The organism is Clostridioides sp. GD02377, assembly GCF_045899875.1.
Classification (GTDB): Bacteria; Bacillota; Clostridia; order Peptostreptococcales; family Peptostreptococcaceae; genus Clostridioides; species Clostridioides difficile_A.
Map to the genome: position 1 here is coordinate 1 of NZ_JBJODA010000006.1, position 115,343 is coordinate 115,343.

At 27.9% G+C, this 115,343-nt stretch carries 92 protein-coding genes, 1 pseudogene and 1 other annotated feature; of the genes and pseudogenes, 69 read left to right on the forward strand and 24 right to left on the reverse strand.

The window, feature by feature from the left end; translation table 11 throughout:
* Positions 1 to 636, reverse strand: a 636-nt coding sequence (locus Q3304_RS06275) for an aspartate/glutamate racemase family protein (protein WP_407815010.1), incomplete at its 3' end; no start/stop codon positions are given.
* A 125-nt stretch (positions 637 to 761) separates the two neighbouring features.
* Here Q3304_RS06275 and Q3304_RS06280 point away from each other — a divergent pair.
* Together Q3304_RS06280 and eam are read left to right on the forward strand one after the other, a co-directional pair.
* The gene (locus Q3304_RS06280) at positions 762 to 2,165 is read left to right on the forward strand and encodes a PLP-dependent aminotransferase family protein (protein WP_054277023.1); all 1,404 of its coding nucleotides are present in this window, start codon (positions 762 to 764) and stop codon (positions 2,163 to 2,165) included.
* Between the two features lie 379 nt (positions 2,166 to 2,544).
* Positions 2,545 to 3,813, forward strand: a complete 1,269-nt coding sequence (gene eam, locus Q3304_RS06285; protein WP_021385198.1) for a glutamate 2,3-aminomutase — start codon at positions 2,545 to 2,547, stop codon at positions 3,811 to 3,813.
* Between the two features lie 92 nt (positions 3,814 to 3,905).
* On the opposite strand, the gene Q3304_RS06290 is transcribed toward eam, so the two are convergent.
* Entirely contained in the window at positions 3,906 to 4,262 is a 357-nt protein-coding gene (locus tag Q3304_RS06290) for a hypothetical protein (protein ID WP_054270721.1), read from the reverse strand.
* Between the two features lie 150 nt (positions 4,263 to 4,412).
* Positions 4,413 to 5,507 (reverse strand): AI-2E family transporter, encoded by a 1,095-nt coding sequence (locus tag Q3304_RS06295; RefSeq protein ID WP_054270720.1) that lies wholly within the window; start codon positions 5,505 to 5,507, stop codon positions 4,413 to 4,415.
* A 469-nt stretch (positions 5,508 to 5,976) separates the two neighbouring features.
* Here Q3304_RS06295 and Q3304_RS06300 point away from each other — a divergent pair, with 469 nt between their 5' ends.
* From Q3304_RS06300 to cspC, 4 genes are all read left to right on the forward strand, one after another.
* The gene (locus Q3304_RS06300; protein ID WP_407815009.1) at positions 5,977 to 6,798 is read left to right on the forward strand and encodes an AAA family ATPase; all 822 of its coding nucleotides are present in this window, start codon (positions 5,977 to 5,979) and stop codon (positions 6,796 to 6,798) included.
* Between the two features lie 20 nt (positions 6,799 to 6,818).
* The gene (locus Q3304_RS06305; RefSeq protein WP_054270718.1) at positions 6,819 to 8,015 is read left to right on the forward strand and encodes a VWA domain-containing protein; all 1,197 of its coding nucleotides are present in this window, start codon (positions 6,819 to 6,821) and stop codon (positions 8,013 to 8,015) included.
* 241 nt (positions 8,016 to 8,256) lie between these two features.
* Positions 8,257 to 11,652 carry a bifunctional germination protease/germinant receptor pseudoprotease CspBA gene (gene cspBA, locus Q3304_RS06310; RefSeq protein ID WP_407815008.1) on the forward strand — a complete coding sequence of 1,132 codons (3,396 nt, stop codon included), beginning with the start codon at positions 8,257 to 8,259 and terminating at the stop codon, positions 11,650 to 11,652.
* 9 nt (positions 11,653 to 11,661) lie between these two features.
* On the forward strand, positions 11,662 to 13,335 hold the full coding sequence (gene cspC, locus Q3304_RS06315; RefSeq protein WP_243192607.1) for a bile acid germinant receptor pseudoprotease CspC: 1,674 nt from the start codon (positions 11,662 to 11,664) through the stop codon (positions 13,333 to 13,335).
* A 75-nt stretch (positions 13,336 to 13,410) separates the two neighbouring features.
* Here cspC and Q3304_RS06320 read toward each other — a convergent pair.
* The 6 genes and pseudogenes from Q3304_RS06320 to Q3304_RS06345 all read right to left on the reverse strand — a co-directional run.
* Positions 13,411 to 13,656: pseudogene (locus tag Q3304_RS06320) on the reverse strand (GNAT family N-acetyltransferase); the annotation flags it as partial.
* Positions 13,657 to 13,668: 12 nt separating this feature from the next.
* Entirely contained in the window at positions 13,669 to 13,935 is a 267-nt protein-coding gene (locus Q3304_RS06325) for a hypothetical protein (RefSeq protein ID WP_407815007.1), read from the reverse strand.
* 13 nt (positions 13,936 to 13,948) lie between these two features.
* Positions 13,949 to 14,875 carry a hypothetical protein gene (locus Q3304_RS06330; RefSeq protein WP_074179690.1) on the reverse strand — a complete coding sequence of 309 codons (927 nt, stop codon included), beginning with the start codon at positions 14,873 to 14,875 and terminating at the stop codon, positions 13,949 to 13,951.
* Positions 14,876 to 14,933: 58 nt separating this feature from the next.
* The gene (locus Q3304_RS06335) at positions 14,934 to 15,716 is read right to left on the reverse strand and encodes an aminoglycoside 6-adenylyltransferase (protein ID WP_054273873.1); all 783 of its coding nucleotides are present in this window, start codon (positions 15,714 to 15,716) and stop codon (positions 14,934 to 14,936) included.
* A gap of 155 nt (positions 15,717 to 15,871) precedes the next feature.
* Positions 15,872 to 16,492, reverse strand: coding sequence for a Crp/Fnr family transcriptional regulator (locus Q3304_RS06340; protein ID WP_407815006.1), 621 nt, complete (start codon positions 16,490 to 16,492; stop codon positions 15,872 to 15,874).
* Positions 16,493 to 16,579: 87 nt separating this feature from the next.
* Positions 16,580 to 17,539, reverse strand: a complete 960-nt coding sequence (locus Q3304_RS06345) for a conjugal transfer protein (protein WP_407815005.1) — start codon at positions 17,537 to 17,539, stop codon at positions 16,580 to 16,582.
* A gap of 470 nt (positions 17,540 to 18,009) precedes the next feature.
* Between Q3304_RS06345 and Q3304_RS06350 the strand changes: the two genes are divergently transcribed.
* From Q3304_RS06350 to Q3304_RS06365, 4 genes are all read left to right on the forward strand, one after another.
* A complete protein-coding gene (locus Q3304_RS06350) occupies positions 18,010 to 18,204 on the forward strand; it encodes a DUF3787 domain-containing protein (RefSeq protein ID WP_021385202.1) in 195 nt (64 codons plus the stop codon).
* 201 nt (positions 18,205 to 18,405) lie between these two features.
* Positions 18,406 to 18,640 (forward strand) — a binding site (T-box leader).
* Between the two features lie 77 nt (positions 18,641 to 18,717).
* Positions 18,718 to 20,115 (forward strand): asparagine--tRNA ligase, encoded by a 1,398-nt coding sequence (gene asnS, locus Q3304_RS06355; protein WP_054270713.1) that lies wholly within the window; start codon positions 18,718 to 18,720, stop codon positions 20,113 to 20,115.
* A gap of 179 nt (positions 20,116 to 20,294) precedes the next feature.
* Positions 20,295 to 20,753, forward strand: coding sequence for a hypothetical protein (locus Q3304_RS06360; protein ID WP_054270712.1), 459 nt, complete (start codon positions 20,295 to 20,297; stop codon positions 20,751 to 20,753).
* A gap of 178 nt (positions 20,754 to 20,931) precedes the next feature.
* Positions 20,932 to 22,875 (forward strand): YARHG domain-containing protein, encoded by a 1,944-nt coding sequence (locus Q3304_RS06365; RefSeq protein ID WP_407815004.1) that lies wholly within the window; start codon positions 20,932 to 20,934, stop codon positions 22,873 to 22,875.
* A gap of 223 nt (positions 22,876 to 23,098) precedes the next feature.
* On the opposite strand, the gene Q3304_RS06370 is transcribed toward Q3304_RS06365, so the two are convergent.
* From Q3304_RS06370 to Q3304_RS06380, 3 genes are all read right to left on the reverse strand, one after another.
* Positions 23,099 to 24,274: a GGDEF domain-containing protein gene (locus Q3304_RS06370; RefSeq protein WP_407815003.1), complete on the reverse strand. Its 1,176-nt coding sequence runs from the start codon at positions 24,272 to 24,274 to the stop codon at positions 23,099 to 23,101.
* Positions 24,275 to 24,667: 393 nt separating this feature from the next.
* Complete coding sequence (locus tag Q3304_RS06375; RefSeq protein WP_054276988.1) at positions 24,668 to 25,174, reverse strand: ImmA/IrrE family metallo-endopeptidase; 507 nt, start codon at positions 25,172 to 25,174, stop codon at positions 24,668 to 24,670.
* 76 nt (positions 25,175 to 25,250) lie between these two features.
* Positions 25,251 to 25,592 carry a helix-turn-helix transcriptional regulator gene (locus tag Q3304_RS06380; protein WP_054270708.1) on the reverse strand — a complete coding sequence of 114 codons (342 nt, stop codon included), beginning with the start codon at positions 25,590 to 25,592 and terminating at the stop codon, positions 25,251 to 25,253.
* 444 nt (positions 25,593 to 26,036) lie between these two features.
* Between Q3304_RS06380 and Q3304_RS06385 the strand changes: the two genes are divergently transcribed.
* The 20 genes from Q3304_RS06385 (at position 26,037) to Q3304_RS06480 (ending at position 51,661) form a co-directional block, all read left to right on the forward strand.
* On the forward strand, positions 26,037 to 27,401 hold the full coding sequence (locus Q3304_RS06385) for a hypothetical protein (RefSeq protein WP_407813897.1): 1,365 nt from the start codon (positions 26,037 to 26,039) through the stop codon (positions 27,399 to 27,401).
* Positions 27,402 to 27,422: 21 nt separating this feature from the next.
* A complete protein-coding gene (locus Q3304_RS06390) occupies positions 27,423 to 27,914 on the forward strand; it encodes a zinc ribbon domain-containing protein (protein ID WP_054270706.1) in 492 nt (163 codons plus the stop codon).
* A gap of 275 nt (positions 27,915 to 28,189) precedes the next feature.
* Positions 28,190 to 28,861 carry an N-acetylmannosamine-6-phosphate 2-epimerase gene (locus Q3304_RS06395; RefSeq protein WP_054270705.1) on the forward strand — a complete coding sequence of 224 codons (672 nt, stop codon included), beginning with the start codon at positions 28,190 to 28,192 and terminating at the stop codon, positions 28,859 to 28,861.
* 69 nt (positions 28,862 to 28,930) lie between these two features.
* A complete protein-coding gene (locus tag Q3304_RS06400; protein ID WP_054270704.1) occupies positions 28,931 to 29,812 on the forward strand; it encodes an N-acetylneuraminate lyase in 882 nt (293 codons plus the stop codon).
* Between the two features lie 32 nt (positions 29,813 to 29,844).
* Positions 29,845 to 31,347, forward strand: a complete 1,503-nt coding sequence (locus tag Q3304_RS06405; RefSeq protein WP_054270703.1) for a sodium:solute symporter — start codon at positions 29,845 to 29,847, stop codon at positions 31,345 to 31,347.
* Between the two features lie 135 nt (positions 31,348 to 31,482).
* Positions 31,483 to 31,935, forward strand: a complete 453-nt coding sequence (locus Q3304_RS06410) for a YhcH/YjgK/YiaL family protein (RefSeq protein ID WP_054270702.1) — start codon at positions 31,483 to 31,485, stop codon at positions 31,933 to 31,935.
* Positions 31,936 to 32,095: 160 nt separating this feature from the next.
* On the forward strand, positions 32,096 to 32,899 hold the full coding sequence (locus tag Q3304_RS06415; protein WP_074179738.1) for a sialate O-acetylesterase: 804 nt from the start codon (positions 32,096 to 32,098) through the stop codon (positions 32,897 to 32,899).
* Positions 32,900 to 32,956: 57 nt separating this feature from the next.
* Positions 32,957 to 33,844, forward strand: a complete 888-nt coding sequence (locus Q3304_RS06420; RefSeq protein WP_074179739.1) for an ROK family protein — start codon at positions 32,957 to 32,959, stop codon at positions 33,842 to 33,844.
* Positions 33,845 to 33,862: 18 nt separating this feature from the next.
* On the forward strand, positions 33,863 to 34,708 hold the full coding sequence (locus tag Q3304_RS06425) for a MurR/RpiR family transcriptional regulator (RefSeq protein ID WP_054270699.1): 846 nt from the start codon (positions 33,863 to 33,865) through the stop codon (positions 34,706 to 34,708).
* 66 nt (positions 34,709 to 34,774) lie between these two features.
* On the forward strand, positions 34,775 to 35,464 hold the full coding sequence (locus tag Q3304_RS06430; RefSeq protein WP_054270698.1) for a Crp/Fnr family transcriptional regulator: 690 nt from the start codon (positions 34,775 to 34,777) through the stop codon (positions 35,462 to 35,464).
* Positions 35,465 to 35,644: 180 nt separating this feature from the next.
* Positions 35,645 to 38,284 (forward strand): GGDEF domain-containing protein, encoded by a 2,640-nt coding sequence (locus tag Q3304_RS06435; protein ID WP_407813896.1) that lies wholly within the window; start codon positions 35,645 to 35,647, stop codon positions 38,282 to 38,284.
* A 109-nt stretch (positions 38,285 to 38,393) separates the two neighbouring features.
* On the forward strand, positions 38,394 to 41,258 hold the full coding sequence (locus Q3304_RS06440; RefSeq protein ID WP_407813895.1) for an EAL domain-containing protein: 2,865 nt from the start codon (positions 38,394 to 38,396) through the stop codon (positions 41,256 to 41,258).
* Positions 41,259 to 41,441: 183 nt separating this feature from the next.
* Positions 41,442 to 42,449 (forward strand): anaerobic sulfite reductase subunit AsrA, encoded by a 1,008-nt coding sequence (gene asrA / locus Q3304_RS06445; RefSeq protein WP_054270695.1) that lies wholly within the window; start codon positions 41,442 to 41,444, stop codon positions 42,447 to 42,449.
* A complete protein-coding gene (asrB, locus tag Q3304_RS06450; protein ID WP_054276977.1) occupies positions 42,450 to 43,241 on the forward strand; it encodes an anaerobic sulfite reductase subunit AsrB in 792 nt (263 codons plus the stop codon).
* Between the two features lie 12 nt (positions 43,242 to 43,253).
* Positions 43,254 to 44,222 carry a sulfite reductase subunit C gene (gene asrC, locus Q3304_RS06455; RefSeq protein ID WP_054270693.1) on the forward strand — a complete coding sequence of 323 codons (969 nt, stop codon included), beginning with the start codon at positions 43,254 to 43,256 and terminating at the stop codon, positions 44,220 to 44,222.
* Positions 44,223 to 44,282: 60 nt separating this feature from the next.
* A complete protein-coding gene (locus Q3304_RS06460) occupies positions 44,283 to 45,059 on the forward strand; it encodes a formate/nitrite transporter family protein (RefSeq protein ID WP_054270692.1) in 777 nt (258 codons plus the stop codon).
* Between the two features lie 272 nt (positions 45,060 to 45,331).
* Positions 45,332 to 47,350, forward strand: a complete 2,019-nt coding sequence (locus Q3304_RS06465; RefSeq protein WP_407813894.1) for an FUSC family protein — start codon at positions 45,332 to 45,334, stop codon at positions 47,348 to 47,350.
* 221 nt (positions 47,351 to 47,571) lie between these two features.
* Complete coding sequence (locus Q3304_RS06470; RefSeq protein WP_054270690.1) at positions 47,572 to 48,432, forward strand: alpha/beta hydrolase; 861 nt, start codon at positions 47,572 to 47,574, stop codon at positions 48,430 to 48,432.
* Between the two features lie 101 nt (positions 48,433 to 48,533).
* Positions 48,534 to 49,403, forward strand: a complete 870-nt coding sequence (locus tag Q3304_RS06475) for a radical SAM protein (protein ID WP_054270689.1) — start codon at positions 48,534 to 48,536, stop codon at positions 49,401 to 49,403.
* 257 nt (positions 49,404 to 49,660) lie between these two features.
* Positions 49,661 to 51,661 (forward strand): FAD-dependent oxidoreductase, encoded by a 2,001-nt coding sequence (locus tag Q3304_RS06480; RefSeq protein ID WP_407813893.1) that lies wholly within the window; start codon positions 49,661 to 49,663, stop codon positions 51,659 to 51,661.
* A 164-nt stretch (positions 51,662 to 51,825) separates the two neighbouring features.
* Here the strand turns inward: Q3304_RS06480 and Q3304_RS06485 are convergent, their stop codons facing one another.
* Positions 51,826 to 52,458: a CatB-related O-acetyltransferase gene (locus Q3304_RS06485; protein WP_407813892.1), complete on the reverse strand. Its 633-nt coding sequence runs from the start codon at positions 52,456 to 52,458 to the stop codon at positions 51,826 to 51,828.
* A gap of 416 nt (positions 52,459 to 52,874) precedes the next feature.
* Here Q3304_RS06485 and eis point away from each other — a divergent pair, with 416 nt between their 5' ends.
* Entirely contained in the window at positions 52,875 to 54,086 is a 1,212-nt protein-coding gene (gene eis, locus Q3304_RS06490) for an enhanced intracellular survival protein Eis (protein WP_407813891.1), read from the forward strand.
* Positions 54,087 to 54,152: 66 nt separating this feature from the next.
* Here eis and Q3304_RS06495 read toward each other — a convergent pair whose 3' ends face one another.
* Positions 54,153 to 55,058, reverse strand: coding sequence for a LysR family transcriptional regulator (locus Q3304_RS06495; protein WP_407813890.1), 906 nt, complete (start codon positions 55,056 to 55,058; stop codon positions 54,153 to 54,155).
* 282 nt (positions 55,059 to 55,340) lie between these two features.
* On the opposite strand from Q3304_RS06495, the gene aroD reads away from it, so the two are divergent.
* Entirely contained in the window at positions 55,341 to 56,108 is a 768-nt protein-coding gene (gene aroD / locus Q3304_RS06500) for a type I 3-dehydroquinate dehydratase (RefSeq protein WP_074179745.1), read from the forward strand.
* A gap of 67 nt (positions 56,109 to 56,175) precedes the next feature.
* On the opposite strand, the gene Q3304_RS06505 is transcribed toward aroD, so the two are convergent.
* The 3 genes from Q3304_RS06505 to Q3304_RS06515 form a co-directional block, all read right to left on the reverse strand.
* A complete protein-coding gene (locus Q3304_RS06505; protein ID WP_054270683.1) occupies positions 56,176 to 56,853 on the reverse strand; it encodes a hypothetical protein in 678 nt (225 codons plus the stop codon).
* A gap of 150 nt (positions 56,854 to 57,003) precedes the next feature.
* A complete protein-coding gene (locus tag Q3304_RS06510) occupies positions 57,004 to 57,330 on the reverse strand; it encodes a helix-turn-helix transcriptional regulator (RefSeq protein ID WP_223195593.1) in 327 nt (108 codons plus the stop codon).
* Positions 57,331 to 57,342: 12 nt separating this feature from the next.
* A complete protein-coding gene (locus Q3304_RS06515) occupies positions 57,343 to 57,681 on the reverse strand; it encodes a helix-turn-helix domain-containing protein (RefSeq protein WP_054270682.1) in 339 nt (112 codons plus the stop codon).
* Between the two features lie 714 nt (positions 57,682 to 58,395).
* On the opposite strand from Q3304_RS06515, the gene Q3304_RS06520 reads away from it, so the two are divergent.
* From Q3304_RS06520 to hflX, 5 genes are all read left to right on the forward strand, one after another.
* On the forward strand, positions 58,396 to 58,962 hold the full coding sequence (locus tag Q3304_RS06520; protein ID WP_407813889.1) for a beta-class carbonic anhydrase: 567 nt from the start codon (positions 58,396 to 58,398) through the stop codon (positions 58,960 to 58,962).
* Between the two features lie 308 nt (positions 58,963 to 59,270).
* Complete coding sequence (locus Q3304_RS06525) at positions 59,271 to 59,732, forward strand: MarR family winged helix-turn-helix transcriptional regulator (protein WP_054270680.1); 462 nt, start codon at positions 59,271 to 59,273, stop codon at positions 59,730 to 59,732.
* Positions 59,733 to 59,799: 67 nt separating this feature from the next.
* Positions 59,800 to 62,046 carry an ABC transporter ATP-binding protein gene (locus Q3304_RS06530; RefSeq protein WP_074179746.1) on the forward strand — a complete coding sequence of 749 codons (2,247 nt, stop codon included), beginning with the start codon at positions 59,800 to 59,802 and terminating at the stop codon, positions 62,044 to 62,046.
* A complete protein-coding gene (locus tag Q3304_RS06535; protein WP_407813888.1) occupies positions 62,039 to 63,871 on the forward strand; it encodes an ABC transporter ATP-binding protein in 1,833 nt (610 codons plus the stop codon). The genes Q3304_RS06530 and Q3304_RS06535 overlap by 8 nt, the downstream gene beginning before the upstream one ends.
* A gap of 639 nt (positions 63,872 to 64,510) precedes the next feature.
* Complete coding sequence (hflX, locus tag Q3304_RS06540) at positions 64,511 to 65,776, forward strand: GTPase HflX (protein WP_407813887.1); 1,266 nt, start codon at positions 64,511 to 64,513, stop codon at positions 65,774 to 65,776.
* Between the two features lie 182 nt (positions 65,777 to 65,958).
* Here the strand turns inward: hflX and Q3304_RS06545 are convergent, their stop codons facing one another.
* Positions 65,959 to 67,014 carry a transglutaminase domain-containing protein gene (locus Q3304_RS06545; protein ID WP_407813886.1) on the reverse strand — a complete coding sequence of 352 codons (1,056 nt, stop codon included), beginning with the start codon at positions 67,012 to 67,014 and terminating at the stop codon, positions 65,959 to 65,961.
* A 691-nt stretch (positions 67,015 to 67,705) separates the two neighbouring features.
* Here Q3304_RS06545 and Q3304_RS06550 point away from each other — a divergent pair.
* The 5 genes from Q3304_RS06550 to Q3304_RS06570 all read left to right on the forward strand — a co-directional run bounded on the left by Q3304_RS06550 (position 67,706) and on the right by Q3304_RS06570 (position 72,659).
* Complete coding sequence (locus Q3304_RS06550; protein ID WP_243192592.1) at positions 67,706 to 68,197, forward strand: MarR family transcriptional regulator; 492 nt, start codon at positions 67,706 to 67,708, stop codon at positions 68,195 to 68,197.
* A gap of 50 nt (positions 68,198 to 68,247) precedes the next feature.
* Positions 68,248 to 68,787, forward strand: coding sequence for a flavodoxin domain-containing protein (locus Q3304_RS06555; protein ID WP_219673339.1), 540 nt, complete (start codon positions 68,248 to 68,250; stop codon positions 68,785 to 68,787).
* A 290-nt stretch (positions 68,788 to 69,077) separates the two neighbouring features.
* The gene (locus tag Q3304_RS06560) at positions 69,078 to 70,442 is read left to right on the forward strand and encodes an aldehyde dehydrogenase (protein WP_407813885.1); all 1,365 of its coding nucleotides are present in this window, start codon (positions 69,078 to 69,080) and stop codon (positions 70,440 to 70,442) included.
* 149 nt (positions 70,443 to 70,591) lie between these two features.
* Positions 70,592 to 71,758 carry an AI-2E family transporter gene (locus Q3304_RS06565; RefSeq protein ID WP_054270673.1) on the forward strand — a complete coding sequence of 389 codons (1,167 nt, stop codon included), beginning with the start codon at positions 70,592 to 70,594 and terminating at the stop codon, positions 71,756 to 71,758.
* 118 nt (positions 71,759 to 71,876) lie between these two features.
* On the forward strand, positions 71,877 to 72,659 hold the full coding sequence (locus tag Q3304_RS06570) for an alpha/beta hydrolase (protein WP_407813884.1): 783 nt from the start codon (positions 71,877 to 71,879) through the stop codon (positions 72,657 to 72,659).
* Between the two features lie 118 nt (positions 72,660 to 72,777).
* Here the strand turns inward: Q3304_RS06570 and Q3304_RS06575 are convergent, their stop codons facing one another.
* Both Q3304_RS06575 and Q3304_RS06580 read right to left on the reverse strand, forming a co-directional pair.
* Entirely contained in the window at positions 72,778 to 73,431 is a 654-nt protein-coding gene (locus Q3304_RS06575) for a TetR/AcrR family transcriptional regulator (RefSeq protein ID WP_054270671.1), read from the reverse strand.
* A 23-nt stretch (positions 73,432 to 73,454) separates the two neighbouring features.
* On the reverse strand, positions 73,455 to 74,819 hold the full coding sequence (locus tag Q3304_RS06580; protein WP_054276963.1) for a sodium:solute symporter family protein: 1,365 nt from the start codon (positions 74,817 to 74,819) through the stop codon (positions 73,455 to 73,457).
* A 656-nt stretch (positions 74,820 to 75,475) separates the two neighbouring features.
* Here Q3304_RS06580 and Q3304_RS06585 point away from each other — a divergent pair.
* The 7 genes from Q3304_RS06585 (at position 75,476) to Q3304_RS06615 (ending at position 82,936) form a co-directional block, all read left to right on the forward strand.
* On the forward strand, positions 75,476 to 76,906 hold the full coding sequence (locus Q3304_RS06585; RefSeq protein WP_054270669.1) for an MFS transporter: 1,431 nt from the start codon (positions 75,476 to 75,478) through the stop codon (positions 76,904 to 76,906).
* 104 nt (positions 76,907 to 77,010) lie between these two features.
* Positions 77,011 to 78,114, forward strand: coding sequence for a histidinol-phosphate transaminase (hisC, locus tag Q3304_RS06590; protein ID WP_054276961.1), 1,104 nt, complete (start codon positions 77,011 to 77,013; stop codon positions 78,112 to 78,114).
* A 32-nt stretch (positions 78,115 to 78,146) separates the two neighbouring features.
* A complete protein-coding gene (locus tag Q3304_RS06595) occupies positions 78,147 to 78,365 on the forward strand; it encodes a 4Fe-4S binding protein (protein ID WP_407813883.1) in 219 nt (72 codons plus the stop codon).
* A 16-nt stretch (positions 78,366 to 78,381) separates the two neighbouring features.
* Positions 78,382 to 79,431, forward strand: a complete 1,050-nt coding sequence (gene vorB, locus Q3304_RS06600) for a 3-methyl-2-oxobutanoate dehydrogenase subunit VorB (protein ID WP_021385064.1) — start codon at positions 78,382 to 78,384, stop codon at positions 79,429 to 79,431.
* Between the two features lies 1 nt (position 79,432).
* Positions 79,433 to 80,173, forward strand: coding sequence for a thiamine pyrophosphate-dependent enzyme (locus tag Q3304_RS06605; protein WP_054270667.1), 741 nt, complete (start codon positions 79,433 to 79,435; stop codon positions 80,171 to 80,173).
* A gap of 2 nt (positions 80,174 to 80,175) precedes the next feature.
* Positions 80,176 to 80,733 (forward strand): 2-oxoacid:acceptor oxidoreductase family protein, encoded by a 558-nt coding sequence (locus Q3304_RS06610; RefSeq protein WP_407813882.1) that lies wholly within the window; start codon positions 80,176 to 80,178, stop codon positions 80,731 to 80,733.
* Positions 80,734 to 80,836: 103 nt separating this feature from the next.
* A complete protein-coding gene (locus Q3304_RS06615; RefSeq protein ID WP_407813881.1) occupies positions 80,837 to 82,936 on the forward strand; it encodes an acetate--CoA ligase family protein in 2,100 nt (699 codons plus the stop codon).
* 262 nt (positions 82,937 to 83,198) lie between these two features.
* Here Q3304_RS06615 and Q3304_RS06620 read toward each other — a convergent pair whose 3' ends face one another.
* Both Q3304_RS06620 and Q3304_RS06625 read right to left on the reverse strand, forming a co-directional pair.
* Positions 83,199 to 83,714 carry a ferritin gene (locus tag Q3304_RS06620; protein WP_021385062.1) on the reverse strand — a complete coding sequence of 172 codons (516 nt, stop codon included), beginning with the start codon at positions 83,712 to 83,714 and terminating at the stop codon, positions 83,199 to 83,201.
* A gap of 91 nt (positions 83,715 to 83,805) precedes the next feature.
* On the reverse strand, positions 83,806 to 85,017 hold the full coding sequence (locus Q3304_RS06625; protein WP_074179607.1) for an ROK family transcriptional regulator: 1,212 nt from the start codon (positions 85,015 to 85,017) through the stop codon (positions 83,806 to 83,808).
* A gap of 606 nt (positions 85,018 to 85,623) precedes the next feature.
* On the opposite strand from Q3304_RS06625, the gene Q3304_RS06630 reads away from it, so the two are divergent.
* From Q3304_RS06630 to Q3304_RS06670, 9 genes are all read left to right on the forward strand, one after another.
* Entirely contained in the window at positions 85,624 to 87,066 is a 1,443-nt protein-coding gene (locus Q3304_RS06630; protein ID WP_054270663.1) for a cell wall-binding repeat-containing protein, read from the forward strand.
* A gap of 113 nt (positions 87,067 to 87,179) precedes the next feature.
* Positions 87,180 to 87,488 (forward strand): hypothetical protein, encoded by a 309-nt coding sequence (locus Q3304_RS06635; RefSeq protein ID WP_227832139.1) that lies wholly within the window; start codon positions 87,180 to 87,182, stop codon positions 87,486 to 87,488.
* A 175-nt stretch (positions 87,489 to 87,663) separates the two neighbouring features.
* Positions 87,664 to 88,485 (forward strand): histidinol-phosphatase HisJ family protein, encoded by an 822-nt coding sequence (locus Q3304_RS06640; RefSeq protein ID WP_407813880.1) that lies wholly within the window; start codon positions 87,664 to 87,666, stop codon positions 88,483 to 88,485.
* A 256-nt stretch (positions 88,486 to 88,741) separates the two neighbouring features.
* Complete coding sequence (locus Q3304_RS06645) at positions 88,742 to 90,625, forward strand: glycoside hydrolase family 13 protein (RefSeq protein ID WP_407813879.1); 1,884 nt, start codon at positions 88,742 to 88,744, stop codon at positions 90,623 to 90,625.
* Between the two features lie 192 nt (positions 90,626 to 90,817).
* Positions 90,818 to 91,702 (forward strand): hypothetical protein, encoded by an 885-nt coding sequence (locus Q3304_RS06650; RefSeq protein WP_054270660.1) that lies wholly within the window; start codon positions 90,818 to 90,820, stop codon positions 91,700 to 91,702.
* 94 nt (positions 91,703 to 91,796) lie between these two features.
* Positions 91,797 to 92,477: a beta-phosphoglucomutase gene (pgmB, locus tag Q3304_RS06655; protein WP_054270659.1), complete on the forward strand. Its 681-nt coding sequence runs from the start codon at positions 91,797 to 91,799 to the stop codon at positions 92,475 to 92,477.
* The gene (locus Q3304_RS06660) at positions 92,474 to 94,771 is read left to right on the forward strand and encodes a glycoside hydrolase family 65 protein (RefSeq protein ID WP_407813878.1); all 2,298 of its coding nucleotides are present in this window, start codon (positions 92,474 to 92,476) and stop codon (positions 94,769 to 94,771) included. Before pgmB ends, Q3304_RS06660 begins: the two co-directional genes overlap by 4 nt.
* 217 nt (positions 94,772 to 94,988) lie before the next feature.
* Complete coding sequence (locus Q3304_RS06665) at positions 94,989 to 95,882, forward strand: glycoside hydrolase family 73 protein (RefSeq protein WP_054270657.1); 894 nt, start codon at positions 94,989 to 94,991, stop codon at positions 95,880 to 95,882.
* A 47-nt stretch (positions 95,883 to 95,929) separates the two neighbouring features.
* Positions 95,930 to 98,233, forward strand: a complete 2,304-nt coding sequence (locus Q3304_RS06670; protein ID WP_407813877.1) for a glycoside hydrolase — start codon at positions 95,930 to 95,932, stop codon at positions 98,231 to 98,233.
* Positions 98,234 to 98,360: 127 nt separating this feature from the next.
* Here Q3304_RS06670 and Q3304_RS06675 read toward each other — a convergent pair whose 3' ends face one another.
* Positions 98,361 to 99,614 carry an MFS transporter gene (locus tag Q3304_RS06675; protein ID WP_407813876.1) on the reverse strand — a complete coding sequence of 418 codons (1,254 nt, stop codon included), beginning with the start codon at positions 99,612 to 99,614 and terminating at the stop codon, positions 98,361 to 98,363.
* Between the two features lie 259 nt (positions 99,615 to 99,873).
* On the opposite strand from Q3304_RS06675, the gene Q3304_RS06680 reads away from it, so the two are divergent.
* From Q3304_RS06680 to Q3304_RS06700, 5 genes are all read left to right on the forward strand, one after another.
* Positions 99,874 to 100,368, forward strand: coding sequence for a hypothetical protein (locus tag Q3304_RS06680; RefSeq protein WP_054270654.1), 495 nt, complete (start codon positions 99,874 to 99,876; stop codon positions 100,366 to 100,368).
* A gap of 27 nt (positions 100,369 to 100,395) precedes the next feature.
* The gene (locus Q3304_RS06685) at positions 100,396 to 101,343 is read left to right on the forward strand and encodes a DUF11 domain-containing protein (RefSeq protein ID WP_054270653.1); all 948 of its coding nucleotides are present in this window, start codon (positions 100,396 to 100,398) and stop codon (positions 101,341 to 101,343) included.
* Between the two features lie 305 nt (positions 101,344 to 101,648).
* A complete protein-coding gene (locus Q3304_RS06690) occupies positions 101,649 to 102,191 on the forward strand; it encodes an N-acetylmuramoyl-L-alanine amidase (protein WP_054270652.1) in 543 nt (180 codons plus the stop codon).
* 324 nt (positions 102,192 to 102,515) lie between these two features.
* Complete coding sequence (locus tag Q3304_RS06695; protein WP_219673347.1) at positions 102,516 to 104,009, forward strand: DEAD/DEAH box helicase; 1,494 nt, start codon at positions 102,516 to 102,518, stop codon at positions 104,007 to 104,009.
* Positions 104,010 to 104,182: 173 nt separating this feature from the next.
* Positions 104,183 to 104,947 (forward strand): alpha/beta fold hydrolase, encoded by a 765-nt coding sequence (locus tag Q3304_RS06700; RefSeq protein WP_054270650.1) that lies wholly within the window; start codon positions 104,183 to 104,185, stop codon positions 104,945 to 104,947.
* Positions 104,948 to 105,051: 104 nt separating this feature from the next.
* Here Q3304_RS06700 and Q3304_RS06705 read toward each other — a convergent pair whose 3' ends face one another.
* Positions 105,052 to 108,237: an SNF2 helicase associated domain-containing protein gene (locus Q3304_RS06705; protein WP_407813875.1), complete on the reverse strand. Its 3,186-nt coding sequence runs from the start codon at positions 108,235 to 108,237 to the stop codon at positions 105,052 to 105,054.
* A 330-nt stretch (positions 108,238 to 108,567) separates the two neighbouring features.
* Between Q3304_RS06705 and Q3304_RS06710 the strand changes: the two genes are divergently transcribed.
* From Q3304_RS06710 to Q3304_RS06735, 6 genes are all read left to right on the forward strand, one after another.
* Complete coding sequence (locus Q3304_RS06710) at positions 108,568 to 110,691, forward strand: molybdopterin-dependent oxidoreductase (RefSeq protein ID WP_407813874.1); 2,124 nt, start codon at positions 108,568 to 108,570, stop codon at positions 110,689 to 110,691.
* A gap of 13 nt (positions 110,692 to 110,704) precedes the next feature.
* A complete protein-coding gene (locus Q3304_RS06715) occupies positions 110,705 to 111,127 on the forward strand; it encodes a 4Fe-4S dicluster domain-containing protein (RefSeq protein ID WP_054270647.1) in 423 nt (140 codons plus the stop codon).
* Positions 111,128 to 111,410: 283 nt separating this feature from the next.
* Positions 111,411 to 112,073 (forward strand): amino acid ABC transporter permease, encoded by a 663-nt coding sequence (locus Q3304_RS06720; RefSeq protein WP_407813873.1) that lies wholly within the window; start codon positions 111,411 to 111,413, stop codon positions 112,071 to 112,073.
* Between the two features lie 59 nt (positions 112,074 to 112,132).
* Positions 112,133 to 112,930 carry an amino acid ABC transporter substrate-binding protein gene (locus Q3304_RS06725; protein WP_407813872.1) on the forward strand — a complete coding sequence of 266 codons (798 nt, stop codon included), beginning with the start codon at positions 112,133 to 112,135 and terminating at the stop codon, positions 112,928 to 112,930.
* Positions 112,931 to 113,062: 132 nt separating this feature from the next.
* A complete protein-coding gene (locus Q3304_RS06730; protein ID WP_407813871.1) occupies positions 113,063 to 114,238 on the forward strand; it encodes a M20 family metallopeptidase in 1,176 nt (391 codons plus the stop codon).
* A 29-nt stretch (positions 114,239 to 114,267) separates the two neighbouring features.
* Positions 114,268 to 115,017, forward strand: coding sequence for an amino acid ABC transporter ATP-binding protein (locus Q3304_RS06735; RefSeq protein ID WP_407813870.1), 750 nt, complete (start codon positions 114,268 to 114,270; stop codon positions 115,015 to 115,017).
* The last annotated feature ends 326 nt before the right edge of the window (positions 115,018 to 115,343 follow it).

A 115,343-nucleotide genomic window follows, 5' to 3' on the forward strand; every position in this document is an offset into this window, starting at 1 on the left:
TAGTGGAATAGAAGTATCATTTTGTTTAATTAGAAGACCTATTTCTGTACATCCTAATATAATACCATCTACACCTTGCTCACCAAGCGTATCTATAATAGATAAGAAAGCTTTCTTTGAAGATTCAGATACAATTCCTACACAAAGTTCGTTAAATATTGTATTGTTTATTATTACACGTTCTTCTTCATTTGGAACTAAAACCTCAATTCCATTATTAATAATTATATCTTTATAAAAATCTTGCTCCATTGTATATTTAGTACCCAATAAAGCTACTTTTTTTATTTCTTTTTCTTTCAATACTTCAGCAGTTACATTTGCTATATTTAGTAGTGGGATGTGTATCTTTTCTTGTATTTTATCTGCCACTTTATGCATAGTATTAGTGCATATAACAATAAAATCTGCCCCTGCATTTTGTAATTTAATTGCAGCATCAGATAGAATTTTAGCACTTTTTTCCCAATTTCCACTAGACTGGCATTCTTCAATTTCTTGAAAATCTACACTGTAAAGTATACATTTAGAAGAATGTAGCCCACCTAATCTTTCTTTTATTACTGTATTAATAACTTGGTAATATGTAATGGTACTTTCCCAACTCATTCCTCCAATTAAGCCTATAGTCTTCATATTGATACCTCTCTTGTTCTCTGTATTTGGAAATAGCTATTTACAAATACAAGTATAGCATCTAGAATAAAAGCATACAATAATAAAATTGTATGGAGGACAATTATATTAAAAGGAGTAATTATATGCCAATAAATTCATTTGAAAACTATCCTATGACATGGAAGCCAAAATTAAATAGTCGAAAGCCACCAATATATAAAACTTTGGCGATGTTATTAGAAGAAGATATTAAAAGAGGAAATTTAAATCCTGGAGATAAATTACCTCCACAACGAGAATTAGCAGATTTTCTCGATTTAAATTTGAGTACAATAACACGAGCATTTAAACTTTGTGAAGAGAAGGGGTTGATATGTGCAAAAGTGGGAAAAGGAACTTTTATTTCATCTGATGTAAATGTGAGCAATACATTGTTATATCAAACAGAATCAAAAGATATAATTGAACTAGGAACAGTGCATCCTCCCTATGAGCAAAATACATATATTGTTGATTTTATTAAAAATGTGTTAAAACAACCAGAAATGGATAGGTTTTTGCAATACATGTCTCCGTCTGGTACATATATGCAAAAAAAATCAATTGCAAAATGGTTAGAAAGAAATAATTTATATACTAATGAAGAAAATATACTACTATCTACAGGTGCTCAGAATGCTATATGTGCAACTTTACTAGGGTTGTTTAAAACTGGTGATAGGATTGCTACAGATTCTTTGAGTTTTTCTGGAATTAAATCAATAGCTAAAATGATAGGTATTCAATTGATTCCAATTCCTCAAGAAAATAATGAAATGTCAGCAGAATCTCTTGAAAGTTACTGTAAAAATGAAAATATAAAAGGCATATATCTTATACCAGACTATCATAATCCAACAACACATTCTATGTCTAACTTGTCTCGTCAAAAAATAGCAGATATAGCAAAAAAGTATAATATAATAATCATTGAAGATGCAATAAATAGTATTCTTAGACCTAATATACAAACGCCTATATTTTCTTTGGCTAGTAACAATACTGTATATATTTTTAGCACGTCTAAATTTTTATGTGCTGGTCTTAGAATAGCATTTGTAGTTGCTCCAAAAGGCTATATGGAAAATCTAGAAAAAGCACTATATAACATGAATTTAATGGTATCTCCATTTATGGCAGAAATAGTACACCGTTTACTATATTCTCCTATTATAGATAAGATTATAGAAGAGAAAAAAGATGAGATTGTAAAAAGAAATGAAGTTGCTGATAAAATTTTATCAGATTACAGTTTAATTGGTGATAAAAATTGTAGTTTTCGTTGGTTGCTTCTTCCTGACGAATTGGATGGAAAGTCATTTGAAATATGTGCAAAAAATCTAGGAGTTCAAGTGTATTGTGCTGAACGTTTTTCTGTTGGCAATTCTACAGTACCAAAAGCAATTCGTATTTGTGTAACAGCTCCAAAGGATGTAGAAGAATTGGAAAAAGGTCTGAATATAATAAAGTCACTTCTTAAGAATCAGAGCTATTTTACTATGATTTAATTAAATAAATAAAAAAGCGGAGAAATTTATTATAATAAGCCTCCGCTTTTATTATTTAATGAAATACTTTATTTTCTATTAAAATTTTAACTTTAATAATCTTGAAAATATAATCGTTTTATGGTAAAATAATTCTTAAAAATAGAAAAAATTAATCATTTGTTAAAAAAAATGCATAATATATTGTAATTTATTGACGAAAGTGGAAAAATATTCACAAATGTGTAAAATAACAGAAAAAATGCAAAAATAAGTTCAATTTCATTTGTTATAAAATCTATATGGCAAAGTTAAATCTGCCTATCAGAATGATATAAACACATCAGAAAGGAGGATGCTATCAAATAATATGAGTAGTTAATTTTGATAGCGAAGAATTATGAATGAACAAACTAGAATATCCTTAGAGAGAGCTGCTGAACTAAAATCAAAAATTGATGATTATATTCAGGCTAGAAAAACGATTAACAGAGGGCTTGAAAAAGAAGAAGAGATAAATAAACGAAAACAGAAAATATTAAATTTATTAAATGGAACAGAAGAAGATTGGAATAACTACAAATGGCAATTATCAAATAGAATAACAGATGTAGATACTTTATCAAAAATTATAACTCTAACTAAAAAAGAAAAAGAATATATAAAAGAGGTTGGTACTCAGTTTAGATGGGCGATATCCCCGTATTATTTGAGTCTGATAGACCCAGAAGATATATGTGACCCAATAAAATTACTGTCCATACCAACACATATAGAATTGGAAGATGAACAAGAAGATTTAGACCCAATGGGAGAAGAGTACACAAATCCAGCAGGATGTATAACAAGAAGATATCCAGATAGACTGATAATAAATGTAACAAATGAGTGTGCTATGTATTGTAGACACTGTCAAAGAAGAAGAAATATTGGTCAACAAGATTCTCACAAGTCAAAAGCTATTATACAAGAGTCTATAGACTATATTAGAGAAAATGAAGAAATAAGAGATGTGTTGGTGACTGGAGGAGATGCTCTTACATTAAAAGATGATTATTTAGAATGGATTCTTAGTCAACTTAAAGAAATACCACATGTTGATTATGTCAGATTAGGAACTAGAACTCTTGTTACAATGCCACAAAGAATTACAGATGAATTTTGTAATATGCTAAAAAAATATCATCCTATATATATAAATACACATTTCAATCATCCAATGGAAATAACTAAAGAATCTAAAGAAGCTTGTGAAAAGCTAGCAAATGCAGGAGTTCCATTAGGAAATCAAGCAGTGTTATTGAATGGTATAAATAATGATAAATTTGTAATGAGATGTTTAAATCAAGAATTATTAAAAATAAGAGTAAAACCGTATTATATATTCCAAAGCAAGCATGTAAAGGGAACAAAACATTTTAACACATCAGTGGATGATGGTCTTGAAATAATGGAGTATCTAAGAGGATATACATCAGGAATGGCTATACCAACATATATAGTTAACGCTCCAAAAGGAGGAGGAAAAACTCCATTACTTCCACAATACCTTGTATCAAAAGGAACAGATTATGTTATGCTTAGAACATGGGAAGGTAAAGTTGTAAAAATGGAAGATGAACCTGCTGTAGATATAAAGAAACTTATAAAAGAGCAAGCTCAAGATTAATAAATATTTAAATTGCAAAAAAAAGAAACAACTTTAAAATAAAAATAAAATGGATGCTAAATTTATATCAATTTGCATCCATTTTTTATTAGTTATTTATTATTTTGTTGTTGATTAACTAATTCAAGATATCCACTTGGGTGGAAGTAATATATCTCAGAAGTATTTTCATTTACAAAGTAACCGATGTCACCATCTGCATCTGGTAAAAATACATAACCGTTAAGATTTTTAGCTTTTAGTGCTTCGAAATCGCTAGCATTTCCTTGATATATGTAATCAACTTCATTGTTGTATTTTATTAAAAGTTCTTTAGCTTGTTCTTGAGTCAATTTAGTATTTTGGCTTACAGGAACATTCTTTTGTGAATCAGCATAAGAAGATTCATTTACTGGTGCAGTTAATAACAAACAAGATAAAACTAATAAAGATATAAGTGCTTTTTTCATACTAAAACCCTCTTTCGTGTTTAATTATATAAGATTCATTACTTAATAATATTGTATGTTTCCTATAATTAAATATTACCATTAAAGAGAATAATATTACAGTTACACAGCTGTAACCTTTGATTACAAAATCGTAATTAAATTGTATTTTTATTCCATCTGTATTTTATCATGTCTACGATTTACAAATTCACAGAAATATATCTTTATAACACCCATCACAGGGGCTGATAGAATCATGCCTGGTATACCAAAAAATCCTCCTCCAACAGTAACTGCTAGTATTGTAAAAAATGGACTAAGACCTAGTTGTCCACCTACGATTTTTGGTTCTATAAATGTAACTTCAACTTGCTGAATTATTATTAAATAAATTAAAGAAGTTAGTGCAGTTGTTGGATTAGAGAATAAATTAATTATTACAACTGGTGCCATACCTATTACTGGACCAAAATATGGAACCATATTCATAACACCCATAAGCGTACCAAATAACAGTGCATATTCAGATTTTAAAAAGTAAAGACCAATTCCAGAAAGTACTCCAACTATAAAAGAGTCTAGAATCTTTCCTGTAAAGTATTTACCAATATTCATGTTTAAGCTCTGACATAATTCTATTATAAAATCTCCATACTTTTTACCCAAAGAAATATAAACTATCTTCTTCGTAAATAATAAGAATTTTTCTTTTTCTAATAATATATAGAAACAAATTATAAAACCTAAAAGAAATTGTACTATAAATTTTCCAACAGAGAATGTAGTACTAAATATTCCTCCAAGTGAGCCAATAAGCAAGTTACTAAACTTAGGCATTACACTCATAATTTTGTCACCGTATTCTTTTAGTGTGTTAGGGTCTACTGATTGTAAACTTTTACCTAAATCAAATAAAAACTGCTCTGTTTTATCTATATATGTAGGAACTTGAGATACCAAATCAGCTAAACTATTTACTATGGATGGAACTGTAAATAGTATAAAGGCAATTAGTATAACTATGAGTACACCATAAGTAAGAAGTAATGAGTATATTCTCTTAAAATTTAGTTTGCTTTCCAAAAACTTTACTAATGGATTGAATATATATGCTAATATAAATGCTATTATAAATGGTGTCAATAGTGACATTAATAGACTTACCATTCCAAAAAAGTATTTATAATTATCAATAACTTTAATTAAGATATATGAAACAACCACCGTAAGTACAATATTTAAATAAATTTTTTTATCTTGCAAAACAACACAACCTTTCTTATATTTGTTAAATTTTAAAATATCTAAATTTAAGTTCAAGTTAATATTTATAGCTTATTATACAATAAAAAGCAGTATTAATATAGTATGATTAATATGAAATTATAAATACATTAAAATTTTATATTTATGATTAAAAATGATGAAAATTAATTAAGTTATGTTTATATATAACTTAATTCTAAAAAAAGTGATATTCTCGGTTAAAGTAAGTTTATTATAATTTAAATTTTGTATAAGATACTCTCTTTTCATGCTTTTTTAAATATATATTTCATTTAATTATGACAAATAAAGATAAAATTTAAATATTTTAGAGGTAATTTTACTTGGATATAGAATTTTAGAATAATACTATACAAATGTATTGTCTTATTATTTTTTATATTAAAAATAGTAATAAAGTATCTATATACATTTAGAAAATTATTGTTTAAAAGGAGTAGAACTTATGATAAAAAAAGAAATAGGTAATTTTAAAGGTACTAGTGATTATGTGGTATCACCAGAATTAATGGCATCAGTTAATGTTGCTATTGCTCTTGAAAAACCACTTTTGATTAAAGGTGAACCTGGAACAGGTAAGACCATGCTTGCACAAGCGATTTCAAATGAACTAAAAAAAGATTTAGTAATTTGGAATATAAAGTCAACTACAAAAGCTCAAGAGGGTCTTTATGTATATGATACTGTTCAAAGACTCTATGACAGTCAATTTGGAGGAGAAGGAGTAGACGATATTAGTAAGTACATAAAATATGGTAAATTAGGAGAAGCATTTAGTTCAAAGCAACAAGTAATTCTTTTAATAGATGAAATAGATAAAGCAGACCTAGAATTTCCAAATGACCTGCTTTGGGAATTAGATAAAATGGAGTTTTACATAAATGAAACAAAAGAAACTGTAAAGGCTAAACAAAGACCTATAGTTATTATAACTTCAAATGCAGAAAAAGAACTTCCAGATGCATTTTTGAGAAGATGTATATTCCATTATATAGAATTTCCTGATAAAGAGATGATGGAAGAAATAGTCAAAGTACATTTTGATAAGGTAGAAGAACATCTATTAGAACAAGTAATGACTACTTTTTATTGGATTAGAGGGCTAAAAGAAATACAAAAGAAACCTAGTACATCAGAATTAATAGACTGGATACAAGCATTAACTTTGAGTGGAATTCCTATCGAAAAAATAGAGAAAGAAGTTCCTTTTGCAGGAATACTACTTAAAAATAACGAGGATATTGAATCTATGCAAAGACGTTTATAGTTAATAGGAGCTGGATAATTATGTTTATTAAATTTTTTTATTTATTGAGGGCAAGAGGATTAGATATATCTTTAAATGAGTGGATGACTTTAATCGAAGCATTGGACAAAGGTCTTTGTTATTCAAATTTTTCAAATTTCTACTACCTTTGTAGGATGATTTTAATAAAAAGTGAAAGTAATTTTGATAAGTTTGATGCAGTATTTTTAGAGTATTTTAAAGGAATAGAACATCAAGAAGAAATTCCAGAAGAAATTATGAATTGGCTTAATAAAACAGATATAAATTTAGAAGAATTTGAAAGACTAGAACAAAATCCCAATATAAATCTTGATGAATTAAGAGCTAAGTTAGAAGAACGTATAAAAGAACAAGATTCTCCACATAATGGAGGTAATTATTGGATAGGAACAGGAGGTACTTCTGAATTAGGGCATTCAGGAAAGGGACAAACTGGTATACGTATAGGTGGAAATTCAACCTATGGGAGAGCTGTTTTGGAAGTTGCAGGAGAAAGAAAATATAGAGATTTTAGAGATGATGAAGTTCTAAATATGCGTCAGTTTCAAGTAGCACTAAAAAGGCTTCGTCAATTTTCTACTAGAATAGATACTCCAAAAACAGAGCTTGACTTGGATAAGACTATTGAAGAGACTTGTAATAATGCAGGGTATTTAAAGTTGTTTTTTGAGAAGCCAAGAAAAAATACAGTGAAGCTTTTATTACTTATGGACTCAGGTGGCTCAATGAGAGGATATAGCACTCTATGTAATACATTATTCCAGTCTGTAAGTAAATCAAACCATTTTAAAGATGTAAAAGTATATTATTTTCATAACTGTATTTATGATAGATTATTTACAACACCTGAATGTTGGCTAAGTAAATCTATTGATACTGAATGGATATTACAAAATATAGATAAAAACTATAAAGTTATAATTGTGGGAGATGCTTCCATGTCACCTACTGAGTTACTTAATATTGGTGGTAATTACCGTGGACCATACAATTATACTCCTGGAATAGAATGGCTAAAAATATTTAAAAGAAAGTATAGTAAAATAGTATGGTTGAATCCAGAATTGAGAGATGGATGGGATTCAATTAGTTATTGGTATCAGACTCAAAGATTAATACAAGGTGAATTTAATATGTTTCCATTAACTGTAAAAGGTTTGGAGAAAGCACTAAAAAATTTAATGGTGTCAAGGTAAAATAAATAATAATGAGGCTGTCTCAAAATAGAGATAAGCCTCTTTTTAATTGTTGAAATAATAAAAATATATCTGATTTCATACAAAAAAGGGTGTAATGAACTAAAAAACTAAAGTATTTCTAAATAGTATATACTATTTAGAAGATATGTTTGCATAAATGAAATTTAAAAATTATATACTCTGATACATTTTAGAACTACAGAAAACATATACATTAATAATAATTTTAGAAATCGAGGTGATTATAATAAATTATGAATTAATTGTAAAATACAATGGAGATATATTGAAATTAGAACAAGAATTAGGAGTTTCAGTAGAGATACTTAATTCATCATATGCGATAATAACATCAAATAATGAAGAAGATGTAAATACACTTTTGACTTATCCAGAAATTGAATTTATAGAAAAACCTTTCATATTACAGACTCAGGATGTTCAAAGTTTTTCAAGTACAGGAATAACAGGGTTTAAGAATAGAACTGGATTAACTGGAAAAGGAACTATAATTGGTATAATCGATTCGGGAATAGATTATACTCTACCTGTATTTAGAGATAGTGATGGAAGGTCTAAAATATTATATTATTGGGACCAATCTATTCAGGGAAATCCACCAGAGGGTTTTAGAGAGGGGACATTATATACTAATGAAGATATAAATAATGCAATAGATGGAAATATGTATATACCTATTTCAACAACCAGTTTACATGGGACACATGTTGGAGGTATCTGTGCAACCATTGCAAGTGATGCTAGGATAATAGTGGTGAGAGTAGGAAATATACAGACAGATGTTTTTTCAAGAAGTACAGAGTTCATGAGGGCAATTAAATTTATTTTAGATAGGGCATTAGAATTAAGAATGCCTGTTACGCTAAACATAAGTTATGGAAGTAATGAAGGCTCACATAGGGGAACATCCTTATTTGAACAATATATAGATGATATGTGTTTGTTTTGGAAAAATAATATAGTTGTAGCAGCTGGAAATAATGCAGATAAAGGTGGTCATAAAAGGATTAGACTGCGAAATAATATTACAGAAGAAGTTGAGTTTGTAGTTGGAGAAGGAGAACGTATATTAAATATAAATATATGGCCAGATTTTGTTGATGACTTTAGTGTACATTTGGTAAGTCCATCAAATACTCAAACACAATCAATTTCTCTGACTTCAGGCGAAATAAGAAATACTTTGGGAGAAACTAGAGTAACTGGTTATTTTTATCCTATAGCACCATATTCTCTCACAAGGAGAGTGACCTTGCAATTAAGTTCAAATACACAAATAAATCCAGGTTTATGGAGAATTATATTTGAACCAATAGACATTGTAACTGGTAATGTAAACATATATTTGCCAACTTCTGAAGGATTAAATAGAAATACTAGATTTCTGATTCCTACTCAAGAACTTACTGTAACAGTTCCTGGGACAGCAAGTAGAGTTATAACAGTAGGTAGTTTTAATTCAAGAACAGATATAGTATCCATTTTTTCTGGGGAAGGAGATACACAATTAGGTGTATTTAAGCCAGATTTATTGGCTCCGGGAGAAGATATAATATCTTTTTTACCAGGAGGTACAAGTGGAGCATTAAGTGGAACTAGTATGGCTACTCCTCATGTTACAGGTGTCTGTTCATTATTTATGGAGTGGGGAATTGTAAATGGAAATGATTTATTTTTATACTCTCAGAAATTAAGAGCATTACTTTTAAAAGGGGCAAGAAGATTAACTAATCAATCTTACCCAAACAATTCATCAGGCTTTGGGTTTTTAAGTTTAGCAGATATAGATTTATACACCTTATCTAATATAAATCAAGACTTGGAGACTGATGGTATTGTATATAGAAGTGTTAACAAATCATTTAAAGATGAAGAAAATAATTATAAACTTATAGATGGTTATAATAATATAAAAAATGATATTAGCTTAGATAGTTTTTGTAATGAGGATATGAATAGACAAACTGGGGTTCTGGCAGGAATAAATATAATTCATACTCCTGAATTTGAAAGTGAATTAAATGCTTTAGGTATGGGCTCTAATTTTATTAAATTAAGTGATTCATTAGGCATATTACCTATAGATGCTTCTGATTATAATAGTATACAAAGGATATTGGAACTTCCATCAATTATAAGGTCAGAATCAACTATAAAAATGTCATTACTTGGAACTATTAATCAAGGGACTTTTGGTGGTATAGTTGCAACAGAAGAGATAGGTGTAAATTTCTTTAAAAACAATCCAAATATTACAATAACAGGAAGGGGTACTCTAATAGCGATTGCAGATACAGGAATAGACTATCTACATAAAGATTTTATTTATCCAGATGGAACTTCAAAGATAGTATATTTATGGGACCAAACCAAAGAAGGAAGTCCACCTGAAGGTTTTTATATTGGAACAGAATATACACGAGAAGATATAAATCGAGCTATTGCAAATAATGACCCTAGTCTATCTCAAGATGAGGTTGGTCAAGGAACAATGCTTAGTGGTATATGTGCAGGATTGGGAAATGTAAATAGTGAATATGCAGGGATAGCAGAAGATGCAGAATTAATAATAATAAAACTTGGTAAGATAGATGGTTTTTATAATAGTGCGATGCTATTTACTGCGTCTCAGTATGCATATAAAAAAGCTTTTGAACTTGGAAGACCAGTAGTTATAAATGTATCTTTAGGTAGCAGTAGTCTAGCTGGCTTAACTAATAGGAGTAATAGTGAAAAAGCTTTCTTTACAAGAGGTCTATGTATAACAGCAGGGGCAGGAAATGAGGGTAATACACAAACACATACATCTGGAAGAATACTACATGCAGGTGGCTCTGTTGATATTGAGCTAGAGTTAAGTGAAGATGAAGAAGAATTATCATTAGAACTTTGGTTAAACAAGCCAGATAAGGCAGATGTAATAATAGTATCGCCTTCAGGTGAAGAAAGTAAAAGTGTAGGCGTATCAAGTTACAATAGAGTCACTGGTCTATTTGATTTAGAAGGAACTTATTATTCTATAACATATGTATATCCAACTACTTTTTCAGGTCAGCAGTTTACTAATATTACTTTGAGAAATGCTAAAAGAGGGGTATGGAAAATCAGATTAGTTGGGGTTTATATTATAAATGGTATATATAACTTGTATCTACCAAATAGAGTGCTTATAAAAAGTGGAACTAGATTTAGACAAGTTGACCCTTTTTTTACTATAAATTATCCAGCTATTCAAGATGATTTAATAACTGTAGGAGCATATAACACTATTAATAATAGTTTATGGCAAAGTTCATCAAGAGGACCAACTATTGAAAATAGATTAAAGCCAGATTTAGTGGCACCAGGAGTAAATATAATAGCAGCTTATCCTGGAAATAAATATGCAACTATAACTGGCACAGCAGCAGCAAGTGCACATGTTGCAGGAGCTGCTGCAATGTATTTTCAATATACTTTTGCTGATGGTAGATATCCAAATCAAGCATATGTTCAAAAAGTAAAAACATTTATGCAAGCTGGGGCTAAGAAAAATTTAAATACAGTATATCCAAATACAAGTGCCGGATATGGTTCTTTAGATGTTAGAGGTATGTTTGATGTGTTAAGGTAGGAGGGAGTTATGGAAAAATCTTATTGTATAATTTATCAAGGCGATATAGAAACTGCACTCCAAGAAAATGGTATAAATAGGTATATGGTTTTGAATAGCCAGCTTGCAGTAATATATGTACCTATGGATTTTGATGAAACTATTTTAAATAACATATTGCAAGTAGCATGGTGGGAAGAGTCAGCTCCTATGAGTAGTCTGATTGATATAACTAACAATGTAAATAACGGAGAAACTATTACTACAGCTGCCGAAACTGAATATATCTATGAAAATCCATACAATGATATAACAGGAAGAGGAATCTTACTGGCAGTTATAGATTCAGGCATAGATTACTTACATCCTGACTTTATAAATGCGGATGGAAGTAGTAAAGTTTTAAAACTATGGGACCAAGAAGCAAATACAAATCCACCTCCAGAAGGTTTTATTTTTGGAAGTGAATTTACAAGAAGTGAGTTAAATATAGCTATAAGTAGAAATGATGGGAGTTTAAGTCAAGATAATATAGGTACTGGAACTTTGGCTTCTGGTATATTGGTTGGGAATGGAAGGGTAAATTCACAGTATAGAGGTATTACTACAGAATCAGACTTAATAGTGGTTAAATTAAAATCATATGTGGATACTTATTATGCTGGAAGGATAAATTACAGTGTTTCAGATTTTCTAGCTGCTATAACATATGTTACTAATATAGCAAGAACAGAAAATAAACCTATAATAATAAATTTAACTATTGGAGTTAAATCAGGTGCTGTAGCAACTACTTCGATATTAGATACTTTTAATCTGTTGAGTAGTGCTGGTGTGGTAGTAGTAAGTGGTGCAGGTAATCAAGGCAATACAGATATTCATTATTCTGGCAGATTTAGTAGTGTAGGTGAAGTACAAGATGTAATAATACAAGATGGGGATGACTATGCACTTGATATAACACTAAATACAAATGGTCCAGATAAAATAGGAGCACAGATAATATCTCCTTCAGGTGAAGTTAGTCATGATATAAGATATTCTCCAGACTTTTATGTATATAGAGGAAAATTCAACTTAGAAAATACTACTTATGCAATGCGATTTATTTATCCATATATCACTTCTGGAAAAGAAAACTTGGAGATAAAGTTAAGAGATATAAAACCTGGAGTATGGACTTTAAGATTGACTTCAGAACTTATAATAGGAGGAGAATATGATATATATTTACCGAATAAAAACCTGATAGCTCCAGATACAAGATTTCTGGACCCTGATTCAATTGCGACAATAACGATGTATGCGGCTAGTGATGATGTAATCACAGTGGGTACATTTAACAATAAAACAGATAGTATGTGGATTGGTTCTTCAAAAGGTCCAATTAGAGGAAGAGGAATTAAACCAGATATAGTAGCACCAGGTGTAGACATAATATCTACATACAAAAATGGAACATATAATACAGGAACAGGAACAGGTATTAGTAGTTCTATAGTTACTGGTGTCTTAGCTTTATTAATGGAATATCTAGAAAAACAAGATAATATACCAAGGTTATCATTATTTACACAAGTTTTAAAAACATATTTAATATTGGGAGCAACAAAACTTGATATATATACATATCCTAATGTATCACAAGGATATGGGATTTTAGATTTGAAAAATACAATTCAACAGATAGCAAATACTTTGTAAATAAAAAAGTATCTTTAATTAGTAGTTTAATTTTATTGTATAGTTTGTCATAAAAAAAACTTATATTAAATTTGATTATCTTTTCATAAGTTGGTAAATGCCGATATATCCTGTATCTACAAGGAGTATCGGCATTTTTCTATTCTTTATTATGGAATTGTGACAGTATTCTTCAATCTTAAAACCACATTTTTCCAATACTTTACTTGACCCTCTATTGTAGGAATATACATTAGCATGAATTTTGTTAAGGTTGTATTTTTCAAAGGCAATTTTGCATATTTCTTTTACTGCATTTGTTGCTATCCCTTTGCCCCAATAGTTCCTAGCAAGCTAGTAACCTAATTCAGCATTTTTATTAATAGAGGTATCTTCTTCAAATGTTAGGCAGATACTTCCAATAGCCCTTTCTTGATAAAAAATAGCATAGCTAAGTTGTTTAACATCTGGAGTTGCCAAACAAAAACTAATAAAATCTCTAGCGTTTTGCTCCCTATAAGGGTGGGGGAAGTTGTCACGAAGATTCTCTGCAATTTCTTTATCATTCGCAAACTCAACTAAATCGGTAATATAAGCATAATTCCACTCTATAAGTTCCATTTTTCTTCTCCTTTTATGAAACAGCTACAAGAAATCTTTCTAAGCCAATACCACTTATCAAACAGCGTTCTTTTTTATTTCCAAGCATTTGATAAGTCCAGTCAACAAATCCACCGTCAACTATTTCAACGGTTTCATTTCCTTGTTTGACCAATAATTTGAAATTGATACCTTTATAATAATTATTATCAACATCATCATTATGAATTGATAACTCTATATTAGGAAAAATAAGTTTGATAGTTTCAACCATTCTGTCGAAAAATCCGTCATTATCTTTGTATCCGTTTCTTTTGCGTAGAATAATAGAGAAACGAACATTTTCTATTTCACTTAATATATCTTTATAATAGTTTAAGTGCTTTTCTAACAACATTTTTTCACAAGTGTAAGACCCTGTATCTATACCAGATGAAACCATACAATATAAGCCAAAATGTGAATATAAACCTTTACCTACAAAATTTTGTGCTCTTATTGCCCTAGCAGTAGTAGCCATGTGGATAGGTATGGTATTATTTTCTTCTTTTCTTTTTAATTTATCAGCAATAATTATTGCCAACATATTTGAGGGGTCTGCAAGTGTTTCTGTCCCTCGTAGAGCACTTACTACGTTATATTGATCTACGGAGCCAAAAACGCTACAACTACCTAATGGAGCAGAGGGAGAAAGCATAATCGTCTTGATATCCATATTGAATGCTTTTCTCAATAATTTTGATTCCAAAGCATGAATTTCTTCTGGATCTATACCGCTAGGGATAGTAAATCTATTTAGTTGGTATGACTTTAGAATATCAGTTGCAGTTAAAGTATTTGCTTGTCTATCAAACACTTCTAATAGAAGTGAGTTCAAATCTGATTTTGATAGAGCTGCTAACTTATCAACTATATTCTTATCCCCAATTTTATTTGTAATTCTACTTAAAATATCACTCATAGTTATCCTCCATACTGTTACTTTCAAATTTACTATTCAATGTTTTTTTACTTTGGGTTTATTTGATTAAATCTTGAAAATACTGTAATGCAACCCTTTCAGCTTCAACCTTTCGGACAATAGGACTTTGTGATAATTCCTCTCTTAACTCAAGATACAGGTTGATAGTAGCCTGCAATGCATTAACACAGCTTTCATATTCATGGGTAGCAACCGTCTTTTCTAATGCTTCAATATATTGGGGTGCGTCCAATTCAATTTTTCTAACTCCACGAGGTAATTTACCTAAGAGAAGCTGTATTAATGGGGCAAGTACTGATTGTCTTAAAAAAGATAAAAAATCAATTGTTTCAAATAATTCTCTACGTCCAATCTTAGTACAAGCGTAATGAACCCAAATCCAAAATCTATCTTCAATCCACTGTAAGTCTGGAGTTGGGAAGTATGCTTCTTTTTTAGAATAAATTTCTGTTATGCAGTTGTTTTCTTCATAGAGAATAGCTGAATCTTCAACCCTATCTAGTAAACCATCTAAGGTTGTAAACTTAAAATCAACATGAAGAACAGGGGAATCATAGAGGGAAATTATCAATCGAGGTTCTCCAACGTGTTCGCCAGTAAAAGCAGAAACTAATGTTCCAAACTGTTCCACAATAAGTAATCTCTCTTCGATAACTTCTTCATAGGATTTATCATCTGCTACAATCAGAAAATCCAAATCAGAATATTCATCTAACGATTTTGTGATATAAGAACCGCTAATTGCAAGTCCTATTATCCTACTATCTCTTTTTGAAAATTCTAATACGTTTTGTATCATTTCCTGTTGTGTTTTAGTCATAATATAACACCTCTCATTTTCTTTTATTAGCTATCAATCCAACATAATTATGCATAGGAGTATTATATAATGAAGAAATAAAAAAAAATAGGTCACTTGACCCGAAATAAAAAAGTATTGAATAATTATTATCCAATACTTTTTTGAAATTATACTTATGTTGTAGGAATATTCTTTAATACCTCTCGCTGATTAATTACACTAAATCTTTTGTTTTCATAAGCAATTAGATGTTCTTGTACACATTCATTTATAGCACGATTAATGCTTCTAATTGGAGCGTTTACTTCGCTAGCAAGCTGTTTTTTGGTAAGCAGATTTAATTCACTTCTATAATAGTGTAAGGATATACACCTCAGAAGTCGTTCTTTAACACTTAAAGATGATAATTCTTCAATTAATTCAGCATTTACAACTAATTTACTAGATATTTCTCGAATCAGAAATTTTGTAGCTTCAAAATCTCCCCTTAACCAGTTTAAAAAATCATCTCTATGAAGTTTATATACATTACAATCTGTGAAAGCGACAATTTCAACGGGTTTTTTCCCATCATTAAATTGTTCCATTTCTCCAAAAAAACTACCACTTTTATAAAGATGAATAGTTGAGATGTTTCCTTTCACATTTAAGATGAATGCTTCTGCAATACCGTCAATCATAAGAATTACATATTCATTTTCTTGCTCAGCAAAAAGAATAGTCTCTTTCTTTTTATACGTTTTTTTAACAAGCTTCTTTTTAATATCTTCATTCATAAAATCAATTAAATGCATATTCATCCCTCCTTACCAAATCTTTGATTAAATTATATCATCTTTCAATTAGTTAGGTAAGATAGTAAAAATATATTTACATAGAAACTATTCCATTATTATTTTCCAGTTGTCATTTTTCTGCAAAGTAAGCTCAAACTGGGAAAGCTGTGTAACTTTGGTTTCCTTATCAAGGTATTTCACTGTTACAATAGCAGTCACTTGATTGTTAACTTGTGTATAAACAGGATTCACAAGTTCCACAAATACATAATCTTTATTAATTACATCAAATGCTTGATTACTTACATAGTAAGATAGCTCTTTTTCTGTTGCAGTAGGATAGAGCTTGAAGAATGTGTCTAGGAAACTATTAATTTCCTCTGTTGTATTTGCGTCCACCGTTCCGTCACTATCAGAAAGTACAGGCTCATAGCTTGCCTTTTGTGGCTTGCTGTCAATGGTAGGGTTCTTAATAATTACCATATTGCCTACTTCATCTACATAGACAGTAACAGTATAGGTGGAAGCGATATTCTTTTTGTTCTCGCCCTCTGAAATCTGTTGTCCTACTGAAAAGAGTACATCATAGGCATTTTCATTGTTCTGTGTCACACTCCATACTTGAAAGCTGTTGACAATAGAACTAGTAGGAATATCCGAGCGAACCATTTCAGTATTCAACTGTTGTAGGTTTTCAGTCAGATAATTCTTCAAACATTCAATTCGTTTGTCCTGTGAATCTTGCGACTGTTGCCATGAAAAATATTCCTTGCTAAAGGATTCTACAAAACTCTCTATGCTATTCGTATCAACAACCTGTTTCTCAATGATTTCTTTTGGATTTAAGATACTAGCTAATGTTGTTTGCCAGTCATAGTTTCCAAATTTCACAAGGTCAAAGCCACCAGTTATAACGACTTCTTTTACAGTAGTAGATTGAACCGCAGTATCTACGGTTTGACCTGCATATTTTAACTCAAATGGAATCTTGTTTTGATTCAATACATAACCTGCTGGAGCTGTTTCTTCAAGAGCATAGTATTTCCTTTCATAGTAATTTTGCATGAAAAAAGACGCTCAATTAAGAACAACTGCAAATAGAAAAGGAACACCTTTTTTCGTGCTCCATGTTCTATAAAATATTTAGTTTTTTTTTGATACAATACTGATGTGTTAATACCATATCTTTGCATTTCTAGGACTTATCAACGTATCAAGGCTCATTCGGTAGTAGTAAATTAGTAGTAAAATGGCTTTGTTAGTCCTGTATATATGCGGATAGGTACTGTGTTCTAGGGGATAATCAGATTTTTAGTATGTTTTTTATATTAAAAAATAGTACCAAAAATTAATATTAAAATAAAAAGATAGTCGTATATTTTGTAATATGAAATAAAAATTTTGGATAAAAATAGGAATGAATTAGGTATTAAAAATGTATATTATTTATTTAAAAATCATTATAATCTCAACTTATGAATTTAATTTGAAAAATTGCTAAAACTATTACAAAATAAATAATAGAGGTGATAGTTTTGGAAAATAAGAAAGCAAGAGCATTAAAAGGCAAAGATAATAAAAGACTTAGAAGTCCACTTTTAGTTGGAAATGAGTCAACAGCAGCATGGGCTGATGTTGAAAAATTAAAACCTCATAGTAAAGTTTCAATACCTTCACTTAATAGTGTTGAGGAAGCAAAAGATTGGGTTGACAATGGAAGTAAGTTATAAAAATTGTAAGATTCAATGATAAAAATAAGTATTTATTGTAATTTTGTAGAGTAGTATTGGCTTGTAGACTTATATCTAGTTTGATGAACAATGTGCTACTCTACTTTTTTTATAAATAGCAATCAGTATCAATTTCATAAATTTATTGACTAAAAATTTATAAATTGGTATAATTTTGTTAATTAGCGGAAATAATAAAAGATAAATACTGTGAAGAGAAGAGTAGATATAAAATGTAGTTTTAGCGAGTTGAGGACGGTGAGAGCTCAATACGAGGTTTATATTGAAGAACATCTTGGAGTTTCTAATCGAAAGCTTGTTTAGCAAGTAGACTTAGACGGAAGGCACCGTTATAGGCTTTAAGCATTGCTTAACTAAGAGGTCATTTATGACAATTAGGGTGGTACCGCGAGAGTAATAGTCTTTCGTCCCTTTATATAGGGATGAAGGGCTTTTTTTTATTGAAATTATATTTATAAGAAATTAATAATAATTATACTAGGAGGATTTAAAATGCAAAAGGAATTTATAACAGTAAAAGAATTGTACAGAGACAAAGAGCAGTACATAGGAAAAACTGTAAAAGTAGCTGGATGGATAAGAACATCTAGAGTATCTAAGAACTTTGGATTTATAGAGTTAAATGATGGAAGCTTTTTTAAGAATATGCAAATAGTATTTGATGAGAAAGTAGAAAATTTTAAAGAAATAGGAAAATTAGCAATAAGCTCATCTATATTTGTGGAAGGTGAATTGGTATCTACAGAAGGAGCTAAACAACCTGTAGAGATACATGCAAAAAGTATAGTTGTAGAAGGGGAATCAGATAGTTCATATCCGCTACAAAAGAAAAGACATACACTTGAATACTTAAGAACAATAGCACATTTAAGACCAAGAAGTAATACTTTCTCAGCTGTATTTAGAGTAAGATCAATAGCTGCATATGCTATACACAAGTTTTTCCAAGAAAGAAACTTTGTATATGCACATTCTCCAATCATAACAGGTAGTGACTGTGAAGGTGCAGGAGAAATGTTTAGAATAACAACTATGGATTTAAATGATATTCCAAAAACTGAAGATGGAAAAATAGACTATACTCAAGATTTCTTTGGAAAAGAAGCAAATTTAACAGTTAGTGGACAATTAAATGCTGAAATAATGGCACTTTCTTTTAGAAATGTTTATACTTTTGGACCTACATTTAGAGCTGAAAACTCTTACACAGGAAGACATGCTTCAGAGTTCTGGATGATAGAACCAGAAATAGTTTTTGCAGACCTTGAAGATAACATGGAACTTGCAGAAGATATGATAAAATATGTTATAAGTTATGTTTTAGAAAATGCTCCTGAAGAAATGGAATTCTTTAATAGTTTTATAGATAAAGGATTATTAGAAAGATTAAATAAGATAGTAAACTCTGAATTTGTTAGAATAACATACACTAAAGCAGTAGAGTTATTAATTGAATCAGGTCATGAATTTGAGTATCCAGTTGAATGGGGATGTGACCTTCAAACTGAGCATGAAAGATATATAACAGAGCAAATATACAACTGTCCAGTATTTGTAACTGATTATCCAAAAGATATAAAAGCATTCTATATGAGAATGAATGAAGATGGTAAAACTGTTAGAGCAATGGATTTATTAGTTCCTGGTGTTGGAGAAATAGTTGGGGGTTCTCAAAGAGAAGAAAGAGAAGACGTTTTATTAGATAGAATTCATGAAATGGGATTAAGAGAAGAAGATTACTGGTGGTATTTAGAGCTTAGAAAATTTGGTACTGCTACTCACTCTGGATTTGGTCTTGGATTTGAAAGAATAATTATGTATATGACAGGTATGTCTAATATAAGAGACGTTATACCTTTCCCAAGAACTCCTAAGAATGCTGAATTCTAATAATTATAAATTATAGTAAAATTATATAATTTTAAGCATAAAAATAGTAAATAACTTGTATATTATCTAGTTTGGATATATGCAAGTTATTTTTATTGTACTTGTAAACATATGATTTAATTAATTTTATTTTGCAATACAATATAAGTATAAAGTATTCAAGTTAGGAGGGGAATATGATGTGTGAATTTTGTTTTATTGAATTTAATGTTGATAATATTGAAGTATTTAAGAGGATTGAGAATTTATTTTCATATATAGCAAGTATAAAAAATGATTGTGTACAAGTTAATGATTTGGAATATTATATTTTAGAAAGAGTGGAAGATTTTTATTATAGAGAAGAATTAGATTATTTTTGGTGGCCAACAGAAGAAGAAAATAAAATGTTTTGGGAGAAATATAAACAGTTAGATGAAGAAAAAAGACAAGAGTATTTGAAATCTGTTCCGTGGGATTTTGAAACTGTATTTTCTGAAATTGGTATAGGTGATTATACAATAGAAGGTTGTAAAATGATTGAAGAAAAAACTTCAAAACTTTATTTTAATCCCATAGGATATCCTTATGGAGGAAATGAAGTACTTCAAGAAGCATTAAAGGCTTTTGGAGTAGTTATAGTTAATGTGATAGGATAACGTTTGTTGTGATATACTATAAACTATAAAGTGATTTTAGATAATTATGGAAAAAATATAAATGAATTTGTAGGCTAGCTTTATATTACAAATATATAAGGCTATAGTATGAAAATGTGTAAAATGTTAAATATAAAAAATATTTATTACATTATCTATTATATGAGGGGGAGTAAGAATGTCTAAGAAATGGTTATTTATGGTTTTAAGTTTGGTACTTATATGCACAGGTTGTACAAAAAATAATTCTAAAAATAGTCAGGATAAAAGAGATAATTCTCTTATACTATTAAAAAGAGATGAGGATAATTCTGATGGTATGACAGATGTATATATAAAGACACAAGGTAAGGATGAAGAAAAAATAGCATCAGATATACCTATAGATACAAAGAGAGATTATATAAATGGGGAGCAATCTATATTAATTCAGGATAAAGAGAATAATTTGTATAAATACAATTTAAAAAAAGAAAAGGAAAAATTAGCATCAGACTTAATTTCTAGTGAACTTAACTCATATGAATTTATTCCTTCTTCAAAGACTATGGCATATATATCATCAGAAAATTCTTTGTATGTAAAGTATGATGGGAAAGACAAAGAAAAAATAGCCAATGATGTTGTATTATATAAGATATCTCAAGATGGAAAGTATATATATTATGTTAATACAGATGAAGAGTTATATCTATATAAAGAAAATGAAGATAAAGAAAAAATATCAACAGATATAAAAAATTTTGATATTATAAACAATAAAGGCGATGTGATATTTATAAATAATGATGATAATTTATACTTAAAAAGCTTAGATAAAAATGATAAAGTTAAGATTAGTTCGGATGTATCAAATTTATGGGGAGTAAAATCTGATGAAGAAGATATTATGTATATAAGTGAGTATAATTATAAAGACTTAAAAGGAGAATTGTATTTATATAAAAATGGAAAAAGTGAAAAAATAGCATCAGATGTTAGGTCTTATAGATATAGAAATAATAAATTTTACTTTATAAATAGTGATGATGAATTATATGAAAAAGAAGTAGGAAAAGACGAATCTAAGAAAATAAAATCTGATATTGATTATATAAGTTTAATTAATGATGGTATTGTATTTATAAATTCTGATGGTGACATATATATCAAGAAAGATAATAAAGAAGAAGAAAAAATAGGAAATGACATGAAAGAAAATTCTAATTTATCTATTATTAATAATGATAAATTACTTTATATTAAATCAAGTGGTGAATTATTTTTAGATAAAGAGAAGATAGCAAGTGATGTGATTGGTTATTCCTTTAATTCAGAGAACATAGTATATTCTAGCAAGAATAAGGAAGTACATTTTTATAATATGAAGACTAAGAAAGATAAAGTTGAAATGAGTAATATACAAAAGTACTCAGAGATTTATTTAGAAAATGAATTGATTTATTCTAAAAATCTAGAGCCAAAAGATTTAAGTGGTTTTTGGAAGGCTGATGAGTATAATATATTTGAGTTTGAAGAACCTGATAAAATAAAACTTTATACTAAAAACCAAGAAGAAGGTAATTATACGATTAAATATGAAGTAGAAAGTTCAGATAGCAATAGTATGGTATTAAAAAGTAAGGATAGTTCATCAAATAAAAAACTGTCTGTAACTAGATATAATAGTAATGAAATTTCATTAGAAGCTGACAAAGTAAGTGGTACACTTAACAAAATTTCCAAAGAAGAAGCTGATAAATTTATCAAAAGCATAAATAATAAAACAAGTGATGAGAGTGATAAAGAAAAAAATAATACCAAGAACAGTAAAAGTGATTCAAATTCAGATTCTAACTCAAAAAGTAAAGAAGTAAGTTATGATGATGATTATATTATATATGATAGTGATTCAAGAGTTTTGACTAGAGAAGAACTCGAGGGTTATAGCAAAGGAGAGTTAGCCTATATAAGAAATGAAATATTTGCAAGATATGGGTATGTGTTTAAAGAAGAGCCATATAAGAGTTATTTTAGTAATAAATCATGGTATCAGCCAGATTATGATATAGGAGCTGATACAGATGTGTTAAATTCTATAGAAAAGCAAAATGTTTCGTTGATTAAAGAAATGGAAAATTAGATAATAATATATTTGAAAATATAACTTAGATTTAATGGTATAGCTTATAAATATTAAAATTCAAAATAATTAATATTCAGAAAATAATAAACCTATAAGTGAGACTTAAGTTTAAAAGTCTAATTTATAGGTTTATTTAATAGTGTTTACTTACTTTAAATATAAAAAAATTTTTCCTGAAAAATTTAAGCATGAAGGATTAATACTTTTATTTATATATTTTTTAATAAAATTCCACACAATTACGTCCTTCTTCTTTTGCAGTATATAGAGCTTTATCACAGTAACTTATAAATTCTTCTAATGTTATTTTTTCTTCAATTTTCTTTGTATAAACTCCAATACTAACAGTTACACATTTTGAAGGAACATCGTCACGTTCAAAATGGCAATTTTCTATAATTTTTCGTAAACATTCTGATTTAAGTTTAGCATCTTCTTCATCACAGTTGAAAATACATATAAAAAATTCCTCGCCACCATATCGTATAGCATGTGCATTTTCAGAATTTGTAAAATCTAAAATTACTTTAGCGATACTTTGCAAGCAATAATCTCCTTTTTGATGTCCATAGGTATCATTAAATTGCTTGAAGTAATCGATATCTAGCATCATTCCAGTTATAGGTACTTGATTTGCATAGCTGATTAATTTTTTTTGTAGAATATCTTCAAGGTATCTACGATTATTCATTTTAGTTAGTTCATCTATCATGACTTTATGATTAAGTAAATTATTTATATGATATATTTCCTCATATTGTTGGCGAATTAGAAGTTTGTCATAATAAGTAAATACACGACTTCTATATAGCATTGTAGAGACAAAAATAGCAAGTGATGTTATAAAAAAAGTATTAACGATATTACTAAATTCATTACCTGGTATAGTTTGAATTCCAGGTAAGAAAAAGTTAAGAAATAAAAAGCATCCACCAAAAACTATTATTGATTCTCCGAATTTTAATACTGAAAAAGCCGCAGCTGCTAACATAATGTAACTAAATACACTTAAGTCATTTCCACCTAATTGGTCAAGTAGAGTAATTACACATCCCCATAGGCAGAAAAAAGATACATAAATTACCCATAAGTTTATATAAAAAGTGCAATATTCCTTTTTTTTATTCCAAAGATAAGAAAATACAAACATAAAGATTGAAGATACAGAAAACAGTGTTATGTACATATAAAAATACCATTGACGTCTTGGAGTGGCAAAAGGGCCACCTTCTCTAGCTGATATTGATATAATCATAATTATTTGAGATATTATTATTATTATACAAATGATTTTCCCTGTATGATAAAGATAATTGCAAAGCTCTTTTTCAACGTTTTCTTTATGTTCTTTGTCTAGAGGAAATCCAAAAAATTTTTTTAATTTTTCTAAGTTCATATAAACCTCCATTAAAAATAAAACATAAAAATAAGTATTCCTTTTCTTTTCTTAGATACTTGGAATACTTTATTAATAACTTAATTATATCAAAATATATTATGTGTAACAATCTAAAATTATGTTAGATTGTATTTATTAATTAATATTAAATGAATTTTTCAATTAGTATTTTATTATAATTAAGTTTTATATTTATATAAAAGAGCAGATTAACTGCTCTTTATATATTTTTTTTTATGTACAGTATTATATGAATCTTTTTTATTCAGTTTATACTATGATATTATATTGATATTCTTACAATTACCTAGTTTTTATATACATTTTATTATAATTATATTTAAATATGTATTTGTTAAACAATGAACTATAAAAGTAGAATAAAAGAATTTAAAAAATATCCTCATATATGTAGAAATTTGGTAAACTAGTTAATACTAGGAATCTATTATTTCCTAAGTCTAACATGTTTTTCTTTCTTGATAGAAATTCTAATCTTTTTAATAAGAATTTTACACTAACTTGTAATTCCTCAGCTATTTCATAGACATTTGTGGCATATGAATTAATAACATGTATTATCTCTTCTTCTGCTATAAGAAATTCACCTGCCCATCTTAGAGCTTTTTCTTCAGTTTTATCTATCAATATTTTATTTTTGTAGCTGTTTTCTGAAGATACATAATCTCCTACACTGGTAAAATGATGTCCTAATTCTTCTGCTAAAATTTCTATTAGTTTAGTCTTATTTTGTTTTAATGAATTAAGTAGTGATATAATTTTTAGCCCTTGTTTGTTTATATACAATCCTTTTATGTCATCTGTTATTTTGTCAGTGTAGTAAATTTCTATTTCTTCATTTTTTGCTAAATCTAAAAGTGCGTCTAGTTTATTCATGGAAATCCCCCTATAAAAAGAATGTATTTTTGAGTTTTGTTATATATAAAGAGCAGGTGTGAACTGCTCTAAATATTTATTTTTTATATTTGCTTATTAAAAATTCTATATAATCATTAAGTTGCTCTTGAGCTTCTTCTGGTAAAACTTTGTTAGGATTAGATTTATGCGTTGCTACAGTATCTATGTGATTTCTAACAAGAGTTCTCCCTAAAAGATAATCAATAGATACATTAAAAAAATCTGCCCAATTTTCTAAAACGTTTATTTCTGGTTTTCTTTTGTTATTTTCATACTGTGATATTGTTGATTTATTAAAACTCGTAAGATAAACTTTATTAAATTTTTCAACAAGTTCCTCTTGAGTTAGATTCATTTCTGTTCTTAAAAGTTTAAACCTCTCACCAAAAGTTGACATAAATAAAACCCCCTTTATAAAAAGTATAGCATAAGTTTATGATAATGTTAACTTATTTCGGAAAAGTTAACAGAAAAGTGCATTTAAATATTGATAAGCTTTGTTTGTATTAAAACATAAACTATTTACTAAATTTATATAGTTATAAGTAACATAATAATAACTATTTATAACTTAATTTTGGAATCAAAAATAAATGGTGGCAAAACCTAACTTGCCATCATCTTGCCACTGAAAATAAAGAATAGAATAAATTTAAATTAAGCATAATAAAACATAAACAACAAAACTGACATTAATAAATTATTGAAATACCAACACTTGTTAAAAAATAACAACAATAAACAAATAAAATAGATAAATATATCCAATTAAGGTATAATTAAGTTTTATATGATATAGTTATATTTGATAATTTACAACAGTAAAACTTGGAGGGAAAAAATGGATGAAAAAAAAATAAATAATATGAATTATTCACATAATAACTATTCCAAAACAACAGGCGAACTAACTAGAAAAATAAAAAATAACAACTTCACACTTAAAAAGAAAGAAGAAAAAATTTGTCCTAGTTGTAGCAAAGAAAATAATTCTAAAGATAATTACTGTAAATTTTGTGGAAATGAGCTTTATGAAGTAGCATCTTTAAAACCATTTGAAACAAAATTAGACTTAAAATCTAAAATAAAAGAGCTTTCACATCATGCAAATACAAGAGGAATATTTTTAACAACCTTTACAAATGTATTTATATTATTTATTATTGCATTGATATTTAAAGCTGTAATAACTATTCAATTTAATGATATTAGTTATTTAATAAATCCAGCACATATAATTCTAGCTCTTAACTTGGGTCAGATTAGTGTATCTATGTCTACTATGATGGGTTCTGGATTTATAAATGCTAATATAGGATTGTTAATATTACTTATAATCCCTATTCTAGGATTAATAATATCAAATTTAATTTTTATGAGAAAAAGATGTAAAGACTCAAAAACTACATTAGCAAATTCATTAGGAGTTGGGATTCTTTATGGATTAATTTTAGCTGTTCTATCTGTTTTTACTAATGTAAAGACTGGTTCACATAGTATGTTAGAGTATGGCTATGCACTAGAATATAGTTATCAGTTTTTTAGTGTTCTTTTAAATGGATTTGTATTAGGATTTATATGTACATATATAACTAATTACAAAGAGAGTTATGAAAAAGAAAATATGTATATGTCTCTTTTTTCAAATTCTATAAAGATATTTATATTAGGATATGTTTTAGTATTGGCGATCCTATTTGTACTAACTGTATCTGATAGTAGCTACTTAAACGAATTAGATATGAGTAGTTACTCAAATGGAGCAAACTTATTTGCTATACTTCCACAAATAGCTAGTTATATGTGGGCTTTTGCAAATGGAATTTCAGTTACTATAATAAATTCAACAGTATCAATATTTAGTTTGGGCTCATCATCTCTATTTGGAGATACTAAATTAATGTTTTATGCAATGGGAGCTTTATCTGCATTAATACTATTGTTAAATGGATATAAATTGAGATTTAAGTATAACACAGATAATATCAAGCCTGTAATAGTGTTTAGTGTGTATTATGCATTTTTAATGGGTATGCTGGCTTTATTTAGCACATTTATACTTGATAGTAATATTAATTTCTTTAATACAACTAGTTATGGTGCAACTTTAATAATGCAATTTAAAGTATTCCAAACTATTATAATTTCATTTATATATAGTTTTGTGATATCTTTAATAGGGTATAAGCTAAACTCAGCTGATTAAATATGATTGGAGGAAATTTCTATGGAAGAAAATACTAAGAATACAGTAGACGATAAGTTTTCTAAAGTTAAGAAAAAGTTTGGTAACGGAAAATTTAAAGTTGAATTATATAAAGAGAAATCAAAGATAAATAGAGAGATTGAGGATATTCAAGAAAAGAAAGCAAAGATATTCTTAGAAATGGGAATACTAACATATCAAAAAATTAGAGAAGATTCTCTTGATGATGAAAGTTTTGATACGTTTTGTGATGAATTACTAGAACTCGATAAGATAATCTATGAAAAAAATGTGGAAATTAACGAAATGGAAATCGCAGAAAGTAATGTAACTTGTGAATGTGGTTATGTTGGAAGTGTAAATGATAAATATTGTGCGGAATGTGGTAAAAAATTTGAGTTAGAAAATGAATCTGGTGATTTTATAGTTTGTGGCTACTGTGAAAGTGAAATCGATTCAGAGTCTGAATTTTGTCCATGCTGTGGTAGAAAAATTATAATGGATTTAGAGTAATATTGGGAAACCTATGTATAGTATACATAGGTTTTTTTATTGAAATAATTTAAAAGGAGTATTTATGAGAGTACTTATATAAAATGAAAATAAACACCAAAAAAATGAAATAAAATTTCTTTTAAATATGAAAAACAAGCTAATACATGGAATAAACTGGTAAAAATATAGAAACAAGAAAAAAATATGAAAAAATATTGCAAAGAAAAAGTTTTCATGTTATTATTAATACATAAATCAAGAAAATAAATTTCAGAAATGAGGTAATTGAAAAAATGCTAGATAAGGTAAAGGGTAAATTAATAGTATCATGCCAAGCTTTAGAAAATGAACCTCTTCATAGCCCTTTTATAATGGGTAGAATGGCTAAGGCTGCTATGGAAGGTGGAGCTGTTGGAATTAGGGCTCAAGGGGTTGATGATATTATTGAAATAAAAAAAGTTACTGGACTTCCTGTTATAGGTATTATAAAGAGAAATTATGAAGATTCAGATATATATATAACACCAACTAAAAAGGAGGTTGATGAGCTTCTGACAACAGGGTGTGAGATGATAGCTTTAGATGCCACTAATAGAGTTAGACCAAATAATGAAGATTTAAAGGAAATTATAAAGTATATAAAAGAAAATGGGGTTTTAGTAATGGCAGATGTTTCAAACTATGATGAGGCTGTTAAAGCTCAAGAGTATGGTGTGGACTGTGTTTCAACTACACTATCTGGGTATACTCCATATACAGAAGTTTTAGAAGGTCCAGACTTTGCACTAATGGAAAGATTAGTTAAAGATTTAGAAATACCTGTAATAGCTGAAGGAAAGGTAAATACTCCTCAAGATTTAAAAAAGGTATTTGAGTTAGGTGTTCATTCATCAGTAGTAGGCTCAGCAATAACAAGACCACAACTAATAACAGAAAAGTTTGTTAAAGCAATTGAAATTAATTAAAAATTAATTTATAAATTAAAAAATTATTATATTTAACTATATTTAAAAACTAAAATTGGAGGTAAGGATATGAGAACAACAGATATGAAGGGAATTTATTCAGCATTATTAGTTTCATTTGATAAGGAAGGAAATATAAATGAAAAAGGGTTAAGACAAATAATTAGACATAACATAGATGTTTGTAAAATAGATGGTCTTTATGTAGGGGGAAGTACAGGAGAAAATTTCATGCTTTCAACTGATGAGAAGAAAAGAATATTTGAAATAGCTAAAGATGAAGTAAAAGAAGAAATAAAATTAATAGCTCAGGTTGGTTCAGTTAATTTAAAAGAAGCTGTGGAACTTGCTAAATTTACAACTGATTTAGGATATGATGCTATAAGTGCTGTTACACCTTTTTATTATAAATTTGATTTTGAAGAAATAAAACACTATTACAATACAATAATAAATTCTGTAGATAATAGATTAATAATATATTCTATACCATTTTTAACTGGTGTTGATATGAGTTTAGAGCAATTTGGAGAATTATTTGAAAATGAAAAAATAATAGGTGTTAAATTTACAGCAGCAGATTTCTATTTATTAGAAAGAATGAGAAAAACTTTCCCAAATAAATTAATATTTGCAGGATTTGATGAAATGATGTTGCCAGCTACAGTTTTAGGAGTAGATGGAGCAATTGGTTCTACATTTAATGTAAACGGTATCAGAGCCAGACAAATATTTGAATTAACTAAAAATGAAAAAATATCAGAAGCACTTGAAGTACAACATGTGACTAATGATTTAATAACAGATATATTAGGAAATGGTCTATATCAAACAATTAAATTACTACTTGAAGAGCAAGGTGTTGAAGCTGGATATTGTAGACAACCTATGAAAGAAGCAACTGATGAAATGAAATCAAGAGCAAAAGAAATATACAGAAAGTATTTTTAATAAAATACTTTTAGTATGGGAGGATTAGTAAAATGGTAGGATTTACTTGGATAGATTTTGCAATACTGGTAGTTTACTTATTGGCAGTTTTATTTGCAGGGTTGTTATTTTCAAAAAAGGAAATGAAAGGAAAAGAGTTCTTCAAAGGTGATGGGACTATTCCTTGGTGGGTTACATCAGTATCAATATTTGCCACATTATTAAGTCCAATATCGTTTTTATCATTAGCAGGAAATTCTTATGGTGGAACTTGGATTTTATGGTTTGCACAATTAGGTATGTTTATAGCAATACCTTTGACAATAAAATTTTTCTTGCCTTTGTACAGTAGGCTAGAAATAGATACAGCATATGAATACTTAGAAATGAGATACGAAAGTAAAGGTCTTAGAGTAATTGGAGCTTTAATGTTTATAATATATCAAATAGGACGTATGTCTATCATAATGTATCTTCCATCAGTGGTTCTAGCTGGTCTTACAGGAATACCTGTAAATGTATTGATAGTAGTTATGGGCGTAATAGCAATAATTTATTCATATACAGGTGGATTAAAGGCTGTTTTATGGACCGATTTCATACAAGGGATGGTACTAATAGTAGGTGTTACAGGGACATTGTTCTATTTAATAGCAAGTATAAATGGTGGTTTTGGAACAGTGATGGATACACTTACAAGTGGACATAAATTCTTAGCAACTAATGAAGTTATGTTTGATAAAAATATACTATCTACAAGTGCATTTATAATATTTGTTGGAGCTGGTCTTAATACTTTTTCATCATATGTATCAAGTCAAGATATAGTTCAAAGATTTACTACAACAACTGATATAAAGCAACTTAACAAAATGACATATGGAAATGGTGTTTTATCAATGGGACTTGCAACTGTGTTTTATCTAATTGGAACTTGTTTATTTATATACTATACTCAAAATCCAGATTTAGCTCAAACAGTTCAGCAAGACCAAGTATTTGCATCGTATATAGCTTATGAATTACCAGTAGGTATAACAGGAATACTACTTGCAGCAATATATGCAGCATCTCAATCAACTTTATCAACAGGACTTAACTCAGTTGCTACAAGTTGGACTTTAGATATACAAACTATAATAACAAAAGATATAAGTATGGAAAGACAAACTAAGATAGCACAATATATATCATTAGGTGTAGGTATACTTTCTATAGTTGTTGCAATAATCTTAGCAAATGGAGAAATAAAGTCAGCATATGAATGGTTCAATAGTTTCATGGGACTAGTTTTAGGAGTTCTGGCAGGAGTATTTGTGCTTGGAGCATTTTGTAAAAAGGCAACTAAAATGGGAGCTTATGTCGGATTTATAATATCAGCAATTTTGGTTGTTTATCTAAAATATCGTATGCCAGAAGTAACTTCTTGGGCATATTCTTTAATAACAATAACTACTTCTGTTGTAGTAGGTACAATAGTTAGTGCAATAGAAGCTAAGGTTAAAGCAAAAGTATCTTTACCAAGAGCTGAAACTACTGTTTATTATGAAAAATAATATGATGTTTAAATGATAAATTGTCTTATAGAGTGATTAGATAAATAATTTAGTTACTCTATAGGACTGTAGAATACAAATTATATGTAAAAGTATAAAAAAATGTATTTAAAATTATATAGGGAGACAATGCTTATGATATTTGGAAATATAAATCATAGTAAGACATATTCAACATTACATGAAGATTTACTTAGATGTTTCGAATATGCTAAAGAGAATTCATTAATAGATTATGAAAAAGGTACTTATACAATAGATGGTGATGATATTTTTGTGAATATTGTAGAGTATAAAACTTGCGAAAAAGAAGAAAGATTCTGGGAAGCTCATAAGAAGTATATAGATGTACACTTAATGCTTGATGGATGTGAAAGAATAGACTTAAATTTTATAGAAAATTTAGAGCAAAAACCATATGAAGAAGAGGGAGATTTTTTGCCCCTTGATGGTAAAAACAATGGATATGTAGAACTTAGAAAAAATGATTTCTTAGTGTGTTATCCAGAAGATGCTCATATGACAGCAATAAAAGTTTTAGAAAAAGAAAATATCAAAAAAGCTATTTTTAAGGTTTTGGTTAGATAATGAGGATTTATACAACCACTAAGGCTGAAAATAGTGATTTAACTTTCAGCGATTAGTGATATTTCGTAAATTTTAGTTAGATTACTATTTTCAGCCTTAGTTTTTTATAATGAAAATTGGATGTAATCAAAAAGTTAAAATTTTATAGAGGAGTTAAATCATGGAAAATATAGATGTATTTTTATTAATAGGACAAAGTAATGCCAGAGGATTAGGAAATCAAAAAGAGAGTGTTATTCCTAATGAAAATTGTTTTGAATATTTGAGTACTGATGAAATTATAAATATGAGGTGTGAGCTAGAGACTTCAGAAGGTGATGGTACTATAGCACCTGCATTTTCAAATGAATGGAATAAGTTCACTGGAAATAAAGTTTGTTTTATTCATAATGCAAAAGATGGGTCAAGAATAAAAAATTGGAATCATGATAATAACTGGTTTCTAAATGATACTATAGAAAAATTTAATGCAGGATGTAGTACTTTAAGTAAACATTATAATATACAAAGTAAGTATGTTATTTGGATTCAAGGTGAAAGTGATGCAAAATATGGTAGCGATGCCTTATACTATAAAGAAAGTTTAAAAAAGATTGCGTATAGACTTAAAAAAGAATGTATGATTGATAAAATGTTTGTAAGCTTAACTGGTTATTGGCTTGGAGAAGATGAATATTTTATTAGAACTAGACGAATTGCAGCAGCTCAAGAATCTGCTTGTAATGAATGTGATATACTGTGTGTGGGAAGTAAAATTGCTATGCAATTTCATGATAAAGGCTTAACTATTGACGATGTTCATTATAATCAAGAAGGTCTTAATATGCTAGGAGAGGACTTATGTAAAAATATTTATAAGTATCATATAACTAAGGAAAAAAGTGTATTAAGTGATACAATAGATTTATCAGAAGCAAGGAAATATATTTGTGAATTGGAAAAGATAAGTAAAAAATTTGTGTAATATAAGATTTTAAATAGAGTTGTTAATTTATAAAAATAATTTGTATGGAGATATGCTATGAAAAATTACGTTTGTATAGATATTGGAGGTACTTCAATAAAATATGGATTTATTAGGGAAGATGGATTTATAATTGATAAATCAAGTATGGATACTGAAGCAAAGGAAAAAGGTGGAGAAGGAATATTATCTAAAATAAAACAGATAGTGAAAAAATATATAGAAGAAAATGACATAAGTGGTATATGTATATCTACTGCAGGTATGGTTGACCCAATTGAGGGGAAGATATTATTTGCATTAGAAGAGCTAATTCCAAACTATAAAGGTATGGAATTAAAAAAAGAGATAGAAAAAGAATTTAATGTAAAATGTGAAGTTGAAAATGATGTTAATTGTGCTGGACTTGGTGAGATGTGGATTGGAGCAGGGAAGGGTGCAACATCTTCTGTATGCCTGACAATAGGTACTGGAATTGGTGGTTGTGTTATAATAAACAATAAACTAATAAATGGATTTAGTAATAGTGCTGGTGAAGTAGGATATATGAATATAAATGGAAGTTCTTTTCAAGAGTTAGCATCTACTAGTAGTCTAGTTAAAAAAGTAGCAAAAATAAAGAGTTTAAATGAAAATGACTTAAATGGAAAAATAATTTTTGATTTAGCAAAGAATAATGACGAAGATTGTTTAAAAGAGCTCAATAATATGATAAAATCATTAGCAGTTGGAATCGCAAATATATGTTATGTAATAAATCCAGAAGTAGTAATTTTAGGTGGTGGAATTATGGCACAGGAGGAATTTCTAAAACCTAAAATAGACAAAGCATTAAAGGAGGTTCTTATAGATAGAGTTTACAAAAATACTAATGTAGAATTTGCAAATAGACAAAATGATGCAGGAATGCTTGGGGCATTATATAATTTTTTAAATAAAATATAAAGAATAGAAGGGTTTTTAATGAGTATTTTAGAACAATTGGAATCACCAACGTTTAAAGTCACAAAGTCAGATAAATTATTGATAACTTATATAAAAGAGAATATAGAGGATGTATTTTATAAGCCAATATCACAAATAGCGAAAGAAAGTAACATTGGTGAAGCAACTATAACTAGATTTGTAAAAAAGATGAACTTTAGTGGGTTACAAGATTTCAAGGTAACTTTAGCACAAGAGATATCAACCATGAACAAAAAAAATATTATAAATAAAAATATACAAAATGATGAACCAGCTTTGGATACAGCAAAGAAACTTTTAAATTCAAATGTAACTACTTTAGAGAATACTGTAGAGATAATTAATAGTACTGATGTTCACAATTGTGCAAGACTTATAATAAATGCAAAGAAAATTTATTTTATAGGTATTGGATATTCTGGTATAATAGCACAGGATTCAAACTATAAATTTATGAGAATAGGACTTAATTGTGTGAGCTTTGATAGTAGCCATACAATGATAATGATGTCTTCCATAATGGAAGAAGGCGATTTAATTGTAGCGATTTCACATTCTGGTGAAACTGAGGAAATCATAAAAACTGTAAAACTTGCAAGAGATAATAATGCTAAAATTATATCAATAACTGAAAATAAAAACTCTGAATTAAAGGATATTTCAGATGTACACTTATCTTATGTATCAGGAGAAACTGTATTGGAAACTGGTTCAATATCTTCCAAATTAGCACAATTTTTCATTATTGATTTAGTATATACACAGGTAGTAAAAGAACTTTCTAATGAAGCTATTGAAAGAAAAATTAAAACAACAAATGCTATAAAATTGTTTAAAGAATGAATAAAATAAGAAATTTGTAATGTTTTATAGAGCTTTCTTATAAATTTAGGAATGGAGAGATATTACATGTCTAAATTAAAAGATTATAATATTGATAAAGTAATGATTTTTAATAATTTATGTGATAAAACAAAGAATCAACTTAAGGAAAAAGCTAAACTAAAAAGATTACAAAAAAAAGAAATTCTATTTTATGAAAAAGATAGCTTAGACAGTGTTTATGTACTTTTAGATGGAAAAATGTCTATTTTTAAGATAAGTGAAAATGGTGAGAGAAAAGTAATTTTCATATTAAATAGTGGTGAAATTATAAATGATATTACCTTTGATTCTAGTAAAAATTCTACTGTAGGATGTGAGGCATTTGAAAACTCAATTGTAGCTTATTACAGTATAGAAGAATTTTTAGAAATTATGCAAAATGATTTTCAACTTACAAAAGATATTATCTCTTATATGGAAAGAAGAATAAGACGTCTATACAGACAGTTAAAAAATTCTATATCTATAAAAGTAGATAAAAAGCTTGCAGCAAAACTATATAGATTAAGTAAAGAATTTGGAATTTGTTGTGGTGAATGGACTTTACTAAATGTAAACATTACAGTTACATATTTAGCTGACATGCTTGGATGTAAAAGAGAAACTGTTTCTAGAATGGTAAAAGTATTGCAAAAGGAAGAACTTATAAAGATTGATAGTAAAGGCTTTTATGTTAAAGAAATTGAACTATCAAAATACTTTAAAAGCAATTAATTGTAACTAAATAAAGACATTATTAAGAGAATCTATTTATAGATTCTTTTTTATTGTGTAATTCGCCAATATTTGTATTAAGTTTGTTGAAACAGCTGAACTCTGATAGTATAATTAGTTTAACAATAAAAAGTGGATATACATATGTTAACACAGCTTCTAAGAAAAGGATGTATTAAAATGAAAAATAAAAAGTTCATAGGCTATGCTCTAGGTTTTATTTTTATATGTATGTTTGTGATGATTTCGCTTTGGGATTTTACTTGTAATGTTAATTCATTAGTAGAAAAAAATAAAAAAATGCATTTAGAAGAACTAGCATTACAAAGTTCAAACGCTATAAATATCAAACTTAATTCGTTAATCCGATTTATAAATAGTATCTCTAAAACTATTTCAGATTCAGATAGCATGAGGAGAGAAGAATTAATAAAAATATTAAATGATGTATCAAAAGAATCTAATTTTGAAAAAATTTATATTGCATATCCAGATGGTGCTGTTTATAAAGATAATAAAAAAGTAGATAATATATCACAACAGAGTTATTTTAAGAAAGCAATGAAAGGTGAGAGTAATATTTCTGAAATTATAAGTTCACCTGCAAGTAATGAAAGTAGTTTTATGGTAGCATCTCCAATATATAAAAATGATGAAGTAATAGGGGTATTGTATGGGTCTTATTATACAAGCAGATTAAGTGAATTTATAGATGGAAATAGTTTTAATGGAGAAGGACATACTTATGTTTTTGAAAAGTCAGGAAAACTTATCTTAAAGTCTACTCAAAGAAAAACTAATGATGACATAGATAATATTAGTGATTTTTTCAATTCAATTTCTTTTGGAGAAGATTATAATTATAAGAAATTTAGCAGAGATATATCAAACAAGAAAAGTGGATTCATAGAATATAAGTTTAATGGAAAAGATAGATATGCTATATATGCTCAAGTTGGCATAAATGATTGGTATACTTTATCTTTTATTCCAAAATCTTTAGTACTGAAAGATATTTCAGAAATAAACAAACTTGCAATTATATTAACACTTAAAAACTTCATATCACTTTTAGTTTTAATTTTAATTGTATTTTATAAGGAAAAAAAGTCAAAAGATAGAATTGTGAAGGCTAATTTAGAAATATCTTCACTTACTAATAATATACCTGGAGGAGTCTTTAAGTGTACAATAGGAGAAAAATATGAATTTGTATTTTTAAGTGATGGTTTTATAGACCTTTTTGAGTACACTAAAGAAGAGATAAAATCCATATTTGACAATAATTTTTATGATGTAATTTACAAAGGTGATATAGATAGAGTAAAGAAAGAGTTTGAATTTCAACTGTTGAAGTCAAAAGTAGTTGAAGTAGAATATAGGATGATTACTAAAAATGGAAATTTTGTATGGGTTGTAAATAAGTGTGAACTTATAAAAGATTCTGATGGAAAAGAGTATTTTTATTGTGTATTAGTTGATATAACAGATTTAAAAAGAACAGAAGAAGATTTGAAAATTAATGAAGAAAGGCTTAGGATTGCTTTATTTAAGACTTCTAATATAGTATTCGACTATGATGTTAAAACGAAGTCTATACACAATTTTAGTGATGTTTCTTCAATATATGGATTAACGAAAAATGTCAAAAACTCAATAGAATATTTTGTTAATTCAAAAATAATACATAATGACTTTATTGATATTTTTGAGGAATCTTTTAATAAAATCGAAAAAGGTGAAGAAAGTGTAGTGTCTGTGATAAAAATAAAACAAGTTAGTGGCGAATACATATGGAATAGGATGACTTTAACTAATATATTTAGTGAAACAGATATGTCAATTAAAGCAATAGGATTGTTGGAAGATATAAATGAGCAGAAAAAAATTGAAATGCAATATAATCAAGAAGAACAGTATCGAAAAGCTATGTTATCTGAAGCAATTGCAATATATGAAGTTAATTTTTCTCAAGATAAACTTATATCAAATAATATAGATTCTAATAATAATTTAAATTTAAGGATTGATGGCAATTACTCTGATGTAATGAAGAATATTGCTGATGATATAATATTTATTTCAGATAAGGAAAATTTTAAAAATATGTTTCATATTGAAAATGTTTTGGATTCATATAGCAGAGGAGTAAATGAGTTAAAACTGGAATATCGTAGATATGACAATAATGGAGAGCTTTTGTGGGAGCTATGCACAATGCATTTATTTAAAGAACTTCAATCTAATCAGATTAAAGGGTTTGCATATATTAAAGATATAGACAAGCAGAAAAAAGACGAGATGGAGCTTAAATTTAAAGCTGAACGTGACATCTTAACAGGAATTTATAATAAAGGAACAACAGAAATTTTAATAAAGAGATTTATTAGCTTAGAAAGTACAAAAGACAGTGTACATGCATTTTTTATTATTGATTTAGATGATTTTAAATCTATCAATGACAGTCTAGGTCATATTTTTGGTGATAAAGTTTTGGTTGAAGTTTCAACAAAATTAAATTCTATTTTTAGAGAAGATGATATAATTGGACGTATTGGTGGAGATGAGTTTGTAGTTTTTATGAAAAATATAAAAGATACAAAACACATTGAAAATAAAGCAATTGAGTTATGTAATGCATTTAGAAATTATTATACTGGAGAAAATAAGTCGTATAAAGTTTCTTGTAGTATAGGCATATCTGTTATGCCAAATCATGGAATAACCTTTATTGAGTTGTATAAAAAAGCAGATAAGGCACTTTATTATTCAAAACATCGAGGAAAGGACAGATTTATTATATTTAATGATTCTATTTAAGTTTTCAAATATAAACGATTGTTTATGCACTTTAATTAGATATTACATAAAATTAAATAAAAATAAATTAACTGTCTTCATATGATTTAGTCATAAAAGGAGTGGGACTATGAAGAAAAAATATAGATTTATTATTACTTTGGTTGTTTTTTTACTTTTGTTAAATCCATGCTTGATTTTAGCAGATTCTAATAAAGAAAAAGTGAGAGTGGGATATTGGCCTAGTTATGGAATCTCTGTTACAAAGGATGGTAATTTGTATGGATATACCTATGATTATCTTAATGCAATAGCTAAGATAAATAACTGGGAATTAGAATATATATCTTGTGGATGGAGACAAGGATTAGAAATGCTCAGAGAAGGAAAAATTGATATATTTGGAGCATTGCAAAAAAGTGAAGAGCGTGAAAAATATTATGATTATACAGATTTAAACTTTGGATATGAATATGGAGCATTATATGTAAATGAGAGGAACAATAGCATATCATATAATAATCTAAAGGAAATTGATGGAAAAGTGGTAGGGACTGTATCAGATAATCATTTTAAGAGTGTATTTGATGAATACTGTAAAAAAAATAAAATATCTGTAAAATATAAATATATTGAAAGTTCAAAAGAACTTCAAAAAGAACTTGAAAAAGGAACTATTGATATGTTACTTACAGGTAGTATTAGAGATATGCCAAATACAAAGGTAGCTCTACGCTTTTCATCAGAACCTATATATTATGCAACGACTAAAGGTAATAAGAAGATACTAGATGGTTTAAATTATGCATTAAAAGAGATAAAGCGAGAAGATATATATTATGATGGTAATTTGTTTAATAAACATTATAAAGATACTTCAATAGCTTCAGAAGGATTTTCTTTAGAAGAGAAAGAGTATATAAAGAAACATCCTACAGTAAAAGTCGTATCTGGTACAGATACATCACCATTATCTTTTTATGATAAAAATACAAATTCTTATAAAGGAATATCAATAGATATATTAAAATCAATTTCTAAAAACTCAGGTTTAAAATTTGAATATATAAAAGTAGAAAACTTTTCAGAAGGTTTAAAAATGGTTGAAAATGGTGAGGCGGACATATGTGCAAACATGTTTATGTCGCGGAGCACTGAGTTAGAACACAATATTATGTTTACTGATGGATATCTTGAAACTACTATGTTAGGCATAGCAAAAAGAACTATTAGAATGGATGAAAAAACTAAGGTTGCAATGATAAAATGGACAGGAATAGAGTCATTCGTAAAAGAATATTATCCGAACCAAAATGTTATTTTTTATCCAAATGCTAACAAATGTATAGAAGCCATAAAAAAAGGGGAATGTGATATATTTATTGGAAGTAATTATATATTAAATAATATAATTAATACTGACGAATTTGATGGTCTTATGTTTATGCCCATTGAAAATCAAGTTGTAGATATTGGTATAGGTGTTTCTGGAAAAACAAATTCAATATTATTGTCAATACTTAATAAATCTATTAGTAGAGTTACAGAAGAAGAAGTGGCAATTGCAGTTACAGGAAGTACAAAATATTTAGAACATGAAGTTACAATGTTAGATTTTATACAACATAATATGGTGGTATTTATTTTAATGGTAGCATTTATTGTATTCATAATTTCTGCAATATTTATTTTTAATTATAAAAGACAGGTAGAAAAATTAGAAAATGTAGCTTATGTCGACGAAGTAACAGGCATAAGAAGTTTATTGAAGTTTAAAATCGATGCTAATAAGCTTTTTGAGAAATATGGAGTAGATAAATTTGTTATATATTATATTAATATAGATAAGTTTAAGTATATAAATGATATGTTTGGTTTTGAGTTTGGGGATAATATTCTAAAGTACATAGCAAAGCAAATAGGAAAGAGCCTTTTTAAGGACGAGATATATGCAAGACTATCAGATGATAGATTTATTGTAATGACAAAGAAAAATACCATAGAAAATTTAAGAAAAAGAGCAATAGATTTTTTTGAAACAGTTAGTAAAAATAAAGAAAGAACATTCAAAATAGATATAATACTTAAATGTGGTGTATACTTAATTGATAAAGATGATGTCAATATTGATGTAATGATTGACAGGGCTAAGATAGCCTGCCAAACAATAGAAACTAATTATAAAAGTAAGGTAGCTTTTTATGATGATAAAATAAGGCTTTCTATATTGCGTGAGAAAGAGATTGAAAATAATATGGACAATGCACTCTTGAATGAAGAATTTGTAATTTACTTACAACCTAAATTTAATCTAAAAACAGGTGAGATTATAGGCTCAGAAGCTCTTGTTCGTTGGATGCATCCAACTAAAGGGATTATTCCTCCTAGTGATTTTATTCCTTTATTTGAAAAAAATGGTTTTATAGAAAAACTTGACCTATATGTTTGGGATAAGGTATTTAATGTAATGGCAAGATGGTTAGAAAATGGATTAGAAGTGTTACCAATTTCTATGAACGTTTCAAGAATCCATCTAAGTAATAGAAATATAGTAGCCAGTCTGACGTCTTTAATAAAAAAGTATAATGTACCTACATATCTCATTGAACTTGAGTTGACTGAAAGCTTATTTTTATCTAATATAAGTGTTCTCTTAGATATATTAAATGATTTACATGATATTGGATTTATTGTATCTATGGATGATTTTGGAAGTGGATATTCTTCTCTTAGTCTTTTAAAAAAATTATCAATAGATGTATTGAAGATTGATAGAGAATTTTTAAATGAGACGATTACATCTATACGTGGAGAAAAAATTATAAAGAATATAATTAAATTAGGTAAGGATTTAGATATGATAATTGTCGCTGAAGGAATAGAAACTGAAAGTCAACTGAATTTATTAAAAAATGCAGGTTGTGATATTGGACAAGGATATTACTTTGCAAAACCCATGGATATAGAATCTTTTGAAAAACTTGTATTTAAATGATTAGATTTTTAATTAAAGAATATAAATAATAAAAAAAATATTAATAGAGTTTACTAAACTCTATTAATATTTTTTTTTATTTTTGAAACTGTGACAATTATCACAGAAGTATAGAAAATAAAGTGTTAAGATTTAAACAAGATAACAAGTAAGTAAAATTAAAATATAAGAAAGGTGATAAAAATGAAATTAAAATTAGATTCATCTAAATTCAATGAAGGTCTGAAGCATCTAAAAAAAGACTACAAAATATTTGCACCAGTTTTAATACCATTTAAAGGTACTTTTTCAGATACTGACATAATAAGATACCAAGAGGTAAACGATTTCGAAGAAATGGAGTTTGCTCAAAAGGCAAATTTCTCACCAAAAGAAGTGATACTCCCTATAAATCAAGTCTTATTTTATTTTACTGAAAAAGAGTTTAAGGAAAGCGATTTAGACGATAAGAAAATTTTGATTTTCTTAAGAGCTTGTGACATAAATGGAATAAAGAGACTTGATGAAATATATCTAAATAATGGAGAAGAAAAAGACTATTTTTATAAAAACATTAGGGATAAAGTAAAGTTTGTACTTGTAGGATGCAAAGAAAGCTTTAGAAATTGTTTTTGTGTAAGTATGGATTCTAATAAAACTGATAATTATTCAATTGGACTAAATATAGAAGGAAATACTCTATATTTAGATATAAAAGATAGTGAATTTGAAGTATTTAATGGAGAACCAGCTGAATTTAATGTTAATTATGTAACTGAGAATCTAATTTCTGTAGATGTACCAGAGAATATTGATTCAAATGAAATGATAGGAAATTCAATATGGGATGAGTATGATACAAGATGTATTGGATGTGGTAGATGTAATTTTGTATGCCCAACATGTTCATGCTTTACAATGCAGGATATTTTTTATAAGGAAAATGAAAACGTAGGTGAAAGAAGAAGAGTTTGGGCTTCATGTCAAGTAGATGGATATACAGATATAGCAGGTGGAAATTCTTTTAGAAAAAAACAAGGTGAAAGAATGAGATTTAAAGCTATGCATAAAATCAATGATTTCAAAAAAAGATTTGGATATCATATGTGTGTTGGATGTGGAAGATGTGATGATGCCTGTCCACAATACATATCATTTTCAAAATGTATAGAAAAAATAAATGATTTAGTGACTAGTAAGGAGGAAATATAAATGAATTCATATATACCAGTAAGTGCAAAAATAATAGATATAACTAAACACACTGATAAAGAATGGACTTTTAGAGTAAATTGCGATACAAAAGGTGTATTGCCTGGAAAATTCTATGAGATATCTATACCTAAATATGGTGAAAGTCCAATATCAGTATCAGGGTATGGAGAAGACTATATTGACTTTACAATAAGAAATGTAGGGAAAGTTACTAGTGAGTTGTTTAATTATAAAGAAGGCGATTCTTTTTTTATAAGAGGACCTTATGGAAATGGATTTGATGTATCTCTTTATGAAGGAAGAGAAATTGTAGTAGTGGCAGGAGGAAGTGCTTTAGCTCCTGTAAGAGGAATAGTTGAATATTTTTATAACAATAAAGAAAAATGTGAAAAATTTAAACTAATAGTAGGATTTAAATCACCAAAAGATGTTTTATTTGCAGAAGATTTAAAAAGATGGAGTGAAAAACTTGATATCTTAGTTACTGTAGATGGAGCGGATGAAGGATATAATGGAAACGTAGGATTAGTAACAAAATACATACCAGAATTGGATATAAAAGATATAAATAATACTTCTGCAATTGTAGTTGGACCTCCAATGATGATGAAATTTACAGTAGGAGAATTTTTAAAAAGAGATTTAGATGAAAAGAATATTTGGGTTTCTTATGAAAGAAAAATGTGTTGTGGAATAGGTAAATGTGGACACTGTAAGATGGATGATACTTATATATGTTTAGATGGACCAGTATTTGATTATTCATATGCTAAAAATCTTATTGATTAGGGGGCGGAATTTGTGATAAGAGATTTAAATACTAAAAAAGTAATGAAAAATGCTTATAGAATTACAAAAACAAAATATAAAACTTCTTTAAGAGTTAGAGTACCAGGTGGTCTTATTGACCCTGAAAGTTTAACTATAGTTTCTAAAATTGCAAGTGAATATGGTAATGGTCAGATACACATAACTACAAGACAGGGCTTTGAAATATTAGGGATAGATATGGAAGATATGGAAGAAATAAATAAAATTATACAGCCTGTCATTGAAAAAATGAATATAAATCAAAATGAGAAAAATGCAGGGTATCCAGCAGCAGGAACAAGAAATATAGCCGCATGTATAGGAAACAAGGTCTGTCCAAAAGCGCAATATAATACAACTGAATTTGCTAAAAGAATAGAAAAAGCAATATTCCCAAATGATTTACATTTTAAAGTGGCTTTAACTGGATGTCCAAATGATTGTATAAAAGCTAGAATGAATGACTTTGGAATTATTGGTATGGCTTTACCAGTATATGAAAAAGATAGATGCGTAAATTGTGGAGCATGTGTAAAAAAATGTTCTAAAATATCTGTTGGAGCATTAAAAACAGAAAATAATAAGGTCGTAAGAGATGGAGATAAGTGTATAGGATGTGGAGAATGTGTGCTTAATTGTCCAACAAATGCATGGACTAGAGATGAGAAAAAATACTATAGGTTAGCCATAATGGGCAGAACAGGAAAGAAAAATCCTAGGTTAGCAGAAGATTTTCTTTTATGGGCAGATGAGGATAGCATAATAAAGATAATACTTAATACTTATAAATATGTAGAAAAGTATATAGATAAAGATGCTCCAGGAGGAAAAGAGCATATAGGATATATAATTGATAGAACAGGATTTATGGAGTTTAAAAAGTGGGCACTTGAAGGAGTTCAACTTCCAGAAGTAACTAAGATGCATGAAAATATATACTGGAGTGGTGTTAAATATTAATAAATTAATTAAAATACATGTTTGAGTAAATTAAAAATTAAATAGAAGGAAGAGGGAATTATGCATAAAGAAACTTTGGATAAATTAACTAACGCAGCTATAAATAAAGTAAATTTGTTAAATATGAGTAAAGTAAAATATTTAGTATCTTCTGCATTTGCGGGCCTTTATGTAGGAATAGGTATACTTTTAATATTTACTATTGGAGGACTTTTAACTGATGCAGGCTCACCTATGACTAAGATAGTAATGGGATTATCATTTGCAATAGCACTTAGTTTGGTTGTAATGACAGGGACTGAACTATTTACTGGTAATAATATGGTTATGTCGGCTGGTATGTTAAATAAAGGTGTAAGTATAAAAGATACTTCAAAGATATGGATATATAGTTGGGTAGGAAATTTAATTGGAGCTTTGATTTTAGGTCTTATATTTGTAGGAACTGGTCTAGTAGACAAAGGACCTGTAGCTGAATTTTTTGCGAATACGGCAGCAAGTAAAGCTTCCATGCCGTTTATGGCTCTTTTCTTTAGAGGAATTTTATGTAATATTCTAGTATGTGTATCAGTATTATGTTCATTTAGAACTAATAGTGATAGTGCAAAAATAATTATGATATTCTTATGTTTATTTGCTTTTATAACATCAGGTTTTGAACACAGTGTAGCAAATATGACAGTTTATAGTGTTTCATTATTTTCATCAGCAATAAAAACAGTTAGTATTGGAGGAGCTATTTATAATTTAGTAGCTGTTACACTTGGAAATATTGTTGGAGGAGCTTTATTTATGGGGTTGGGTACTTATATATTAGGTAAAGAAAAACTCAAATAAATTTATTGTATAAACAAAATAACTCTCTTAATAAATATAACTTCAGTATTATTAAGAGAGTTATTTTTATTTTTTGAAAAAATATTTGAAAGAAAAATCATATGGGAGCATGTGAATTTATATGAATATATACATAATAAAGTGTGTGATATTATGAATTATATATATATATTGATTTATAAAAGTTAGAATCCTTCCGTAAAAAAGACGATTTTGAATAAGGGAACAAATGTGATAAAATAGGTCTTGTTGAAATTTTTAGGGGGGATATGATGACAAAAAAACTGGTAATATCAAAAACAAAAATGTTTATTTTTATAATAGCATTTATTTCTGTATTTATATATTTATTTGGAAGTAAGAATACACTAATAGGCGTAGGTATAGTAACGGCTATGTTGACACTATTAGAAAGAGATTTAACCATTTCTCCAATTAAAAATTTACTAAAATATTTAGCAATAAATATAATTTTAGGAGTATTATCATTTTTTGCAGTACAAAATATGTATTTAGGAATTTTATTAAATTTTATAGCATTATTTATAATAGGATATGTGTTTAGTTATGACCTAAAAAGAGCAGTATATGTACCTTTTGGTCTAATGTATATATTTATGGTAAGTATACCTGTAGGAATAAGTGAACTTCCTATGAGATTGTCAGCTTTAGCTATTGGCGCAGTTACAATAATGATTGCCCAGTTTGTTATGAACAGAAATAGAATGAAAAACGTTGGTGATAAGGAACTAATATCTATATGTGATGAACTGTTAGAAAAAATTAGTCTTTTAAAAAATATTATTAATGATGATAATTCTATAAATAAATCTCATATTAGAAAAATGGATAGTTGTAATTATAGAATAAACTCTATATCCAAAAGTCTTAAAATGGTTATTTTTGATAACAGAAAAGATGACTTTTATATAAGTATTAAAGGAATAGACATAATAAATATTTTATTTTCATTAGAAAGAATAAATTTAATACTGGACAGATATAAGACAGATAGTAAAGAATTTGAGGATGAAGATATAAAAAATATTATAGAAGAAAGTAACACCAATAGTAAAGCAGACGTATTAACTGTAGGGTTTAAAGAAGTAAACTATATTAAAATGTGCTTAGAAAATAAAGATACAATAAGTGATAAAGAAATATTAGGATTTAGAGATTATGTTATTGCTCAAGATACTAAAAATATAAATTTAAAAGAAATTTATAATGTGTTAGAAAATTTATATGAATTTTTATTAGATTATAAAAAAGTAAAAACAAGAGATGAAAAAAAGGCTGAAAGAAAATCAAAGATACCAAAGGAATTTAAAAGACTATCAATATACAAGAAAAACTTCAATTTAAACTCTATAAGATTTTCTTATGCAGTAAAGATTGCTTTAGCTACATCTATAGCTGGATTTATTATGGACTATTTCCATTTAAGAGATGGGAGATGGATAATGTTAACTGTGTTCTCATTAACACAACCTTATGCAGAAAATTGCATTCAAAGATCTAGAAAAAGAATAGAAGGTACACTTGTGGGAGCTATAATATTTATTGTTTCATTTTCAATAATAAAAGATAGTACATTAAGGTCATTAATAGTTCTCTTAGCAGGATATATAAACTCTTATGTAGTTGATTACAGGAAATTAATGATGTGTGTAACTGTTTCAGCTCTTGGCTCAGCAGTAGTTATGGGAGACCCTAATGTTTTAACCATAAGTAGGATTTCATATGTGGCATTAGGAGCCATTATTGCATTAATAGTAAATAAGTTTATATTACCATATGATGCTAAAACTGGTTATCAACATGTCATAGACATGTATAAAGGAATAGTTAAAAATATAATTGATGAAGTCAATAATTCTATAGAAAATGTGACTAATACTTATTACATAAAGAATTTATTATTGGTACCATCACTTATTGAAGATAGAATTATGTTGATAAATGCTATATATAAAGATAAATATCAAGAAGATTTTTTAGAAAATCAGAGATTACTAATAAGTAATATGTATAATCTATATATAAATATTAATAAGAATAAAATTAAAGATGAAGATATAGAAAAAATATTGAGAGATACTAATTATATTTCAAATTACAATGCAGATAAGTATGATGAAGGAAGAATGATAATCTTAGAAAGTATTAAAAATTCTAAGAATATAGGTGACAAGATAATTTGTCTAAATTTGCTACAGACTTTAAATGGTGTCAACGAAATGTATAGAATAAGTGATATCACTAGAGTTTCAATAGAAGAAACAGCATAGATATTGATTTAATTAAACCATGAAATAGTCATATATTTAGAATAAAGTATATGACTATTTATTTTATATAAGATTAAAAAAATAGTATATAAAAAGCAAAAAACATATATTTATGAATTTTGTATGAAAATAGTTAAAATATTGATTTTTTTCATTGGTTGAAAAAACAATTTACTTAGGATAAACTATAATAGTATTCAAATATTATGGGGGTTAGATTTATGAGTAAAGATGTAAAGGTAAAGCGTAATAAGAAATATGATACATTTAGTATAACTATGGAACTTGAGAGACCTTTACTTTATGATGAGGTTGAAAACAAAGATGATAAAAATAATAATAATAAAAAACTTAATATAAAGAATAAAATATTCAAGGGAATAGGTATACTATTTGTATTGATTTTACTTGGTTTTTTCATATGGATAAATAAAACATATGAACCTCAAAAACTAGCAAAAGAAGCTTTGGTTAGTAATAGTAAAGTAGAGGTAACTGTAAATGGAAATATTTCATTTACACCAAAAGGAAGAAAAGTTTCAAAAGGTTTAATTTTCTATCCAGGGGCTAAAGTAGAAATAGAATCTTATGCACCACTTGCTAGAAAAATAGCAGAAAGTGGATATGAGGTAGTAATTGTAAAGATGCCACTTAATATAGCCTTACTTGGAACCAACAAAGCTCAGAAAGTTATGGATTCTTACAACAATATAGAGCATTGGGTAATAGGAGGCCATTCGTTAGGAGGAGTTGCAGCAGCAAATTTTGCACGTGATAATAAATTAATCGATGGAGTTGTATTTTTATCTTCTTATCCAATGGGTGATGAGCTGAAACAGCTAGGCAAAAAAGTTATATCTATATGGGGAAGTAAAGATGGTGTAGTCAATTTTAAAAGTCTTGTAGAATCAAAACAAAAACTTCCTGATGATACAACTTATGTTGAAATTGAAGGTGGAAATCATGCACAATTTGGAGATTATGGAAAACAAAAAGGAGATAACGATGCTATTATAAGTCAAGAAAAGCAACTTAATATTACTGCTAATAGTATTATTAAATTTTTAAAGAATATATCTTAAATTAAAATTTAAAGTCTATAATTATATAAAGTATTATTTTAATTAAATATTAATAATATAATATAATAGAATTAAGATTCGATTACAAGGGGGATTTTAATATGGAATATGATATGCCACTGTATAGACCACCAAGTGAGGCTTATAGTCTTATAATACAAGTCACACTAGGATGTTCTCACAACAAATGTACATTTTGTAGCATGTACAAGTCAAAAAAATTTAAAATAAAGCCATTAGAAGTAATAAAAAATGAAATTGATATATTTAGAAGACATTATAGACATGTAGAAAGAATATTTTTAGCAGATGGAGATGCATTGATAATACCAATGGAGAAATTAAGAGATATAATCTTATATGTAAAAGAAGTTTTTCCAGAATGTGAAAGAATTACTTTATATGGCTCACCTAAATCTATAGAGAAAAAATCTGATGCTGAACTTAAAGAGTTAAGAGAACTTGGTGTTAAGATGATTTATTTAGGACTTGAAAGTGGAAATGATGATGTATTAGAAGATATTAAAAAAGGATTTAATAGTGAACAATTAATAAAAGTTGGTAAAAAAGTTAAAAAAAGTGGTATCAAATTATCATCTACAGTAATAGCAGGTATTGGAGGAACTAAAAAAACACATCAGCATGCAGTTGACACTGGAAAAATGTTAGGAGCAATTTCTCCAGACTATGTTGGTGTACTTAGTTTAATGGTAGAACCTAATACTGAACTTTATGATTTACTTCAGGCAGGAGAATTTACAATATTGGAAGATAAAGCTGTATTACAAGAAATTAAAGAGATGATAAAAAATATAGATGCCAGTGAAAAAATTGTATTTAGAAGTAATCATGCATCTAACTATGTTAACTTAAAAGGTATATTACCTGATGATAAGCAGCGTTTAATTGATGAGATTGATTACTATCTAAGTAATCAAAAATTAAAAAGAGAAGAATATAGAAGGTTGTAGTTTTTACCTATCAATACATATTGATTGATAAGTAAAATGCTAAAATTGTCTAGATTGAAAAAATTATGCTACATTAATAGCCATTTACTATTAATGTAGCATGATTTTTTTGTAAGAAGATATAAGTATGATTCATAGAAAATATCTATTAATAATGATTAAAACATGCACTGGTTTAATATATTTCTTAGCATTATAATAAATACATAAATTTAATTTATAAAAATTGCAAATATAAAATGTGTGGAGGAATAGAAATGAAAAAATATCAAAATATCTTTGAGTCATTAACTATAAAAAGGATGAATGTAAAAAATAGAATAGTTATGCCACCAATGGGGACAAATTTTGGTGGTGAAAGTGGAGAATTTAAAGATGAACATATCAAATATTATGAACAAAGAGCAAAAGGGGGAACAGGGCTTATAATAGTAGAAAATGCTTGTGTGGATTTCCCTTTAGGTTCTAATGGAACAACGCAGATAAGAATAGACCATGATAGATATATACCTGCTTTATATAAATTAACAGAGACCCTACATAAGTATAACACATGTGTAGCAATACAAATTAATCATTCAGGAGCTTCTGCTATGCCAGATAGGATAGATGGTTTAGTTCCTGTATCTTCTTCAAATGTACCTTCAAAAAAAGGAGGAGCAATTCCTAGAGAACTAGATATAGAAGAAATTTTAAATATCGCAAAAAAATATGGAGAGGCAGCTAAGAGGGCTCAAATAGCAGGTTTTGATGCAGTTGAGATACATGCAGGTCATTCATACTTAATAAGTCAATTTTTATCTCCAATTTATAATAAGCGTACTGATGACTTTGGTGGAAATATTGAAAATAGAAGTAGATTTGCAAAACTAGTGATTGATAAAGTTAGAGAAGAGGTAGGTCCATTATTTCCAATATCTTTAAGAATAAGTGCTGATGAATTTATGGAAGAAGGAAATACTCTGGCTGATACTCTAAAAGTTCTAGAATATTTAGATGAAGAAGTGGATATATACAATGTATCAGTAGCATTAAATGATTCTATACAATTTCAAATAGATAAGATGACACTGGAAGATGGATGGCGTTCATACATATCTAAAGCAGTTAAAGAAAAATTTGGTAGACCAACTATAGTAACAGGAAATATACGAAATCCAGAAATAGCATCAAAAATACTTGAAAATGGTGAAGCAGATTTTATAGGTATTGGTAGAGGTCTCATAGCTGATTCTAATTGGGTTGAAAAAGTACAAAATGGAAAAGAAGATTCAATAAGAAAGTGTATTTCATGTAATATAGGATGTGCAGGTAATAGGATTGGCTCAAATAGACCTATTAGATGTACAGTAAATCCAGATTTAATAAATGGAGAAGAATATACACAAAGAAAGGTAAACAAAAAAACAAATGTAGTTGTTATAGGAGGAGGAACGGCTGGTCTTGAAGCAGCAGCAACAGCAGCAGAAGTGGGATGCAATGTATTTCTCGTAGAAGAAAAAGAAGAGATAGGAGGACTTGCTAAAGTAATATCGACTTTTCCAGATAAAATGAGAATACACGATTTTCCAAAGTATTTGACACAAAGAGTTAATAAATTAAAAAATTTAATTATATTTAGAAATACAAAAGCTGATATTAAGTTTTTGGAAAATTTAAAGCCTGACATAATTGTAAATGCTACAGGCTCAAGACCATTGATTCCTCCAATAACTGGCTTATTGGATAGAATAGATAGAGAAGGAGAAAATGTAAGTTCCATATTCAAACTGTTTGATGATATAGAATCTTTCAAAACGGAAGATTTGAGAGCTAAGAAAGTAGTTGTTATAGGAGGAGGAGCTGTTGGATTAGATGTTGTAGAATTCTTTTCAGAAAATAAGGCTAAAACTTGTATAGTTGAGATGTTGCCAGTAGTAGGAAAAGATTTAGACCCTATAACAAAGGTGACAATGGATAAAATGCTAAAAGATTACAATGTTGATGTATATACAAATACACGATTATTAGAAGTTGGGAAAAATACTTTTAAAGTAAAGAAAGATGAAGAAGAATTTTTGCTAGATTTTGATTACGGATTTATATGCTTAGGTATGAGTTCTAATAATCCAATTTTAAGTGATTTAAAGGAGTATTTTGAACCAAGAAATGTGGAAATTTTAAACATAGGAGATAGCAAAGTTGCTAGAAGAATAATAGATGGGGTTAGGGAAGGAAGAAATATAATAACAATATTAGAAAAATTAAATCTTTTATAGGTAATAAAAAGTAAAGTAACCTTGTATAAAGTTACTTTACTTTTTGATTATGAATTTTAATACTATTTTATTTTTTTATGTATTAAAGGCAATACAATAGCTCTAAATAATCTCTTATAAAGATAATAACTAAAATTAAGTTTAATATAAATAGTCATCAAATATTAAACTAATTTATCAATATCTCCTGATTGGATATAATCAATATTTGATTGAATTTTTTTGTATGGCCAATTCCACCATTTAATTTCTAATAACTTTGAAATTGTATCATCACTAAATCTTTTTTTTATGACTTTTGCAGGTATGCCTCCAACAATAGAATATGGTGGAACATCATTAGTAACTACTGCTCTTGTTCCAATAATTGCACCATCACCAATATGTACTCCTGACATAATTATGGAATCATACCCTATCCATACATCATTTCCAATTACAATATCGCCTTTATTGTCCCATGCATCTTTTATATGGCAGACATCTAAGCCCCATTCTTCATAAAAGATAGGAAAGGTATAAGTAGACTGTGATTTCATTGTATGATTTCCACTAGTCATTAAAAATTTTGAATTACATGCTATTGAGCAAAACTTACCAATTATTAATTTATCGTTATTTATTGGGTAATGATATAATACATTGTTTTTCTCAAAATCTCTTGGGGCATTATAAAAGTCATTATATATTGTATAATCTCCAACTTCTATATTTTCTTTTGTGATTATATTTTTAAGGTATACAGTTTGATAATCATTACTTCTTGGGTATATTTTATTTGAATTTGGAATAGTCATGTTTAAATCTCTCCTTTATAATATGTTATGTTTGACTATTCCGTTATTGCAATACATCTCTTCACAGAATCACTCCTTAAATAGCATTTATATTTAAATTTAAATCCATATATTTGATATTTAAAAACAGACTTTTGACTATATAACATTTTATAACAATTGTATATTTAATTGATTATATATCAAGACCATAAAACTTGCAACCACTTAGTATAGATTAAATAAAAAATAATTTTTAATTTGAATTATACGAGTATCTTATATATACTTAATTTTTAATAGTAATTTGACTATAATATCTTGTGTATGGTAGAATTATGATTATATAAATATTAACTTAGTATTTGTATAAACTTATTATCTATGTTAAGTAAATAGATAGTATTTATATGTACTTATTTTTAGGAGGTTTTATTATGAGTCGACTAGAGAGACTCGAAATGAAGAATGTAGAAACTAAGCATTTACAAGAATTCAATCAATTGTTACGTTATGTATTTCAAGTGACAAACCATGATTTACAACAAGTTGGTTGGGAAGAAAGAGAAATAACACTTGCTAAATTACCTGTATTAAGACAAGCCGATGTGCTTGGTTGGTTTGATGAAGATAAACTAGTATCTCAAATAGCCGTTTATCCATTTAAAATCAACATATTTGGTAAAGAATATGATATGGGTGGTCTCACTGGTGTTGGAACATATCCAGAATATTCTAATCTAGGTCTTATGGATAAATTAATGAGACAAGCATTAGCAGATATGCGAGAAAGAAAACAATCTATATCTTACTTATTTCCATATTCAATTCCATACTATCGTCGTAAGGGATGGGAAATAATATCCGATAAAATATCTTTTGAAATTAAGGATACTCAATTACCAAAAACAAAAGTTGTTTCAGGAGAAGTTAAACGTGCAAGCATAGAACATAAAGATATACGAAGTGTCTATGAACGTTTTTCTAAAATGAACCATGCGTGCATGATTAGAAGTGAACTAGCTTGGGAAGAATACTGGCGTTGGGATTTAGAAGAACTGACTTGTGCTATTTATTATGATAAAAATCATAACGCACAAGGTTATGTATTGTATTGGATTTCTGAAGAAATATTCTATATTAAAGAGATGGTATTTGTAGAAGAAGAAGCACGTATAGGATTATGGAATTTTATAAGTGCTCACTTTTCAATGATAAATAAAGTAGTTGGCAATACATATACAGATGAACCATTGGCATTTTTACTTGAAGATGGAGATATTGAAGAAAATATAAAACCATATTTTATGGGAAGAATTGTTGACATAGAACAATTTATAAGTCAATACCCATTTAAGAGACAAGAAAGTGATGTAAAATTAGTTTTTCAGTTGAAAGACCCTTTACTAGATTGGAATACAGGAGTATTTACACTAAATGTTTCTAAAGATGGGAAAGGTATCTTAACTGTTGGTGGTAATAAGGTTGATTTAATGCTTGATATACAAACACTTACAACTATGTTACTTGGCTATAAAAGACCAACGTATCTTCATAAAATAAAACGGATTATTTGTGATAAAGATATAGTCTGTTTATTAGAAAATCTTATTGAGCGTGAAAATCCATACTTCTCAGACTATTTTTAATAAATTTTAAAATTTACCTGGGATTGTGTCATAGTATATGATACAATCCCTTTTCTAGTTCGTTTCTTAGTTTATATCTATTAAATTATTGGTTTTGCTATAATCAATAACAAAATTCTTAAATTCACTAACAGCAGGCGTTAAATATTTATTTTTCATTGTAGCTAAATATATGTATCTTTCATGTATAGGGTTTGCTATGGATAAAATTTTTACATTAAAGTATTTAAGTGCAAAGATATTTGGAACGACAGCTATTCCATAATTAATGGAGACTAGTCCTGCAACGGCAGTATCTTCTTCTGTCTCACAGATAATTTGAGGTTTTACATTGACCTTTTCAAATAGATTATCAATGATTGGTCTAATCCCACTATCTTCGCTGAAGAATATAAAAGGATAATCTTCTGTATCCTTTAAATCTACACTATCATTTGATGCTAAAGGATGGCTATATGGTACTATTACAACCAATTCTTCTTGAAGTATAGCTGTAAAATCTATATTGGATTCATTTGGAACAAAAGAACAAAATGCCAAATCAAATTTCTCATCCTTTAGACCTTGTATAATCTTCTTTGTAGTACCTTGACCAAATGAAAATGAGATATTTTTATTTGACTCTTTTTCTAAAAAATTACCAATTATATTTGGAATGAAGTGAGCACCTAATGTGTAAATAAATCCTAGGTCTACAACACCTTTTGATATACTAGTATATTCTCTAAGTTTTTTTTCTCCTCTTTCCAATTCACCTAATGCTTTATCAACATAGGTTAGAAAAAATTTACCATATTTAGTAAGACGAACATTTCTGCCTTGCTTTTCAAATAAAAAAGTACCCAATTCTTTTTCAAGAGCTGATATAGCATGACTTAAGCTTGGTTGAGTTATAGATAATTGAGTAGCTGCTTTTGTATAATGCTCAACTTTAGCTAAAACTCTGAAGTAATGCAAATGATTTAGGTTCATTGATATTCAATCCCTTCATAAGTAATGAAATTCGAGTTATTTCTACATAATTATACCATAATTTGTAGATTAATTCTATCAACATCGAGAATAATATATATTATATAAAATACAATTTAAAGAATATTATGAATATTATAAAGTATCACAGTAAATTTAACTTTAAATATACTTAATATATGAGATTTATTATATATAATGTATATCATTTTTACTGTATAATAAAGTTGTGGAAAAAAGAGAATCTAAAATCCTATAGGATTTTTATGCATGGAGGAGAGTATGAATAAGATAGTTCAAGTAAAAAATATTAATATAGGAGAAGGCATACCTAAGATTTGTGTACCAGTTATAGGGAAAAACAAAGAAGATATTATAAAAGAGGTTAAATTATTAAAAGAAACTTGTTTGGATATTATAGAATGGCGTGTTGATTTTTTTGAGAATGTGGAAAATATTCAGGAAGTTAAGGATATACTTTATGAATTAAAAAGTTACATATCTGATATACCTTTATTATTTACATTTAGAAATGTAGAGGAAGGGGGAGAAAAATCAATATCAAAAGATTATTATATTACATTGAATAAAGAGATTTCTAATACTGGTTTGGTAGATTTAATCGATGTAGAGTTATTTATAGGAGATGAAATTGTAGATGAAATGGTTGGTTTTGCTCATAAAAATGGAGTGAAAGTAATCATCTCTAATCATGACTTTTATAAAACACCAAAAAAAGAAGAAATTATATCTCGTTTATGTAGAATGCAAGAGCTAGGAGCAGATCTGCCTAAAATAGCTGTTATGCCACAAAATAAAAACGATGTGCTAGTGTTACTTGAAGCTACAAATGAAATGGCTAGAGTTTATGCAGATAGACCAATCATAACAATGTCCATGTCAGGAATTGGAGTTATAAGTCGATTATGTGGGGAAATATTCGGTTCTGCATTGACTTTTGGAGCTTCTAAGAATAGTTCAGCGCCAGGGCAAATATCATTTAAAGAGTTGAATTCAGTACTTAGTTTATTACATAATAGTATTAAATGATTTAAAAACGTGAAAAGTAATATCTTATAAATCAACTATGGCATATTTGAAATATGCCATTAAAACACTATAAATTATATATGTAATACAAGAGTATTACTCTGTTTTTTGAGTATTGTACATTACAACATTTGTATCTATCATCATCTATTACACTAGAATGTACAGGATACTTATTTTCATTTAACCAATATTTTTGCATATTCTTAGTCCAAGATTTTGGGAATTTAAATACTTTTTTGTTTATTATAATATCTTCATCTTCAAAAATATTAACTTCTTTTTCAATTTTTATTTTTCTACTATATATTTTATTGATGGATTCTTTATCTAGTTTTACATCCCTATACATATCAGGACAGTAACAACAAACATAATTTCTGTTTTTTCGACGTTTAAATTTTACAACTTTTTCTATGCTAATTTCTAATTTTTCTATATCGTCTTTTATGAATTTAATATCTTCTATATTGTCACTTGAAAAAAGTTCTGTCAATCTTAGAGTATCTACAGTTTCTCTAATTATCTGTTTTTTATAAGAGCAAAGCTCATTTCCCAAAATAAGGTTTAACTTATTAAGTATGTAGTCATTTTTATATTTAAACATCTTGATTTTTTCTAATTCAGTGTTATCTTTAAATTTCAACTTTTCATACCTAAAATTGATTTTGCTAAAAAGAGTATATTCTACATCAATATATTCTTTTGCAATCTTAAATTTATCGCTACCTTCAATCACAATCATAGCCTATCTCCAATCGTTTTATATTAAAATAAGGCCATAGAACATGGTCTAATAGTGCTAATTAGCACTATAAGACAATGTTAACACAAAAAGACAAAAAAAGGTTATTTATTTCAAATAACCTTTTTGTTTATATAAAATATAAAGAATCTATATTCTATTCTTTTTTACTATATCTATAATCTGCAATATCAGATTTAGCTCTCTCGAATTTAAGTCTTTTAACGCTTCATTTATATCATTTTCTAAATATGTCTTTCCAATGGGAGTAATATCTTTTATAAGAGTATCTGCAGAGATATTTAATACACTTACAAATTTTATGAATGTTTTAAGACTTGGATTCTTCTTACCACTTTCTATTTGATTTATATACCAAGGTGATACTCCAACCATATTTGCAAACTCTTTTGAAGTTAAATTCGCTTTTTTACGTTCTTCTTTAAGTCTTTTACCTATACAATTCATTACTGTCATTACTTTCCTCACTTATATTTCTTTGTATTTAATAATGCATTTTATTAACTCTAACATTGCGGCTTGTTCCTTTTCAGTTAATTTATTAATCATTTCATAACATTCCAAAGGTATAGAGTTATCAATGCCTTCTGCTGTAATAATATTTGCAAATAACAATTCAAGTGGTATATTCAAAGCAGTAGCGATTTTCATTATAATATTGATGGATGTATTTGTTTCAGCTCTCTCAATCTGACCAATATATGTTGTATGTAAACCTGCTTTTTCTGCTAGAAATTCTTGACTATATCCCATTTTTGTTCTATAGACTTTTATTCTATCTCCTATTATTTTTCCTATATTTGCCAATTATTATCCCTCCACCTTAGATTATATTCATAGTTTAAGTTGTTTTATATAGACTATTTATACTTTTTTAGTCTGAATATAGACTATATATGTTTTTAAACTGAAATATATGCTATTTATTTTGCATAGTCTGTATCTACAATAAACAAATATGGATAAATTACATTTTTAATTAGACAAATATTTTTCATAATTTCATACCCGTACTACAATAATAAAACGAATTAATAATATGTTAATTATAGCATTTTTTATTATAATTACATATTATATATGTAGAATATATTTTGAAAATTTGAATAATTTTGTATTTGACAATGTTAGATGATTGAAATATGTAAAAATTTTTTGATAAGTATTTGAAATATGACTATTATGTTAGTAGATTTGGTATTTTTAAATATAATAAATAGATATAAAATAGAAAAGTGATTATAATAGATGAGAATGTATACAATAGGATTTAATAAAAATATATAATTAAATGGATAATAAAAATATATAATTAAATAAATAATGGAAATATATGGTGTTAGTTTTAATAATAAAAAGATAAGTATACAATTCTTTAGAAATATAAGTTATATGTAATCTTATCTAAGAGTGATAATTTTATAAAAATATTTAATACCCTATAAATTACATTATATGTATATATATTGTAGTTCAATAATGATATAATAATAAAAAAATTTAAAGAGAGTGAGAGTACATATGAGAAAATTAGAAGAAATATTAGACTATAATAAATCATTTGTAGAGAACAAAGAATACGAAAAGTATGCTACATCAAAACATCCAAATAAAAAAATAGTAGTTTTATCTTGTATGGACACAAGATTAACTGAACTTTTGCCTAAAGCTATGAATTTAAAAAATGGAGATGTAAAACTAATAAAAAATGCAGGAGCTACTATAATGCATCCGTTTGGCAGTATTATGAGAAGTATTTTAGTTGCAATTTATGAGTTTGATGTAGATGAGGTTATAGTTGTAGGGCATCATGGATGTGGTATGTGTAATGTTGACACAGATAAACTACTTAGCAAAATTTTAGATAGAGGGATATCTAAAGATGTAATACTTACACTTCGTAGTGCTGGAATTGATACCAAGCAATGGTTACATGGATTTGATTCTGCGGAAGAATCTGTAAAAGATAGTATTAATTTAATAAAAGTACACCCTTTGATTCCTGAAGGAATTATTGTACATGGTCTAATAATATCACCAGAAACCGGAAAATTAGATACTGTTGTAAATGGGTATGAAGACAAATAAAATATTATAGTAGTATATAAGCAATAATACAGTGTTAAATAAAATGTTGTTTCAAGTTTATTTTGGAACAACTTTTTTATTTGAAAATATATGAAAAGGTTTATTTTAAGCTTTCTAATAAAAAAAATTATAAGTAGCTAGCTAATTAAAAAACTTACTATTAATTATTAAAATTATAACTAAACTATACGAAAACATTTAATAAATGAAATTTATATGAATTTTTTATAAATATATTGAAAAAAAGTATATGATATAGTAGAATAACACTTAGCCGACTAAGTAATATAAAAATAAGGAGGGGAAGTATGAATAATAATTCTGAAGAAAAATTGAATGATGTTTTCTTGCAATTAATGCGAATATATTTTATAAGAACTCATTTTTATTTTGATAAATTAGGCTTATATCATGGTCAGCCACAAATACTTTTTTCACTAAAGATGAAGAATGGGCAAAGTCAAAAAGAATTAGCAGATAAAAGAAAAGTAAAAGCATCCACTACTACAGTTATGATAAAAAGAATGGAAAAAGCTGGACTCGTAGAAAGAAAACAAGATGAGAAGGACCAAAGAGTGTCTAGAATTTTTTTGACAGATAAAGGTTTAGAAACATGTAATAAAGTTGAAGAATTTAATCAGGAATTAGAAAGAGAATTCTTTTTAGGATTTAGTGAAGAAGAAAAGATAGTACTTAGAAGACTCCTAATGCAAGTAAGAGATAATTTAAAAGCAGGATGTCATAAACATGAGGATGAAAAATATTTTTAAATTTTAAAATAATATTTTTCAATTTAATGTCATTAGACTAATTAATATTACAGAAGGGAAGAAATGTATGTTTAAATTAATTAAATATTTAAAGAAGTCAGCATTATCAATAGTGGTAATAGTATGTCTATTGGTAGTTCAAGCAGTATGTGACCTTTCTTTACCAGAATACACATCCAATATAGTAAATATAGGTATACAACAAGGTGGAGTAGAAAACTCTGTTCCATCTGTGATTAGAAAGGGAGAGTTAGATAAAATTACTTTATTCATGGATAAAAGTAGTAAGGATAAAGTATTAGATAACTATACTTTATTGAATAAAGAAGATTATAGTAAGTATAAAGATAAGTATCCAGGTCTAAAAGATGAATCTCTTTATGAGTTAAATACTAAAGATGAAGATACTATAGATGATTTAAATTCTATCTTTGGTAAAGCCATTTTAATAGTAGCAGGACTTGAAGGTGATAGTAAAGAAGTAAAAGCAATGAAAGCTCAACTAATGAGCCAACTTCCACCACAAGCTACTCAAGGTGGAGATATCGATATGTTTAAGTTGTTATCTGCAATGCCAAAAGAGCAATTAGAAACATTAACTAAAGAGATGAGTAAAGGTTTTGAAGGTATGCCAGAAAGTATGATAACACAAAGTTCGGTATCATATGTAAAGGCAGAGTATGAGAAAATAGGTATTGATACAGAAAAAACTCAAAATAATTATATATTACTTACTGGTGCTAAAATGCTTGGTATAGCTATGGTTAGTATGGTAGCTACAATAACAGTAGGATTCTTAGCAGCAAGAGTAGCAGCAAGTGTTGGTAGAAATCTAAGAAGTGGAGTTTTTAGAAAAGTTATGTCATTCTCAAATACTGAGATGAATGAATTTTCTACAGCTTCATTAATTACTCGTAGTACAAATGATATTCAACAAATTCAAATGTTGATGGTTATGTTACTTAGAATAGTATTCTATGCACCTATAATGGCTATAGGTGGAATAATAAAAGTTCTAAATACAAATACTTCAATGGCATGGATTATAGCAGTAGCAGTAGTTGCTATTTTATCATTAATAGTAGTATTATTCTCAGTGGTTATGCCTAAGTTTAAACTAGTTCAAAAGCTTGTTGATAAGTTAAACTTAGTCAGCCGTGAAATAATAACTGGTATACCAGTCATTAGAGCTTTTAGTACTGAAAAACATGAAGAAGAAAGATTTGATGAAGCAAATACAAATTTAACTAAAACAAATCTTTTTGTAAATAGAGTTATGACATGTATGATGCCTGCTATGATGCTTATAATGAACCTTATCACAGTTCTTATAGTTTGGAGAGGTGCATATAGTGTTGATTCTGGGGCAATGCAAGTTGGAGATATGATGGCATTTATACAATATACAATGCAGATAATAATGTCATTCTTGATGATATCAATGGTATCTATTATGCTTCCAAGAGCATCTGTTTCAGCTACACGTATAGATGAAGTAATAGTATCAGATATAAGTATTAAAGACCCTCAAAAAACAGAAGTGCAAGAATTTAAAGAAGATAAAAAAGGTCTTGTTGAATTTAAAAATGTTTCATTTATGTATCCAGATGCAGAAGAACCTATATTGACAGATATATCTTTTACAGCAAAACCAGGAGAAACAACTGCATTTATAGGAAGTACTGGTAGTGGTAAGTCGACTCTTATAAACTTAATTCCTCGTTTCTTTGATGTTACAGAAGGAGAAATATTATTTGATGGAGTTAATATAAAAAATGTTTCTCAACATGACTTAAGAGAGAAAATTGGGTATGTACCTCAAAAAGGAATATTATTCTCTGGTACTATAGAGTCCAACTTAAAATATGGTAGAAAAGACGCGACAGATGAAGAAATGAGAACTGCAGCTGAAATAGCTCAAGCTACAGAATTTATTGATTCTAAACCAGAAGCTTTCAAAACTGAAATTTCTCAAGGTGGAACAAACGTATCTGGAGGTCAAAAACAAAGACTTTCTATAGCAAGAGCAATAGCAAAAAATCCAGAAGTGTATATATTTGATGATAGTTTTTCAGCTCTTGACTTAAAGACTGATGCAGCTCTTCGTAAGGCTTTAAAATCGCAAACTGCTGAAAGTACAGTACTAATAGTTGCACAAAGAATTAGCACAATCCTACATGCAGAACAAATAGTTGTTCTAAATGAAGGAAAAATAGTTGGAATAGGAACACATAAAGAGCTTCTAAAAAATTGCGAAGTTTATGAGCAAATAGCTTTATCACAACTTTCAAAGGAGGAGCTAGATAATGAGTAGAATGGGAAGAGGCCCTATGGGAAAATCTATGGGAGCAGGTCAAAAAGCAAATGATTTTAAAGGAACTATGCGAAAACTAATTGCTTATTTATCTAAATTTAAAATATCAATAATTTTGGTAATTGTATTTGCTATTGGAAGTGCATCATTTTCCATAGTAGGTCCAAAAATCTTAGGTAAGGCAACTACAAAGATATTTGAAGGATTGGTGAGCAAAGTTTCTGGAGGTAATGTAGGTATAGATTTTAATGCAATTGGAAAAATCTTAGTATTTTTACTTTGCCTTTACTTGATAAGTGCATTATTCTCTTTTGTACAAGGATTTATAATGAGTGGAATTTCTCAAAAAGTATCCTATAATTTAAGAAAAGAGATTTCAGTAAAATTGGATAGATTGCCAATGAAATATTTTGATACTAAGACACATGGTGAAATATTATCAAGAATTACAAATGATATAGATACTTTAAGCCAAAGTTTAAATCAAAGTATGACACAACTTATAACATCAGTGACAACTATGGTAGGTGTTTTGATAATGATGTTATCCATAAGTGGTATTATGACATTGGTAGCAATTTTAATATTGCCAATATCAATGTTTGTAATTTCGAGAATAGTAAAGAAATCACAAAAATACTTTAGGTCTCAACAAGAATATTTAGGAAATGTAAATGGTCAGGTTGAGGAGACTTACAGTGGTCAAACAATAGTAAAAGCATTTAACCGTGAAGAAGAAGTAATAGAAGAGTTTGATAAATTAAATGATAATTTGTATAATTCAGCATGGAAATCTCAATTCTTATCAGGGATAATGCAACCACTTATGATGTTTATTGGAAACTTAGGATATGTAATGGTTTCAATCTTAGGAGGTTGGCTTGCGATTAAGAAAACAATTGAAGTTGGGGACATACAATCATTTATACAATATGTAAGAAACTTTACACAACCTATGACTCAGATTGCACAGGTTGCTAACTTGCTACAATCAACAGCAGCAGCTTCTGAAAGAGTATTTGAGTTTTTAGAAGAGGAAGAAGAAGACCAAATTGTTGAAAATGCAGTTTCAATAGATGGTTTAGAAGGCAAAATTGATTTTGAAAATGTCAACTTTGGATATAATTCAAACAAGACTATAATAAATGATTTTTCTGTAAATGTTAAACCAGGCCAAAAAGTTGCCATTGTTGGGCCTACAGGAGCAGGTAAAACTACAATAGTTAAGCTCTTAATGAGGTTCTATGATGTTAATAGTGGTGCAATACTGATTGATGGTCATAATATTAAAGATTTCAATCGTAGTGAACTCAGAGAAATGTTTGGTATGGTTCTTCAAGATACATGGTTATTTAGTGGTTCCATTATGGAGAATATAAGATATGGCAAATTAAATGCTACAGATGAAGAAGTTATAGAGGCAGCTAAATCTGCACATGTTCATAGATTTATCAAGACATTGCCAGATGGATATAAGATGAAACTAAATGAAGAAGCAAGTAACGTTTCTCAAGGTCAAAAACAATTATTGACTATAGCTCGTGCCATTTTAGCTGACCCTAAAATATTAATATTAGATGAAGCTACAAGTTCTGTTGATACTAGAACAGAAGTATTGATTCAAAAAGCTATGGATAATCTTATGGAAGGTAGAACAAGTTTTGTTATAGCTCATAGATTATCAACTATACGTGATGCTGATATGATTCTTGTTATGAATGAAGGAGATATAGTTGAACAAGGAAATCATGAGGAACTTCTAAAGAAAGGCGGATTCTATGCCAATCTTTATAATTCTCAATTTGAAGAAGATGAAGCAATGTAACAAAAAATTGTTTTAGAACAGATATGTAATTTATTAAGATAAGCTAAATAGATAAGATTATATTTTATAAGTATAGTCTTATCTATTATTTTATGTCTTTACAAAGTATGTATTTTATTATACTATGTAATAAGGAAAATGTTGGAGGTGGTTATCAAAATGTATATTTAATCGTATTCTTTAAATTTTATTATAAATAAAATTTAATTTTAATAGTTGTTGATTGTATAAAAGTGTATATTTCTATTACTTTTATTAATCATGTAAAAAACTACTTAAATTTAAGAATTGGGTTAAATATAATATGATAATTACATGTTAGTCAATTAAATTGGCATATTTTTAATATATATTTAGAATTTTAATCCTTCTTATGATATAAGTAGCTTGTTTGTATTACTTAGATTTGTAAGGAGTTTTTTTATTGAAAAAACTACATAATATAATTGAGAGGGGGTGTATGAAAGTGATTTTTTCTATAAGATTGAGAAAATAATGCACGATTATGGTTATTATAATGTTAAATTAGAAGTGTCATTTAAGGATAAAATAAAGGTATAATTCTTAATGAATTTAATTATAGAGCCATAATCTCGTGCTATATATTAAATAAAAATAGCAGATAAGGAGAATATGGATATGGCGAAAAAAGGAATAATAGTAGGACTAAACATAAATAATAAATCTGAGGATTTTAATGAACTGATGATTGAACTTGAAAACTTGTGTTCAGCATGTGATATTGATGTTGTGGGAAGTATAATTCAAAATGCAAAGCAAGTCAATAGAGCATATTACATTGGTACAGGTAAAGTCGATGAGTTATTAGACTTAATAAAGAAAGAAAATACAGATATAGTAGTATTTTACAATGAACTTTCTACATCACAACTCAAAAACCTTGAAGAAAAACTTAATTGCGAAATTATAGATAGGACAGCATTAATACTTGATATATTTGCACAGAGGGCAAAAACTAGAGAAGCTAAACTTCAAGTAGAAGTTGCTAGTTTAAAATATATGTTACCAAGGCTTATAGGTTCAAATGAAAATTTAGGACGCCAAAGTGGTGGTGTTGGTACTAAAAATAGGGGTTCTGGTGAGAAAAAGTTAGAACTTGACCGTAGAAGAATAGAAGAAAAGATAACTTTTCTAAATAAAGAGCTTGATGATTTAAAATTTCAAAGAGAAACCCAAAGAAGTATGAGGAGAAAATCAAATCTCCCAAATGTTGCTTTAGTTGGGTACACAAATGCTGGGAAATCTTCAATCATGAATAAATTAGTGGATACATTTAAAAATTCTGAAGAAAAGAAAGTTTTTGAGAAAGATATGCTATTTGCTACGTTAGAGACTTCTGTTAGGAATATAGTTCTTTCAAATAACAAAGAGTTTTTATTATCTGATACTGTTGGGTTTGTAAGCAATCTTCCACATGACCTAGTAAAGGCATTTAGGTCAACTTTAGAAGAAGCATGTGAAGCAGATATATTATTACATGTTGTTGATATTTCAAATCCAAGCTACAAAAATCATATTAAAGTAACTGAAGATACTTTAAAACAGATAGGTGCTGATTGTATACCTATGATAAATGTATACAATAAAGTTGATTTAATAGGTGAAGAAGTTTTAAATAATATTGTAGACGATATAGATGGAATCTTTGTTTCAGTAAAAAAAGATATAAATATGGATAAAATGATAAAATGTATTTGTGATAGTATATTTAAGGATTATATAAGATGTAAGATTTTAATCCCATACAGTGAGGGTTATATAGCATCTTATTTTAATGATAATGCAAGCATAATAAGTACAGAATATACCGAAGAAGGAACCGTTTTAGATGTTGAATGTAGTGATATAGAGTATAATAAGTACAGAAAATATGTTTTAGAGTAGATTTTAAAAAATTAATATAACTTAAAATGTATTTAATGCAAATATTTTAAATCTGAGTTAAATTATACTCATAAAATATAAATATATAAAAAGGGTTCTTAAGGACCCTTTTTATATATGATAATTGTTCTATGAAAAATCAAAACTTACATTATGATTATAGAAAATACGGGTGTATTTTATTATTCATATATAACATACATATTTTGACCTAACGCAGTATCTGATGTTTTATCAGCAACTTCTATTTTGATAATCACATTATTTTTTTTGCAGTATTTCGATAATGCTGCTGCAGAAAGTTTCTTTCCATTAAAATCTAGAGAAAATGGTTTATCATATTTAAATGTATAGGTAACAGGATTAGAATCTGGAGCTAATGCAAACATACCATATTTTGTTTCAATAAATCCTATTACAGAAATCTCGAGATTTTCTGGGTTTAAATTTGAAGTCTTGCCTGTGTATTTAAATGTATTTGTTGATGAGTTAATTACATTACACGAAACACCAGAACGCATTTTAGTTTTTGTATTGATATTATTTCCAAACTGTGCATTGAGTTTAGCTCTTGGATGCTCTACTGGCAGGATATGTGTTCCACCTGGTACTGGTTTATCAAGATTCTTCCAACCTGTTGGTTTGGATGACATTCCTCCAACTGCTGGGTATATTGACATATCAAATTTTAATGGATGTGTAAGGCTCTTATATATTACATCCTTTCCTGCTGATTTGTTAGCATCAATATCTACATGATACAAACGCCCATTACCAAAACGGACAAGGTTCCACTGGTGGTCATTTGATGTGCTATGGACATAATAACATTCAATTCCCATAGCATCACACAAGGCTTTAAAGCTCCTACTCATTCCAGAACATGCACCTTTCTTTGTAACTAATGAATAAGCAGTATTGGCTCCCTCCACTGCATTCCAGTCAACATATGTTGTGTTATTTTTAATGTAATTATAGGCAACTTTAATCTTAGTATCTGTGGGCATGTATTTTACAATTTCTCTGCTCATAAAGTCAGATGTTGCTTGTGCTACTGCATTCAGTTGGTCTTGTGACAGTTTTGGACCATAGATGCTATTAGTTCCAGCGATATAGCTTTTTGGTGTCTTTTCTGTTACTTCTTTGGTCGTCATAGCATAAACTGTTGCACTCATACCTGATGTTAAAACCATTGTTGTAATCAATAGTTTAGTGGCTAATTTCCTAAATTTCTTCATATTAGTATCCTCCTTTATAAAAATTTTTTGACTTACTGTTCCCTATCATTAGTTAACCTCATTTAAGATTTAAATAGGTGGGTTGTCAACGTTTCTGTATACATTTATGTGGTCATGCAATGTTTATATTTTATATAAAATCTGGGCGGATTTTTTTTGATAATTCGTATACAATATAACTATCAAATTAGTATGTTTTTCATCAATATGAGAAAGTGATAGTAATAAATATATCTGAAACTGTTGACCTGTATGCAGAGTGGTGGTATTACAATTGATGGTAATAGTGAGGGTAAGGGGCGTTTTTAATAATATAGCTAAAATAAATAGTGTATACACTTTATACAGTCCCCTCAAGAAACATTATACATATTATGATATGTATATTCAATACATTTTTTGGAAATTATAGTTGTGATGTACTGTGAAAACATGAAAGAAAAGGATGTAATAACATATCAGTTGATTAAGCAAAGTATTGAGAAAAATATAATTTATAACCTAAATAATGTCAATATTATAGTGTTTATGCCTAACTAATGGCAATAGAAAATTGTAATTTGCAGTTTATAATATAACAAAAATAAAATTATTGACATAATAGTAATTAGTTACTATAATAAAAGTAACTAGCTACTATTTATAAACGATATAGAGAGTTTAAGGATTAGCATATAGAGAGGGACAAAAAATGGATATAGAAACTTTAATGAAAAAAATTGTGGTGGATGATGATAGTAGGAAACAAGCTATATTTGCAAATCTGTTTGTAATGCAAAATAAACTTCAAACTGCATGTGACAAGTTAGACCCAGAACTTACAATGAAACAATGGTTACTTTTAGCACTTGCAGAATCTATAGATGAGACTGTGACATTGACTAAGCTTGGAGAGCTTATGGGATGCTCACGACAAAATGTAAAGAAATTAGCTGTTGCTTTAGAAAAAAAGGGGTTTGTACAAATTGAAAAAAATGAAAAAGATTCAAGAGCTACTTGCCTTTTAACAAAGGATAGAGTAGAAGAGTATTCAGAAAGAGTAAGAGATATGCAAATTAAAGTATTAGAGCTTTTATTTAAAGATTTTACAGAAAAAGAGGTAGAACAATTATTTTCTGGAATTATGAAATTAAGTAGAGGAATTGAGTATGTAAGAGATTATGTAGAAGACAATAATTTATAAGATAGAAAAGTAAAAAATCAACTTGGTATGGCATCAAAAGGAGATAATTTATGAAAAACACAGTAGTGATTTACAAAAGTAAATATGGAGCAACAAAAAAATATGCTAAATGGCTTTCAGAATTATTGATTTGTGACAGTTTTGAGATTAAAGATATAAACATAGAAAAAATTATGAAATACGATACTATTATCTTAGGAGGAGGTCTTTATGCTTGTAATATAGCAGGGATTTCTTTTCTAAAGAAGCATTATGAAGAATTAAAAGGAAAAAATCTAATAGTTTTTGGTGTAGGAGCATCCCCATATAGTGATGAAGTATTAAAAAAATTAAGAGAAGCTAACTTTAAAGATGAATTAGATGAAATTCCTTGTTTTTATTGCCGTGGAGAATGGAATGAAACAAAAATGTCATGGTTAGATAGTGTACTTTGTGGTTTTTTAAAAAAAGCTATAGCCAAACAAGAGCGTAAAGGACTTAAACCAGCAGAAGCACCATTGTTGTCAGGAGAAAATTTTGAATGGTGTGATAAAGAATACTTAAAGCCAATACTTGAATATTTAGACAATATTAAAAGTATAAATTTATAAGTATCTTTAAATATGAGATGTTATAAAAATGTATTATAGAATATTTACAAAATAATTTTGTGAATGATAACCTATAATTTGATTGTTCATTATAGTGTTATAATTTAAAAATCATTCAATTTTAAAATATGATTACTAGCCTACTTATTTAATTAAAGGGGCTTTTTTTATTGATAAATTTATGTTATATTTATGTGAATTTCTTAGAATATAAATTGGCAAAATAAAAGTATATAGAATTTTATCTACAATATAAAATAGAAAAATTCTTCAAGAGGGGATTTTAAATAATGGATATAAATAAGTTAGTGATGCTTCAAAGGCAATATTATAATACAGGAAAAACAAGAGATATATCATTTCGCCTAGAAAAGTTAAAAAGATTGAAGTCAGTTGTATTAGAAAATGAAGAAAAAATACTTTTGGCATTAAAGAAAGATTTAAATAAGTCAAACTTTGAAGGTTTTATGACAGAAGTAGGTATGTTTTATAGTGAACTTGATTTTGCTATAAAAAATATAAGAAAATGGGGTAAGACAAAAAGAGTTAAATCAAGTATGGTTAACTTTCCATCTGTATCTAAGATTATTCCACAACCTTATGGTGTTACACTTATAATGTCACCTTGGAATTATCCGTTCCAATTAGCACTTATACCATTAGTATGGTCAGTGGCAGCAGGTAATTGTGTTATATTAAAGACATCTGAATATTCTGTGTCAACATCTGGTATAGTTAAAGAGATAATTGAAAAGATTTTTTCAAAAGAGTACGTTGCAGTTGTTCAAGGTGGTCAAGAAGAAAGTGAAAAATTATTATTAGAAAGGTTTGATTATATATTTTTTACAGGAAGCACTAATGTTGGCAAAATAGTAATGAAATCAGCATCAGAGTATTTGACTCCTATAACTTTAGAACTTGGAGGAAAAAGCCCTTGTATTATTTTAAAAGATGCAGATATAGACCTTACTGCAAAAAGGCTTACATGGGGAAAACTAATAAATGCAGGACAAACTTGTGTAGCACCAGATTATGTATTAGTACATGAAGATAGGAAAGATGAATTAATAGAAAAAATAAAATACTATATTATTAAGTATTTTGGAGATAATCCATGTAATAATGAACACTTTCCTAAAATTATAAATGAAAGACATTTTAATCGTATAGTATCTCTTATCGATATAGATAAAGTAGTATATGGTGGAGATTATAATAATGAGAAATTAAAAATAGAGCCAACTATAGTAAATGATGTTACTTGGGATGACAATATAATGAAGGAAGAAATATTTGGACCTATATTTCCTATTTTAACTTATAAAGACCTGGATGAAGTTGTACAAGAAATTATACAAAGACCAAATCCATTGGCACTTTATATTTTTACAAAAAATAAGAAGCTAGAAAATAAAATTTTAGAAATGATTCCAGCAGGTGGATGTTGTATCAATGATACAATTACACATATAGCTACAAATTACTTGCCATTTGGTGGAGTTGGTGAGAGCGGAATGGGTTCATATCATGGAAAAGCTGGGTTTGATACATTTACTCACTATAAGAGTGTCTTAAAGAAATTAAACTTAGATATGCCTATCAGATATGCACCATATAATGATAAATTAATTAAGATTCTAAAAAAAATAATGTAGATTATATTGTAGAAAGATGAATATAAATAAAATTGAGAACTTGTATTCTAATTATACTTTATAGAATTTAAAATTTTAATTTGGTATATTTGTTATAAAAGTAGTGATTTTGTGATAAAATTTAGTTATATAGAAATAAGGAGGAAAAAATGAAAATTAATTGGAATACAAAGTACACAACAATAGCAATTTATACATTTATAATAGCTGCTTGTAGTATTATATTTTATCTAGTATCATCACAAATCGATGTGTTTTCTAATAATTTAGATGCTATATTTACAACTTTACAGCCTTTTATAATAGGATTTGCTATTGCATATCTTCTTAATTTTATTTTAAAATTTTATGAAGATAGAGTTTTTATAAAAAGTGAGAAATTAAAAAACCTAAAACAAAAATCAAAAAGAGGATTGGGTCTTTTATTAACATATGCAACAGCCGCATTGATACTTTACTTATTTATGTATTTCGTGTTGCCTCAAGTAATTGAGAGTATTGTTGGACTAGCAAATGATATACCTATGTATGTAAATAATGCAACTAAGCTTATTGATAAATTAATGACTGATTTAAATCTTGATGAACAATATTTTAATTTAGCAGTAGATAAATGGAATGAATTTGTTGCATATATTATAAAATTTGTAACTGATTTAATACCGATATTAGGAAATATGTTAAAGAATGTAGCTTCTAGTATATGGAATATTGTTTTAGGATTAATTGTTTCAGTGTATTTACTAATCGATAAAGAAAAATTCTATGGATTAAGTAAAAAAATAACTTATGCAGTATTTACAGAAACACAAGCTGCGAGAATTTTAGAATTGACTCATAGAAGTAATTATACATTTGGAAGATTTCTAGGTGGGAAGATATTAGACTCATTTATTATAGGTATTCTAACATTTGTAATACTTACAATAGTTAAAATGCCATATACATTATTAATATCAGTTATAATTGGTATTACAAATATAATACCTTTCTTTGGACCTTTATTTGGAGCTATACCATCAACACTAATAGTATTGTTTGTATCTCCTATAAAAGCTTTATGGTTATTGTTAATTATATTAATAATACAACAAATAGATGGAAATATTATAGGGCCTAAAATACTTGGAGATTCAATTGGTATATCTGCATTTTGGATTTTATTCTCATTGTTGGTTGCAGGAAAATTATTAGGGTTTGTTGGAATGGTTATAGGAGTTCCAATGTTTGCTGTAATTTATTCTATAATTAAAGATGTTGTTGAAGGTAAATTGGATAAAAAGGGATTACCAACAGATACCTCCGATTATATGTAGCCAAAACAGATATTATGTGTAATTAAAAATATATAAATTAAGAAATCTTTAAAGCACTGAGAAGCTTAAACTCTTGGTGCTTTTTAGATATAAAATCATTATAGAAGAGGTGTTTTTTGTGGCGTTTATAGAATGTAAATTTAAATCTAAATATACAGGAGGAGAAACTGATGTAATTGTAGTTTTACCTGTAGCAAATGGAAAAGAACTTTTTAGTGGTAAAGAGATATATGATTTTGAGGGTAAGTTTAAAACATTATACTTATTTCATGGTTTAGAAGATGACCAAAGTTCATGGATTAGATATACTAATGTGGAACATTATGCTAAAAATAAAAATATAGCTCTTGTAATACCAAGAGTAGAAACTAGTTTTTATACAGATATGGTGTATGGGCACAAGTATTTTACTTTTGTAAGTGAGGAATTACCTAAGTTTGTTAGAGCTATATTTCCTTTATCAGACAAGAGAGAAGATAATTTTGTAGCTGGCATGTCTATGGGTGGATATGGTGCGTTAAAGTTAGCACTTTCAAAACCAAAAGAATTTTCAGCAGTTGCAAGTTTTTCTGGTTCACCTGACATGATTCATGAGTTAGAAAATCAACAAATAGAAACTAATGCAGATATTCTATTTCATGATTTTGGAAGACCAGAGGATGCTAGAAATAGTGATAACGATTTACTTTACATACTTAAGAAACTTAAAGAAAGAAATGAAGATATTCCTAAAATTTATCAATTCTGTGGTGATAGGGATTTTTTATATGAAAATAATCAGACATTTAAGAGATATGCAGAGTCTTTAAATGTAGATGTTATATATGAAGAGTGTGTTGGAGGTCATGAGTGGCGTCTCTGGAATTTATGGATAAAGAAGTTTATAGATATGATTGTGTAGGTACTTATGGTATTAAGAAAAAATATTAAAAAATATCTTTAAATATAATAAAGACTGAAATCCTAAAATCTAATTATGATTCTAATATTTCAGTCTCTAAAAGTTCAATAAAGTTTTATTAAGTTCTTATACGAGTTATTATTGGTGTGAAGTTATCAACTATATCTATATAGTATTTACTCAATTCTTCTAAAATATCTTCACATAAATCAGTGCTATGACCAAGGTTAATGAGGAATTGTTTTGTAAAATATCTTATTACAGCTTGAGAAGATATATCATACTTGTGTGAAATATAAACCCTAATTATCTCAGGTTTCATGGCAAGTATACCAATACAAGAAAGTATTAACTCGTCATGTTCTATAGATTCTTTATCATTAACATATCTCTTCATTACCATTTCAGTTACACTTCGTTGATAGCTTAAAATAGCTTCTTCATAAGCTATATCTAAATAAAAATTCCTATACGCTTCATTTTTTAGAAGAAAACAAAGGTCAGCATTCATGGCAAGAAAGAACATCATCATAGTACCTTCTTCATGATAATTATAGATTAAAGACTGCATTTCGTCTCTTATATCTTCATATATTATAGCCCCTATTTCGCTTTTACTTGAGAAGTAATAACTTATTAGACCTAAATTTATATTAGCTCTTTCTGCAATTTGCCTAGTTGTCGTTTTATGATAACCTTGTTCAAAAAATAATTCTCTAGCAGCACTTACAATACTAGCTTTTGTCTCTTTTCCTTTTTCTGATTTTGACATATTTACTGTATATACCTCTCTTTTCAATCTTTTTTTGAAAATTTGCTAACTATAAATATTGTAATAGAACCACCTATTATAGGAATTAAAATTCTGTCAAAGACAGTAAGAATGCCAACCATATTTAATAATGCCAATATCATACTTACTATAACAGCATAGATAGCACCTTTTTTTGTAGCACCTTTCCAGCAAAGGCCAATTACAAATGGTGCAAATATTACACCTGTACATAATGGTGCTGGCCAAAATAATAATTCTAATAAACTATCAAATTTAAGTGCTATAATTGCACCTGCTACAGCTGTTAAAGCTGAAGCAATTTGAGAATATTTTAAAGTATTTTTCAAATCATTAAATTCTATATCAGGATGTAATAATTTGTTGTAAATATCTCTTGATATGATAGCACTCATTGAAGTCATTAATGAATCTGCAGTAGACATTATGGCAGCTAATATAGCAGCTAAGAATAATACAGAAATTAAAGGTGGTAAAGTTGTTGATATCATTTGAGGTAAAACCTGGACAGATGATATGTTTGGAAATAAACTACCACCAATAGCTCCAATTATTCCTATAGGAAAAGCAAGAAACAATAGTATAAATCCTGCAATTATACTACTTTTAACTGCATTTTTAGCATTATCAGCACATTGATATCTTAAAAAACTTTCATAAGAAAATATTGAGCCTAAAACTAATGGTAAAACCGTATACATAAAATCACTAATTGATTTATTTCCTGGAAAGAATGGTTCTTTTACCATTGATTGTAACATAAGTAAAGGGTTGTCGCCAACTAATTTTAAGCTTATATAAGCCACTATTGGTAAAAATACTACACAAATAGCAAGTTGAATAAAAGCTGATACTGCAACTCCCCACATTCCTGATGTATAAGTATATATAATGATTACTATGACTCCTATAATTACTGCTACATCATAAGGGATGCCAAATGCAGTAGATACAGAGCCAAAAGATATTAATTGACTGCCCATGATGGCTAATATTGATATTGGTGTCACAAGACTTTGATAAGTTCTTAAAAATACACTATGACCATATCTAGTTTCAATATAGTCTGCAGGTGTTATATCACAAGATAAACTCCTTAACTTCCCTGCAAAAAATGCGTTTATAAAACAAGCCAAAGCCGCACCTATAGTAGAGTACATACCAACCCATAACCCTCTTTCAGCTCCCCATTGAACTCCACCTACTAAGCACCCTCCTCCAAAAGATGTAGCAGCGATAGTTGCGGCGAGTATGGGTAAAGGAAGATTTCTACCTGCAATTAGGAAATCAGATGCCGTTTTAACTTTTTTAGAAAAATAAAAACCAATCCATATGTACACTGCACACGTAGCAATTAAAAGTAACATAGTTTCTTCTCCTTTATAAAATATTTTAATAAAATTTATAAAATATATTTTAAATATATTTTATATAAAAGTAGTACAATATTTATTTTTATTAGTTTTGGATTAGTATAGCTATAACAACTTATAGTACTATGTAGAATTACATAAAAAGAAAAAATTGAAAATTCTGAAATTGATATTTATAATGATGTTTGTCTGATAGATTCTTTTTGTAATTGTAACATGCTTTTATTTTTAAATCAATAGTACATGTATAAAAATAAAAGAAATTTAAAGGAGAAAAAAATATTTTTAATATCTAGATGTAGTATGGAAAAATCTTGAATAAATTATTCTTGAATAAATTTATTGGAATTTAAAATTATCAAAAAATTGATAAAATAATTTGAAATATATGTTTTAATGATATTTTAAAACGGCAAAACAATAAAAAACAAACTTAAATTAAGTTAAATCAGCTTTTAAGTTAATTTTAAAGGCAAAAAATAAAAATAAAAAGTGTTTGACAATTATGAATTTTGAGAATATAATTAAATTAAAATTATACACATATAAAAAAATAAACTGAATCAAAAAGAAAAAGGAGAAGATTCAGAATATAAAATATTATACGTGAATAATAAAAAGTAATTAAATTTTATAAGGGAGGGGTAGATGTGAGTAGTCAAGAAAGCAAACCAAAAGGAAACCTTATATCAAATTTTAGAGATGATATGAGAGACCCTAAGAAAAGAGCAATATACACATATTCAAGTTCTATAAACCTAGCATACAATTTTATAGGTTATTTTGTATCAACAGTAACAAATATCTTTTTAACTGATGTAGCAAAGCTTGGTGTAATTATGGCAGGTGGTATGCAAATTGTACAATCTTTCATAAAAATTGCTGTAGCTCCTATAACAGGTACAGTATTTGACAAGCAACCATTTAAAAAAGGAAAATATTATCCATGGCTTAGATATACACCCGCAGCATTGGCGTTGACATACGGAATATTTTTCATAGTTCCATTGATGAAAATAAGTCCAGCATTACTTTTACCTTTAATGACCGCTTTATTATTAATAGCATCTTGTGCTCAACAAGTAGTTTTTACTATAATTTATGCTATTTACCCTGTAGTAGCTAAAACACCTAAAGATAGAGTTATAGGTTCAACTACTACAAACATATTTAAAGAAGTCGGTAAATTTTTAGTAGGTTTTTCATATCCGTTATTATTAGTTTTATTTGCAGATGTATTAGGTGGAGAAGGAATGGGTTATCTAGGTACCTATTTATTCTTTGCAGCAGGATGTCTTTTAGTATTTTGGTTTTCTTCAACAGAGATAATAAAATCTGGTGCAGAAGATGAGGTTCTTCAAAAAGAAGAAAAACCAAAGATTAAAGCAAGTGAGATGGCAAAAGCTCTATTTACTAATGTTCCACTTATGATGGCATTTTGTCTAGAATTTCTTATATGTATAAGATCTATAGGTCTAGGGCCTTTAGCTCCATATTATTTTAAATATGTAATAGAAGATGAACGTGGGTTAGCCGTATTTTTATCAATAATGCCTTTAGTAAGTGTAGCATTCATGTTCTTCGCACCAATATTTATAAAAATATGTAGAGAACAAAAACTAGCTTCAATAATTTCTTTTTCTATATGTGCAATATGTCACTTATTAGTTGCATGGACTCCTTGGGGAAAAACTACTTTAGGTGTAACTATGTTACTGGCAATTGGTGGTGGTTTTGCAAATGTAGTATCAATAATAAACCTTAACTTCTTTGCTGGTTCTTGTGACTATGGACATTGGAAATCAGGAAAAGATTTACCTGGTTTAAGTATGTCATTATATCCAGTTGCAATACAAGTGGGCGTGTTACTTGCAACTACTATAAGAACAGTTTTGATGAATTCAATGGGATATCAAGCTGATATGGTAGTTACAGAAGCAGTTAAAAGTGGCTTCATAAACATGATTTCTTATTCTATGGCAATACCTTTAATAATAGCTGTTGTTATAGCCATCTTATATCCAGTAAGTGATAAGAAATTAAATCAAATAAGAGAAGAATTAAATCAAAGAAATGCTTAGTTAAAAGAGATTTAAATAGATGATTAATTTTAAAATATTAAAGTAAGTAGACGCGATGGCGTTTATATAAATGAAAATACATATACAGAGGGGGCTTTTAAAAAATGATAGAAAAATTATTGAGAAATACAGTAAAAGAGCTACATCAATACGTTCCAGGTGAACCAATAGAAAAAGTTAAAGAGAAATATGGTGTAAAAGAAATAATAAAACTAGCTTCAAATGAAAATCCTCTAGGTCCTTCACCAAAAGCAATGGAAGCTATGATTGAAATGTTAAAACAAGGTCAACTTTATCCAGAACCAGAAGCTAATGAACTTAGAAGAAAATTAGCTGACAAGCTAGATTTAAAACCAGAAAACTTTATTGTTGCTAATGGTGCGGATAACGTTATCACATTAATAGGTGAAGCTTTTATAAATAGAGGAGATGAGGTTATATACTGTGACCCAACATTCCCATCATATAGAACTGCAACTGTAAAAAATGAAGGAATACCAGTAGAAGTACCTTTAACAAAAGATTATAAGTATGATTTACAAGGTATATTAGATAAAATTACAGATAAAACAAAATTAATATGTGTATGTAATCCTAATAATCCAACAGGAACAATTGTGGATGATAAAGAGTTGGAAGCATTTTTAAAGAAAGTCCCTGAAAACATTATAACTATATTAGATGAAGCATATATAGAATTTTTAACAGTACCTAATTATGTAGATGGACTTAAGTATGTAAGAGAAAATTACAATGTTATAGTAACAAGGACTTTCTCTAAAATATACGGTCTTGCAGGTCTTAGAGTAGGGTATGGTATTGCTAAAGATGAGATAATAAGAACTTTATTTACAGTAAAAGAGCCTTTCTCTGCAAATCGTGTTGCCATAAGTGGAGCAACAGCAGCACTTGATGATGATGAATTTATAAAAGAAACATATGACTTGAATAGAGCAGGAATGGCTTATTTTAAAGAAGAGTTTACAAAAATGGGATTTGATGTTGTTGATTCACAATCAAACTTCCTTTATGTAGACATGAAGACAGATGTACCAAAGCTATTTGAAGATTTGAAAAAAAGAGGGTTTGTAATAAGACCAAGTGCTACACATGCACGTGTAAGTATTGGAACTATGGAAGAAAACCAAAAATTTGTAGCAGTTTTGAAGGAAATATTAAATTTTAAAGAAGAACCAAGCATTGGATAATAGGTAGAAATATTACGAAATGGGGTGTAGATATGAGCTTAAAAATAAACGCAGAGAGATGTAAAAGTTGTGAATACTGCGTTATATCTTGTAAAAAAGGAGCATTAAAAATATCAGATAACATAAATAAAGAAGGATATGCTCATGTAGAAGTTGATGAAAGTAAATGCATACTTTGTGGAACTTGCTATCAAGTGTGTCCAGATAATGTTTTTGAAATAATTAAAGAAGAAGCATGTCAAGAGGCTTAGAAGGAGTTGGAATAATATGAAGAAGATGTGGAAGGGGAACCACGCCATTGCAGAAGCAGCTCTAAGAGGTGGTTGTGAGTTTTATGCAGGATATCCAATTACACCACAAACAGAGGTAATGGAATTTTTATCACATAGAATGTCTGAACTTGGAAGAACTTTTATACAATCTGAAAATGAAATGGCTGCTATATATATGGTATATGGAGCATATGCAAGTGGAATGAGGTCTATGACAAGTTCCTCAGGACCAGGAATATCTCTAAAACAAGAAGGAATTTCATATTTATGTGCAAATCACTATCCTTGTGTAATCGTAAATGTACAAAGATGGGGACCTGGACTTGGTTCACTGGATTCAGCACAGACAGACTACTTAAGAGATACTAGAGGGGGAGGAAATGGAGATTACCATTTAATCGTTTATGCACCAAACAGTATCCAAGAAACTGTGGATTTAATGTACAATTCGTTTGATGTAGCAGAGAAATACAGAGTACCTGTTGAAATTTTGACAGAAGCAGCTTTAGGTCAAATGATGGAACCAGTAGAATTTCCAGAGTTCAAGAAGAGAGAAGAAGATTTAGGTTGGACTTATGATGGAAGTAATAGAGACCATGCAAAAGTTGCAGATAACCAAAAACCAGCTTTTTGTATGGAAAAACGTATGAGAATAACTGAAAATGAACAGCAATGGGAAGATTATCAAGTCGAAGATGCGGAATATGTGTTTGTAGCGTTTGGTATACCATCAAGAACAACTATGAATGCTGTTAGAAGACTTAGAGAACAAGGTGAAAAAGTTGGAATAATAAGACCAATAACAGTGTGGCCTTTCCCATATAAGGCATTTGAAAAGGTAAATAAGAATGTAAAAGGATTTATATCAGTAGAGTCAACAGATACAGGTCAGTTAGTAGAAGATGTTGCTTTAGCATCAAAAAAAGTATGTAAAGAAAATGTACCTGTTTATGGACTATTCAGTGGAAATCATATACCAAAAACATTGCAAGTAATGGACACTTATAGCAAAATAAAATCTGGCGAAATCAAGGAGGTGTTCTAATATGGCTACAGAAAAATTAACACCTAGCGTTGTTTCAATACCAAACAAATTTTGCCCAGGTTGTGGTCATGGAATAGTAAACCGTATAATAGCAGAAGTAATAGAAGAACATGGATATGAAAAAAATCATGTATTAACTTTAGGAGTTGGTTGTGTTTGTAATATGAATTTTAGCTGGAATGGAGATAAGATGCAAACTGCACATGGTAGAGCTTCATCCACAGCTATAGGAATTAAAGTAGCACTTCCAGAAACATTAGTAATGACTTATCAAGGTGATGGAGATGCTTATGTTATAGGTCTTTCTGAAACTTTAAATACCGCATATAGAAATCATAATGTTACTGTATTTGTAATAAATAACAATAACTTTGCGATGACTGGTGGGCAAATGTCATGGACTACTATGCCAGGTCAAGTTACAACAACAAGTGTAAATGGAAGAGATATAAACACTACTGGTAGTCCATTAAAAGTTCCTGAAATGATGGCAGACTTCTTTGATGTAGCATATGTAGCAAGAGGTTCAGTTCATAGTCCAAAGGAAATAATTAATCTAAAAAAATATATAAAAAATGCAATAGAAGCTCAATTGAATGGAGAGGGGTATTCATTAGTTGAAATATTAGCACCTTGTCCAACTAACTGGGGTGTATCATTAGAGAAATCTATCAAGTGGATGGAAGAAGAAATAGTGCCATATTACACTCTTGGCGAATTTAAGCAAAGGGATGGTGAATAATTATGGAAAAAGAGTTAGTATTTGCAGGGTTTGGTGGTCAAGGAGTTTTAACTCTTGGTCTAATTGTAGCTGAGTCAGCACTTGAATTAGGAAAACAGGTAACTTGGATGCCTGCATATGGTCCAACTATGAGAGGTGGAAAAGCATATAGTGTAGTAAAGTTTTCTGATGAGAGTATAGGTGGACCTGATATGGAAGAAATAGATGTTTTAGTAGCAATGAATAAGCCATCTTTAGATTATATAAACTTAGTCAAGGAAGGTGGAACAGTAGTTATTAATACATCTGTAATAGATGATAATATAGCATTAAGAGAAGATATAAATGTAGTTAAAATAAATTGTCAAGAATTAGCTCAAAAAGTAAACAATCCCAAGGCGGCAAATATAGTAGTACTTGGAGCATTAATTGCTAAAACTGGATTACTTGAAAAAGAATTAGCTTTAAAAACTATGTGTGATTTCTTTGAAGAGAAAGGAAAAGGTAAATTCAATATTCAAAATAAAGCAGCATTCATGGAAGGCTATAAAACGCCATTTAATAAATTACCCTTATCTTAAATGATTTATCTCAAGATTTAATAATCTTTAGTGCCAAGATAAGTTTCATCTTGAGATAAAATTCATTTAAAATCACAACTATAAAATATAGGAGAGTGAATTTATGAGCTTGGAAAAACTTATTAGACCAAAGAGCATTGCTATAGTAGGAGTTACTGATAAGCTTGGCTTTGGTAGAAGTGCAGCACTTAGTATAGTAAAAAGTAAAGATACAGATAGAGTATATTATGTAAATCCTAAAAGAGATGAATTGTTTGGAAGAAAGTGCTATAAAACGATACAAGAAGTACCAGAAGTGGTAGATTGTGTAGTAGTATGTACACCTAGAAATATAGTTCCATCTGTATTAAAAGATTCTGGAGAATTGGGAACAAAAGCAGCTGTAGTATATGCTAGTGGATTTGCAGAAGAAGGAACAGAAGAAGGAATAGATTTAGAAAATCAACTTATAGAAATATCAAATACATATGATATGAAAATATTAGGTCCAAATTGTATGGGATTATTAAATTGTATAGATAAAGTTAATCTATGGGCAGGTGGTTCTAAATGGGATTTAGATACTAAAAAACCTGGGATAGGAATTGTAGGTCAAAGTGGATTTATAACTGCAGAGATTGTTTCAAGTGATTATTTTAATATATCTTATGGTTTCTCAACGGGAAATGGAAATATAGTTACATTAGAAGATGCTATTGACTTCCTTGTAGATGATAATTACGCATCAGTAATAGCCATCTATCTTGAAGGTTTAAAAAATCCTCAAAAATTTATAGACTCTCTAAAAAGAGCTGCACAAAAGAGAAAACCAGTAATAATATTAAAATCAGGAAGGTCAGAAAAAGGAGCTATTTCTGCTGCTTCTCATACAGGAAACTTAGCTGGCTCAAGTAAGGCTTTTGAAAGTATTTTTGAAAAATATGGAGTAATTTCGGTAGAGAACTTGGAACAATTTATGTGTTTAGCACAGGCTTTTAGTGTTCTAGATGGTAACTTGCCTACAAATTCTAATTTCGCAGCAATAAACTTCTCAGGAGGAGAAAATACTATTTGTGCAGATTTAGCAGAAGAAAATGGTGTAGACCTTGCAGAAATATCTTCTGAAACGAAAGAAGAAATGAAAAATTATCTTCCAGGATTTGCGACACCTAAAAATCCATTAGATGCTACAACTGCGTTATTCCATGAAAAGGATATGATAGTAGGTCTATTACATACATTTGAAAAAGATGATAGTGTTGGATTTACTATGGTAGGTGCAAATATAAGAGATGAAGAAAATGAAATGCATGAGACACTTTGTCAAGCTGTAAGTGAAGCACGAGAACAAGGGTTAAGGAAGCCTGTGTTTGCAGTTCCAACGCTTGAAGGAAATAGATATCTAAATTATAGAACTAGATTAGAAGATAATCAAGTACCTATAATGTCATCAGTTGGAACTACGTTTACTTGTTTTAATAAAATGGCTAAATTTGTAGATTATGATTATTCAAAGAGAACTTTAGAGTTTGAGGCTGTTAAGAAAAGAGAATCAAATAATGTAGTAGCTCTATCAGAGTTAGATAGTAAGATTGAGATGAAGAAATATGGAGTACCAGTGCCAGGGCAAGGTAATGCAAAAAGTATTGATGAATTAGATGAAATTTTGAAATATATTAACTATCCTGTTGTTTTAAAAATAAATTCTTCCGAAATATTGCATAAATCTGATGTTGGAGGAGTTAAAGTAGGAATTAAAAATAGAGATGAGGCAATAAATGCATATAATGAGATTTTAGCCAATGTAAAAAAAGAAAAACCAAATGCTAAAATTGATGGTATATTAGTTCAAGAAATGGTGGAAAGTGGTATAGAAATTATTATCGGTATTACTAATGATGACCAATTTGGTCCAATGTTACTAGTTGGTCTAGGAGGAGTATTTGTAGAAGTATTTAAGGATACTACTTTATATCCATTACCTATAAATCATGATGAAGCTATGATGATGCTTAGAAAATTGAAGTCATTTAAGCTTTTAGATGGATATAGAGGAAGCGAACCTTGTGATGTTGAAGCCCTTGCAGATATGATGGTTAAGTTAGGAAAATATGCCTATGAAAATAAAGATGAGGTTAAGGAAATAGATTTAAATCCAGTGTTTGTATATCCTAAAGGAAAAGGTGTATGTGCAGTAGATGCTTTAATAGTTAAATATAAATAGCTCATAAGTTTTGGTATTCAACCATAATTAAAGTACTGGCTGAAAATCACATTTATAAATTGAGTAGTGTGATTTTCAGTCACCCCAAATTTTAAATTTAAGTATCTTAAAGTGAAAATAGATTTTTAAAAATTATAAAATAGAACTGTATAAACAATAAAATACTACATATAAAACGAATAATAAAAGGTGTCTTAATGTAAATAATCAATGTTGATTTTCATTAAGACACCTACTTTATTATATTAAAAGGTTTTAAATACTATATTGTTACAGGTGGATTTGTTGGGGCTGCATATGTACGATTAGCAAATTCCTGGTCAACAAAGAATAGACCGCCTTCTCCAGCAAGTTTAACACGCTTTATATTGTCTTCACAATTTGTTTCTTCCTCTGCTTGTTCAGATATAAACCAAAGTAAGAACTGAGAAGTTCTAAAGTCTGCCTCAGAGTTTGCTACAGCTGCTAAATTGTTTATTAAAGATGTAACCTTTTTTTCATGAGCTAATGTACGCTCAAGAATATCCATTGCAGAAGTAAAGTCTGAATCTGGCATTGGGATAGCATCAAGTTGAACTTTTCCTCCTACATTATGTAAATATTTGTAGAAAAACATAGCATGGTCTGTCTCTTCTTTATATTGAACATAAAACCAATTAGAAAATCCTTTAAGTCCTTCTGCTTCAAGGTAAGAAGACATAGAAAGATAAAGATATGCAGAATATAATTCATGGTTAATCTGCTCATTAAGTAATTTTTCCATTTTAGCTGAAATCATTTTCATACCTCCAAATTTTAAACGCTCTTATAAAATATAATAATATTAAATGGAAAAATATTCAATAAAAGTGTTTAAATATTTTACATATTTAATAAAAATTTATACTTCCATTAAAAAATTTGTAGCTGACAATAGCTATAGAGCCGATTAATGGTGCATTTGCTCCAAAATTTGAATGTTTTACACTTATTTTTTTATATTTAGAAAAACTTGCCGAAGCAGTTAGTTTTTTTAATAATGTATTTTCTATGAATGTGCCTGGTATATTAAAATCGTAGCCTATTATTATAGAACTACAGTCAATCAATGTAAGTGTATTTACTAATGCATATGATATATATGTACAAAATTCATCAAGTAAAAACATAGCAAGAGTATCCTTATTATTTGCCTCGTCTATTAACTTAACTAGAGAAAAGTCTTTACAGTTAATTAATGGAGAGTTAGGATAAATATGGCTCAATGATTCAATTCTTTTAATTAAATTGCTAACACTTGTGTAATAATCCAAGCATCCATTATTACCACAACTACATAATGGTCCACTAAAATTAATAGATGTATGTCCTATTTCTCCACTCTGCCCCAGATTACCAGTATGAAGCCTATTTTCCAGTACTAGACCAGCTCCAATACCATTCATTATGTGCAAGTATATATAATTTGATATATCTTTACCTAAACCATACATTTTTTCAGCTAAAGCACCTGAATTAGCATCATTTATCAAAAATATTGGCAAATCAGACATTTCTTCTATAAAATTAACTATATTTAGATTTGATACATTTCCAAAGTCTGGAGGATTCAATATAATACCATTTATATTATCTACTGGACCTATTGAAGAAATACCAATTCCAATTATATCTCTTTTATTATTCTTCATTATCTTAGTAAACATTCTTTTTATTATATCTTTTAAGACCTCATTTGATAGATACTTAGGGTAAGTTTCAGAAAGTTGTTTTACAATATTACCTTTCAAGTCTGAAATAATTACCTTACATATATTTCTTCTTATTAGAATTCCACAGATACAAGGTGATATATTAGAAATATCTAATAAAATAGGTTTACGACCTGATGAATGTGCATTTAAAGTTGATGACTCTATTTCTCTAATCATATTTTCATTAATAAGTTCTGTAACTAGATTTGATAAAGTCATTTTGGTAAGTCCTGTAGACTTTGCTAAATCAACCCTAGACATAGGTGTATTTGTAGAAAGTAATTTCAATATTATTAACTTATTTTTAATTTTTACATCTTTTATGTTAGAACCTTGTTTGTTGCTCATCGTAAATCTCCTTAAATAAAGTTAAGTGTTTTATTTATTTTCAAGCACAATGTCACTTTATAAAACAGTAACATTTTTTAATTTGAAAATACCATTAATTAGAATATATCACATTATATATCATAAGACACATAAAAATATGTTAGAATTAAATTAAAATTGAAAAATATGTTTACATATTATATAGTAAAAACAGTATGTACTTAATAAAAAAATTGACACATAATAAATTTATTAAAAAATGTATTTTTAACAATATTGATAAAGAATTTACTTAATAATGAATAGATTCTGTAAAAATACAATCTGTTTGTTGTATACAATAAATTTTCATTTTGTAAAAAAATATAATAAATATGAGATATAAATGTCGATTTTTATTACAAATTGTTACTAAATATATGTACATATGAACTGAAACCTTAGAAATTGTAACTAAAATGTAAATTTTTCCTCTAATCTATCTAATATTATGGAAACTTTTTGTAATTTATGATATAATAACAAATATATAATTATTAAATTATAATAAATGACTATAGCATAGATGTAGTACTATGCTATAGTCATTTTTGAATTAAACTTGATATATCAAGGGGGAAGAATATGAGAACAATTAAGAGAGTTTTAGCATTAGGTCTAACATTAGCTATATTTCTAATAAATGTGCCTAATGTAAATGCATTAACATCAGATACTATTAAAGGTAACAATATATATGAGACGGCTGGATTAATAGCAGACAAAAAGAGTTATGATACAGCGATTATGGTAAATATGGATAGTTCGATAGCAGATGGTCTTTCAGCAAGTGGTCTTGCTGGTGCTGTTGATGCTCCAATTTTACTTGCACAAAAAAATAACATACCAAATGAAACGAAACAAAGATTAAAAAATGTCAAAAAAATATACATAATAGGTAAAGAATTATCAATAAGCAAATCAGTAGAAACTGAACTTAAAAACACAGGAGCACAAGTAACTAGATTAGGTGGAGATGACAGAATAAAGACTAGTTATAGTGTTGCTAAAGAGGTAAGTAGTATTAAAAAAGTTGATGAAGTGATATTAACTAATGCATATAAAGGAGAAGCTGATACTATAAGTGCAGCACCTGTGTCAGTAAGAGATGTAGCTCCTATAGTGCTTACAGATGGAAAGAGTGTTCCTTTTTCAACAAGTGATGTAAAATCATATGCAGTAGGTGGAAGTATATCTATGAGTACTAGCTTAGTTAATAAGACTAACTCTAAAAGACTTGGTGGCTCAGATAGATATGATACAAATAAGAAAGTTATAAAAGAATTTTATCCAGATGCATCAGAATTTTATTTAAGTGATGGATATGATTTAGTAAATGCACTTACAGGTTCTACAATTGCTAAAGAAAATCCAATTGTGTTGGTGTCAGAAAGTAGTGATAAATCTATATTAGCAGGAGCAGACAAAATTACTAGATTAGGTACAATAAGTGATAGCATATATAATAAATGTGTTTCTGCTGCACAGAATAATGGTGACTCATCTACAAAAGGTGATTCTCCTATGAAAAATGAGACAAGCATATTAGGTGAACCAACAGCTAGTTTAGAAGCTTGTTTAAAATGGGCTAAATCTAAAAGAGCTAATGATTTATTTATAGAATTAATACCAATATTGTATGATACTGCTGTTCAAGAAGGTGTAAATCCTGTATTAGCAGTAGCTCAATCTGCAAAAGAAACTGGTTTCTGTAATTTTGGTGGGGTATTAGATGCATCATTCAAGAATCCTTGTGGACTTAAGACTTCTTCAGGAGGTTCTGATACTGATAAGAATGCCCACTCAAGATTTGGTACGTGGGAAGAAGGAATCTTAGCTCAGATTCAACATTTATGCTTATATGCAGGACAAGATGGTTATCCACTTTCAAATCCAGTAGACCCTAGACATGAAAAATCTTTATTTGGGAAAGCTAAAACAGTTGAAGGTCTTTCTAATAATTGGGCTGGAGGTCAATATGGACAAGATTTAGTTAGAATGATGGGGGAAATTGAGGCTACAAAGTAATTAAAGTATTAATTTAAGATATGCTTATTAAAGATTATCAAATAGCTGACAAATAAGGAATGATTATTGTGAAAAAGAGTAATATTTTTAGTATCATATTTCCCACAATTATAATGATATTAATGTTTTTAACCTTTGCTACAGATATATTTAATATACCAAATGTTCAAGCTAAAGGGATTTTTGTAATAGGAATGGTATTGATTTTTCCAGTTGCCTTTTTAATGCAGGGGATAGTTTGTGTATTAAATAAAACTAATTGGATTTTATCACTTGTAGTGTCTTTAGTAACTTATATAATATTAATGTATATATTTTTAAATGATTCAGCATATGTATATGTTTTACTTTATGCAGCTTTCTATATGATTGGGCATATAACTGCTAAACTCTATTACAAAATTAAGACTTTTAAAAGTTAAATAAAAAAGTGTGTGAAAGAGAAGCATCTTTAATGATTTTCTAAAATCAAAATAGATGCTTCTTTTTTATGAAAAATTATGTAAATAAAATTTAACTCTTATAATATTCTTTTAACACTTGTATACAATGAACTCGTAGTATAATTGAGATAGATAAAATAAAGGGAGGGATAATATGAATTTAATAGATAATCATATTCATACTAATTTTTCAAGTGATGGAAAGGATTCGATGGAAGATACAATAAAAAAAGCTATAAGTATTGGTGTTAGATATTTAACTTTTACAGACCATTTAGAGCATGATGAAGGTAGAGGCTTTTGCATTAATTATAATGACTATGTTCCAGTGTTTAATAAGTTCAAAGAAAAATATAAAAAGGACATAGAGTTATTATTAGGAGTTGAAGTTGGTTATAGAAAACATCTAAAAAATGAAATAGATGAAATAATAAACTCTAATCCTTTTGATTTCATATTGTGTTCAACTCATACAATTGATAATATACCTGTTCCATCAAAGGAGTATTTTAAAGGGCTTAGCAAAGAAGATGCATATTATAAATATTTTAATAGTATACTTGAAACTAATCATGAATTTAGAGACTATAACATATATGGGCATTTAGATTATATATCTAGATATGGAATATATTCAGATAATAGAGTTATATACAATGATTTTAAAGATGTTATTGATGAAGTTTTAAAATCAATAATCGATAATGGAAGTGGTATAGAGTTAAATACTTCTGGTTATAGATATGGATTAAATGCTATACATCCAAATGAAGATATATTAAAAAGATATAAAGAGCTTGGCGGATTTATAGTTACTGTAGGTTCTGATTCTCACAGAGTAGAAGATATATGTAGAGATTTTGATGTGGCTTATGATATGCTTAAGTATCTTGACTTTAAATATGTATCTTTATTTAAAGAAAGAGAAACTTATTTTATAAATATAGATAAAGTTAAATCTAACAATATAGCTTAGAGTATGTTTTGAAATGAATTAACAGATAGTAAAAAAGTTAATAGTATAATATTGTATCCTCTAGAAAAATACTAGAGGTTTTTATTTTGCAAAAATAACTGGATAAAATTAAATTTAATAATATAATTTATTTTAACTTGGATAGCATATTGTTAATATATTTTACTATTATATATTTTTATTGTGATATAATAATAAAATATATTAACCTATCTTTAAATTATGTAAATTATTATAAAGGAGGGAGAAATTTAAATTGTCTAATAAAAATAAAAAGAATATAAATTTAAGCAATAAAATCAAAGAAACTACTAAAAAAAATTTAACAAAAGAAGCCATATTACATATACCAATGAGTAACTATGCCTATGGTTATGATAGAGAAACATTACATATAAGACTTAGAACTAAAAAAAATGAAGCAAAAAAAGTGATTTTGAGAATAGGAGACCAATATGTATGGGACAAAGGTGGTGCAGGAGGAGGAAATTTAAATGCATCTGGGATTGGTTGGTCTGGTGGTTCAAATATAATAATGGATAAAGAAGTAGAAACTGAATTATTTGATTATTGGATAGCTAAGTGCAAACCATTAAACAAACGTTCAAGATATGGGTTTATAATAGAAGGCCAAGAGGAAAAGATTCTATTTACAGAAAAAAGGATAATAGAGTTGGTCAATGAAAATGACAAAAAAGAATTGTGTGAGATAAGTAATTTTTTTGGATACCCATATTTAAATTATATAGATATACCTAAAGTACCAGATTGGGTTAAAGAGACTATTTGGTACCAGATATTTCCAGATAGATTTGCAAATGGTGACCCATCTATAAATCCAGTAGGAGTGGAGGAATGGGGAGCTATTCCAACAAGAGATAATTTTACAGGTGGAGATTTGCAAGGAGTGATAGAACACTTAGATTATTTGAGTGATTTAGGGATAAATGGAATTTATTTTTGCCCTATTACAGTTGGAAATACAAATCATAGATACGATACAATTGATTATATGAAGATAGACCCTTCATTAGGAGATAAAGAGACTTTAAAAAGGCTAATAAAAGAAGCTCATAAGAGAAATATAAAAATAATGCTGGATGCTGTTTTTAATCATATAGGATACTATTCTAAACAGTGGCAAGATGTAATTAAAAATAAGGAAAATTCTAGGTATAAAGAGTGGTTCTATATAAAAGACATGAGCAAAGTTGATACTCCAATAGAACAAATAGATGAAAAAAATATACCTTATGAAACTTTTGGCTGTGAAAAGTATATGCCTAAACTTAACACAGAAAATTTAGAAGTAATAGAATATTTATTAGGTGTAGGAAAGTACTGGATACAGGAGTTTGATATAGATGCATGGAGATTGGATGTCTCAAATGAAGTAGACCACGTTTTTTGGAGAAAGTTTAGAGAAGAACTTAAAAAAATAAAACCAGATATATATATACTGGGCGAAATTTGGCATGGTAGTTTACCATGGTTGATGGGGGACCAATTTGATTCAGTTATGAACTATTTGATGTCAGAAGCTATGAAAAAATTCTTTTGTACAGATGAGATAAATGCTGAAGAGTTTAAATACATGATAAATGATATAATGGTAAGTTATCCAATGCAAGTTAGTGAAGTTATTTTTAATTTACTTGGAAGTCATGATACCACAAGGATACTGAATTATGCTAGAGGAAATGTTGATAGAGTTAAACTTGCATATTTGTTTATGTTTATACAATCAGGCAGTCCTTGTATATACTATGGTGACGAAATTGGAATGGATGGAGAACTGAGTTCAATCTCTGAAGGACAAAGAAAATGTATGGAATGGAATGAAGAAAAATGGAATAAGGATATATTTGATTTTATGAAGAAGATTATTAGGCTTCGTAAAGAAAATAAAGAACTTAGGTCTATGTCAAATGAATGGATATTAGCAGATAAGGAAAGTGGAACTATTCTACTAAAAAAAGAATCCATTTCCATAATAATAAATAATTCATCTAAAGATATAACTTTAAAATTACCAGATTATTTGTCTAATAGAAAAGTAAAAGATTTGTATGAAGAAAAAATAGTAGACTTAAAAGAAGAAATAAGAGTAGAAAAATACAAGTTCATCATTTTAAAATAATATAAAATGTATTTATAGAAGATAGATGAAATACGCTATCATAGACGTAAGTGCTAGTTCAAATAGAAACTATTTTCAGTAAAATAGATTCAGTATGCTTTTTATTTGAATAAAAACAAATATTAACACTTCTAATCATTCTGTAATTCAATAAGAAAAGTAATTACTGAATAGGTAGGGGGAAGGAGCGATATGAATGACTATAAAGAACATATAGTTATAGTAAAATCAGGAACTGTAAATTTAATTTTAGGTGTTATATTTTTATTAATTGGAATCGTTATAAATGTATTACTTCTATATGTTAAACAGTATTATATAGCAGTAATCACTTTTATATTTACAATGTATGGATTATTTTCAATTTTTGATTATACAAGAAAATATATTATTTTTGATTTACATAATATTAAAGTTCGTAAATGTATAGGAAGTGAAAAAGAGTATTCATATCATGATATCACTAGGATTTCAATAAATAATAAAAAACAAGGGTGTCCAGTTAAAATATATGTAGATAAAAGTAAAATTGTAACTTTTTTTATATCTGATAAAAATTACATGTCTGCTATAGCTGAGATGAAGCGAAGAGAGTTACCTTTTGATAATAAAGCCATAGACTATATATCAGATACTTCATTATGGGTTCCAATTCGAGATAATGAAATTAAAGAATTCTGTAATGAAGCATCACTAAAACTTGAAAATCAGATTCGGGAAAATCTGCATAAAATAGAAAAAGAGTTGGGAACAGATATATCTTTTTCTTTTGGTATGGATGTTGAAGAAAATCCATTTGTATGTGTATTTTTAGTGTGTATTATGAAGAATGAAAACTATACAAAATTTGTAAAAAAATACAGGGGAAAAGAAGCATGGGCTATATTTCCAGTATATATAGTTGGACCACAATTATATAATAAAGAAATTGAAAAAGGAAAGTTTATTTGCAATATAAACTATTTAAATGCCTTTTCTGGAAGAATGTGGTCAAATTTTTGTAGAGCAATAAAAAAACAAGGTGTAAAAGAAAGTGAAATGGAAATAGATTTTGAGTTAAAGACTGAATTAGAATAGAAAATTCTATAAATAATACCTTAAATGTAAGAGAGAAGGTATAAAATAAATTGATTATTAGTCTAAAAATTTCTTGTAGAAAGAGGAAATAAGAATGATTGAAGCATTTATATTTGATTTGGATGGTGTAATTACAGATACTGCATATTATCATTATATGGCTTGGAGAAAACTAGCTCATAAGGTTGGGATAGATATAGATACAAAATTTAATGAATCTTTAAAAGGCATAAGTAGAATGGAGTCATTGGACAGAATATTAGAATTTGGAAATAAGAAATATTTATTTTCAGAAGAAGAAAAAGTGAGAATGGCCGAAGAAAAAAATAATTATTATGTATCATTGATAGATGAGATAACTTCAAATGATATTTTGCCTGGAATAGAAAATTTATTAGGTGATATAAAATCTAATAACATAAAAATAGGTTTATCATCTGCAAGTAAGAATGCAACAAATGTGCTAAATCATTTGGGTATGAGTGATAAATTTGATTTTATAGCTGATGCAGGAAAATGTAAAAATAGCAAACCTCATCCAGATATATTTCTTATGTCAGCAGAAGGGCTTAATGTAAATCCTCAAAACTGTATAGGAATAGAAGATGCAAGTGCAGGGATAGATGCTATAAATTCTTCTAATATGTTTTCTGTTGGTGTTGGAAACTATGAGAATTTAAAAAAAGCAAATTTAGTTGTAGATTCAACAAGTCAATTAAATTTCGAATATATACAAGAAAAGTATAATGAGTATATGGTTAGGAGAGTTATATGAAATGTTTATTTAATAATATAGATGAATGGAAGATTATACAAGATAAGATTGAAATCAAAGAAAATAGATTAGCGGAATCTATAATGAGTATAGGTAATGGTTATATGGGTATGAGAGGAAACTATGAGGAAAATTATAGTGGAGATACTCATAAGGGGTCTTATATAGCTGGAGTATGGTTTCCAGATAAAACTCGTGTAGGATGGTGGAAAAATGGATATCCAGAATACTTTGGTAAAATCCCTAATTCAATTAACTATATAGGAATAAGAATTTTTATAGATGATGTAGAATTAGACTTAGCAAAATGTAAGATTGAAAATTTTTATAGAGAATTAGATATGAAAAATGGTATTTTAAATCGTAGGTTTATTGTACACATAAGTGATAAAAAATTTGAAGTTAACATTATTAGATTTTTAAGCATATCAGTTAAGGCGTTAGCAGTAATTAAATACAGTATAAAAGCATTAAATTTTGATGCTAAAATAAAATTCATACCATATTTAGATTCAAACATAAAAAATGAAGATTCAAATTATGAGGAAGAGTTCTGGAATGGAGTTTCTTCAAGTTCTTCAGAATATCGAGGAAGCATACTTTCTAGAACAAAGGAAAATGCATTTAATACACCAGTATTTACTGTGGGTGCAATGATGTATATTAAGGCGAGAGGTAAGATAAAAGACCTATCTCATACAAATGAATATAATTACTGTGAGAATTCAATAACAATAGATATTCTAAAAAATGAGGTTGCTAGTATAGAAAAATATGTATCTATAACTTCAACTAGAGACTATAAGGAAAGTGAGCTATTAGGAAAATGTGAAGATATTTTAAATAGAGAAATATCTAAAGATTATGATGATATATTAAATGAACATACAGAGTTATGGAATAAAAGATGGAAAAGTGCAGATGTAAAAATAAATGGAGATAAAAGTAGTCAACAAGGAATACGATACAATTTATTTCAACTATTTTCAACATATTATGGAGAAGATTCAAGATTGAATATAGGTCCCAAGGGCTTTACTGGAGAAAAGTATGGAGGGGCTACTTATTGGGATACAGAAGCATTCTGTGTTCCAGTATATCTAGGGGTAGCAGATAAGAAGGTAACTAGAAACCTTTTGGAATATAGATATAATCAATTGGAACAGGCAAAAGATAATGCAAAAAAACTAGGGCTTAAAGGTGCTTTATATCCAATGGTTACATTTGATGGAGTAGAATGCCATAATGAGTGGGAGATAACGTTTGAAGAAATACACCGAAATGGAAGTATAGTATATGCAATATATAATTATGCAAATTATACAGGTGACTTTGAATACATAAAAGAAAAAGGAATCGATGTAATAATAGAAATAGCTAGATTTTGGGCTAGTAGAGTTCATTTATCTATAAAAAAAGATTTGTATATGATACATGGTGTAACCGGTCCAAATGAGTTTGAAAACAATGTCAATAATAATTGGTATACTAATTATATAGCTAAATGGTGCTTAGAATATGCTGTAGAAAATGTATTAAAATTAGACATAGAATATAGTGAATGTATTGATAGAAATAATGTAACTAAAGAAGAAGTTGAGCTATGGCAAATGATATCAAAAAAAATCTATCTGCCATATGATGATGAGTTAAAAATAATAGTTCAAAATGATAATTTTTTAGATAAAGAATTTATAGAAGTAAAGGATTTACCAAAAGAAAATCTTCCTCTTAATCAAAATTGGTCTTGGGATAGGATTCTTAGGTCGTGTTTTATAAAACAAGCAGATGTATTACAGGGAATTTACTATTTTGGAAATAGATTTACTAAAGAAGAAAAGAAGAGAAACTTTGATTTCTACGAAAAATATACTGTACATGAATCTTCTTTATCTTCTAGTATTTATTCCATTATTGCTTCTGAAATAGATGATTTGGATAAAGCTTATGAATTATACTCAAGAACTGCTAGGCTTGATTTGGACAATTATAATAATGATACCAATGATGGACTTCATATAACTTCTATGTCTGGTTCATGGCTTTCTATTGTACATGGATTTGCAGGTATGAGGACATGGGATGAAACATTATCTTTTGACCCTAAGTTACCTAAAGAATGGAGAGGTTATTCTTTTAACATAAGCTATAGAGATAATATTATTAATGTAGATGTATGTAGTGATTTAATTAAAATAGAAAATTTAAAAGGTAAGCCAATAAAAATTGTTGTATATGGTAAAAAATATATATTAGAAAAATATATAAAAATTGATAGAAATAAATTTAAATAATATTTTTATTATGTAAATAGTTAAAATAAGTTTATCTAATTATGAATTTATTTTAACTATTTTTATTTAATAGAAAACTATATATTATAACAATAATTGCGCTTTTAGTTAAATATATTTCATAAATCTTCATAAAATCTTCAAAATTTCGTAAAGAAAATGTAACAAAAATAAGATATATTGTATTCAGCAGATAATATAAGGGAGGACAATAATTATGAAGAATAAAAAATTCATTGTTATAATACTGATAATATCAGTTTTAATAGGTGTAGGAGTAAAAGAGTATTTCACCAGAGATATAAACAAAGAAGATATAGAGGTTAGTAAGTATATAAAATATTCTGATTTAGCAAGTAAAAATAATGTACAAGTTAACTGGAAGTATGTAGCTTCTATTGTTGCTGTATTGAATAAAAACAACTTAAAAGAAGTTAAAGATTCACAAATAAAAGAAGTATCAGATTTATTTGTTAAAAATTTTTCTGAAAATAATAAAATAAATAAATTAAGTAATGTCTTGGATGAATTAGAATTTAGTAATAAACAAAAAAGATTGGTTGATAATTATATTGACGAACTTAAGGATTATGGCATAAAGCCAGAAAGATTGAAGTCTGATACACAGTATATGAAGTTTATAAACGAAATTAAAGAAGAAGCTATACAAAATTACGAAGATTATAAAATACTTCCATCTATAACTATTGCACAAGCTATAATCGAATCTAGCTGGGGCAAATCAACTTTAGCAAAACAACACAATAATCTATTTGGCATAAAGGCAGATGCCTCTTGGAAAGGTAAATCAGTGACTTTAGAGACAAAAGAACATTTAGATACAATTATAGATGATAAATTTAGAATATATGATGATAAAAATGAATCTATAAAAGACCATGCAAAGTTTTTGGCTACGAATAAAAGATACAAAGCCAATGGTGTATTTGATGCAAAAACGTATATATATCAAGCTAAAGCATTGGAAAAAGCAGGTTATAGTACAGCAAAAGATGAAAATGGAAAGAGCATCTATGCAGACCGTTTAATAGAAATAATTCAACAATACAATCTTCAATTAATAGATAGTGAAATTCAAAGCAACATGTAACTTTGATGTAACATAAGGATGATATATTTATCGAGGAGGTGGCTTTTATGAAAAAAATAGTCTCGATATTTATAAGTTGCATGGTTGTTATAACTACTATTACTGGTTGCAGTAGTGGGGAGGTGGCTAATAGCAAATCATCCATGTACAATGTTAAAAATTTGGATTTTAGTTTTGAAGTGAAACCTGAAACCTTTGAGGTATCAGTTGAATCTAATGGTTCAAGAGAAAAGATATCCGAGCCATTAAAAGAAAGGAAGGTATCAAATTTCAAAAAGACAAAAACAGAAGCATCATGGACATATCCTGATGAAAACATAGACATAAATATAAAAAAAGAGAACAATTATTTAGATGTAAACATTAAATCTAATTCAGAACAAGAAGCTAGTTTTAATTGGCCTAAAGTTAAAGGTGAAAGTTATGTACTACCACTTTATGAAGGTAAGTTTATACCAAGTAATGATAAGTATTGGAAAGAACATTTAAATGAGTCTACTTATAATGTTATAGAATCTTTTTCAATGCAATTCTTTGCAGTAAATAAAGCAAAATATTCTGTGTTATATATTATTGAAAATGAATTCAACAATGAAATTGAATTTAGTTCTAAAGATAAGATTAATTTTACGTTTAAACATGAATATCCAAGTATCAATAAAAATAAAGAGTATGGGTTTAAAGTGTACTTGACCAATAAGAATATTACAGATGTAGCGAAAACTTATAAAAATTATATAGTTGATAAAGACGAATTTAAAACATTAGAAGAAAAATCTAAGGAAAATAAAAATATTGAAAAACTCTATGGAGCACCACAAATTTATTTTGGAGATAAATCTATAATCACAATAAATGATATTAAATGGAATAAATTAAAAGAAAACTTATCAAATGATTTAATTAATTGGATGAAAGAACTTTTAAGTATGAAGTCTGATGATAGTGAATTTATAGAAGTGACTAATCAAATAAAAACTCAAGATTATATAGATAAATATCAAAAAAATCAAATAGTTCAAGCATTTAATGAGGTTATGCAAATGAATACTTTTTATAATGACAAAGTTTTTAATAGTAAGGATAGAGATATAAAAAGAGTATTAGACAAAGGTATATCTAAATTAAATAGAGTAGAACTTATAGAATTTAACAAGAGATTATTAAAATCAAAACTAGGAGATAGTGTGAATGATGTTGCTACATGGACAAGATATAATACAATTGATGTGATTAATGACATCAATAAATCTGGTATTAAAAATGCCTGGATAGGTTTTGATGATATGAAAGAAGGTTATGTATCTCCAGAGATGGTTAAGAGAGCTAATGATTTAGGGTATCTAGTAGGGCCATATGATTCATATCATTCTATACACAAGCCAGGAGAAGAAAAATGGAGTACAGCATCATTTAAGGATAAATCTCTATATGAAAATGCTACTATAGAAAACAAAAAAGGTGAAAAAGAAACTGGATTTCAAGGAGAAGGAAGAAAATTAAATCCTACATTGTCTTTACTAAGTGTGAAAGAGAGAGTACAAAGTATATTGGATGAAGGATATAAATTTAATTCTTGGTTTATAGATTGTGATGCTACAGGTGAAATCTATGATGATTATTCTCAAAGTCACATAACAACTCAAGCACAAGATTTAAAGGCTAGACTTGAAAGGATGTCATATATAAGAGATAATGCAAATATGGTTATAGGTTCAGAAGGTGGAAATGATTTTTCAAGTAGTACCATAGCATTTGCACATGGTCTTGAGACACCAGCATTTGCTTGGGTTGATAAAGACATGAGCAAGAATAAAGATAGTGAATACTATGTCGGTAGATACTATTCTCCAACAGGAGGAGTACCAGAAGTATTTTCAAAACAGATACCTGTAAAAGAAAAATATAAAAAAATATTTATAGACCCAACTTACTCTCTTCCTTTATTTAGATTAGTTTATAATGATTCTGTTGTATCTTCTCATCAGTGGTTATGGGGAACTTTCAAAATTAAAGATGAAGTTGGAAGCAGAATGATGAGAGAAGTATTGTATAATACGCCACCTATGTATTATATAGATAGAACTGAATGGGAAAAACACAAAGATGAAATAGTTTCACACAATAAAGTATGGTCAGAATTTAATAAAAAGGCTATAAAAAGAGAAATGACAGATTTTAAATTTATTTCTGAGGATAGGTTAGTTCAAATGACTGAGTATGGAGAAGATTTAAAAGTAGTAGCTAATTTCTCTCAAAAGGATGTTAAGTATGGGGCTGAAGTTATAAAAGCAAAATCTTTGGTAATATATGATGATGATAATAAAGTTGTATATAAACCAGAACAATAAATTTAATAAAAACAAATAAACATTATGTCAAATGGTCATTCTGAAATAAGAATCAGTCTAGCCATTTGACATTAAAAAGTATCTTTGAGGAAATGAAATGTATATTTTTAGCTGTAATATGATTTTATTATGATATCTCATTCTTATATAGATACTTAGCAAGAACTGAAATTAATAGCATAATTATAAACATACATATTATAGGTATATAAACTTTAAGGCTAAAAACTTCAAATAATTTACCATGCATAATTTGACCTACTGGAGCAACACATTGTGATATAGCTGTAATAGTGGCCATTACCTTTCCCAATAATTCATTAGGTGTTTGTTTTTGAACAATAGTTAGGACAAATACAGTGATAATTGTCATAGACATAGCAATAGGTATAATGCAAATAAATAATAATATAAAAGATGGATAATATCCTAGTCTGAGCATTGAAGGAGAAATTGAAATAGCCATTGGAATCATTAAAATACTAATTAGCATTAACCAGCGATATAATGTATTCATCTTCATTTTTTTTGCAAATAAACCTATTGAAAGTGCACCTAAAACACTACTAAATTCTATAATCCCTATTCCTATGCCATACATATTATTGCTACTGTGCATTGTTACACGCAAAATATATTGTATTCCGACAAGTAAAAATGGAGTTAAAAATAAATTTAAAGAAGCTGCCAGAATCATAGCTTTACTAATATAAGGCTGTTTTACAACATAAGAAAATCCTTTTTTCATGTCATTAACTATAGTCATTACTATGTCACCATTAAAGTCTCTTTTATTAAAAGGGATATAAATAAACATCTCCATTACTGCTGATAGAAAAAATGCAACGCAACTTATAATAAGAAGCATCTTAAGTCCAATAAGACCGTATAAAAGACCTCCAAGTACAGGAGCAAACATACTTGAAAGCGCACCTATTCCATTTACAATTCCATTTGCTTGTTCTAAATCTTTTTCATTTACTATTAAAGGTATGCTTGCCTGTACAGTAGGCTGATACATACAACTAATAATAGATAGGAGTATCATAATAATTCCAATTAATACAATAGAATCATTTAGAGTAGAAAAAAGACAGATAAAAATGAGGATAATTATAGAACTCATAAAATCAAATATAACCATTAGATTTCTACGATTGAATCTATCAGCTATTGCACCACCAATTGGGGACAATAGAAGTGGAATATTTGATATTGCATATAAAGTTGCAAATATATCTGCACGACCTGTTATATCTAAAATATAAGTAGAAAGACCAAATCTTAATAATGATGAACCCAGTATAGATATAATTTGACCGAGTACTACAAGGTTAAAGTTTTTGTTAAAAGAATTATTTGTTTTATCTAAATTTTGCATATATAGGACACCTCTCTTTTTCTTGACCGACTGTCGGTCTATTAAAATTATAATAAACTATATTCCAAAAGTCAATAGTATATATTCAATGAAAAATTTTAAGATAAGTTTTTACTGTTAATATAGAAATCAATATGTATGAAAGATTATTATGTCTTAGAAAGGATAAGAGCTATATGGTGAATAATCAAAAATGGGTAATTTAGAAGAGTTTTTATGAATAGTATTAATATATAGATATAGGGAGATTGATGTGATTATGTATGAAAATAATAAGGTAATATATAATTTTGAAAGATGTGAAAGACTGGAAAATACTTTTTATTTATCTCAATTTAATACATATAAAAATTTTAAGTTAGCTTCTAAAAAATCCATAGTAAATTCATTGGAGACATCTGTTTGTAATATGAATATTCATAATATAAGTCTTGTTGATACGATGGAATGTGTATCATTAGAAGATGAGCAAATGACGGGTAAGAAATTAATTTTAGTTGGTGATATAGATACTGATGTGATACTAGATTATGTGGGGAATAAGAGAAATAGAAGCTCTAATAAGAGAAATATACTTAAATTAAAAATACCTTTCAGTACATTTATACAAATGCCTAGGAGAATAGAAAATAAAGAGAAAATTAATTTAAAGTATCTTATACAAGATATGGCATCGTCTATTTTAGATGATAATAATTTATTTATTAGTGTGACTGCAATTATAAGTTATGAAAATAGTTCTAAAATGGAGTAATCTTTAGATTATAGAAAGGTGGATGCAATGAGAATAACTAAAACTACTTTTAATGATGTCTTTTCAAATGATATAAGTGGAAGTATTTTAAAAGTAGAAAAATATGTTGATAAAAAATGTGCATCTGTATTCGACATTTTGACTTACACTATTATTGTTACAAATACGAGTAAATATAAAACAGGAAATATATTTTTTAAAGATTATATTTCTAAATATATAGAATTTATAAATAATACTGTAAAAGTTAATAGTATTACAAAATGTGGATTAGACCCACAACAAGGTTTTTACATAGGAAAAATAGATGCTAATTGTAAAAAAATAATATCTTTTAAGAGTGTAGTTTTGCCAAATTCAGCATATAGAGTTATAAAGAATAATGCTAATATATACTATTATTATAAGTGTACCCTAGATAAATTTCCAACAAGAATATCAGTGGAAAGTAATAGTGTTTATACCAACATAAACAAAACTGTATTTAAGCAGTTGAATATAAGCAATACTTTAAAGATGCCTAAAAACCTAAAAGATATATTAAAAGTAAACATAAATAGTAAGATACTTTATGTTAAACCTATAAAAAATCCTACAAACAAAGGAAAAGATTTAAATCTGTGCAATTTAATAGTTTTTGGAAGTATAGAATTTGAAATGGACTATAGTTGTAGAAATCATAGTAAGTTTAAAGTAATGAGCAAGTCTGATAATATTCAGAAAGAAATGGGTTATGATAATGATTTACAAAATAATAATAAGAATATAAGTGACTGTAAGAAGCAAACAAATTTTAATGAGAATAAAGTAAAAAAGATAACAAAAACTTTTGGATTTTCTTGTTTTATTTGTTCACCAGTTGGAATTGTTTATGAGGATATGAAAAATATAAATATAAAAATTGAACATACATCAGTAAATGAGCTAAATGCAGATGAATTATTTATAGATACATCACTTTTATTGTATTATTAACTCTTCAAAGTTAAAAATTAAATTTATTAAGCTAGCATTTTATTAGATAGAAAAACATAGATATTGATATATATTGTATATATAAATAATTAATAGAAATTCTTAATTTTAAGTAATTCTAAATAATAAGTATAATATAATATTTTAAAAGTGTAGATTTATGATAAAATAAGACAAATATGTTAAAAAAATGATAATCACAGAGAACTTTTGCCTTCTTCAATTAATATATTATTATTAGTAATAACTTTAAAATCATATTACTATTATATAAAAATTGGCTTAAAAGAAGGTGAAAAAGGTAAATGAAAATATGCATAACAGTAGGTCATAGTATACTAAAGGGTGGTAAAAGTACAGGTGTAAGTGGCATAGTTGATGAATACAATTATAACAAAAAATTAGCTCCTATGTTAGCTGAGATGCTTATAAGTCAAGGTAATACAGTAGATGTAATAGTTTGTCCAGAAAGGCATTTTATGTCAGAAAGAGAAGAATTTTTCTATAGAGTTCCAAAAGTAAATAGTGGCAAATACGATTTACTAGTAGAGCTACATTTAAATAAAGGTGATGGAACAAAATCTGGCGCAGAAGTGCTTTATTATGGTAATGAAGGATTAGAATATGCTAAAAGAGTATCTAATAAACTTGGAGAATTATTTGAAAATAGAGGAGCTAAAAAAAGAGAAAATTTATATATATTGAGAAACACAAATCCAGTTGCAATACAGATTGAAAGTTTTTTCTGTGATAATGTGGATGATTGTAATAAAGCCAATGAAGCAGGTTATGATTATATAGCACGATTAATTGCAGAAGGTATATTAAACAAAGATATAAGTATGTGAGATTATGGTGACTTAGGTGTTGATTAATACCTTTTAATTTTAGATACAAACTAAAACACAAGATATTGGTATAATTTAAACCTGTAAAAGATACATTAGTTTAGTTATCCACAAGAAATACCCCTTGAAAGTATTGATTTATCAATATATTCAAGGGGTATTTAAATATAAATCTATAATTTATTTAGAACTAAACTGTAACTTTATATAATATAGATATTATTTAAGTATAATAAATAATATAAAAATGTTACAACCTTGTATTATAATAAGATAATGTAGAAAAATATAAGAGATAAGATAAATATAATAAGGTGGTAATATATGAAATATACATTCGAAAAATTTAAATTAAACGAAAAGATACTTAAGTCATTGAAAAATTTAGAATATAATATACCTTCTAGAGTACAAATAGAGGTTATTCCAAAACTGTTAAATGGTCAAAACATAGCAGTGAAATCAAAAACAGGAAGTGGAAAAACAGCAAGTTTTGCGATACCTGTATGTGAGAATATAGATGTAGAGTACAATAATATTCAAGCACTTATAGTTGTTCCAACAAGAGAATTAGCTTTACAGGTGAAAGAGGAGATATCAGGAATAGGGAGATTAAAGAAAGTTAGATGTAGTGCTATCTTTGGTAAGCAACCTATAAAAGAACAAATATCAGAATTAAAGCAAAGAGTTCATGTTGTTGTAGCTACTCCAGGCAGAATAATTGACCATATAAATAAAGGTACTATTAAGTTGGAAAATATAAAGTATTTAGTAATAGATGAAGCTGATAAAATGTTTAATAAAGGTTTTGTTGAGCAAATGGAAAAAATATTATCAAGTTTACCTAAAGAGAAAACAATAGGACTATTTTCAGCTACAATGAGTGAAGAAATAAAATTTATATGTGAAAAATATATGCCAAACTATGGCATTATAAATGTAGGTGAAAATGAAGATAAGAATAATGAGAAAGTAAAACAAATAGATGATAGAATAATAAAAGTAAATGAACAAGATAAGTATATAATTTTAAAAAATTTAATATACAGTGAAAATCCGAAGAGTATAATAATTTTTTGTAATACTAGAGAAAAAGTATCTAGACTATATAATAAGATGAGTAAAGATGGTTTTTTGGTAAGGCAGTTACACGCTGATTTATCACAAGAAAAAAGAATATTTGTAATTAAAGATTTTAAAGACCTAAAGTTCAATGTGTTAGTTAGTAGTGATGTAGCATCTAGAGGAATACATATCGATGATATTTCTTTAGTTGTAAACTATGATGTACCTTATGATAAGGAAAACTACATACACAGAATAGGAAGAACTGGAAGAAAAGGAAGTAGTGGAAAAGCTATTACTATAGTGGATACGTGGGATGAAAAATATATAGAAGGCATAGAAGAATATATAGGATATAAAATATATGAAATACCTGAAATAGAGAAAAGTAAAGTTATATCAGGGAAAAGATTGTTTGATGAATATTCAAAAGAACTTTTAAAAGAAGTATTAAAAAGAAAAAAAGTCAGTAAAAGTTATCAAAAGGGCAAAGATACAAAACTAAATTCAGAAGATGAAGTGGTAAGATTATATTTAAATGCTGGTAAAAAAAAGAAAATAAGAGTTTTAGATATAGTTGGGGCGTTCAGTAACCTAAAAGAAATTGCTAATGATGATATAGGTGTAATAGAAGTTCAAGATTTGTGTTCATATGTAGATATATTGAATTATAAAGGAGACTTAATATCAAAAAAATATAAGGAAATACCTATAAAGAAAAAGATGGTTAAGGTAAAGAGAGATATGAGATAGTTGAAGTTAAGAGTGTGAATTAAGTTTAATAAAATAATTTTATATTTTCAAAAAATTATTGAGTTACGAAACTTTAAAAAGTAAGTTATAATGGTCTTAAGTGTTTATAATAATAGTCACTATGGATATAAGTTATAAACATATATTTATAAAGATATTAGAGGAGGGAATGTATGGCATATTTCACTTATAATGACAAGAAATGTTACTATAACGAGATAGGAGAGGGTATACCATTACTTTTTTTACATGGTAATACTGCTTCTTCTAAGATGTTTAATGAAGTAGTTGATTTTTACAAAGATGAATATAAGGTAATATTAATAGATTTTGTAGGTCATGGTGAATCTGAAATGGTGGATAAATTCTCTGTAGATTTATGGTTTGATGAGGCTATGCAGGTTATATGCTTTTTAGAAAAAATGAATTATAAAAAGGTAAATATAATTGGAAGTAGTGGAGGGGCTCTTGTAGCATTAAATGTTGCCCTTGAAAGACCTGACTTAGTTAATAAAGTAATAGCAGACAGTTTTGAGGGAGAAGTTCCTTTAGAGTCATTTGTAAAAAATGTGAAGATAGAGCGTGAAGAATCAAAAAAGGATGCTGGGGCAAAAGCTTTTTATATTTATAATCAAGGAGACAACTGGGAAAAAGTTGTAGATAATGATACAGAAGCTATTTTTGAACACTATAAAACTATAGGTAAATTTTTTCATAAACCTCTAGAAACTATGCAACCAGATGTACTTTTAACAGGAAGTAAAGAAGATGAGTTTGTATCTTTAGTATCTCCTGATTTTTTTGAAAATACTTTTTCAGCACTTATTGAAAAAATTAATAATTGTAAAATGTACTTGTTTGATGAAGGTGGTCATCCAGCCATTTTATCAAATGGATTGAATTTTTCAAATGTAGCAAAGGAATTTTTAAAAGAATAATTTAGTAATATGATTATTTAAAGTTTTAGTATTTACATAAAATGTAGCTTAACTATATAAATTTTAGAATAAATTTATATAGTTAAGCTGTAAGGTTAAATACTTTAATTAAATAAATCTATTATCTCATCATCAGACAAGCTTTTCAAGACACCTTCATTGGATAATTCTCCATTTATAAATTGGTTTATAAGTTCTTTTTTACTTTCTTGTAATTTTATTATTTTTTCTTCTATAGTTCCTTTAGCAATCAATTTTATAACTTGTACTGAATTTTTCTGACCAAATCTATGAGCCCTATCACTAGCCTGATTTTCCACTGATGGATTCCACCATGGGTCGAAGTGAATTACCATATCAGCAGATGTAAGGTTAAGACCAGTTCCACCTGCTTTTAGAGATATCAAAAAAACTTTTTTATCCATACTATTATTAAACTCATCTACAAGCTCAAGTCTTTCTTTAGCATTAGTTTTACCATCTATATAATGGTATTCAATTTTGTACTTATCAAGTTCTTTACTTATGTTTTTAAGTACAGAGGTAAATTGTGAAAATAGTAATATCTTGTGGTTTTCATTTATACTGTCCCTAAGTATTTCTAAACATGTTTCAATCTTTGAACTTTTTTTACCATAATCTTTTACTACTATACTTGGGTCTAAACAAAGTTGTCTTAACTTTGTTAAGTAAGAAAAAATAACTATTTTATCTTTCTTTAGATTTTTATCTTTTATTTTGTCTTGTATATCTTTTGCATATACACTATATATCTTTTTCTGTTCCTTATTTAACTCGACAAAAAAGTTTTTCTCAATTTTATCTGGAAGCTCTTTCATAACTTGTTTTTTACTTCTTCTAAGAATAAAAGGTTTTATAAGTTTTTTTAAATTTTTAACATTATCTTCTTTATTTATGAACAACTCTTGGAATTTTGTTTTACTATATAAATAACCAGGCATTATAAAGTCAAATATAGACCACAATTCTAGAAGATTATTTTCCATAGGAGTACCAGTAAGTGCAAATTTATTTTCTGCATTTATATTTTTTACAGATTCAGTCACCAAAGCTACAGGATTTTTGATATTTTGAGCCTCATCTATGATACAATAATCAAATTTTATTTCACTATATTTTTCTAAATCATTTCTAAGGGTTCCATACGTTGTAAGTATTATGTCAAAATTTTGTAACTCCATAAAACATTTTTCTCTATCTCTCTTACTTCCATGTATCAATAAAACTTTTATATCTGGAGCAAATTTTTCAAATTCATTTTTCCAATTATAAATAAGCGATGTGGGTGTAACGATAAGACTTTTTTTATTAGATAATGATAATAAAAATGCAATAGTCTGTATTGTTTTACCAAGACCCATTTCATCAGCTAATATACCACCAAATTTATAATAATCTAAAACTTTAAACCAATTAAAACCATTTACTTGGTAGTCGCGAAGATTTGCTTTTAAGTTGTTTGGAATTTCCAAATTTATACTATCAAAGTTTTTGAATTTTTCACAAATACTATCCAATTCTTTTTTGCCATCTATAAACTTTAAGTTTTTACCTTTTATCATGTCATTTATATATAGAGCTTTATTATTATGAATTTTGTTGTTTTTTGATTTATCTATTATATCTAGATTTTCAACTAATTCAAAAAAGTCTTGTGTCTCTCTTTCTGATAAATCTATAAAGTTTCCATCTTTAAGCTTATAAAAAGTACGTTTTTCTTGAAAAGCTTTCAGAATAGACTTGTACTCTTTTGGATTTATATCAGATATATTAAAATTAAATTCTAGATAATTTTGATTAGTTTGATTGATTGAAGCTTGAATTGATGAAGAATTGTATATCTTTTTCAATTTAAACTTCTCAGAATAATATATATCTCCAAATTCTTTTAAAGATTCTAATTGTGAATCTAAAAATGTAAATAGGTCATAATCGCTTCCTTTAAATACATAACTGTTATTTTCCTTTATAAATTGTGAAGAAGTTATTTTATTCTCAATTTTAGCTTCTTTTTGTGTATTAGGAAGTATAAATTTTTTCTCTTCATTGTCATATATATACTTTATATCACAACATATGTTTCCATCAATCATATCAAAGTAGAATTCAGCTCTAAAATCTTTTGTTATATTATTTGTTATATTGTCATCTAAATAAACTTCTTGAGATATAGCCCTTAATCTAGGTACCAATAATCCTAAAACATCTTTAGAATCTTCCTTGTCAAATTTAAGTTCTTTAGATTTTGATAATACTTGATAGATTTTTGAATAATCATGAGCTTTTTTATGTGATAACAAGTATAGATTATCATCATATAAAAGTACATCATTTTTTTTTGTAAGTGGAACAGGTAGCGAATCTTGAGAAGATAAGACTATTTTATCTTCTATATTTTTAAAATTAAACTTTAGTGGCAAAGTATCATTTAATATTTTTGGGTGGTATTCTTTTTTAGAAAAAATAAGTGTAAAATCTTTGTATTTAATAGCATTTAAAAACTGTTTTAAAGAGCTTGCATTTATCTCCATAAACTTCTTTGAATATGATGAAGAAAAATTGTATGAAAGATTTGTGCCATATTCTTCTATAATGTCTACTAATTTCTCATCTTCATCAGCAAAATAATGAATGCTAGGATTATAAGTAAATTTTTTTCCAAAATCTAACTCATATCCATTAAGTTTTGAATATGCAAATTCAGTAATATTTTTTAGAATATACATCTTGTCAATTCCAATTTTAAATTCGGCAATTGCTTTATTTGAATCTATATTTATTAATACATCTAAATTAACTCTTTCTCTTTTAGTATTATCTAAAAAAGAAAGCAGTTGCTTACTTAAGTCTAAGTTAGTTTTAGAATTAGTATTAGAACTTTTATCCTTATCATTACCTAATATGTCTATTAAAATAGGAGGAACATCTTTTTTACTTTTTATTTGTCTTAAACTTTTTATAACAATAGCAACTATATGTTTACATATGAAAATTCTTTGATTTACACCCTTTGATTGACAATCAGCACAACCACAATCATTTTCAATTATCTTAAAATGTCTTATATCTATAGTTATTGAGCTAAAATAAAAGCTATAATTATCTTCAGAATTGACTCCACCACGAAATGTCAGCAGATTATTCTGTAGGTCATCAATATCTATGTCTATATAATCAACCAACTGATTAGTGTAGTATTTTACACCTCTTGACCACCTTGATGGCTCTGTATTTCTTTTTATTAATTTATATATCATATCTATTTTCATTTTATTCACCTTACCTCACTGTATATATTATAATCTAAATGCATTTAATTTACACTCTAAATCTATAGCTAAAATTAAAGTATATATAAATAGCTTTTATCTATCATAAGATATATGCAAATAACAATTTACTATTAGATTTTTGTTGTATTATCTTATAAACTATGAATGAAAAATAATTATCTAAATAAATATTAGAAATATAAAGCTTTATTATTAAAATATTCTTAAATATTATAATATATAGGATTTAAAATATGATATTTGAATGAAAAGAATGTATAATAAGTTTAATAATTATATTTATTATTAGGAAAGGAGAGTGTCAATATGAATAGTTGTAATTTGCTTAAAGCTAAAATACCATGTGAAGAAACTGGCATAGAAATAAAGAGAACTTTGTGCGATATTTGTTCTCCAGGGATACATTGTGGAATTGATGCATATGTTAAAGATGGTAAAATTATAAAAATAGAAGGTACAAAAGAACATCCAATGAACAAAGGATTGCTATGTACAAAAGGTCTTTGTAATAGAGAGTATATCTATAGAGAAGATAGAATAAAGACACCATTAAAGAGAATTGGTAAAAGAGGTGAAGGTAAGTTTAAGCCAATATCATGGGAAGAGGCTTATAGTGAAATAGGAGAGAAATTAAATAAAATAAAAAGTGAATATGGAGCAAAGCATGTAGCATTTTTTACAGGTTATGGAAAGTGGTATAGACCGTTTTTACAAAGGTTTGCATCTTCCTTTGGTTCTCCTAATTATGGCACAGAATCTAGCTCATGCTCAACATCAGCACAGATGGCTGGAAATGTTGCGACTGGGAGAAACTTTACAATGCAAGATATGGAAAATACAAAGACTTACTTAGGGTGGGGATTTAATCCATACTACTCTAAATTTTTAAATAGTGTAAATCTAACAAAATTAAAAGAAAAAGGAATAAAGTTTATAATTGTAGACCCTAGAATAACACCAACAACTCAAAAAATAGCAGACCTTCATTTGAGAGTTAAACCTGGGACTGATGGGGCCTTGGCTCTTGGTATGGCAAATCTATTTATACAAAGAGATTTAATAGATAAAGAATACATAGAAAAACATGTATATGGATTTAACGAATATAAAGAATATGTTAAATCATTTGATTTAGATACTGTAAGTAAGATTACAGGTATTTCTAAGGATGATATAATAAAAGCAGTAGATATGTTGTCTCAAGGTCCGTTTTGTATAAATGAAAGTGCAGCTCCAATAGTTCATCATCAAAATGGATTTCAAAACTATAGAGCAATGATGTCTTTATCAGCTATAACAGGTAATTATGACAGAGTAGGTGGTAATATACCAAAACAAGATTACTTTGCTGGTAAGTTAGGTGGATTTCAAGCACTAGAGAAAGATTTTGTAAAAGAGGTTCTACCTAAAAATATAAATGAAAGAATTGGTGGAGAAAGGTTTCCTCTATGGAATGAGATGGTGACTCAATTTCAGGCTATGGATTTAACAAGGCAGATAGAAGAAAAAACACCATATGAAATAAAAGCTTTGTTTTGCCATGGGATAAATGCTAGAATGTTTCCTAATTCTGGCAGACTTTTCAAAGCATTAGATACTGTAGATTTTTTTGTAAATATAGACTTATTTATGACAGATGCATCAAAATATGCAGATATACTTTTACCTGCATGTACATCTTTTGAAAGAGAAGAATGTAAGAGTTATCCAGGTGGATATATTACATATACTAAAAAGGTTATTGATACATTATATGATTCAAAATCAGATGTAGAAATACTTTCAGATTTAGCAAATGTTATGGATGTAGATGATGACTTATTAAAGGCAGGTTATGAAGCAAGTATAAGACATATGTTCAAAGATACATGTGTGGATGTAGATAAACTTAAAGAAAGTGATTTGCCATTAAAATGTAAAGACTTTAAACCATACATAGTAGGTTCATACACAAGAGATGGATATGATACTAGCACATCTAAGTTTGAATTAAAATCTGTAATTATTGAAAAATATAAAGATTTTGGGTTAGATGCACTACCAACATATAGAGGATTTAATGATGATATAGATAGTGATTATACTCATCTATTGACATCAGGAGCAAGAATTCCAAATGCGCTACATTCAAGACTTCATGACATAAAGCTTTCAAGGCTATTAAAAAATGAAGCTAGTTGTGATATTTCTAGTTTAGATGCAAAAGAATTGGATGTTATTAATGGAGATTATATAAAAATAACTACTAAGATAGGAAGTTTAAATGTGAAAGTTAATGTTACGGACAGAGTTTTATACAGAAATATACATATGTATCATGGATACAGAGAAGCTGATGTAAATAGCATCATTTGTGATAATTTTGACCCTTATAGTGGATTCCCTGCATATAGAAGTTGTAAGTGTAAGATTGAAAAGATGAATAGATAGATGGAGGGATAAAATGAAAAGTTTATTTAAATTTAATAAAGAATTATGTACAGCATGTGGAGCATGTTTACTTGCTTGTGTAGACCAAAATGATAATAATATAGATAATGGCGAATTTTTTAGACGTGTATTTACAATGGAAGATGGTGAAAATATAGAATATTTTTCGTTAGCATGTATCCATTGTGATGAGCCAAAATGTTTGGATATATGCCCTAAAGGCTGTTTTAAAAAAGATGATGGGTTTGTTTTATTGGATAATCAAAATTGTATAGGATGTAAACTTTGTGAGAAAGCTTGTGAATATGGAGCTTTGAATTATAGCAAGGATGGCAAGGCAAATAAGTGTAATGGGTGTGTTGAAAGATATGAATGTGGTATGGATTCACCTTGTGTAATGGTATGTCCTACAGGAGCATTAGAATTTAATAAATAAATCAAAAAATAGTGACTTACACTTAGTTGTAAGATGTTTTTTGTGAAAGACTACATTGAGTTTGTATTATAACAAACTTAATGTAGTTTTTTTATGGATATAGTTGGATACTATAATATGGCTATGGGGGATAGTTTTTTGCTATTGGACAAAGAATGGAAAAAATATTAAACTTATGTTGTTCAAAGTCGAAGTATAATACAATAAATAGAAAATTGCATTATAATTTAACACATGACAAAAGCTTGCAAAAAACAATATTAAGTGAGGGGGGACTTATTTTATGATTTTTAGTATGAAATATTTTTTAGAATTATTTCCAATAATAATGAAATCATTCAATATAACTGTTATTTTGGCAATAAGTTCATTAGTATTTTCATTAATTATAGGTACAATAGTAGCGTTATCATCTTATTACAAAGTGAAAGTATTGAATCAAATGTGTAAAGTGTATGTATCTATCTTTAGAGGTACACCTCTTATGCCACAGTTATTCTTTCTATATTTTGGACTGGCATATATGAGTGATTTTGTTAAAAACATGGACCCAGTATTTGCAACCTCTATAGTACTTAGTTTAAATATGGGAGCTTATATGTCTGAAACTATAAGAGCATCCATACTTTCAATTGATAAAGGGCAGGTAGAAGCATCATATGCAATGGGATTAACAAATTTACAAACCATGAAAAGAATAGTGATACCACAGGCTATAAGAGTTGCCTTGCCATCATTATTCAATAATTTTATAGATTTAATTAAAGGGTCTTCTGTAGCTTTTGTTGTTGGAGTAAATGATATAATGGGTGCTGCTAAGTCACAAGGATCATTGAGTTTTAAGTTCTTTGAAGTGTATGGAGCAGTTATGGTAATTTATTGGTGTATAATAACTCCTTTAGGATGGGGACAAAAAAAGTTAGAAAAGAAGATAAGCGATTATTAGAATATTAAAAAAATACATATAAAGTATTTTTACATAAAAATGGTGTGAGGAGAAGAGATATGATAAAAAGAAATATTATAAAATGTTTAGTAGCAGTTTTAGCATTAGCAGTTGTAACTACTGGTTGTTCAAAAAAAGAGGAAGCAAAGGATGAAAAGGTTATAAATGTAGCTTCATCTAATTCAGCCGACCCATATTCTTATGTTGACAATGGTGAGCATAAAGGTTTTGAAGTTGACATGTGGAAAGAGATTGGTAAAAGAAGTGGATATGAAATAAAAATGGAGCCAACAGGTTTTAGTTCTATATTTGGTATGTTAGATTCTGGTAAAGTTGATGTAGCAGCCAACTTCTTTGGAATGTCTAAAGAAAGATTAGAAAAATATGATGCCTCTATACCTTATGGTTCTGATGCTGTATGTATCGCTGTAAAAGATGGAAATAATGAAATTAATAAACTTGAAGATTTAAAAGGAAAAGTTGTAGCAGTATCAGAAGGTTCTCAAGGTCAACAAGTTGCAGCTAGTGTTAATAAAGATAATTTATTTGAAGAAAAGGTTTATGGTGATGGAACTAATGGTATTCAAGATTTAGACTTAGGAAGAGTTAGTGCCTGGATTGATGCGGAACTTACTGTTGTAGGTGATGCTAAAAAAGCTAACATTAAGATAAGAGTATTAGATGATAAATTATCAGTTACTAACATAGCATATTTCTTTAAGAAAAATGATGAAAAATCTAAGACTATAAAAGAAGATGTAAACAAAGCAATAGAGGAAATGCTTGCAGATGGAACAGTGAAAAAAATATCTGAAAAATGGTTTGGAATGGATGTAAGTGCTGATATACAAAAATAAGTACTCCAAAACTAAAATATAAAGTTTTGATAACTATAGATAAGTATACTAAATTTATCTATAGTTATCTGTGTATTATAATGTATTTATAGTAGTCTTTATAAATAAAAATAAGTTATGGAGGTATTGTAAATGATTGAAACTAAAATAAAATCTATTGCACTAAAAAATAGGGAAAAAATCATAAAAATAAGGCGACAGATACACCATAATCCAGAGTTGGCATTTAAAGAATTTAAAACATCCAAACTTATAAAAGAAGAACTAGATAAACTTAATATAGAATATATAGATGTTGCTGGCACAGGAGTATTAGCTACTATAGAAGGAAAAAATATTAGTGGTAAAACCATACTACTTAGAGCGGATATGGATGCTCTTCCAATAAAAGAGGAAAATGATTTAGAATTTAAATCAATAAATGATAATATGCATGCTTGTGGGCATGATGCACATGTTTCATGGTTGCTAGGAACAGCAATGATTTTAAATGATATAAAAGAAGAACTAAATGGAAATGTAAAGTTACTATTTCAACCTGGTGAAGAAAAAGGTGGTTCTGATATTGTAATTAAAGAAAATGTACTTGAAGGTGTAGATGTATTAGCAGCTGGTCATTGTTGGCCAACCATTGAATCAGGAAAAATTGGAATAGCTAGAAATTGTGCAATGGCAGCAACTAATACTTTCGAAATAACAATAATCGGAAAGGGTGGACATGGAGCAGAGCCTCACAATTGTATAGACCCAATTGCAGTTGGAAATGCAGTGTATTCGTCTATTCAACAGATAGTATCAAGAAAAATTGATCCAGTTGTACCAGTGGTAGTATCTGTTTGCTCTTTTAATTCTGGTGTTTCCAAAAATATAATACCAGATATATGTACACTTCAAGGAACTATTAGAGCAGTAAGTCAGGAAAAAGTGATTGAAGTAAGTAAAATTCTAGAGAACATAGTAAGAAGTATATGTAAAGCACATGGAGCAGACTGCAAGTTTGAAAAGAGTGCAGGAGGAGATGCTATTATAAATGATAAAAATATGATAGAACTGGGGAGAAAAAGTGCTTGCAAAATACTTGGAGATGAAAATGTTGAAATGATTGATTTTCCAGCAATGACAGGTGAAGATTTTGCTATTTATATGAAAGAAAAACCTGGTTTATTTATGTATATAGGTATAGGTAATAAAGAAAAAAATATAAACTATAAATTGCACAACAGTAAGTTTGATATAGATGAAAAATGTTTGAGCATAGCATCTTCCTTATTATCTCAACTTGCAGTAGATTATTTATGTCAATTTTAGAGTATATTTATTAAAAAAGGTGGAGAACTATGATAAAAGTAGAAAATTTACATAAAAGTTTTAAAGGGACAGAAGTTCTTAGAGGTATAAATCTAGAGATAAATCAAAGTGAAGTAGTAGCTATACTTGGACCATCTGGAACAGGTAAATCAACACTCCTTAGATGTTTAAATTATCTAGTTGAGCCTACAAAAGGGAAGATAATGATTGGAGATGTAAAGGTAGATGTAGAAAAAGCGACAAAAAAAGATATAGCAAATTTAAGAAAACATACATCTATGGTATTTCAGAATTATAACCTATTTAAAAATAAAACTGCACTAGAAAATGTAATGGAGGCATTAATAGTAGTACATAAAAAAAGTAAACAAGAAGCTAAAGAGATATCTTTAAAATTAATAGACAAAGTAGGTATGTTGGATAGAAAAGATTTTTATCCATCAAAATTATCTGGAGGCCAACAACAAAGAATAGGTATAGCTAGAGCTATGGCAGTAAATCCAAATGTAATATTATTTGATGAGCCAACATCAGCACTTGACCCAGAACTTGTTGGAGAAGTGTTAAGTGTTATAAAATCACTTGCAAAAGAAGGAATAACAATGCTTATTGTAACTCATGAAATAAATTTTGCAAAAGAAGTTGCTGATAAAATCATATTTATGGATAATGGTGTAATAGCTGAAGAAGGAACTCCTAATGAGATATTTAATAATCCTAAAAATGAAAGAACTGCAAAATTTTTAAATATCATTAGGAAAGAAGAAGTATTTAATTAAATTTAGACAACTTTGAAAGAATCCTATAAAACTAATAGTAGCAACAATAGCTACTATAACTGATATTCCTAATACTATATTAAATACAACTGGTAATACAGTAACATCAATGTTAGTTGCACGATTAGTGGAAGGAAAAGACTGGCTTATAGATAAAACATCAATTACTACAAAAAAAATAAGCTAATTATAAATCCAATTAATATATAAAGTTAATAGATGTCTAATTTTGGATAAATTAGACATCTATTAACTTTTTGAGTAAAAATATAAATTTAAGATTCAAGGACAATACTTATAATTTTAATCAATTAACATAATTTATA

Coding starts and splice junctions, on each gene's coding strand:
- Q3304_RS06465 (WP_407813894.1), top strand. CDS start 45,332: ATGACAAAAAAACTGGTAATATCAAAAACAAAAATGTTTATTTTTATA.
- Q3304_RS06725 (WP_407813872.1), top strand. CDS start 112,133: ATGATAAAAAGAAATATTATAAAATGTTTAGTAGCAGTTTTAGCATTA.
- Q3304_RS06530 (WP_074179746.1), top strand. CDS start 59,800: ATGTTTAAATTAATTAAATATTTAAAGAAGTCAGCATTATCAATAGTG.
- Q3304_RS06710 (WP_407813874.1), top strand. CDS start 108,568: ATGAATAGTTGTAATTTGCTTAAAGCTAAAATACCATGTGAAGAAACT.
- Q3304_RS06400 (WP_054270704.1), top strand. CDS start 28,931: ATGAGAACAACAGATATGAAGGGAATTTATTCAGCATTATTAGTTTCA.
- Q3304_RS06415 (WP_074179738.1), top strand. CDS start 32,096: ATGGAAAATATAGATGTATTTTTATTAATAGGACAAAGTAATGCCAGA.
- Q3304_RS06735 (WP_407813870.1), top strand. CDS start 114,268: ATGATAAAAGTAGAAAATTTACATAAAAGTTTTAAAGGGACAGAAGTT.
- Q3304_RS06375 (WP_054276988.1), bottom strand. CDS start 25,174: ATGAATAAACTAGACGCACTTTTAGATTTAGCAAAAAATGAAGAAATA.
- Q3304_RS06620 (WP_021385062.1), bottom strand. CDS start 83,714: ATGATTTCAGCTAAAATGGAAAAATTACTTAATGAGCAGATTAACCAT.
- Q3304_RS06625 (WP_074179607.1), bottom strand. CDS start 85,017: ATGAGCAACAAACAAGGTTCTAACATAAAAGATGTAAAAATTAAAAAT.
- cspC (WP_243192607.1), top strand. CDS start 11,662: ATGGAAAAATCTTATTGTATAATTTATCAAGGCGATATAGAAACTGCA.
- Q3304_RS06680 (WP_054270654.1), top strand. CDS start 99,874: ATGTATGAAAATAATAAGGTAATATATAATTTTGAAAGATGTGAAAGA.
- Q3304_RS06675 (WP_407813876.1), bottom strand. CDS start 99,614: ATGCAAAATTTAGATAAAACAAATAATTCTTTTAACAAAAACTTTAAC.
- Q3304_RS06630 (WP_054270663.1), top strand. CDS start 85,624: ATGAGAACAATTAAGAGAGTTTTAGCATTAGGTCTAACATTAGCTATA.
- Q3304_RS06695 (WP_219673347.1), top strand. CDS start 102,516: ATGAAATATACATTCGAAAAATTTAAATTAAACGAAAAGATACTTAAG.
- Q3304_RS06640 (WP_407813880.1), top strand. CDS start 87,664: ATGAATTTAATAGATAATCATATTCATACTAATTTTTCAAGTGATGGA.
- vorB (WP_021385064.1), top strand. CDS start 78,382: ATGAAGAAGATGTGGAAGGGGAACCACGCCATTGCAGAAGCAGCTCTA.
- Q3304_RS06345 (WP_407815005.1), bottom strand. CDS start 17,539: ATGCAAAATTACTATGAAAGGAAATACTATGCTCTTGAAGAAACAGCT.
- Q3304_RS06435 (WP_407813896.1), top strand. CDS start 35,645: ATGAAAAATAAAAAGTTCATAGGCTATGCTCTAGGTTTTATTTTTATA.
- asrB (WP_054276977.1), top strand. CDS start 42,450: ATGAATTCATATATACCAGTAAGTGCAAAAATAATAGATATAACTAAA.
- Q3304_RS06660 (WP_407813878.1), top strand. CDS start 92,474: ATGAAATGTTTATTTAATAATATAGATGAATGGAAGATTATACAAGAT.
- hisC (WP_054276961.1), top strand. CDS start 77,011: ATGATAGAAAAATTATTGAGAAATACAGTAAAAGAGCTACATCAATAC.
- aroD (WP_074179745.1), top strand. CDS start 55,341: ATGAATAAGATAGTTCAAGTAAAAAATATTAATATAGGAGAAGGCATA.
- Q3304_RS06720 (WP_407813873.1), top strand. CDS start 111,411: ATGATTTTTAGTATGAAATATTTTTTAGAATTATTTCCAATAATAATG.
- Q3304_RS06650 (WP_054270660.1), top strand. CDS start 90,818: ATGAATGACTATAAAGAACATATAGTTATAGTAAAATCAGGAACTGTA.
- Q3304_RS06470 (WP_054270690.1), top strand. CDS start 47,572: ATGAGTAAAGATGTAAAGGTAAAGCGTAATAAGAAATATGATACATTT.
- Q3304_RS06425 (WP_054270699.1), top strand. CDS start 33,863: ATGAGTATTTTAGAACAATTGGAATCACCAACGTTTAAAGTCACAAAG.
- Q3304_RS06560 (WP_407813885.1), top strand. CDS start 69,078: ATGGATATAAATAAGTTAGTGATGCTTCAAAGGCAATATTATAATACA.
- Q3304_RS06280 (WP_054277023.1), top strand. CDS start 762: ATGCCAATAAATTCATTTGAAAACTATCCTATGACATGGAAGCCAAAA.
- Q3304_RS06505 (WP_054270683.1), bottom strand. CDS start 56,853: ATGATTGTGATTGAAGGTAGCGATAAATTTAAGATTGCAAAAGAATAT.
- Q3304_RS06480 (WP_407813893.1), top strand. CDS start 49,661: ATGAAAAAATATCAAAATATCTTTGAGTCATTAACTATAAAAAGGATG.
- Q3304_RS06510 (WP_223195593.1), bottom strand. CDS start 57,330: ATGACAGTAATGAATTGTATAGGTAAAAGACTTAAAGAAGAACGTAAA.
- Q3304_RS06705 (WP_407813875.1), bottom strand. CDS start 108,237: ATGAAAATAGATATGATATATAAATTAATAAAAAGAAATACAGAGCCA.
- Q3304_RS06535 (WP_407813888.1), top strand. CDS start 62,039: ATGAGTAGAATGGGAAGAGGCCCTATGGGAAAATCTATGGGAGCAGGT.
- Q3304_RS06475 (WP_054270689.1), top strand. CDS start 48,534: ATGGAATATGATATGCCACTGTATAGACCACCAAGTGAGGCTTATAGT.
- Q3304_RS06410 (WP_054270702.1), top strand. CDS start 31,483: ATGATATTTGGAAATATAAATCATAGTAAGACATATTCAACATTACAT.
- Q3304_RS06605 (WP_054270667.1), top strand. CDS start 79,433: ATGGCTACAGAAAAATTAACACCTAGCGTTGTTTCAATACCAAACAAA.
- Q3304_RS06385 (WP_407813897.1), top strand. CDS start 26,037: ATGGATGAAAAAAAAATAAATAATATGAATTATTCACATAATAACTAT.
- Q3304_RS06555 (WP_219673339.1), top strand. CDS start 68,248: ATGAAAAACACAGTAGTGATTTACAAAAGTAAATATGGAGCAACAAAA.
- eis (WP_407813891.1), top strand. CDS start 52,875: ATGAGTCGACTAGAGAGACTCGAAATGAAGAATGTAGAAACTAAGCAT.
- Q3304_RS06615 (WP_407813881.1), top strand. CDS start 80,837: ATGAGCTTGGAAAAACTTATTAGACCAAAGAGCATTGCTATAGTAGGA.
- Q3304_RS06365 (WP_407815004.1), top strand. CDS start 20,932: ATGTCTAAGAAATGGTTATTTATGGTTTTAAGTTTGGTACTTATATGC.
- Q3304_RS06390 (WP_054270706.1), top strand. CDS start 27,423: ATGGAAGAAAATACTAAGAATACAGTAGACGATAAGTTTTCTAAAGTT.
- Q3304_RS06325 (WP_407815007.1), bottom strand. CDS start 13,935: ATGGAACTTATAGAGTGGAATTATGCTTATATTACCGATTTAGTTGAG.
- Q3304_RS06495 (WP_407813890.1), bottom strand. CDS start 55,058: ATGAACCTAAATCATTTGCATTACTTCAGAGTTTTAGCTAAAGTTGAG.
- Q3304_RS06340 (WP_407815006.1), bottom strand. CDS start 16,492: ATGCATTTAATTGATTTTATGAATGAAGATATTAAAAAGAAGCTTGTT.
- Q3304_RS06300 (WP_407815009.1), top strand. CDS start 5,977: ATGATAAAAAAAGAAATAGGTAATTTTAAAGGTACTAGTGATTATGTG.
- Q3304_RS06330 (WP_074179690.1), bottom strand. CDS start 14,875: ATGAGTGATATTTTAAGTAGAATTACAAATAAAATTGGGGATAAGAAT.
- Q3304_RS06380 (WP_054270708.1), bottom strand. CDS start 25,592: ATGTCAACTTTTGGTGAGAGGTTTAAACTTTTAAGAACAGAAATGAAT.
- pgmB (WP_054270659.1), top strand. CDS start 91,797: ATGATTGAAGCATTTATATTTGATTTGGATGGTGTAATTACAGATACT.
- Q3304_RS06525 (WP_054270680.1), top strand. CDS start 59,271: ATGAATAATAATTCTGAAGAAAAATTGAATGATGTTTTCTTGCAATTA.
- Q3304_RS06715 (WP_054270647.1), top strand. CDS start 110,705: ATGAAAAGTTTATTTAAATTTAATAAAGAATTATGTACAGCATGTGGA.
- Q3304_RS06595 (WP_407813883.1), top strand. CDS start 78,147: ATGAGCTTAAAAATAAACGCAGAGAGATGTAAAAGTTGTGAATACTGC.
- Q3304_RS06550 (WP_243192592.1), top strand. CDS start 67,706: ATGGATATAGAAACTTTAATGAAAAAAATTGTGGTGGATGATGATAGT.
- Q3304_RS06665 (WP_054270657.1), top strand. CDS start 94,989: ATGAAGAATAAAAAATTCATTGTTATAATACTGATAATATCAGTTTTA.
- Q3304_RS06430 (WP_054270698.1), top strand. CDS start 34,775: ATGTCTAAATTAAAAGATTATAATATTGATAAAGTAATGATTTTTAAT.
- Q3304_RS06395 (WP_054270705.1), top strand. CDS start 28,190: ATGCTAGATAAGGTAAAGGGTAAATTAATAGTATCATGCCAAGCTTTA.
- Q3304_RS06690 (WP_054270652.1), top strand. CDS start 101,649: ATGAAAATATGCATAACAGTAGGTCATAGTATACTAAAGGGTGGTAAA.
- Q3304_RS06290 (WP_054270721.1), bottom strand. CDS start 4,262: ATGAAAAAAGCACTTATATCTTTATTAGTTTTATCTTGTTTGTTATTA.
- Q3304_RS06545 (WP_407813886.1), bottom strand. CDS start 67,014: ATGAAGAAATTTAGGAAATTAGCCACTAAACTATTGATTACAACAATG.
- Q3304_RS06305 (WP_054270718.1), top strand. CDS start 6,819: ATGTTTATTAAATTTTTTTATTTATTGAGGGCAAGAGGATTAGATATA.
- Q3304_RS06520 (WP_407813889.1), top strand. CDS start 58,396: ATGAGAAAATTAGAAGAAATATTAGACTATAATAAATCATTTGTAGAG.
- Q3304_RS06440 (WP_407813895.1), top strand. CDS start 38,394: ATGAAGAAAAAATATAGATTTATTATTACTTTGGTTGTTTTTTTACTT.
- Q3304_RS06460 (WP_054270692.1), top strand. CDS start 44,283: ATGCATAAAGAAACTTTGGATAAATTAACTAACGCAGCTATAAATAAA.
- Q3304_RS06420 (WP_074179739.1), top strand. CDS start 32,957: ATGAAAAATTACGTTTGTATAGATATTGGAGGTACTTCAATAAAATAT.
- Q3304_RS06335 (WP_054273873.1), bottom strand. CDS start 15,716: ATGACTAAAACACAACAGGAAATGATACAAAACGTATTAGAATTTTCA.
- Q3304_RS06580 (WP_054276963.1), bottom strand. CDS start 74,819: ATGTTACTTTTAATTGCTACGTGTGCAGTGTACATATGGATTGGTTTT.
- Q3304_RS06405 (WP_054270703.1), top strand. CDS start 29,845: ATGGTAGGATTTACTTGGATAGATTTTGCAATACTGGTAGTTTACTTA.
- Q3304_RS06575 (WP_054270671.1), bottom strand. CDS start 73,431: ATGTCAAAATCAGAAAAAGGAAAAGAGACAAAAGCTAGTATTGTAAGT.
- Q3304_RS06670 (WP_407813877.1), top strand. CDS start 95,930: ATGAAAAAAATAGTCTCGATATTTATAAGTTGCATGGTTGTTATAACT.
- Q3304_RS06360 (WP_054270712.1), top strand. CDS start 20,295: ATGTGTGAATTTTGTTTTATTGAATTTAATGTTGATAATATTGAAGTA.
- Q3304_RS06700 (WP_054270650.1), top strand. CDS start 104,183: ATGGCATATTTCACTTATAATGACAAGAAATGTTACTATAACGAGATA.
- Q3304_RS06485 (WP_407813892.1), bottom strand. CDS start 52,458: ATGACTATTCCAAATTCAAATAAAATATACCCAAGAAGTAATGATTAT.
- asrA (WP_054270695.1), top strand. CDS start 41,442: ATGAAATTAAAATTAGATTCATCTAAATTCAATGAAGGTCTGAAGCAT.
- Q3304_RS06635 (WP_227832139.1), top strand. CDS start 87,180: ATGATATTAATGTTTTTAACCTTTGCTACAGATATATTTAATATACCA.
- Q3304_RS06565 (WP_054270673.1), top strand. CDS start 70,592: ATGAAAATTAATTGGAATACAAAGTACACAACAATAGCAATTTATACA.
- hflX (WP_407813887.1), top strand. CDS start 64,511: ATGGCGAAAAAAGGAATAATAGTAGGACTAAACATAAATAATAAATCT.
- Q3304_RS06730 (WP_407813871.1), top strand. CDS start 113,063: ATGATTGAAACTAAAATAAAATCTATTGCACTAAAAAATAGGGAAAAA.
- eam (WP_021385198.1), top strand. CDS start 2,545: ATGAATGAACAAACTAGAATATCCTTAGAGAGAGCTGCTGAACTAAAA.
- Q3304_RS06370 (WP_407815003.1), bottom strand. CDS start 24,274: ATGAACTTAGAAAAATTAAAAAAATTTTTTGGATTTCCTCTAGACAAA.
- asnS (WP_054270713.1), top strand. CDS start 18,718: ATGCAAAAGGAATTTATAACAGTAAAAGAATTGTACAGAGACAAAGAG.
- Q3304_RS06610 (WP_407813882.1), top strand. CDS start 80,176: ATGGAAAAAGAGTTAGTATTTGCAGGGTTTGGTGGTCAAGGAGTTTTA.
- Q3304_RS06685 (WP_054270653.1), top strand. CDS start 100,396: ATGAGAATAACTAAAACTACTTTTAATGATGTCTTTTCAAATGATATA.